At 70.8% G+C, this 115,343-nt stretch carries 93 protein-coding genes, 3 pseudogenes and 1 riboswitch (1 of these 97 running past the window's edge); of the genes and pseudogenes, 40 read left to right on the forward strand and 56 right to left on the reverse strand.

The window, feature by feature from the left end:
• Positions 1–110: 110 nt before the first annotated feature.
• Positions 111–968, reverse strand: a complete 858-nt coding sequence (locus tag ACIBAF_RS26405) for a hypothetical protein (RefSeq protein ID WP_399466223.1) — start codon at positions 966–968, stop codon at positions 111–113.
• Between the two features lie 161 nt (positions 969–1,129).
• Between ACIBAF_RS26405 and ACIBAF_RS26410 the strand changes: the two genes are divergently transcribed.
• The 13 genes and pseudogenes from ACIBAF_RS26410 to ACIBAF_RS26470 all read left to right on the forward strand — a co-directional run bounded on the left by ACIBAF_RS26410 (position 1,130) and on the right by ACIBAF_RS26470 (position 15,090).
• Positions 1,130–2,383 (forward strand): MFS transporter, encoded by a 1,254-nt coding sequence (locus ACIBAF_RS26410; RefSeq protein WP_399466224.1) that lies wholly within the window; start codon positions 1,130–1,132, stop codon positions 2,381–2,383.
• Positions 2,384–2,581: 198 nt separating this feature from the next.
• Positions 2,582–2,950 carry a cupin domain-containing protein gene (locus tag ACIBAF_RS26415; protein ID WP_361705623.1) on the forward strand — a complete coding sequence of 123 codons (369 nt, stop codon included), beginning with the start codon at positions 2,582–2,584 and terminating at the stop codon, positions 2,948–2,950.
• Positions 2,951–3,004: 54 nt separating this feature from the next.
• A complete protein-coding gene (locus ACIBAF_RS26420) occupies positions 3,005–4,540 on the forward strand; it encodes an amino acid adenylation domain-containing protein (protein ID WP_399466225.1) in 1,536 nt (511 codons plus the stop codon).
• 63 nt (positions 4,541–4,603) lie between these two features.
• Positions 4,604–5,065 carry a hypothetical protein gene (locus ACIBAF_RS26425; protein WP_399466226.1) on the forward strand — a complete coding sequence of 154 codons (462 nt, stop codon included), beginning with the start codon at positions 4,604–4,606 and terminating at the stop codon, positions 5,063–5,065.
• Complete coding sequence (locus ACIBAF_RS26430) at positions 5,053–6,210, forward strand: cytochrome P450 (protein WP_399466228.1); 1,158 nt, start codon at positions 5,053–5,055, stop codon at positions 6,208–6,210. Before ACIBAF_RS26425 ends, ACIBAF_RS26430 begins: the two co-directional genes overlap by 13 nt.
• Positions 6,211–6,225: 15 nt before the next feature.
• Positions 6,226–6,462 carry a phosphopantetheine-binding protein gene (locus ACIBAF_RS26435; RefSeq protein WP_399466230.1) on the forward strand — a complete coding sequence of 79 codons (237 nt, stop codon included), beginning with the start codon at positions 6,226–6,228 and terminating at the stop codon, positions 6,460–6,462.
• Positions 6,462–7,202, forward strand: coding sequence for an SDR family NAD(P)-dependent oxidoreductase (locus ACIBAF_RS26440; RefSeq protein ID WP_399466232.1), 741 nt, complete (start codon positions 6,462–6,464; stop codon positions 7,200–7,202). The genes ACIBAF_RS26435 and ACIBAF_RS26440 overlap by 1 nt, the downstream gene beginning before the upstream one ends.
• A gap of 24 nt (positions 7,203–7,226) precedes the next feature.
• Positions 7,227–8,048, forward strand: a complete 822-nt coding sequence (locus tag ACIBAF_RS26445; RefSeq protein ID WP_399466233.1) for a PAS domain-containing protein — start codon at positions 7,227–7,229, stop codon at positions 8,046–8,048.
• 131 nt (positions 8,049–8,179) lie between these two features.
• Positions 8,180–9,561, forward strand: a pseudogene (locus ACIBAF_RS26450) (nitrate/nitrite transporter).
• Positions 9,554–11,641, forward strand: a complete 2,088-nt coding sequence (locus tag ACIBAF_RS26455; protein WP_399466235.1) for a molybdopterin oxidoreductase family protein — start codon at positions 9,554–9,556, stop codon at positions 11,639–11,641. The pseudogene ACIBAF_RS26450 and the gene ACIBAF_RS26455 overlap by 8 nt, the downstream one beginning before the upstream one ends.
• Before the next feature lie 4 nt (positions 11,642–11,645).
• Positions 11,646–12,953, forward strand: coding sequence for an FAD-dependent oxidoreductase (locus tag ACIBAF_RS26460; RefSeq protein ID WP_399466236.1), 1,308 nt, complete (start codon positions 11,646–11,648; stop codon positions 12,951–12,953).
• The gene (locus ACIBAF_RS26465) at positions 12,950–14,152 is read left to right on the forward strand and encodes an NAD(P)/FAD-dependent oxidoreductase (protein ID WP_399466238.1); all 1,203 of its coding nucleotides are present in this window, start codon (positions 12,950–12,952) and stop codon (positions 14,150–14,152) included. The genes ACIBAF_RS26460 and ACIBAF_RS26465 overlap by 4 nt, the downstream gene beginning before the upstream one ends.
• A gap of 47 nt (positions 14,153–14,199) precedes the next feature.
• Positions 14,200–15,090 carry a 2-hydroxy-3-oxopropionate reductase gene (locus ACIBAF_RS26470; RefSeq protein WP_399466239.1) on the forward strand — a complete coding sequence of 297 codons (891 nt, stop codon included), beginning with the start codon at positions 14,200–14,202 and terminating at the stop codon, positions 15,088–15,090.
• Positions 15,091–15,162: 72 nt separating this feature from the next.
• On the opposite strand, the gene ACIBAF_RS26475 is transcribed toward ACIBAF_RS26470, so the two are convergent.
• From ACIBAF_RS26475 to ACIBAF_RS26490, 4 genes are all read right to left on the reverse strand, one after another.
• On the reverse strand, positions 15,163–15,813 hold the full coding sequence (locus tag ACIBAF_RS26475) for a thymidine kinase (RefSeq protein WP_399466240.1): 651 nt from the start codon (positions 15,811–15,813) through the stop codon (positions 15,163–15,165).
• A gap of 58 nt (positions 15,814–15,871) precedes the next feature.
• Positions 15,872–17,062 (reverse strand): alkaline phosphatase family protein, encoded by a 1,191-nt coding sequence (locus ACIBAF_RS26480; protein ID WP_399466241.1) that lies wholly within the window; start codon positions 17,060–17,062, stop codon positions 15,872–15,874.
• Positions 17,062–17,658, reverse strand: coding sequence for a DUF5998 family protein (locus ACIBAF_RS26485; protein WP_399466366.1), 597 nt, complete (start codon positions 17,656–17,658; stop codon positions 17,062–17,064). Before ACIBAF_RS26485 ends, ACIBAF_RS26480 begins: the two co-directional genes overlap by 1 nt.
• Before the next feature lie 113 nt (positions 17,659–17,771).
• Positions 17,772–20,585, reverse strand: a complete 2,814-nt coding sequence (locus ACIBAF_RS26490) for a GNAT family N-acetyltransferase (RefSeq protein ID WP_399466243.1) — start codon at positions 20,583–20,585, stop codon at positions 17,772–17,774.
• A 177-nt stretch (positions 20,586–20,762) separates the two neighbouring features.
• Between ACIBAF_RS26490 and ACIBAF_RS26495 the strand changes: the two genes are divergently transcribed.
• Positions 20,763–21,044 carry an HPr family phosphocarrier protein gene (locus tag ACIBAF_RS26495; RefSeq protein WP_399466245.1) on the forward strand — a complete coding sequence of 94 codons (282 nt, stop codon included), beginning with the start codon at positions 20,763–20,765 and terminating at the stop codon, positions 21,042–21,044.
• Positions 21,045–21,171: 127 nt separating this feature from the next.
• Here the strand turns inward: ACIBAF_RS26495 and ACIBAF_RS26500 are convergent, their stop codons facing one another.
• The 4 genes from ACIBAF_RS26500 to ACIBAF_RS26515 all read right to left on the reverse strand — a co-directional run bounded on the left by ACIBAF_RS26500 (position 21,172) and on the right by ACIBAF_RS26515 (position 25,969).
• Positions 21,172–21,867, reverse strand: coding sequence for a GntR family transcriptional regulator (locus ACIBAF_RS26500; RefSeq protein WP_399466247.1), 696 nt, complete (start codon positions 21,865–21,867; stop codon positions 21,172–21,174).
• Between the two features lie 188 nt (positions 21,868–22,055).
• On the reverse strand, positions 22,056–22,799 hold the full coding sequence (locus tag ACIBAF_RS26505) for a M23 family metallopeptidase (protein ID WP_399466249.1): 744 nt from the start codon (positions 22,797–22,799) through the stop codon (positions 22,056–22,058).
• A 14-nt stretch (positions 22,800–22,813) separates the two neighbouring features.
• A riboswitch (cyclic di-AMP (ydaO/yuaA leader) is annotated at positions 22,814–23,012 on the reverse strand.
• A 222-nt stretch (positions 23,013–23,234) separates the two neighbouring features.
• Complete coding sequence (locus tag ACIBAF_RS26510; RefSeq protein WP_399466251.1) at positions 23,235–24,623, reverse strand: M16 family metallopeptidase; 1,389 nt, start codon at positions 24,621–24,623, stop codon at positions 23,235–23,237.
• Positions 24,620–25,969 carry a M16 family metallopeptidase gene (locus ACIBAF_RS26515; RefSeq protein ID WP_399466253.1) on the reverse strand — a complete coding sequence of 450 codons (1,350 nt, stop codon included), beginning with the start codon at positions 25,967–25,969 and terminating at the stop codon, positions 24,620–24,622. Before ACIBAF_RS26515 ends, ACIBAF_RS26510 begins: the two co-directional genes overlap by 4 nt.
• A gap of 271 nt (positions 25,970–26,240) precedes the next feature.
• On the opposite strand from ACIBAF_RS26515, the gene ACIBAF_RS26520 reads away from it, so the two are divergent.
• Positions 26,241–28,706, forward strand: coding sequence for a DNA topoisomerase (ATP-hydrolyzing) subunit A (locus ACIBAF_RS26520; RefSeq protein ID WP_399466255.1), 2,466 nt, complete (start codon positions 26,241–26,243; stop codon positions 28,704–28,706).
• A gap of 3 nt (positions 28,707–28,709) precedes the next feature.
• Here ACIBAF_RS26520 and ACIBAF_RS26525 read toward each other — a convergent pair whose 3' ends face one another.
• Positions 28,710–29,825, reverse strand: coding sequence for a CobW family GTP-binding protein (locus ACIBAF_RS26525; protein ID WP_399466257.1), 1,116 nt, complete (start codon positions 29,823–29,825; stop codon positions 28,710–28,712).
• Between the two features lie 225 nt (positions 29,826–30,050).
• Between ACIBAF_RS26525 and ACIBAF_RS26530 the strand changes: the two genes are divergently transcribed.
• Genes ACIBAF_RS26530 through ACIBAF_RS26540 form a run of 3 tightly spaced genes read left to right on the forward strand, consistent with a single transcriptional unit; the run spans position 30,051 to position 33,444 of the window.
• Positions 30,051–30,992, forward strand: coding sequence for a sucrase ferredoxin (locus ACIBAF_RS26530; RefSeq protein ID WP_399466259.1), 942 nt, complete (start codon positions 30,051–30,053; stop codon positions 30,990–30,992).
• Positions 30,993–31,048: 56 nt separating this feature from the next.
• Entirely contained in the window at positions 31,049–32,767 is a 1,719-nt protein-coding gene (locus ACIBAF_RS26535; protein WP_399466261.1) for an ATP-binding protein, read from the forward strand.
• Complete coding sequence (locus ACIBAF_RS26540) at positions 32,764–33,444, forward strand: response regulator (RefSeq protein WP_399466262.1); 681 nt, start codon at positions 32,764–32,766, stop codon at positions 33,442–33,444. Before ACIBAF_RS26535 ends, ACIBAF_RS26540 begins: the two co-directional genes overlap by 4 nt.
• Positions 33,445–33,520: 76 nt before the next feature.
• Here the strand turns inward: ACIBAF_RS26540 and ACIBAF_RS26545 are convergent, their stop codons facing one another.
• The 3 genes from ACIBAF_RS26545 to ACIBAF_RS26555 form a co-directional block, all read right to left on the reverse strand.
• Positions 33,521–34,582 carry an ABC transporter substrate-binding protein gene (locus tag ACIBAF_RS26545; protein ID WP_399466367.1) on the reverse strand — a complete coding sequence of 354 codons (1,062 nt, stop codon included), beginning with the start codon at positions 34,580–34,582 and terminating at the stop codon, positions 33,521–33,523.
• Positions 34,583–34,738: 156 nt separating this feature from the next.
• On the reverse strand, positions 34,739–35,602 hold the full coding sequence (locus ACIBAF_RS26550) for an ABC transporter permease (RefSeq protein WP_399466264.1): 864 nt from the start codon (positions 35,600–35,602) through the stop codon (positions 34,739–34,741).
• Complete coding sequence (locus ACIBAF_RS26555; protein ID WP_399466265.1) at positions 35,592–36,407, reverse strand: ABC transporter ATP-binding protein; 816 nt, start codon at positions 36,405–36,407, stop codon at positions 35,592–35,594. Before ACIBAF_RS26555 ends, ACIBAF_RS26550 begins: the two co-directional genes overlap by 11 nt.
• Before the next feature lie 161 nt (positions 36,408–36,568).
• Between ACIBAF_RS26555 and ACIBAF_RS26560 the strand changes: the two genes are divergently transcribed.
• The gene (locus ACIBAF_RS26560) at positions 36,569–37,261 is read left to right on the forward strand and encodes a response regulator (protein ID WP_399466266.1); all 693 of its coding nucleotides are present in this window, start codon (positions 36,569–36,571) and stop codon (positions 37,259–37,261) included.
• A gap of 97 nt (positions 37,262–37,358) precedes the next feature.
• On the opposite strand, the gene ACIBAF_RS26565 is transcribed toward ACIBAF_RS26560, so the two are convergent.
• From ACIBAF_RS26565 to ACIBAF_RS26590, 6 genes are all read right to left on the reverse strand, one after another.
• Complete coding sequence (locus ACIBAF_RS26565) at positions 37,359–38,951, reverse strand: cation acetate symporter (protein WP_399466267.1); 1,593 nt, start codon at positions 38,949–38,951, stop codon at positions 37,359–37,361.
• Positions 38,948–39,526 carry a DUF485 domain-containing protein gene (locus ACIBAF_RS26570; RefSeq protein WP_399466268.1) on the reverse strand — a complete coding sequence of 193 codons (579 nt, stop codon included), beginning with the start codon at positions 39,524–39,526 and terminating at the stop codon, positions 38,948–38,950. The genes ACIBAF_RS26565 and ACIBAF_RS26570 overlap by 4 nt, the downstream gene beginning before the upstream one ends.
• Positions 39,527–39,606: 80 nt before the next feature.
• Positions 39,607–40,290, reverse strand: coding sequence for a response regulator (locus ACIBAF_RS26575; protein WP_399466269.1), 684 nt, complete (start codon positions 40,288–40,290; stop codon positions 39,607–39,609).
• Positions 40,287–41,438 (reverse strand): sensor histidine kinase, encoded by a 1,152-nt coding sequence (locus ACIBAF_RS26580; protein ID WP_399466270.1) that lies wholly within the window; start codon positions 41,436–41,438, stop codon positions 40,287–40,289. The genes ACIBAF_RS26575 and ACIBAF_RS26580 overlap by 4 nt, the downstream gene beginning before the upstream one ends.
• Positions 41,435–41,959, reverse strand: coding sequence for a DUF1453 domain-containing protein (locus ACIBAF_RS26585; RefSeq protein WP_399466272.1), 525 nt, complete (start codon positions 41,957–41,959; stop codon positions 41,435–41,437). The genes ACIBAF_RS26580 and ACIBAF_RS26585 overlap by 4 nt, the downstream gene beginning before the upstream one ends.
• A 215-nt stretch (positions 41,960–42,174) precedes the next feature.
• The gene (locus ACIBAF_RS26590; RefSeq protein ID WP_399466274.1) at positions 42,175–44,295 is read right to left on the reverse strand and encodes a type IIA DNA topoisomerase subunit B; all 2,121 of its coding nucleotides are present in this window, start codon (positions 44,293–44,295) and stop codon (positions 42,175–42,177) included.
• Positions 44,296–44,740: 445 nt separating this feature from the next.
• On the opposite strand from ACIBAF_RS26590, the gene ACIBAF_RS26595 reads away from it, so the two are divergent.
• A complete protein-coding gene (locus ACIBAF_RS26595; RefSeq protein ID WP_079659053.1) occupies positions 44,741–44,971 on the forward strand; it encodes a hypothetical protein in 231 nt (76 codons plus the stop codon).
• A 125-nt stretch (positions 44,972–45,096) separates the two neighbouring features.
• Here the strand turns inward: ACIBAF_RS26595 and ACIBAF_RS26600 are convergent, their stop codons facing one another.
• The 7 genes from ACIBAF_RS26600 to ACIBAF_RS26630 all read right to left on the reverse strand — a co-directional run bounded on the left by ACIBAF_RS26600 (position 45,097) and on the right by ACIBAF_RS26630 (position 56,578).
• Complete coding sequence (locus tag ACIBAF_RS26600) at positions 45,097–45,963, reverse strand: serine protease (protein WP_399466275.1); 867 nt, start codon at positions 45,961–45,963, stop codon at positions 45,097–45,099.
• Positions 45,964–46,096: 133 nt separating this feature from the next.
• Positions 46,097–47,638, reverse strand: a complete 1,542-nt coding sequence (locus tag ACIBAF_RS26605; protein ID WP_399466276.1) for an RNA polymerase sigma factor — start codon at positions 47,636–47,638, stop codon at positions 46,097–46,099.
• A 430-nt stretch (positions 47,639–48,068) separates the two neighbouring features.
• Positions 48,069–48,956 (reverse strand): FadR/GntR family transcriptional regulator, encoded by an 888-nt coding sequence (locus tag ACIBAF_RS26610; RefSeq protein WP_399466277.1) that lies wholly within the window; start codon positions 48,954–48,956, stop codon positions 48,069–48,071.
• Between the two features lie 162 nt (positions 48,957–49,118).
• Positions 49,119–51,248 carry an ATP-binding cassette domain-containing protein gene (locus ACIBAF_RS26615; RefSeq protein ID WP_399466278.1) on the reverse strand — a complete coding sequence of 710 codons (2,130 nt, stop codon included), beginning with the start codon at positions 51,246–51,248 and terminating at the stop codon, positions 49,119–49,121.
• Positions 51,249–51,365: 117 nt separating this feature from the next.
• Entirely contained in the window at positions 51,366–52,124 is a 759-nt protein-coding gene (locus tag ACIBAF_RS26620; protein ID WP_079659056.1) for an NUDIX domain-containing protein, read from the reverse strand.
• 129 nt (positions 52,125–52,253) lie between these two features.
• The gene (locus ACIBAF_RS26625; RefSeq protein WP_399466279.1) at positions 52,254–54,173 is read right to left on the reverse strand and encodes a glycogen debranching N-terminal domain-containing protein; all 1,920 of its coding nucleotides are present in this window, start codon (positions 54,171–54,173) and stop codon (positions 52,254–52,256) included.
• Between the two features lie 611 nt (positions 54,174–54,784).
• Positions 54,785–56,578: a DUF4192 domain-containing protein gene (locus ACIBAF_RS26630; protein ID WP_399466280.1), complete on the reverse strand. Its 1,794-nt coding sequence runs from the start codon at positions 56,576–56,578 to the stop codon at positions 54,785–54,787.
• Positions 56,579–56,947: 369 nt separating this feature from the next.
• On the opposite strand from ACIBAF_RS26630, the gene ACIBAF_RS26635 reads away from it, so the two are divergent.
• Positions 56,948–58,513: a M28 family peptidase gene (locus tag ACIBAF_RS26635; RefSeq protein ID WP_399466281.1), complete on the forward strand. Its 1,566-nt coding sequence runs from the start codon at positions 56,948–56,950 to the stop codon at positions 58,511–58,513.
• Between the two features lie 100 nt (positions 58,514–58,613).
• Here the strand turns inward: ACIBAF_RS26635 and ACIBAF_RS26640 are convergent, their stop codons facing one another.
• Positions 58,614–60,773, reverse strand: coding sequence for a RecQ family ATP-dependent DNA helicase (locus tag ACIBAF_RS26640; protein ID WP_399466282.1), 2,160 nt, complete (start codon positions 60,771–60,773; stop codon positions 58,614–58,616).
• Between the two features lie 337 nt (positions 60,774–61,110).
• On the opposite strand from ACIBAF_RS26640, the gene ACIBAF_RS26645 reads away from it, so the two are divergent.
• Positions 61,111–61,731 (forward strand): hypothetical protein, encoded by a 621-nt coding sequence (locus ACIBAF_RS26645; RefSeq protein ID WP_399466283.1) that lies wholly within the window; start codon positions 61,111–61,113, stop codon positions 61,729–61,731.
• A 364-nt stretch (positions 61,732–62,095) separates the two neighbouring features.
• Here ACIBAF_RS26645 and ACIBAF_RS26650 read toward each other — a convergent pair whose 3' ends face one another.
• From ACIBAF_RS26650 to ACIBAF_RS26660, 3 genes are all read right to left on the reverse strand, one after another.
• A complete protein-coding gene (locus ACIBAF_RS26650; protein ID WP_399466284.1) occupies positions 62,096–62,731 on the reverse strand; it encodes a hypothetical protein in 636 nt (211 codons plus the stop codon).
• A 68-nt stretch (positions 62,732–62,799) separates the two neighbouring features.
• On the reverse strand, positions 62,800–63,501 hold the full coding sequence (locus ACIBAF_RS26655; protein ID WP_399466285.1) for a ribonuclease HII: 702 nt from the start codon (positions 63,499–63,501) through the stop codon (positions 62,800–62,802).
• 93 nt (positions 63,502–63,594) lie between these two features.
• Positions 63,595–64,218: a TetR/AcrR family transcriptional regulator gene (locus tag ACIBAF_RS26660; RefSeq protein ID WP_399466286.1), complete on the reverse strand. Its 624-nt coding sequence runs from the start codon at positions 64,216–64,218 to the stop codon at positions 63,595–63,597.
• 187 nt (positions 64,219–64,405) lie between these two features.
• Between ACIBAF_RS26660 and ACIBAF_RS26665 the strand changes: the two genes are divergently transcribed.
• Positions 64,406–65,953: an MFS transporter gene (locus ACIBAF_RS26665; protein WP_399466287.1), complete on the forward strand. Its 1,548-nt coding sequence runs from the start codon at positions 64,406–64,408 to the stop codon at positions 65,951–65,953.
• A gap of 377 nt (positions 65,954–66,330) precedes the next feature.
• Here ACIBAF_RS26665 and ACIBAF_RS26670 read toward each other — a convergent pair whose 3' ends face one another.
• From ACIBAF_RS26670 to ACIBAF_RS26680, 3 genes are all read right to left on the reverse strand, one after another.
• Entirely contained in the window at positions 66,331–67,236 is a 906-nt protein-coding gene (locus ACIBAF_RS26670) for an ADP-ribosylglycohydrolase family protein (protein ID WP_399466288.1), read from the reverse strand.
• Positions 67,233–67,907, reverse strand: coding sequence for a histidine phosphatase family protein (locus tag ACIBAF_RS26675; protein ID WP_079659066.1), 675 nt, complete (start codon positions 67,905–67,907; stop codon positions 67,233–67,235). The genes ACIBAF_RS26670 and ACIBAF_RS26675 overlap by 4 nt, the downstream gene beginning before the upstream one ends.
• A gap of 105 nt (positions 67,908–68,012) precedes the next feature.
• Positions 68,013–68,618, reverse strand: coding sequence for a YdbC family protein (locus ACIBAF_RS26680; protein ID WP_399466289.1), 606 nt, complete (start codon positions 68,616–68,618; stop codon positions 68,013–68,015).
• A 153-nt stretch (positions 68,619–68,771) separates the two neighbouring features.
• Here ACIBAF_RS26680 and ACIBAF_RS26685 point away from each other — a divergent pair, with 153 nt between their 5' ends.
• On the forward strand, positions 68,772–69,302 hold the full coding sequence (locus ACIBAF_RS26685) for a TerD family protein (RefSeq protein WP_399466290.1): 531 nt from the start codon (positions 68,772–68,774) through the stop codon (positions 69,300–69,302).
• A gap of 104 nt (positions 69,303–69,406) precedes the next feature.
• Here ACIBAF_RS26685 and ACIBAF_RS26690 read toward each other — a convergent pair whose 3' ends face one another.
• Together ACIBAF_RS26690 and nrdR are read right to left on the reverse strand one after the other, a co-directional pair.
• The gene (locus ACIBAF_RS26690) at positions 69,407–72,307 is read right to left on the reverse strand and encodes a vitamin B12-dependent ribonucleotide reductase (RefSeq protein WP_399466291.1); all 2,901 of its coding nucleotides are present in this window, start codon (positions 72,305–72,307) and stop codon (positions 69,407–69,409) included.
• A gap of 167 nt (positions 72,308–72,474) precedes the next feature.
• Entirely contained in the window at positions 72,475–73,041 is a 567-nt protein-coding gene (nrdR, locus tag ACIBAF_RS26695) for a transcriptional regulator NrdR (protein ID WP_399466292.1), read from the reverse strand.
• A 582-nt stretch (positions 73,042–73,623) separates the two neighbouring features.
• Between nrdR and lexA the strand changes: the two genes are divergently transcribed.
• A complete protein-coding gene (gene lexA, locus ACIBAF_RS26700) occupies positions 73,624–74,403 on the forward strand; it encodes a transcriptional repressor LexA (RefSeq protein WP_079659071.1) in 780 nt (259 codons plus the stop codon).
• Positions 74,404–74,578: 175 nt separating this feature from the next.
• Here the strand turns inward: lexA and ACIBAF_RS26705 are convergent, their stop codons facing one another.
• The 4 genes and pseudogenes from ACIBAF_RS26705 to ACIBAF_RS26720 all read right to left on the reverse strand — a co-directional run bounded on the left by ACIBAF_RS26705 (position 74,579) and on the right by ACIBAF_RS26720 (position 81,085).
• Positions 74,579–76,555 (reverse strand): ATP-dependent DNA helicase, encoded by a 1,977-nt coding sequence (locus tag ACIBAF_RS26705; RefSeq protein ID WP_399466293.1) that lies wholly within the window; start codon positions 76,553–76,555, stop codon positions 74,579–74,581.
• 178 nt (positions 76,556–76,733) lie between these two features.
• A pseudogene (locus tag ACIBAF_RS26710) lies at positions 76,734–77,288 on the reverse strand (GNAT family N-acetyltransferase); the annotation flags it as partial.
• A gap of 72 nt (positions 77,289–77,360) precedes the next feature.
• Positions 77,361–79,352: an IucA/IucC family protein gene (locus ACIBAF_RS26715; protein WP_399466294.1), complete on the reverse strand. Its 1,992-nt coding sequence runs from the start codon at positions 79,350–79,352 to the stop codon at positions 77,361–77,363.
• A 35-nt stretch (positions 79,353–79,387) separates the two neighbouring features.
• Entirely contained in the window at positions 79,388–81,085 is a 1,698-nt protein-coding gene (locus ACIBAF_RS26720; protein ID WP_399466296.1) for a diaminobutyrate--2-oxoglutarate transaminase family protein, read from the reverse strand.
• Between the two features lie 207 nt (positions 81,086–81,292).
• On the opposite strand from ACIBAF_RS26720, the gene ACIBAF_RS26725 reads away from it, so the two are divergent.
• Together ACIBAF_RS26725 and ACIBAF_RS26730 are read left to right on the forward strand one after the other, a co-directional pair.
• Positions 81,293–82,516 carry a trypsin-like serine peptidase gene (locus tag ACIBAF_RS26725; RefSeq protein WP_399466297.1) on the forward strand — a complete coding sequence of 408 codons (1,224 nt, stop codon included), beginning with the start codon at positions 81,293–81,295 and terminating at the stop codon, positions 82,514–82,516.
• Positions 82,517–82,744: 228 nt separating this feature from the next.
• Complete coding sequence (locus ACIBAF_RS26730; protein ID WP_399466299.1) at positions 82,745–83,947, forward strand: trypsin-like serine peptidase; 1,203 nt, start codon at positions 82,745–82,747, stop codon at positions 83,945–83,947.
• An 86-nt stretch (positions 83,948–84,033) separates the two neighbouring features.
• Here ACIBAF_RS26730 and hflX read toward each other — a convergent pair whose 3' ends face one another.
• The 6 genes from hflX to miaA form a co-directional block, all read right to left on the reverse strand.
• Complete coding sequence (gene hflX / locus ACIBAF_RS26735; RefSeq protein WP_399466301.1) at positions 84,034–85,527, reverse strand: GTPase HflX; 1,494 nt, start codon at positions 85,525–85,527, stop codon at positions 84,034–84,036.
• A 136-nt stretch (positions 85,528–85,663) separates the two neighbouring features.
• Positions 85,664–87,193 carry a M1 family metallopeptidase gene (locus tag ACIBAF_RS26740; protein WP_399466302.1) on the reverse strand — a complete coding sequence of 510 codons (1,530 nt, stop codon included), beginning with the start codon at positions 87,191–87,193 and terminating at the stop codon, positions 85,664–85,666.
• Between the two features lie 136 nt (positions 87,194–87,329).
• A complete protein-coding gene (locus tag ACIBAF_RS26745; protein WP_399466303.1) occupies positions 87,330–89,522 on the reverse strand; it encodes a RelA/SpoT family protein in 2,193 nt (730 codons plus the stop codon).
• A gap of 300 nt (positions 89,523–89,822) precedes the next feature.
• The gene (gene dapF, locus ACIBAF_RS26750) at positions 89,823–90,692 is read right to left on the reverse strand and encodes a diaminopimelate epimerase (protein WP_399466304.1); all 870 of its coding nucleotides are present in this window, start codon (positions 90,690–90,692) and stop codon (positions 89,823–89,825) included.
• Between the two features lie 33 nt (positions 90,693–90,725).
• Complete coding sequence (locus ACIBAF_RS26755; protein WP_399466368.1) at positions 90,726–91,235, reverse strand: hypothetical protein; 510 nt, start codon at positions 91,233–91,235, stop codon at positions 90,726–90,728.
• Positions 91,236–91,343: 108 nt separating this feature from the next.
• Positions 91,344–92,282, reverse strand: a complete 939-nt coding sequence (gene miaA / locus ACIBAF_RS26760; RefSeq protein ID WP_399466305.1) for a tRNA (adenosine(37)-N6)-dimethylallyltransferase MiaA — start codon at positions 92,280–92,282, stop codon at positions 91,344–91,346.
• A gap of 181 nt (positions 92,283–92,463) precedes the next feature.
• Here miaA and ACIBAF_RS26765 point away from each other — a divergent pair, with 181 nt between their 5' ends.
• A complete protein-coding gene (locus ACIBAF_RS26765) occupies positions 92,464–92,754 on the forward strand; it encodes a hypothetical protein (protein WP_399466306.1) in 291 nt (96 codons plus the stop codon).
• Positions 92,755–92,778: 24 nt separating this feature from the next.
• On the forward strand, positions 92,779–93,051 hold the full coding sequence (locus ACIBAF_RS26770; protein ID WP_399466308.1) for an antitoxin: 273 nt from the start codon (positions 92,779–92,781) through the stop codon (positions 93,049–93,051).
• Between the two features lie 83 nt (positions 93,052–93,134).
• Here ACIBAF_RS26770 and ACIBAF_RS26775 read toward each other — a convergent pair whose 3' ends face one another.
• The 4 genes from ACIBAF_RS26775 to ACIBAF_RS26790 all read right to left on the reverse strand — a co-directional run bounded on the left by ACIBAF_RS26775 (position 93,135) and on the right by ACIBAF_RS26790 (position 97,332).
• Entirely contained in the window at positions 93,135–93,851 is a 717-nt protein-coding gene (locus ACIBAF_RS26775) for a class III extradiol dioxygenase subunit B-like domain-containing protein (protein ID WP_399466310.1), read from the reverse strand.
• 61 nt (positions 93,852–93,912) lie between these two features.
• Positions 93,913–95,442 (reverse strand): tRNA (N6-isopentenyl adenosine(37)-C2)-methylthiotransferase MiaB, encoded by a 1,530-nt coding sequence (gene miaB / locus ACIBAF_RS26780; RefSeq protein WP_399466312.1) that lies wholly within the window; start codon positions 95,440–95,442, stop codon positions 93,913–93,915.
• 103 nt (positions 95,443–95,545) lie between these two features.
• Positions 95,546–96,316, reverse strand: coding sequence for a response regulator (locus ACIBAF_RS26785; RefSeq protein WP_399466313.1), 771 nt, complete (start codon positions 96,314–96,316; stop codon positions 95,546–95,548).
• A complete protein-coding gene (locus ACIBAF_RS26790) occupies positions 96,316–97,332 on the reverse strand; it encodes a sensor histidine kinase (RefSeq protein WP_399466314.1) in 1,017 nt (338 codons plus the stop codon). Before ACIBAF_RS26790 ends, ACIBAF_RS26785 begins: the two co-directional genes overlap by 1 nt.
• A gap of 297 nt (positions 97,333–97,629) precedes the next feature.
• Between ACIBAF_RS26790 and ACIBAF_RS26795 the strand changes: the two genes are divergently transcribed.
• Positions 97,630–98,115: a cation:proton antiporter regulatory subunit gene (locus tag ACIBAF_RS26795; protein ID WP_399466316.1), complete on the forward strand. Its 486-nt coding sequence runs from the start codon at positions 97,630–97,632 to the stop codon at positions 98,113–98,115.
• 4 nt (positions 98,116–98,119) lie between these two features.
• Positions 98,120–99,343, forward strand: coding sequence for a cation:proton antiporter (locus ACIBAF_RS26800; RefSeq protein WP_399466317.1), 1,224 nt, complete (start codon positions 98,120–98,122; stop codon positions 99,341–99,343).
• Positions 99,344–99,407: 64 nt separating this feature from the next.
• On the opposite strand, the gene ACIBAF_RS26805 is transcribed toward ACIBAF_RS26800, so the two are convergent.
• Positions 99,408–99,818, reverse strand: a complete 411-nt coding sequence (locus tag ACIBAF_RS26805) for a MazG nucleotide pyrophosphohydrolase domain-containing protein (RefSeq protein ID WP_399466319.1) — start codon at positions 99,816–99,818, stop codon at positions 99,408–99,410.
• Positions 99,819–99,927: 109 nt separating this feature from the next.
• On the opposite strand from ACIBAF_RS26805, the gene ACIBAF_RS26810 reads away from it, so the two are divergent.
• Positions 99,928–100,926 (forward strand): TAXI family TRAP transporter solute-binding subunit, encoded by a 999-nt coding sequence (locus ACIBAF_RS26810; protein WP_399466321.1) that lies wholly within the window; start codon positions 99,928–99,930, stop codon positions 100,924–100,926.
• Positions 100,927–100,948: 22 nt separating this feature from the next.
• Here ACIBAF_RS26810 and ACIBAF_RS26815 read toward each other — a convergent pair whose 3' ends face one another.
• Together ACIBAF_RS26815 and ACIBAF_RS26820 are read right to left on the reverse strand one after the other, a co-directional pair.
• Complete coding sequence (locus ACIBAF_RS26815; protein WP_399466323.1) at positions 100,949–102,358, reverse strand: ATP-binding protein; 1,410 nt, start codon at positions 102,356–102,358, stop codon at positions 100,949–100,951.
• A gap of 12 nt (positions 102,359–102,370) precedes the next feature.
• Entirely contained in the window at positions 102,371–103,057 is a 687-nt protein-coding gene (locus tag ACIBAF_RS26820) for a response regulator transcription factor (protein ID WP_399466325.1), read from the reverse strand.
• 315 nt (positions 103,058–103,372) lie between these two features.
• Between ACIBAF_RS26820 and ACIBAF_RS26825 the strand changes: the two genes are divergently transcribed.
• The 8 genes from ACIBAF_RS26825 to ACIBAF_RS26860 all read left to right on the forward strand — a co-directional run bounded on the left by ACIBAF_RS26825 (position 103,373) and on the right by ACIBAF_RS26860 (position 109,755).
• Positions 103,373–104,149 carry an amino acid ABC transporter ATP-binding protein gene (locus ACIBAF_RS26825; protein WP_399466326.1) on the forward strand — a complete coding sequence of 259 codons (777 nt, stop codon included), beginning with the start codon at positions 103,373–103,375 and terminating at the stop codon, positions 104,147–104,149.
• 52 nt (positions 104,150–104,201) lie between these two features.
• Positions 104,202–105,056 (forward strand): glutamate ABC transporter substrate-binding protein, encoded by an 855-nt coding sequence (locus tag ACIBAF_RS26830; protein WP_399466327.1) that lies wholly within the window; start codon positions 104,202–104,204, stop codon positions 105,054–105,056.
• Positions 105,057–105,173: 117 nt separating this feature from the next.
• A complete protein-coding gene (locus ACIBAF_RS26835) occupies positions 105,174–105,839 on the forward strand; it encodes an amino acid ABC transporter permease (protein WP_399466329.1) in 666 nt (221 codons plus the stop codon).
• Positions 105,836–106,738, forward strand: coding sequence for an amino acid ABC transporter permease (locus tag ACIBAF_RS26840; protein WP_399466331.1), 903 nt, complete (start codon positions 105,836–105,838; stop codon positions 106,736–106,738). Before ACIBAF_RS26835 ends, ACIBAF_RS26840 begins: the two co-directional genes overlap by 4 nt.
• Positions 106,739–106,918: 180 nt before the next feature.
• Complete coding sequence (locus tag ACIBAF_RS26845) at positions 106,919–108,541, forward strand: FAD-dependent monooxygenase (protein ID WP_399466333.1); 1,623 nt, start codon at positions 106,919–106,921, stop codon at positions 108,539–108,541.
• A gap of 92 nt (positions 108,542–108,633) precedes the next feature.
• Positions 108,634–108,705 carry a putative leader peptide gene (locus ACIBAF_RS26850; RefSeq protein ID WP_309544753.1) on the forward strand — a complete coding sequence of 24 codons (72 nt, stop codon included), beginning with the start codon at positions 108,634–108,636 and terminating at the stop codon, positions 108,703–108,705.
• 97 nt (positions 108,706–108,802) lie between these two features.
• Positions 108,803–109,330 (forward strand): cysteine dioxygenase, encoded by a 528-nt coding sequence (locus tag ACIBAF_RS26855; RefSeq protein WP_399466335.1) that lies wholly within the window; start codon positions 108,803–108,805, stop codon positions 109,328–109,330.
• On the forward strand, positions 109,327–109,755 hold the full coding sequence (locus tag ACIBAF_RS26860) for a rhodanese-like domain-containing protein (RefSeq protein WP_399466337.1): 429 nt from the start codon (positions 109,327–109,329) through the stop codon (positions 109,753–109,755). The genes ACIBAF_RS26855 and ACIBAF_RS26860 overlap by 4 nt, the downstream gene beginning before the upstream one ends.
• Before the next feature lie 57 nt (positions 109,756–109,812).
• On the opposite strand, the pseudogene ACIBAF_RS26865 reads toward ACIBAF_RS26860, so the two are convergent.
• The 4 genes and pseudogenes from ACIBAF_RS26865 to ACIBAF_RS26880 all read right to left on the reverse strand — a co-directional run.
• Positions 109,813–110,013 (reverse strand): annotated as a pseudogene (locus ACIBAF_RS26865) (zinc ribbon domain-containing protein); the annotation flags it as partial.
• Between the two features lie 17 nt (positions 110,014–110,030).
• Positions 110,031–111,782 carry a group II intron reverse transcriptase/maturase gene (gene ltrA, locus ACIBAF_RS26870; RefSeq protein ID WP_399466338.1) on the reverse strand — a complete coding sequence of 584 codons (1,752 nt, stop codon included), beginning with the start codon at positions 111,780–111,782 and terminating at the stop codon, positions 110,031–110,033.
• An 851-nt stretch (positions 111,783–112,633) separates the two neighbouring features.
• A complete protein-coding gene (locus tag ACIBAF_RS26875; protein ID WP_399466340.1) occupies positions 112,634–115,171 on the reverse strand; it encodes an ABC transporter permease in 2,538 nt (845 codons plus the stop codon).
• Positions 115,168–115,343, reverse strand: partial view of an ArsR/SmtB family transcription factor gene (locus tag ACIBAF_RS26880; RefSeq protein ID WP_399466342.1) — the end only. Its footprint extends 421 nt past the window's final position; only the last 176 of its 597 coding nucleotides appear in the window; its start codon lies beyond the right edge, outside the window — the gene reads right to left on this strand; the stop codon is at positions 115,168–115,170. The genes ACIBAF_RS26875 and ACIBAF_RS26880 overlap by 4 nt, the downstream gene beginning before the upstream one ends.

Genomic DNA, 115,343 nt, shown 5'->3' on the forward strand with positions numbered 1-115,343 from the left:
GGGGCGGGGGCCCCCCCCCCCCCCCGCCCCCCCCGGGCCCCCCCCGCCCGGGGGGGGGGGGGGGGGGGGGGCCCCCCCCCCCCCCCCCCCCCCCCCCGCGACCCCGTCGCTCAGGCCAGCGACTTCCCGGCCTTCTCCACGGCGTCCTGCGCCAGGTCCCAGTCGCCGCCGAAGTGGTCCGCCAGCGCGTGCAGCCAGCGCTCGACTCCGAAGCCGACACAGCTGGTGGACGCCGGTTCGCCGGTCGGCAGCGAGATGGCGCACCGCTCTCCGAAGAAGAGGAAGTGGGTGTTGACCGAGGCGATCGCCAAGCCCTTGTAGACGTACTCGTACTTGACCGGAAGCAGCTGCTGGAACGTGGCCCGCTCGCCGGACTGGTCGAAGAAGGGGTCGGAGGCCGCCCGGCGTTCCAGCGGCAGGCCGATCTCGCCGGCCAGGGCGTCCAGGAAGCGCGCCGAGCGATCGAGGTGGTCCGTGACCTGGTCCGGGCTTCCCAGTGCCACGACCTCGCGCATCCGGAACGCCTTGAGGCGGCGGAGCCCGTCGAAGTGGTCCTCGTTGCGGAAGCACTGCGCGACCACGGTCACCAGCTCTCCGTCCGGGGACACCTGCCGGTCGCGGTGGTGGAGGTACACGCCGTAGCAGGCGCTGGAGGGGAGGGCGAGGCCCGCCCCGCGCAGCGCCCCGGGACCGAACTCCCCGGCGGAGGCCTGTTGTTCGATCTGTCCGGCGCCGGCCGCGGCAACGTCCAGGGGTGAGGAGACGAGGGCGAGCTGGGGGAAGTTCCGGTAGACGTCGAGCGTGGCGAGGTCGGCGACCGGCAGCAGCGCGGGCACGGTCAGGGCGACGGCGCCCGACGCCCTGGCCCACCGGGTGCAGAGGTCGTCCAGCGTCTCGGCGAGTCGGGTCGGCTCCTCCTCCAGTGCGACGAGTCCTTCCGACACCCGGACAGCGGTCTGTGCGCTCATCTGAAGCTCCTTCGTGTGTGAATGCCTCTTCCGGCAGGACGGACTCCGAGGCCAACGCCTTTGACCGGGGCGGGGTTTTCGCGCCTCGCGGCACTCGGTAAAGTAGCACTCCTCAGAGGACCTGAGGACCTGAGAACCTGATGATTGTAGATCTTTACCCCATGGCGAACAGGACAGACCTTTCGATGAAAAAAGGGCAACTCGGCTTTCTGACCAGCACGCACGCGGTCAACGACCTGTATCAGGGGGCGATCCCCGCGATGCTGCCGTTCCTGATGTCCGAGCGTCACTACAGCTACGCCGCGGTCTCCGGCCTGGCGTTCGCGGCGAGCGGCGTCTCCAGCCTGTTCCAGCCGCTGTTCGGCGTCCTCTCCGACCGCAGGCCGCAGAGCTGGCTGGTGCCGGCCGGGTTCGTCACGGCCGCCCTGGGCGTGGTCGCGGCCGGACTGGCCGGCAATTACGCGCTCACCTGGCTGTGTGTCGCGGTGGCCGGGATCGGCATCGCGGCCTACCACCCGCCCGCGACCAGCCAGGCCCGTGCCGCCGGCGGCTCCTCGCAGAAGGCGATGAGCGTCTTCTCCGTCGGCGGGACGGTCGGCGGCGCCGTCGCGCCGTCGCTGGTCACCCTGGTGATCGGGTCGGCGGGATTCGACGCGAGCTATCTGCTGGCCGTTCCCGCCGCGATCATGGCGATCCTGTGGGGGCTCAAGGGGCCGTGGATGCGCCGGCGGGGCTACGCGGAGACGGCTCCGCTGGTGACCGCCGCATCGGCGGCGAAGTCCGGGGCCGGCACGGCACAGGCCGACGACTGGCGCGCCTTCGGCCGCCTGGTGGTCGTCATCATCGGCTGGTCCATCCCCTTCGTCACCGTCACCTCCCTGGTGTCCCTGCACGCACAGCGCGATCTGGGGCAGTCCGCCGGGGCCGGCGCCGCCGCGCTCACCGTCTACACCGCGGCCGGCGCCGTCGGCACCCTGCTGGGCGGCCTGGTCGGCGACCGGTACGGCCGGATGACCTCACTGCGCGTCGGGTACCTGACGGCGCTTCCGGCCCTGCTCGGCATCGCGTGGGCCCCGGCGTTCTGGGTGCTGGTCGCCAGTGCCGCGCTGTTCGGCGCCGCCATGTTCCTGCCCTTCGCCGCCCAGGTGACGCTGGCACAGGACTACCTGCCCCACCGCCCCGGCACGGCCAGCGGGCTGACGCTGGGGCTGGCCATGGCGGCGGGCGGCCTGTGCTCTCCCGCCTTCGGCTGGTTGGCCGATTCCAGCGGTCTGCGCGCGACCTTCTATGCACTGCTCTTCGTCTTCGCCGTCCCAGTCGCCCTGGCGATGCGCCTGCCCGACCGCGTCCTGGACCGGCCCGACGCGCCGTCCCCGGAGTCCGTCGCGGCGGCGAAGACCGGCAGCGCGCAATAGACATCTCAGCCACTTTGCAACAGGGAATACTCTCTGTGCCCTCGGTCGGCTATCCGGAATGTGAGATGCCCATTGAAAGTAACTTCGCGGTTACGTACCGTCTGGTCTGGGTCGTAAAGCGTTCCACCAAAGCAACGGACCCCCTGGACCCAAAAGGTCCTCGGCCGTGCTCCATGTATGTCAACCAGGAGAAATCCGATGAAGATAAACTGGGACGACCACGAGGAACTGAAGGCCGAAGGGATCGCGCTGTCGCGTCGCTTCGCGTTCGGCCAGGAGATGTCCTGTCTCAAGGTGGTGGCCGATCAGTCCGGAGAACTGAACATGCCTCCGCACTGGCACGAGAACGAGCAGTGGGTCGTGGTCACGGAGGGGTCCATCCGCTTCGTCTGCGAGGGCACCGAGTATGAACTCAACGCCGGTGACGTGGCCTACATCCCCTCGCGTCAGCGCCACACGGCGACCTTCGTGGGAAAGGAAGGGGCCGTTCTCATGGAGTTCTCCGCTCCCCCCCGACTCGACCTCGCTCCGGGCTCGATCCTCCCGTCCTCGATGAAGTTCGACTGACGCCCTTCGAAAGACTCGCCGCTTGTCAGCAACCGCGCCGATGGGGGATCAATCGTGCGTAGCACCATGTACGACAGGGCAGAATTCGAGTCAACCATTCATGAGGCATTCGAGCGGGTCGCCCGGGAATTCCCGGACCGCAATGCCATCGTCACCGCCCGGGAGGCGGTGACCTATGCGGAGCTGGCGGCCAGGTCCCGTCGCATCGCTCACCGTCTGATCGGGCACGGTGTGCGGCCCGGCAGCGTCGTTCCGGTCGTGGCCCGCAGATCACCGGACCTGGCCGCAGTCCTCCTCGGCGTCCTCATGGCCGGCGGCGCCTACGGCGTCCTGGACGTGCGCTGGCCGGCCCCCCGCATCGCCGAGCTGCTGGGCTCCATGCGCTCCCCCGTCGTCCTGGCGGACGCCGCGGGCTCCACCCGGCTCGACCAGACAGGGACCGGCCACACCGCCTTCGACGACCTGCTGCGGACAGATACGGCCGCCCCGGCGCCGGACGGCCTGCCGGACGTACCGCCGGACGCCTGCGCGACCCTGTTCTGGACGTCGGGGAGCACCGGCAGCCCCAAGGGGGTGCTGTCCCCGCACCGAGCCACCACGAGACTGTTCGCCCCGAAGGGCTTCATGGACTTCGGCGAGCACCCGGTGATGATCCACGCGGCTGCCGTCGCCTGGGACGCCTTCACCTTGGAGCTGTGGGGCACCCTGCTCAGCCGCGGCACCGTGGTCGTGCACGAGGACGACCTGCTGCTGCCACCCGCGATCCGCTCCTACGTCCACGACCTGGCCGCCACCCATCTCTTCCTCACACCCTCGCTCTTCGACGTGATCGCGGGCGGCGACATCGAGTGCCTGGGCGGTCTGCGGGCCGTACTCCTGGGCGGGGACAGACCGTCTCCGGCGAACTGCCGGAAACTTCTCGACACCCACCCCGGCATCGAGCTGTACAACGGCTACGGGCCCGTCGAGTCCTGTGTGTTCGCCACGGTCCGTCGCATCACCGAGGACGACACCGCGGCGGCGACCGGCATCCCGGCCGGCCTTCCCGTGCCCGGCACGCAGATGTACATCGTCCGCGACGACACCCCGGTCCGGCCGGGTGAGACGGGCGAGGTCGCCATCGGCGGGACGGGGCTCGCCCTCGGCTATCTGAACGCCCCCGCCCAGACCGCCGCCGTGTTCCGGCACGTCACGGTCGACGGGGAGCGGATCCCGGTCTATCTCACCGGTGACCAGGGCCGGCTGGACGACTCCGGCGTCCTGCATTTCGTGGGCCGCAAGGACGCCCAGATCAAAATCGCCGGTCATCGAATCGAACCGGCGGAGATCGAGTCGGCCGCCCGAACCCTGGGCAGTACGCGATCGGTCGTCATGCCGATCCCCGATCGCACCGGAAATCCCCGCATCATCCTGTTCGCCGAGCAGCCCTACAAGGCCATGACCGAGCAGGAAATGCAGGGACGCCTGAGGGAGAGGCTCCCCGCCTACATGGTGCCCTCCAAGGTGCACTTCGTCTCCTCGATGCCGCTCCTGGAGAACACGAAAATCAACAAGCGGGAACTGTCGGCGCGCTTCGGCTACACCTCCTGAACGCCCTAACCAATTCCTGCTCCACAAGTGCCAGACCCCGTGCAACAGGCAAGGACTCGACACTTGAGTACACAGAACACCGAAGAAAAATTCTCCCTCGCCCTAGAATCCATCCAAGGCAAACGCCGAATAGAACGCGTGCTGGAAGCAGCGAACGCTCTCCTTGAGCGGTATGCGACCGAGCACGACCCGAAAGAACGTCTCAGGCTCGTCTTCGAGCTCGTCCGGAGAAACTTCACACCGGAAACAGCCATCACCTTCGGCGGCTTTTCCCTGGGCACCGACGGGCTGGTCGGCGTCGCCGGACCGGCGGCCGTACCTCCCGCCCCTGACGGAGATATTCACGGCCGCACAGTTTTCCACTGCAAATTTGATGTTCCTGGTGGAGAGACCGGATCGCTCACCGCGTTCTACACGGAGCCCGGCTCTCTGGGCCTGACCGACGCCGAATGGCTCGCGGCGATGCGACTGCTGGCCGGCATCGCCGGTCTGGGCGTCGGGGGGCATGCGACATGTCCTTCGTAGCGACCGCGGAGTCTCCGGCCGGCCTGCTCTCACGGCCCTACTGGTACCGGCATCTCAGGGCGCAGGCGGACGTGCACCGGCTGGACGAGGGACTGTTCGCCGTGACCGGCAACGCGGCGGTGCAGGAGGCTCTCGCCCATCCCGCGATCGTGGCCGACCATCCGCTCAAGGCCAGCGCGCGCGCCTTCGGCCCCAACGTGCTCGACGCCGACGGGCCCAGTCACCGGGCCTTCCGTGCCCTGTTGGCGCCGATCCTGTCCGCCGGCCGCATCGCCGAGTACAAACAGGCGCTGATGCCGGGGCTGATCCACAGCCTGGTCGACAGCATCGCGGGCATCGAGACCGACGACTTCTACAACTCCTTCGCGCACCGGGTGCCGTACGGAATCGTGTGCACGATCCTCGGTGTCGACACCTCGCTGGAGAGTCGGTTCCACCGCCTGACCCGTCCGCTGGCTCGGCTGCTGGACTATCCCACCGAGGAAACCGACGAGACCCACGCCAACGTCAGCGAGCTGCTGCGGCTGATCGAGGAACAGCGGCCCGCCGGGACCGCCGGCGCGCGGTCCCTGCTGGAGACGATCGAGCGGACCCGGGACCGCAAGGGGATCTCACTGACCGACAGCGAAGTGCGCTCGACGGCGCTGCTGTTCTTCCTGGCCGGTACGGAGACCAGCAGCGCGTTCATCACCTCGCTCGTGTACTGCATGGGACGCGGCGTCTTCGACCTGGCCGAGCTTCGCGACGAGGCGGTCCGGGACGACTACATCGAAGAGACGCTCCGGCTGTACCCGCCCGTGCAGACGATCGTCCGGTTCGCCGCCGAGGACCTGACCGTTCAGGGCGTGCGGGTGCCGCGGCACTCGGCGGTACTGGCCTCGGTCGCCGGAGCCAACCGTGACCCACGGGTCTTCGACCACCCCGACCGGTTCGAGACCGGCAGGAGCCGCAAGGGCTCGATCCCGTTCGCGGTCGGAGCGCACGCCTGCCCGGGGGCCATGCTCGCCAAGACCGAGTTCTCGCTGCTCATCGAGGAGATCGTCCGGCGCTGCTCGGACGTGGTCGTCACCCGCGACCGCCTCGGCATGGAGAGCCAGTCGTTCTCCCATCCCACCGACTTCTCCGTGGAGTTCAGGACAAAGTAAGAGGAAGAGGGCACAGTGGAAAGCAAGATAACCTCGCTGCGCAAGTGGCTCGACGGCCTCCACGAGAAGCCGCTCGACATCCAGGAAGACACCGACCTCATCCAGTCGGGCGCGGTGACAAGTCTCCAGTTCGTCCAGATGGTCATCGAGATCGAGCGCCTGCACGGCCGGAAGCTGGACCCGGGCGTCATCACCATCGAGTCGATGCGCACCCTGAAGGCCATCGACGCGACCGTCTTCCAGGCCGCCTGATGGGGCAGGACGCCTCCCGGGTGGCGGTGGTCTCCGGCACCTCGTCCGGGATCGGCGCGGCCGTGGCGACGGAGTTCCTGCGCAGGCAGTACACCGTCGTCGGACTGTCCCGGCGGGGCAACCCCGCCCTCGCCGAGCAGAGCGGCTACGTCGACCTCGTCGCCGACGTGCGGGACGGCGAGGCGGTGCGCGCCGCCCTCGCCTCCACGGGCGCCGCCCTCGCCGAGGGGGTCGGGGCGGTGGTGCTCAACGCCGGCCTCTCACCGGATCCCGCCGACCTCGTCAAGGTCGAGTGGCAGGTGGCGGCGGACGCCTACGAGACGAACGTACGCACGGCGCTGAACCTCGTACAGGCGACGGCTCCGCTGCTCAAGCAGGCCGGCGGCGGCTCCCTGACGTTCGTCGGGGCGAGTCTGGCCAACGGCTACCGGCCCGAACGCTGGGCGTACGCGGCCAGCAAGGCCGCGATGACCACGCTGATGCGAGCGTGCTCGGTCGAGTTCGCCGACGACGGTGTCGTGGCCAACGAAGTACGTCCCGGCCCCGTGGCGACCGCCATGACGATGGCCGGGCTGGACGGCGAGATGAGCGACCAGATCATCCGCGCCGTCAACGCGGGATTCGGAACGGACTGGCTCAAGTCGCCGCGCACCGTGGCGGAGTGGATCGTCGCCATCGCCGAGTTCCCGTCGAACGGACCCACCGGTCAGGTCTTCAACTACAGCCGCAAGGTTCTGTAACCCAGAGAAGGGCAGACACACACCATGTCGCAGCACCCTTCTTCCGAGCAGCTTCTCGACCTGTTCAACTGGGCCTCTCCCGGCATGCTGGTCACCGACGCCGACGGCGCGGTGGTGCTGGCCAACAAGGCCGCCACGGAGCTTCTGCGGGACAAGGCCGCGGCCGGCAGCAGGCTCGCCGACGTCCTGGGCATCGACGGCCACGACGCCTTGGCGAAGGCCGGGACGCCGGTGGAGAACCTGGAGGCGACCTTCACCAACCCCGCGTTCCCCTCCGGGTACGCCAACGTCGGTTTCGGGACGGTCGACGGCGCGACGTTCGGCTTCTGGGCCCTGCGCCCGGTCACCACCCACCCGAGCCCCTCCCCCGCGCCGGGCGAGGGCTCCTCCACCGCCCAGGCGTGGATCGACCAGGTCGACCGGTCCAGCGAGTCCTACACGCCGACCGGTGAGGACGCTGTGGCGTTCATCGAGGCCTACTACGACAACTGCCCCGTGGCCATCCACCTCATCGAGGAGGACGGCACGGTCGCCCACGCGAACTGGAAGGACATCGCGATCGTCGGGGCGAGCGAACAGCCGGACGCCTACGTCGGTCACCACATCCGGCACATCTACGCCGACCAGGACGTCGTGGACGACTTCCTGGGCCGCTGGGGCGAGGACGCGCCGATCATCGACTTCCGCGCGGACTTCCTCAACAAGGGCGAGCGGGTCCCGGTGGTGATCTTCTCCACGGCCAAGGTCGAGAACAACAAGCTGAAGAACACCCGGTGCTTCGTCTTCCCCGACAGCCACCCGGACCGTGAGCGGGACCAGGTGAAGGCGCTGGACCTCAGCTTCTGAGGTCTCCGACCCGTCGCACCGCACCACCGCACCACCGCACCACCATGCAAGCCGAAACGCCGGGCCCCGGCGAGCAACCCTCGCCGGGGCCTGTCCGTGCCCACGAAGCCCGTCACGCACTCGGAGTGAACATGGCTCACATATCTGCCCGACAGGGCAGTTGGCTCATCGGCTGGGATCCCGAGGACGAGGACGCCTGGCAGGCGGGAGGCCGGCTGATCGCCCGCCGCAACCTCGTCCTGTCCGTCCTGTCCGAGCACGTCGGATTCTCGGTGTGGACCCTGTGGTCCGTCCTCGTCCTGTTCATGTCCCCCGAGATCGGTCTCGGTTTCGGCCCCGGCGAGAAGTTCCTCCTGGTGGCCACGCCGACCGTCGTCGGCGCCCTGCTGAGGCTGCCCTACAGCCGTGCCGTGACCCGGTTCGGCGGCCGGAACTGGACGGTGTTCGCGACGAGCATCCTGCTGGCGCCGACGCTCTCGGCCCTGTACTTCGTGCAGCGGCCCGGCACCCCGCTGTGGGTGTTCCTGCTGATCGGCGCCCTGGCGGGGGTGGGAGGCGGCAACTTCGCCTCCTCGATGACCAACATCACCGCCTTCTACCCGCGGCGCCACCAGGGCTGGGCCCTCGGACTCAACGCGGGCGGCGGAAACCTCGGGGTGGCGGCGGTCCAGCTCATCGGACTCCTGGTGATCTCCGTCGCGGGCGACACCCACCCCTCCTATGTCGCCGCCGTGTACCTGCCGGTGATCGTGCTGGTCGCGCTGCTGGCAGCGTGGAAGATGGACAACGTCGACGCCGTACGCGCCGAGCCCGGCACCCGGCGCGAGGCGGCGCGAGACCGCGACACCTGGTTGATCTCGCTGCTCTACATCGGCACGTTCGGCTCGTTCATCGGCTACGGCTTCGCCTTCGGCCTGGTCCTGCAGAACGAGTTCGGCGCCTCGCCGCGGGAAGCCGTCGGCTACACCTTCCTCGGGCCGCTGCTCGGATCCTTCGCCCGTCCGCTGAAGGCGGCCTGCTGGCCGACCGGGTGGGCGGCGCGCGGGTGACGTTCTGGAACTTCCTCGGCATGGGCGCCGCCACCGCCGTGCTCATCGTGGCGGCCGAGACGAACTCCTTCGCACTGTTCGTCGTCGGTTTCACCGCCCTGTTCGTCCTCAGCGGCCTCGGCAACGGATCGACGTACAAGATGATCCCGGCGCTGTTCGCGAAGAAGGCCGAGGACGAGGTCACCTCGGGCCGCGACGCGCGGGACGCCTTCGCCCGGGCGCGGCGCCTGTCCGGCGCGGTCATCGCCATCGCCGGCGCCGTCGGCGCGCTCGGCGGGGCGGCCATCAACCTCGCGTTCAAGCTGTCCTACACCGACGGATCCGGCTCCGGCATCCCCGCCTTCGTCGCCTTCCTCGCCTACTACGCGCTGTGCCTGACCGTGCTCAGGTCCGTCTACCTCCGCCGCGTCCCGAGCGCGGGCAGGCGGGCCACGGGCGCCGTGAAGGAAGCCAGCCGTGTCTGACCTGCCCGCGCCGATACCCGAGGCGAACACCCACTGCCCGTACTGCGCGCTGCAGTGCGCTGCCCAACTGCACGGTGACCTCGACGTCGGAGTCAAGGTGCGGCCCCGGGACTTCCCGGTCAACCAGGGCCGGCTGTGCCAGAAGGGCTGGACGGCCACCGAGGTCCTGCACACCGCCGACCGGCTCACCCGGCCCCTCGTGCGCGGCGCGGACGGCCGTCTCCGGGAGGCCTCCTGGGAGTCCGCGCTGGACGCCGTGGCGCGGGGCCTGCGCGGCATCCGCGCCCAGCACGGCCCGGACGCCGTGGCGGTGTTCGGCGGCGGCGGCCTGACCAACGAGAAGGCGTACCTGCTGGGCAAGTTCGCCCGTCTCGCCCTGCGCACCGGCCAGATCGACTACAACGGCCGCTTCTGCATGTCGTCCGCGGCGGCCGCCGGCAACGCCGCGTTCGGGCTGGACCGGGGCCTGCCCTTCCCCGTCACCGACCTCAGGGGCGCGCAGACCGTACTGCTGGCGGGGGCGAACGTCGCCGAGACCATGCCGCCCCTGATGCAGCACCTCGACCAGGCCCGACTGATCGTCATGGATCCCCGGCGCACCGCCACGGCCCGGCGCGCGGCACTGCATCTTCAGCCGACGCCCGGCACCGACCTGGCGCTCGCCCTCGGTCTCCTGCACGTCGCGGTGGCGGAGGGGCTGGTCGACCAGGACTACGTCCACGCGCGCACCCACGGCTTCGACTCGACGGCGCGACAGGCCCTGGCATGGTGGCCGGAGCGGGTCGAGGAGGTCACCGGCGTTCCGGCGAGCGCACAGCGCCGAGCGGTCCGGATGCTCGCCGAGGCCGACAGCGCCTACGTCCTGACCGGTCGGGGCGTCGAGCAGCACAGCAACGGCGCCGACACCGTCGCGGGGTTCGTCAACCTGGCGCTCGCCCTCGGCCTGCCCGGGCGGCCAGGCAGCGGTTACGGGTGTCTGACCGGACAGGGCAACGGCCAGGGCGGCCGGGAACACGGTCAGAAGGCCGACCAGTTGCCCGGCTACCGCGCCCTCACCGATCCGGCTGCGCGCGCCCACGTCGCCCGGGTGTGGGGGGTGGCGCCGGACGAGCTGCCGGGCCCCGGGCGCAGCGCCTACGAACTGCTGGACGCGCTGGGCGGCGAGCACGGGCCACGGGCGCTGCTGGTCTTCGGCTCCAACCCGGCGGTCTCGGCCCCGCACGCCTCGCACGTGACGGAACGGCTCGCGGCACTGGATCTCCTGGTCGTGGCCGACTTCGTCCCCTCGGAGACGGCCCGCATGGCGGATGTGGTGCTGCCGGTCACGCAGTGGGCCGAGGAGGAGGGAACCCTGACCAACCTCGAAGGCCGGGTACTGCGCCGCCGTTCGCTGCTGCCGCCCCCGCCGCAGGTGCGCAGTGACCTTCAGGTCCTGCACGATCTCGCCGTACGGCTGGGCGAGCCGGCGGGCCGTTACCCGACCGAGCCCCGGGAGGTGTTCGAGGAGTTGCGTGCCGCGTCCCGTGGCGGCAGGGCCGACTACTCCGGCATCTCCTACGAGCGGCTGGACGCCGGAGAGAGCCTCCACTGGCCCTGCCCCGACACCGAGGGCTCTCACCCGGGGACGCCGAGGCTCTTCCTGGACCGGTTCGCGCACCCCGACGGCAGGGCCAGGTTCGCGGACGTGGACCATCGGGGGCCGGCCGAGGAGATCAGTTCCGCCTACCCCCTCTACGCCACGACCGGCAGGGTTCTGGCGCACTACCAGTCGGGTTCCCAGACCCGTCGCGTCGCGGAGCTGTGCGAGGCGGTTCCCGAGCCGTTCCTCGAAGTCCACCCCGACACCGCGGCCCACTGCGGGCTGGCCGAACACGGCCTCGCGGCGGTCGTCTCCGCGCGCGGCAGCATGACGGCCCGGGTCCGGCTGGACGCGACGATGCGCCTGGACACCGTGTTCGTGCCCTTCCACTTTCCGGGCGCGGGCCGGGCCAACCTGTTCACCCACCCGGCTCTGGACCCGCGCAGCGGCATGCCCGAGTTCAAGGTGTGCGCCGTGCGGATAGCCCCCTACCAGGAGTGACACGTTGAGCAACGTACTTGTCGTCGGCGACGGTCCGGCAGCCCAGCGGCTCGTGGACCGCATGCGGCACCACGGTTTCGAGGGCGCCGTCACCGTCCTCGGGGCCGGACCGGCCACGGTGGTGACGGCCGTCGACCGGGCACGACACAGGGTCCTCGCGCAGGTGAACGGCGCGCCGGCCACGTATTCCTACGACGCCCTCGTCCTCGCTGTCGAAGCCCGCCCACTGATCCCCGGCGTTCCCGGTCTGCTGGACTGCGAGGGACGTCTGGCGGAGGGCGTCGTCGCCCCGGGTCCGGCCCCGGGCCGACTGCCGGTCACCGGAGAGACCGCGGTCGTCCTCGGTGAGGGCCCCCTCGCGGTGGAGACCGCGGCCTCGCTCGCCGCTCGCGGCGTCGGCGCCACCCTGGTCTGCGCCACCCCTCATCCCCTGTACACACGGCTGGGCGAGACGTGCAGCGGCATGCTCTCCGAGCGACTGGAGCGGGCCGGGGTCACCGTGCTCGGCGGGAGAACGGCCGTCGGCCGCCCGCCGGGCCGACTCCGGCTGGACGACGGAACGACGCTGCGCGCCGACACGGTCGTCCTGTGCGCCGGGACCGCTCCCGACACCCGGCTCGCCCGCGCCTGCGGTCTGGACGTCCGCGTCGGCACAGTGGTCGACGACCGGCTGCGCACCAGCGACCCGCACGTGCACGCGATCGGTGACAGCACCGCCTACGACGGCCGGCTCGCCGACGGCCCCCAGGTCGCCTGGGAGCAGGCCGAGGCCCTCGCCGAGATCCTCGCCGGACATGCTGTGACCTATCGGCCGCGCCCGTCCGCGCTGCGGCTGCGCACCGATGTCGCGGACGTGGCCGCCATCGGCTCGCCCGCCGATCTGCACCGGCCCGGCACCCGGCAGATCGGCCTCACCGACCGGGCGGGCCGGCGATACGTCCGTCTCGCCCTGCGGGACGAACGAGTCGTGGCCGCCGTGCTGTTCGGCCTGCCGCAGGCCATCGCGACCATCGGATTCCTCCACAGACGCGGACAGCGGCTTCCCTCCGACCGGCTCGGGCTGCTGCTGGACCTGCCTCCCGGCCCGGCGTCGGGCAGTGCCGCGGGCGGCGGGAGCGCTCCGGTCTGCCTGTGCGGCAACGTCTCGGAGCAGACGCTGCTGAAGGCGTGGCGGGCGGGCTCCCGCACCGTCACGGCGCTCGCGAAGACGACCCGGGCCACCACGGGCTGCGGCGGCTGCACCGGGCCGGTGGAGGAACTGTGCCGCGCCTGGGCGCACGCATCACGGCAGGAAAGGGAGAAGGCATCATGACGCGGACACTCCTCGTCGTCGGACACGGCATGGTCGGCCACCGGCTCGTCGAGCAGGTCAGGGCCCTGGACACCGAGCGGACCTGGCGCGTCGTCGTCGTAGGCGAAGAGCACCATCCCGCTTACGACCGCGTCGGCCTGTCCTCGTACCTGGACGGCAAGAGCAAGTCCGACCTCACTCTGGTGGGAGCGGACTTCCTGAGCGACCCTCGGATGGACCTTGTTCTGGGCTCCCCCGTCGTCTCGGTGGACCGGACCGCCCGCAGCGTCGAGACGGCCCACGGCGAGCGGATCTGGTACGACGCGCTGGTCCTGGCCACCGGTTCACGCCCGTTCGTCCCGCCGGTTCCCGGCCACGACCTGCCGGGGTGTTTCACGTACCGCACCTTCGACGACCTCGACGCCCTGCGTGCCGCCGCCTCCCCCGGGCGGCCGGGCGTCGTGGTGGGAGGCGGGCTGCTCGGTCTGGAGGCGGCGAACGCCCTGCGCCTGCTGGGGATGCGCACCCATGTCGTCGAGACCGCCCCGCACCTGATGCCGGCGCAGCTCGACGCGGGCGCCGCGCACGTACTGCACCGGCGGGTCGCCGAGCTCGGCCTGCGGGTGCACTGCGCCACGGCCACGGCGTCGATCGAGGCCGGGACGGACGGGGCGGTGCGCGCGGTGACGCTCTCGGACGGGACGGTGCTCGATGCCGACGTGGTGGTGTTCGCCGCGGGCGTTCGGCCGCGTGACGAACTGGCCGACGCCGCCGGGCTCGAGCGGGGCGAGCGGGGCGGCGTCGTCGTCGACGATCTCTGCCGCACCGCCGACGAGCGGGTGTGGGCCATCGGCGAGTGCGCCTGCGTGCAAGGACGCTGCCACGGCCTGGTCGCTCCCGGGTACCGCATGGCCGACAGCGTCGCGCGCCAACTGACGGGGCGGACCCCGGAGCCGTTCGACGGCGCCGACACGTCGACCGCGCTCAAGCTGCTCGGCGTGCGGATCGCCACCTTCGGCGCCACGCGGTGCGACCACGGGCAGGCGCTCGAAGCGGTCTTCGCCGAGGACACCGACCGCTACGCCAAGATCCTGCTCCGCCAGGACAGCGGTGATCTGCTGGGCGGGATCCTCGCCGGCGACACCGGCTCCTGGACGGCGCTCCGTTCCCTCGTGGGCCGCAGGCCGCCCGCCGACCTGGAGCGGCTGCTCCTGCCCTGAAACCCGCTCCGCCACCACCCTCACCCGCTGTCACCAAGGAGTTCGCGTTGAAGACGATCGCTTTCCTCGGTCTTGGCACCATGGGCAGCCCGATGGCTGTCAACCTGTGCCGAGCCGGACACACCGTGTACGGATGGAACCGCAGCGACGGCAAGGCCGGGCCGCTGCGGGCGGCGGGCGGGCGGCCCACGGCGTCGATCCGCGAGGCGGTCCGCGAGGCCGAGGCGGTGATCACCATGCTGCCGGACGCTCCGCAGGTCGAGGAGGTCGCTCTCGGCCCCGACGGCATCCTGGCCAACGCCCGCCCGGGGACGCTGCTGATCGACATGTCCACCATCGCCCCGCAGCATGCGATCACGCTGGCGGGCAAGGCCGCCGAGCACCGGATCCGGGTTCTGGACGCGCCCGTCGCGGGCGGGGAGACCGGTGCGATCGACGGCATCCTGTCGATCATGGTCGGCGGGGACGCGGAGGACTTCGCGGCGGCGAAACCCGTCTTCGAGGCCCTCGGCAGGACCATCACGCACTGCGGTCCGAACGGCCGCGGCCAGACGGTGAAGGCCGCCGGCCAGCTGGTCCTCGCGATCAACCTGCAGGCGTGCGCGGAAGCGGTGGTCTTCCTCGAGAAGTCGGGGGTGGACCTCGAAGCCGCCCTCGACGTCATCGGCGGCGGCATGGCGGGCTCCACCGCCCTCGCCCGCAAGAAGGCCAACTTCCTGAAGCGCGACTACACACCCAGCTTCCGGATGGGCCTGCACCACAAGGACCTGGGCATCGTCACCGACACGGCCCGCGCGATCGGCGCCGCCATCCCCCTGGGCAGCGTCGCCGCGCAGTTCGTGGCATCGGCCGTGGCCCGCGGAGAGGCGGACCTCGACCACTCCGCCCTGCTCCGCGGCGTCGAACTGCTCAGCGGATACGCCCGCGAGGAGCAGTGACAGGTCGCTCAACCTCCGTGCAGGCGCCGCCAGTTCCGCGTTTCAGGTTGCCTGCGTGAGCCGAGTCCGCGCTCAGTCGGACGTCATCGGCAGGACGTCCGGTGAGAGCGCGCCGGCACGGGCCGAAGCGCTCGTCATGCGGCGCAGATGGTGGCGCCGGCACAACACCTCGTAGCCGACCTCCGCGGTGAGGCCGTTCACGTCACCGACGACGACCTGTTCGCCTTCCACCACCATCTCGCCGCCCACGGTGCGGGCGTTGTGCGTGGCCCGCGCCCCGCACCAGCACATCGCCTCCACCTGGAGCGTCTCAAGGCGGTCCGCCAGCTCGATCAGCCGCCGGGAGCCCGGGAAGAGCTTGGTGCGGAAGTCGGTGGTGATGCCGAAGGCGAAGACATCGAGGTTCAGGTCGTCCACGACCCGCGCCACCTGATCGATCTGCTCCGGCGCCAGGAACTGCGCCTCGTCCACGATCAAGTAGTCGACCTTGCCGCCCTGAGACACCCGGTCGACCACATAGGCATACAGATCCATCCCCGGCACCGCCTCGACCGCGTCGGTCACCAGCCCCAGCCGTGAGGAGAGCTTCCCCTCCCCCGCGCGGTCGTCCCGGGTGAAGATCAGACCCTGCAGTCCCCTCGCCGACCGGTTGTGCGCGAACTGGAGAGCCAGCGTCGACTTCCCGCAGTCCATGGTTCCGGAGAAGAACACCAGCTCGGGCATGGGGAGTCGAGCGCCTTTCGGTGACGGTGAAGGGGGCAGGAGAAACGGTTCCGGGGCTTCAGGAGCGTACTTCGAGCAGGGGGACCAACTGCTCGGCAGGGGTCATCGAGCCGTGGTTGCCGACCATCGCCGACTCCTTGGGCTCCCGCTCGGAGGCGATGATCAGGACGTCGTCCCGCGCGGCCGCGACCACATCGCCGAGGCGTGCGTGCACCCGCTCGTCGATCCGCGGCCCGAACCAGCCGGCGGCGATCGCCTCCTCCCGGGAGGCCACCCAGAACTGCTCGCCGAGCACCTCGCGCCAGCAGGTCAGGACGTCGTCCGCGGCGCCCGGTACGGCGTAGACGTGACGGGCGCGGCCCTCGCCGCCCAGCAGGGCGACTCCGGCGCGCAGCTCCCAGTCCGCGTCGAAGTCGATGCGGTGCTCCTCGTCGAAGGGCACGTCGACCATGCCGTGGTCGGCGGTGACGTAGAGCGCGCTGCGCGGCGGGAGTTGCTCGGCCAGGCGCTGGACGAGCCGGTCGACGTACATGAGCTGGCCGCGCCAGGTGTCGGAGGCGACGCCGTAGCGGTGCCCGGCGCCGTCCAGTTCGGCGTAGTACGTGTAGACGAGGGAGCGGTCGCCGGCAGCGAGTTGCTCGGCGGCGAGGTCCATGCGCTCCTCGCCGGTGAGCCGCCCGTGAAACGTTCCGCCGCTGAGCGCGACCTTGGTGAGCGGGGTGTTCTGGAACGCCGGGGACGACACCTGGGCGGCGTGCACGCCCGCCTCGTGGGCGAGCTGGAAGACCGTGGGGTACGGCTGCCAGGCGGCCGGCGCGGTCCACGGCTGCCAGCGGAGCTGGTTCATCAGCTCGCCGGTGGCCGGGTTGCGCACGGTGTAGCCGGGCAGGCCGTGGGCGCCCGGCGGGAGGCCGGTGCCGACGGAGGCGAGGGAGGTCGCGGTGGTCGCCGGGTAGCCGGCGGTGAGCGGGCGTCCGGTGCCGCCGCGCGAGCTGCTGAGGAGCCCGTGCAGATAGGGCGCCTCGTCGGCGTGGTCCTTGATCTGCTCCCAGCCGAGGCCGTCGATCAGGAAGACGCAGTTGCGGTCGGCCGGGGTCAGTTCCGGGATCGCAGCGGTCGTGCCGGGGACGCCCATGCCCGCCGCCAGCGTGGGCAGCAGGTCGGCGAGGGAGCCGGAGCCGTACTCGGGGACGGGGGCGGAGCCGACGGCGAGCGGTTCGGGGTAGTCCCAGGAGGCGAACTGAGCCATCAGCGGGTGACGTCCGCGGTGGCCTCGGAGAGAGACTGCGCGAAGGCGAGTGCCTGGCGCACCGTCTCCGGGCCGTCCCCGGCCTCGCTGACGCGCAGGCTCAGGTCGTCCGCCGTGGAGTTGCCGGTGTAGCCGTGGTCGGCGTCGCAGTTGGGGTCGCCGCAGGCGGCCGGCTCCAGGTCGATGCGGGAGACGGCGCCCCAGCCGATGGTCAGCACGACCTCGCGCGGCAACGTGCCCGGGGCGTACGACTCCGGGTTCGCGACCACGCGGCTGAGCACGACCGAGGAGATCCGACCGAGCTTCACGGACTCCGTCGACGTCGTGGCGTACGGCGTCGGGGAGGTGGTGTCGGCGGCCTGTTCGTCGGTGTGGCTGACGATGAAGCGGTTGCCGGTCAGCACCAGGACGGTCACGTGCCGGCGCACCTCGTTCTGGTCGAACGTGGTCTCCTGGTGGACCAGGAACGACCGCATCGGCTCGCCGCCCACGGCGGCCTCCACCGCCTCGGCCACGAGGGCCGGGTAGTAGCCGCTGCGCTCGATCGCCGCGCGCAGCCCCTGGGTCGTCGTACTGGTCTTGGCCATGCCCTCCATCCTACGGGGACCCACTGACTGCGAGGCACCGCTCGCGACTGCTTCCGTCGTCGGCGACGTTCGCCTGCGGCGCGCTCTCCTCAGTACGTCGGCGGCTCAGTACGTCGGCAGGCTCAGTACGTCGGCAGGGTCCTCGGTCCGAGGTCGCCGCGCGCGGGCGGGGGCGCGAGGCGTACGGAGGCGCCCAGGACGCTCAGGCCGTGCGGGGCGACGACGACCGGCTCCAGGGTGACCGCGACGACCTCGGGGTGGTCGTCGACCAGCCGGGACACGCGCAGCAGCAGCTCCTCCAGGGCAGGCGTGTCGACGGGGGTCGAGCCGCGCCAGCCGAAGAGGAGCGGGGCGGTGCGGATGGAACGGATCAGCGAGGTCGCGTCGCGGTCGGTGACCGGCACCAGCCGGTGCGCCATGTCCCCGAGCAGCTGCGAGGCGGCCCCGGCGAGTCCGAAGGACAGCACGGCGCCGGCCGCCGGGTCGATGACCGCGCGGACGACGGTGTCGACGCCGCGCGGGGCCATCGACTGGACGACCGGGCGGAGCTCCTCGGGCTTGCCGAAGAGCTCCGTCAACTCGGCGTACGCCCGCCGCAGTTGCTCCTCGTCGGCCAGGTCGAGGCGGACGCCGCCCAGGTCGGCGCGGTGGCGCAGGTGCGGTGCGGTGGCCTTGAGGGCGACGGGGTAGCCGAGGGCGCCCGCGGCCCGTGCGGCCTCGTCCGGGGTGGGCGCGGGGATCGCCCGGCGGGTGCGGATGCCGTAGCGGCCGAGCAGCTCGCACGTCTCGTCGGCGCCGAGGGTGAGGCCCTGCCCGCGCGCGAGGAGCCCGCCGATCAGTGCGGCGGCGCCCTTCTCGTCGATGTCCTCGTACTCGGGGACCTTGCCGGGGTCGGCCGCCTCGCGCCGCCACTGGGCGTACTTCACGGCCTCGGCGAGAGCGCGGACGGCGCGTTCGGCGGCGGGGAAGGCGGGGATGAGATGCGCTCCCTCGGGCGCTTCCACGGGGACGGGCCATCGGGTCCCGGTGTCTTCCGTCGCGACGCGCGCGTGGGGGGTCCCTTCGGCGCGCGGCGCCGTGCTCGCCGCCGCGGACAGGGCCGCCGCGAGCCCGCCGAGTTCCACGTGTACGACGAGCACCGGCTTGGCGGGGGCGGCGGCCGCGGCCGAGCGCAGGGCCTGTGCGAGCGCCGCGTCCCCGGGCGACGCCTCCCCGATCGCCGGGATCGCCGTCACGACCACCGCGTCGCAGGTCTCGTCGGCCAGCGCCCGCGCGAGGGCCGCGTGGAAGTCCTCGGCGGACGCCTCCGTGGTCAGGTCCAGCGGGGGCAGCGGGCGCAGGCCTTCGGAGAGGCAGGCGTCGTACGTCAGCAGGCCCAGTGACTCGGAGTTGCCGAGGATCGCCACCCGCGGTCCCGTCGGCAGCGGTTGGCGGGCGAGGAGCAGGCCCGCGTCGACCAGCTCGGTGATGGTGTCCACGCGGATCACGCCGGCCTGCCGCAGCAGCGCCGACACCGTCGCGTGGGGCAGTCGCGTCGCCCGCACGGCGTGCCCCTGGGGGGCGGAACCGGCGCCCTGGACGACGACCAGGGGCTTGGCGGCCGCCGTGCGCCGGGCGAGGCGGGTGAACTTGCGCGGGTTGCCGATGGACTCCAGGTACATCAGGGCGACGTCGGTGTCGGGGTCGTCGTACCAGTACTGCAGGACGTCGTTGCCGGAGACGTCCGCGCGGTTGCCGGAGGAGACGAAGGTGGACACGCCGGTGACGCCGGTGACGCCTCCGCCGCGCCGGTGGAGGCGGGAGAGCAGGGCGATGCCGATGGCGCCGGACTGGGCGAAGAGGCCGATCCGGCCGGGCCTCGGCATCTGGGGGGCGAGGGATGCGTTGAGCCGCACCTGCGGGGAGGTGTTGATGACGCCGAAGGCATTGGGGCCGATGATCCGCATGCCGTACGCGCGCGCGTGGCGGACGAGTTCGCGCTGGCGCTCGCGCCCGTCGGGGCCGCTCTCGGCGTACCCGGCGGAGAGGACCACGAGTCCCTGCACGCCGTGCTCGCCGCACTCGGCGACGGCCTCGGGCACGTGCTCGGCCGGCACGGCGAGGACCGCGAGGTCGACGGGCTCCCCCATGTCGCGCACCGAGCGGTGGGCGGGCACGCCGTCGAGTTCCTTCAGGTCCTCGGGGAAGGCCCTGTTCACGGCGTACAGGCGGCCGGTGAAGCCAGCCTCCCGGAGGTTGCCGAGGACGCTTCGGCCGACGCCGCCGGGCGTACGGCCGGCGCCGACGACCGCGACCGAGCCGGGCGCCAGCAGGCGCCGTACGGAGTGCGCCTCCGCGCGTTGCTCCCGCGCGCGCTGCACGGCGAGGGAGCGCTCGGTGGGTTCGAGGTCGAACTCCAGGCGGACGACGCCGTCCTCGAAGCTGCGCTTCTGGGTGTAGCCGGCGTCCGTGAACACCTTGATCATCTTGGTGTTGGCGGGGAGCACCTCGGCGGCGAAGCGGCGGATGTCGCGCTCGCGCGCGACGGCCGCGATGTGTTCGAGGAGGGCGGAGGCGACACCGCGGCCCTGGTGGGCGTCCTGCACGAGGAAGGCGACCTCGGCCTCGTCGGCAGGCGCGGAGGCGGCCATCCCGTCGGCGCCAATGCGGTCATAGCGTACGGTTGCGATGAACTCGCCGCCGACGGTGGCCGCGAGTCCCACCCGGTCCACGAAGTCGTGGTGCGTGAAGCGGTGGACGTCCTTCGCGGACAGGCGCGGGTAGGGCGCGAAGAAGCGGTAGTACTTCGACTCGTCCGAGACCTGCTCGTAGAAGCTGACCAGACGCTCGGCGTCATCGACGGTGATGGGGCGGATGCGTGCGGTGCCGCCGTCGCGCAGCACCACGTCGGCCTCCCAGTGGGCGGGGTACTCGTGCCGGTCCGACGCGCTCTGCATGGGGCCCAGAGTACGGCTCGCGTCCGACAACGGCGCGAGGCAGTCTGTTCAGGACGGATGCCGGATCGAGGCCGCGATCCGACGACCGCACGGGACGGGTCCTGAAGGACCCGTCCCGCACACGCTTCACGTGTGGAACACTGGTCTAGACAACCTGAACCTGAAGGGCAGCATCACATGGCTGAGCGCCGCGTCAACGTCGGCTGGGCCGAGGGCCTTCACGCCCGCCCCGCTTCCATCTTCGTCCGGGCCGCCACGGCCGCAGGTATCCCGGTGACGATCGCCAAGGCCGACGGCAACCCCGTCAACGCGGCCTCCATGCTGGCCGTGCTCGGCCTGGGCGCCCAGGGCGGCGAGGAGATCGTCCTCGCCTCCGAGGCCGAGGGCGCGGACATCGCCCTCGACCGTCTCGCGAAGCTGGTCGCCGAGGGTCTCGAGGAACTCCCCGAGACCGTCTGATCAACCCCTGGGAATTGAGGGCTGCGGGGCTCGTCCGAATTATCGGGCGAGCCCTTCGCATTTCCCGCCAACGGGCAGCAGAAATAATCCCCCGCGAATTATCTCCTCTTTGTATACGGCTCTCGTGTTAATGCCGCACGCTCGTCATGTTTACGGGAGGTTGCGAAGTCCTCACACGGTCGACGCGCTCCGGTCCGCCGGAAAAGCGCAGTCGGTGCGCCACTGTGGTGCGCTCGGTGTGCAGCGCCGTGATCGCCCGTGCGCGCTCCCCGTCGCCGCGCGCCACGGCGTCCACGATCGCGCCGTGCTCCGCCCAGGACTCCACGGGGTTGACCGGCGCCTCCACCGTGTACATCCAGGCGATCTTGTGGCGAAGCTGGGTGAGCATCGAGGTCAGGGCGTGGCTTCCGGAGGACTGGGCGAGCGTCTCGTGGAACCAGCCGCCCAGGGAGCGCAGATCCTCGCTGTTGCCCCTCCTGGCCCGCTCCTGGCCCAGCCGGACGAGGCCGCGCAGCACCTTCAGGTGGGCCTCCGTGCGCCGCTGGGCGGCCCGGGCGGCGCCGAGCGGCTCCAGGAGCATGCGCATCTCCAGCACGTCCGCGGCCTCCTGCTCGGTCGGCTCCGCGACGCACGCGCCCGCGTGCCGCCGCGTCACGACGAAGCCCTCGGCCTCCAGCGTGCGCAGCGCCTCCCGGACGGGGACGCGGGAAACGCCGTAGCGGCGGGCGAGGAGTTCCTCGGTGAGGCGGCTGCCGCGCTCGTAGACACCCGCGACGATGTCGTCCCGAATGGCCGTGCACACCGAGTGCGCCGGAATACGCATGACGGACCTCCGCCTTAATCCCCGTGAAACGTCGACGGTTGACGTGTGTTCCGTGACTCTATTGCAATGAGCGGGAATTTCCGATGGCGGGTCGGAATCCATGGATATTTTTTGGACAGCAGGGCATCGGAAACGGCGAAAGCCCCGGCCGGGAGGGCCGGGGCTGGACGATCTGTCGCCGTGCGTCGTCAGACGTTCACGCCGTGCTGGCGGAGGTAGGCGACCGGGTCGATGTCCGAGCCGTACTCCGCCGTGGTGCGGGCCTCGAAGTGCAGATGCGGACCGGTGACGTTGCCGGTCGCGCCGGACAGGCCGATCTGCTGGCCGGGAGTGACCTGTTGGCCCACCGAGACGCTGATGGACGACAGGTGTCCGTACTGGGTGTACGTGCCGTCGTTCATCTTGATGACCACCTGGTTGCCGTACGACCCGCCCCAGCCGGCCTCGACGACGGTGCCCAGGCCGACCGCGTGCACCGTGGTGCCGGTCGCGGCGTGGAAGTCGATGCCGGTGTGGCTGCCGGAGGACCACAGCGAACTGCTGGCGTGGTAACCGGTGGAGACGTAGGAACCCGTGATCGGCGGCACGAAGGCGTTGAGTCGCTTGCGCTCGGCCTCGCGGGCGGCACGCACGCGTGCCTCGCGCTCCTCCACGGCCTTCTTGGCGGCCGCCTGGCGCGCGGCCTGCTCGTAGGCGGCCTGCTTCTGCACGGCGACCTGGTCGTCGATCTGTTCGGCGGCGGCCTCGCCGGCGGTGACGACGGGGATCAGCCCGGTCTGCTCGGGCGTGGGCTCGGCGGCGAAGGCCGGAGCGGAGGCGACGGTGGCCATGACACCGGTGGTGGTGAGCGCCGCGACGCCCGCCGCGCGCGCGGTGGTGCGCTGCATCCGGCTGGGCCGACGGTGCTTCCCGGTGGCGCAGGTGAACGCCATGAAGTGGGGGGTGTCCTTTCCTTCCCTCTCGCCTACCGGGTTAGCTGACGGGTTCGGAGCAGGAAGGTCTCCTACGGACCCCCTCGCGGCTCGCGCGGGCGTCCGATTCACCCCAGGGACTTCTGGGCCCCTCCAGCCGCGAAGGCGGCGACAGGAGGGAGGGTCCCCGGCTCCCCTGGCTCGCGCCGTACGGGGACTCGGCGATGACTGTCCGGTGCCGCGGCTGCGGCGCACTGCCTGACGAACAGCCCGCATGAAGCTAAGCGGGACGGGTTTCAATCCTCAAACGAATCCCGGTTTTTGTAGCGCATCCCACAGGGCAGACAGGCAACCTCCGCCTCAATTCGGACACGCAGCGGCCCTGGTGACGTTTCCGTCGGCCAGGGCCCCTGCGCGCGTGTGCCGTTGGCGCGTGCACCGCGCCTGCCGGTCCGCCTACTCGGCGGACACGACCTTCACCTCGCCGATGCCGAGGGCCTCCACCGGCTCCTTGATCTGAGCCGCGTCGCCGACGAGGACGGTCACCAGCCGGTCCACCGGGAAGGCGTTCACGGCCGCCGCGGTGGCCTCCACGGTGCCGGTCGCGGCGAGCTGCTGGTACAGCGTCGCCTGGTAGTCGTCGGGCAGGTGCTGCTCGACCTGGTCGGCCAGCGTGCCCGCGACGGCAGCGGCGGTCTCGAACTTCAGCGGCGCCACCCCGACCAGGTTCTGCACGGCGACGTCGCGCTCGGCGTCGGTCAGGCCCCCCTCGGCGAGGGTGCGCAGCACCTTCCAGAGGTCCTCCAGGGCGGGACCGGTGTTCGGGGTGTCCACGGAGCCGCTGATGGCGAGCATCGCGGCGCCCGAGCCGTCCGGCGCGGACCGCAGGACCTGCCCGAAGGCGCGGACGCCGTAGGTGTAGCCCTTCTCCTCGCGCAGGACGCGGTCCAGGCGGGAGGTGAGGGTGCCGCCCAGGCAGTACGTGCCGAGCACCTGCGCGGGCCACACGCGGTCGTGCCGGTCGGCGCCGATCCGGCCGATCAGCAGCTGCGTCTGGACGGCGCCGGGGCGGTCCACGATGACGACCCTGCCGGTGTCGTCGGCGGTGACCGGCGGCACGGGCCGCGGCTGGGCCGAGGAGCCCGTCCAGGCGCCCAGGGTGTCGCCGAGGAGGGCGTCCAGGTCGGTGCCGGTGAGGTCGCCGACGACGACGGCGGTGGCCGTGGCGGGGCGCACGTGCCTCTCGTAGAACGCGCGCACGGCGGCGGAGTCGATCTTCTCGACCGTCTCCACGGTGCCCTGGCGCGGGCGCGACATGCGCGCGGTGGCCGGGAACAGCTCCTTGGAGAGCTCCTTGGCGGCGCGCCGGGAGGGGTTGGCGAGCTCGTGCGGGATCTCGTCCAGGCGGTTGCGGACGAGGCGCTCGACCTCGCTGTCGGCGAACGCGGGCGCCCTGAGGGCGTCGGCGAGCAGACCGAGGCCCTTGGGCAGGCGCGAGGCCGGCACTTCGAGGCTGAGGCGGACGCCGGGGTGGTCGGCGTGCGCGTCCAGGGTGGCGCCGCAGCGCTCCAGTTCGGCGGCGAACTCCTCGGCGGAGTGCTTGTCGGTGCCCTCGGAGAAGGCTCGCGCCATGATCGTGGCGACGCCGTCGAGGCCGGCCGGTTCGGCGTCCAGGGGCGCGTCGAGGAGGATCTCGACGGCGACGACCTGCTGGCCGGGCCGGTGGCAGTGCAGCACGGTCAGGCCGTTGGCCAGCGCGGCGCGCTCCGGCGCGGGGAACGCCCAGGGCTTGGCCTCGCCCGCCGCGGGCTGGGGGTGGAAGTCCATCGTGGCGAGCTCGGTCACTGGGCCGCCTCCTCGTTCTCGTCCTGGTCGGCGGGGGCTTCGGCAGCGGTCGGCTCGTAGACGAGCACCGCGCGGTTGTCGGGGCGCAGGCGGGCCTTGGCGACCTCCTGCACCTCCTCGGACGTCACGTCCAGCACGCGCTGGACGGCGGTCAGGGCGAGCTGCGGGTCGCCGAACAGGACGGCGTAGCGGCACAGTTCGTCGGCACGGCCGGCGACGGTGCCGAGCCGGTCGAGCCACTCGCGCTCCAACTGGGCCTGGGCGCGCTCCATTTCCTCGGCCGTGGGGCCCTCCTCGGCGAACCGGGCGAGCTCCTCGTCGATGGCGGTCTCGATGACGGGCACCTCGACGTCACCGGACGTCTTCACGTCCAGCCAGCCCAGGGAGGGCGCGCCGGCGAGCCGCAGCAGGCCGAAGCCGGCCGCCACGGCCGTACGGTCGCGGCGCACGAGCCGGTTGTAGAGGCGGGAGGACTCGCCGCCGCCGAGGACGGTGAGCGCCAGGTCGACGGCGTCGCACGCGCGCGTGCCGTCCTCGGGCAGGCGGTAGGCGGCCATCAGGGCGCGGGCCGGCACCTCCTCCTCGACGATTTCGCGCAGCTGCTCGCCGATGACGTCGGGCAGCGAGCCGTCGCGCGGCTCGGGCTTGCCGTCGTGGCCCGGGATGGAGCCGAAGTACTTCTCGACCCAGGCGAGGGTCTCCTCGGGGTCGATGTCGCCGACCACGGACAGGACCGCGTTGTTGGGCGCGTAGTACGTCCGGAAGAACGCGCGCGCGTCCTCCAGGGTCGCCGCGTCCAGGTCGGCCATCGAGCCGATCGGCGTGTGGTGGTAGGGGTGGCCGTCCGGGTAGGCGAGGGCCGTCAGCTTCTCGAAGGCCGTGCCGTAGGGGACGTTGTCGTAGCGTTGGCGGCGCTCGTTCTTGACGACGTCGCGCTGGTTCTCCATCGACTCGTCGTCGAGGGCGGCGAGCAGCGAGCCCATGCGGTCGGCCTCCAGCCAGAGGGCGAGCTCCAGCTGGTGGGCGGGCATGGTCTCGAAGTAGTTGGTGCGCTCGAAGCTGGTGGTGCCGTTGAGCGAGCCGCCCGCGCCCTGGACCAGCTCGAAGTGGCCGTTGCCCTTGACCTGTCCGGAGCCCTGGAACATCAGGTGCTCGAAAAGGTGAGCAAGGCCGGTACGACCCTTGACTTCGTGTCGTGAACCGACGTCGTACCACAGGCACACCGCCGCGACGGGGGTCAGGTGGTCCTCCGAAAGCACCACGCGCAGGCCGTTGGCCAGGCGGTGCTCGGTCGCTGTCAGGCCCCCGGAGCCTGCCTGGGCTGTGGCCGTGTGACCCATGGGCATGTACGTCCCTTCCGATCGCGGACGCGGTCGTCGAAACCGCGGTTTTCCTGCCGGTCCTGCCACTGTATGCAAGCGTGTGGACGGTCGGCGAAGTTCCCGCAGGACATACGCCGAGAGCGAGATCGCGTAGCCTGCGGGCAGCCGTGCAGGAGGTGCCTCTGCGTGCGGGGCCGGACGGCCGACGCCGGGTCCTCGCCCGCGCTGTCAGTGGCACGGTCCACAATGGTCCGCGTCAGATCCCGTCACACGCCCCAGCAAGGAGCCGGCAGCGATGGCCCGCCGCAGCACGAAGACCCCGCCGCCCGACGACTCGTACGAGGAGCGGATCCTCGACATCGACGTCGTCGACGAGATGCAGGGCTCCTTCCTCGAGTACGCGTACTCGGTCATCTACTCCCGCGCCCTGCCGGACGCCCGCGACGGCCTGAAGCCGGTGCATCGCCGCATCGTCTACCAGATGAACGAGATGGGCCTGCGCCCCGAGCGCGGTTACGTCAAGTGCGCCCGGGTCGTCGGCGAGGTCATGGGCAAGCTGCACCCGCACGGCGACGCGTCGATCTACGACGCCCTGGTGCGCATGGCCCAGCCCTTCTCCATGCGCGTGCCGCTGGTCGACGGCCACGGCAACTTCGGCTCGCTGGGCAACGACGACCCGCCGGCCGCCATGCGGTACACCGAGTGCCGCCAGGCCGAGGCGACGAGCCTGATGACCGAGTCGATCGACGAGGACACGGTCGATTTCGCGCCGAACTACGACGGCCAGGAGCAGGAGCCGGTGGCACTGCCCGCCGCGTTCCCGAACCTGCTGGTCAACGGCGCCTCCGGAATCGCCGTCGGCATGGCCACGAACATGCCGCCGCACAACCTGGGCGAGGTCATCGCGGCCGCCCGCCACCTGATCCGCTACCCGGGCGCCGACCTGGACGCCCTGATGAAGTACGTCCCGGGCCCCGACCTGCCCACCGGCGGCCGGATCGTCGGCCTCTCCGGCATCCGGGACGCCTACGAGAGCGGCCGCGGCACCTTCAAGATCCGTGCCACGGTCTCGGTGGAGACGGTGACGGCGCGCCGCAAGGGCCTGGTCATCACCGAACTGCCCTTCACCGTCGGCCCCGAGAAGGTCATCGCCAAGATCAAGGACCTGGTCGGCTCGAAGAAGATCCAGGGCATCGCCGACGTCAAGGACCTCACCGACCGCGCGCACGGCCTGCGCCTGGTCATCGAGATCAAGAACGGCTTCGTGCCGGAGGCGGTGCTGGAGCAGCTCTACAAGCTGACGCCGATGGAGGAGTCCTTCGGCATCAACAACGTGGCGCTGGTCGACGGGCAGCCGCTCACGCTGGGCCTCAAGGAACTCCTGGAGGTCTACCTCGACCACCGCTTCAACGTCGTGCGCCGGCGCAGCGAGTTCCGCCGCGGCAAGCGCCGTGACCGGCTGCACCTGGTGGAGGGCCTGCTCACCGCCCTCGTCGACATCGACGAGGTCATCCGGCTGATCCGCTCCAGCGAGAACAGCGCGGAGGCGAAGCAGCGCCTGATGGAGCGTTTCTCGCTCTCGGAGATCCAGACCCAGTACATCCTGGACACCCCGCTGCGCCGGCTCACCAAGTTCGACCGCATCGAACTGGAGGCGGAGAAGGAGAAGCTCAACGCGGAGATCGCCGAGCTGACCCGGATCCTGGACTCGGACGCGGAGCTGCGCAAGCTGGTCTCGGCCGAACTTGCCGCGGTGGCGAAGAAGTTCGGCACGGAGCGCCGTACGGTCCTGCTGGAGTCGTCGGGCGCCACGGCCACCGCCGTGCCGCTCCAGGTCGCGGACGACCCGTGCCGCGTCCTGCTGTCGTCCACGGGCCTGCTGGCCCGCACGGCGACCGGCGAGCCCTTCGGGGAGAGCGCCGAGGACGCGGACGGCCGGCGCACCAAGCACGACGTGATCGTCTCGGCGGTGCCGGCCACCGCGCGCGGGGAGATCGGCGCGGTCACCTCCTCGGGCCGACTGCTGCGGATCAACGTCGTCGACCTGCCGCAGCTGCCGGACACGGCGACGGCGCCGAACCTGTCGGGCGGCGCCCCGCTGGCGGAGTTCGTCTCCCTGGAGGGCGACGAGACGGTGGTCTGCCTGACCACGCTCGACGAGTCGTCCCCGGGCCTGGCGATCGGCACGGAACAGGGCGTGGTCAAGCGCGTCGTGCCCGACTACCCGACCAACAAGGACGAGCTCGAGGTCATCGCCCTGAAGGACGGCGACCGGATCGTCGGCGCCATCGAACTGACCACCGGCGAGGAGGACCTCGTCTTCATCACCGACGACGCCCAACTGCTGCGCTACCAGGCCTCGCAGGTGCGCCCGCAGGGCCGTCCGGCGGGCGGTATGGCGGGCATCAAGCTCACCGAGGGCGCGAAGGTGATCTCGTTCACGGCCGTGGACCCCGCGGTGGACGCGGTGGTCTTCACGATCGCGGGCTCGCGCGGCACGCTGGACGACTCCGTGCAGACGACCGCCAAGCTCACCCCCTTCGACCAGTATCCGCGCAAGGGCCGCGCCACCGGCGGTGTGCGCTGCCAGCGGTTCCTGAAGGGCGAGGACTGCCTGTCGCTGGCCTGGGCGGGCCCCGTGCCGGCCAAGGCGGCGCAGAAGAACGGCCTGCCCGCCGACCTGCCGGAGATGGACCCGCGCCGTGACGGCTCGGGCGTGTCCCTGTCGAAGACGGTGTCGGTGGTGGCGGGACCGGTCTAGACCTCAGCCGCCGGCTTCGGCTTCGGTTCCCATCTCGGCTTCGGCCTCGGTTTCGGCCCTGGTCCCGGTCTTGTGGAGGGCCTCGTCGTCGGGGTCCTGGACATAGCGGAGGACGCCCCACATGCCGTGCTCGTCGGCGTGTGGGGCGTCGTTCTGCGACGCCTCGAGTTCCTTGCCGAGGGCGGCGGCGTCGATGCCGGAACCGATGAGGACGAGCCGGGTGAGGCGGGCGTCCGCGGCGGGCCAGGGCTCCGGGTAGAACCGGAGGAAGCGGCCGACGGCGTGCACGGCGTACCGGTTGGCCGGGTCGTTCGGGCCGAAGTCGACGTACCCCTTGATCCGGTACAGCCCCTCGGGCCGGCTGTCGAGGAACTCCATCAGCCGACGCGGGTCGAGGGGGACCTCGGAGCTGAAGGAGAGGCTGTCGTACGCGGTGTGGAGGTGGTCGGCGTGATCGTTCCCGCTGTGGTCGTGCAGGTCGTCGAAGGAGAGCTGTCCGACGCGCTCCTCGCTCGGCCGGCAGTCGAAGAGGAACTCCGGGTCGATGCGGCCGTAGGTGGCGGGGACGACGGCGGCGCGGTCGGTGAGGGACCGGACGAGCCCCAGGACGCGCTCGCCGTCGGACGCACGGTCGAGCTTGTTCACCACGACGAGGTCGGCGAGGGCGAGATGCCGGTCGACCTCGGGATGCCTGGCCCGGGTCTCGTCGAACTCGGCGGCGTCGACGACCTCGACGAGCCCGCCGTAGACGATGCCGGGATGCTCGCTGGCCAGCACCATCCGCACGAGTTCCTGGGGCTCGGCAAGGCCGCTGGCCTCGATGACGATGACGTCGATGCCGGCGGCCGGCGCGGCGAGCCGTTCGAGGTAGACGTCGAGTTCACTGGCGTCCACGGCACAGCACAGGCAGCCGTTGCCGAGGGAGACGGTGGAGTCCCCGAGCGCTCCGGCCACGGCCATGGCGTCGATCTCGATGGCGCCGAAGTCGTTCACGATCGCGCCGATACGGCTGCCGCCGCTGCGATGCAGGAGGTGGTTGAGCAGGGTCGTCTTGCCGGAGCCGAGGAATCCGGCGAGTACGACGACCGGGATCTGCTGCGGACTGCGGCTCTGCGACACGTACGACCTCTCTGACACCTGTACGTGCACCGGCCCGCGGCCCGGCGCACGTACGAGGACTGACTGCGGCCCCAGAATACGAGCCGGAAGCACCCCTGCGAGGTGAAGGTCCGATCGCGAGCGGACCCTTCGGCACGCGCACGCGTGCTCGCGCGGCAGGACACATGCCCCGCTCGGGCAGGGCCCGAAAACCACTCTGCGTCAAGTCAGGTTAGGCTCACCTCTGTGAGTACGTGCGCGACCGTCTCGCGGGACCTCGACGAGCCCATTTCCGGAACCGCGGCCACGGCGACAACCTGGCTCCTCCTGGAACAGCCCGGGCCCTGGGGTGCGAATGCGCTGGTCTCGAGCCACCTCGACCCCTTCCTGGGCCGCGCCCTGGAGGCCGCCGCGCAGGACACGGGCGTACGCGTCGCGCTCATCCGGCGTCCCGGACGCCACGCGGACCTCGGCTCACCGCGCCTGCGGCAGGTGTACGCGGCGCACACCGTCCCCGGCAGGGTGTGGCTGCGCAGCGCCACCACCCACGATCCCCGGCAGCTGCTGGACCTCGACTTCGCCGCGCTCGGCCGGGGCGACCACCACACCTTCGACCGGGCGCTGCGGGGCCGGCCCCACACCGGCGGCCCGCTCGCCCTCGTCTGCACCAACGGCAAGCGCGACCGCTGCTGCGCGCTCCTCGGCCGTCCGCTGGCCGCGGAACTCGCCGCCTCCGGGGTGCGGGGCGCCTGGGAGGTCACCCATCTGGGGGGTCATCGCTTCTCCCCCACCCTGCTCGTCCTGCCGCACGGGTACGCGTACGGCCGCGCCGAGGCGCGCGCCGTCAAGGAGGTCCTGCACGGCGTCCAGGAGGGGCGGATCGTCGTGGAGGGGTGTCGTGGGAGCTCGGCCTGGGAGCGGCCCGGCCAGGCGGCGGAGCTGGCGGTGCGCGCGGCCACCGGCGAAGACGCGGCGGAGGCGCTGAGCGTCGTCCGGACCAGCGGCGGCGCGCCGCGCTGGGAGGTGACCGTCGCGCACACCGACGGGCGCCACTGGCAGGTCGAGGTGGCCCAGAGCCACTCCCAGCCGCCGCGGCCGGAAACCTGCGGCGCCTCGGTCCTCGGTTCACCTGCGCGGATGGACGTGGTCGCAGTGCGTGAACTGGCGGGGACGGCGCCGGCCGTCTGAGATCCACACCACCCACCCCTACGGCTGCAGCGGTCCGCCCACGTACCGTCTTGGGTATGAGCCCCACTCCCCCCGCCCGTCGCCTGCGCCTCGGAATGCCGCGGCGCATGTTCTCGCAGCTTCTGCTCATGCAGCTGGCGATCGCCGCGGGCGTCGTGGTGCTCGCGACCGGGCTGTTCCTCGCCCCGCTCAGCAATCAGCTGGACGACCAGGCGATGCGCCGCGCCCTCGCCATCGCGCAGACCACGGCCGCGGTGCCGCAGATCGCCGAGGATCTCCGGAGCACGCGGCCGTCGGTCGACGGACCGGTGCAGCGGGAGGCCGAGCGGATCCGCAAGGCCAGCGGCGCCGAGTACGTCGTGGTGATGGACCTCAACGGCACGCGCTGGTCGCACCCGGAGCCGGCGGAGGTCGGCGGCCATGTCTCGACGTCTCCGAGCAAGGCGCTGGCCGGCGAGACCGTCATGGAGATCGACAGCGGCACCCTGGGCCGCTCGGCCCGCGGCAAGGTGCCGCTGCGCGACAGCGACGGCAGGATCATCGGCGCGGTCTCGGTGGGCATCGAGTACGACAGTGTGCGGGCGCGTCTGATCCACGCGATCCCCGGGCTGTTCGCCTACGCCGGAGGCGCCCTCGCCGTGGGTGCGCTGGCCGCCTGGCTGATCTCCCGGCGGGTCCAGCGACAGACCCGCGACCTGGCCTTCTCGGACATCTCTGCGCTGCTCGCCGAGCGCGAGGCGATGCTGCACGGCATCCGGGAGGGCGTCGTCGCCCTGGACCGCGCCGGACGCGTCCGGCTGCTCAACGACGAGGCCCAGCGCCTCCTCGGCATCGGGCACGAGGCGGTGGGCGCATCGCCCGACGAGGCGCTCGGCGAGGGGCGTACGGCCGACGTCCTGTCCGGCCGGGTGACCGGCACGGACCTGATCTCCGTCCGTGGCCAGCGCGTCCTGGTCGTCAACCGCATGCCCACCGACGACGGCGGCGCGGTGGCCACGCTGCGCGACCGCACCGAGCTGGAGCAGCTCGGCCGCGAGCTGGACTCGACGCACGGCCTGATCGACGCGCTGCGCGCCCAGGACCACGAGCACGCCAACCGCATGCACACGCTGCTGGGACTGCTCGAACTGGAGATGTACGACGACGCCGTGGAGTTCGTCGGCGAGGTGGTCGGCGATCACCGGGCCACCGCGGAGCAGGTGACCGAGCGGATCGAGGATCCGCTGCTCGCCGCCCTGCTGGTCGGCAAGGCGACCGTCGCGGCCGAGCGCGGTGTCGCCCTGTGGGTCTCCGACCGCACCCGGTTGCCGGACCGTCTGATCGACCCGCGCGGGCTCGTCACGATCGTCGGCAACCTGGTGGACAACGCGCTGGACGCCGTCGCGGGCAAGCCGCACGCGCGCGTGGAGGTCGAATTGCGCGCGCAGGGCCGTGCCGCCGTGCTGCGGGTGCGGGACACCGGGCCCGGCATACCGGCCGAGCAACGCGAGTTGATCTTCACGGAGGGCTGGTCCACGAAGAAGCCGCCGGCGCACGGCAAGCGCGGCATCGGGCTCTCCCTGGTGCGCAGGCTCGCCGAGCGGCAGGGCGGCAGCGCGGCGGTCGGCGAGGCGGCCGGCGGGGGCGCCGAGTTCACCGTCGTCCTGCCCGACGCGCTGACCGAGCCCGAACCGGCGTCCGGCCCGGCGTCCGACCTGGAATCCGGTCCGGCGTCCGGCCTGGAGCCCGCGTGGGCCGTTTTGGCGAAGGGCGCTGTCGAGGAGGAGTCGCGATGATCGAGGTCCTGGTCGTGGACGACGACACCAGGGTCGCCCGGGTCAACGCCGCCTACGTCGGGAAGGTCCCCGGCTTCCATGTCGCCGGCGAGGCCCACAGCGCGGCCGACGCGCTGCGCCAGCTGGAGCTGCTGCCCCGTCTGGACCTCGTCCTGCTGGACCACTACCTGCCCGACGAGACGGGTCTGGAGGTGGTACAGGAGATGCGCCGGCGCGGCCACCAGACCGACGTGATCATGGTGACGGCCGCCCGGGACGTCTCGACGGTGCAGGCCGCGATGCGCCAGGGCGCCCTGCAGTACCTGGTGAAACCGTTCGCCTTCGCGGGCCTGCGCGCCAAGCTGGAGGCGTACGCCGACCTGCGTCGCACGCTCGACGGCGGAGGCGAGGCCGAACAGGCCGACGTCGACCGTATCTTCGGCGCGCTGTCCGCCTCCTCGGAGCCCGGTCTGCCCAAAGGGCACTCCCCCACGACCGCCGAACTCGTACGTCAGTCCCTGATGAACGCCGAAGGGCCGCTGTCGGCGCAGGAGATCGCCGACCGGACGGGAGTGAGCCGCCAGACCGCCCAGCGCTATCTGAAGCTCCTGGAGCGCACGGGACGGGCCCGGCTGACTCTGAAGTACGGCGACGCGGGCCGCCCCGAACACCGTTACGTGTGGGCGACCCGCGCCTGAGGGCACGATTCTTGGGGGCGGGGAAGGAACCGTGCCCTCCTGGGATACGGATCCCGACCCGCCGCCTGCTCGACCGTCAGCCCGTCGCCTTGTCGACGAACTCGGTCGTGTAGGTCTTGCTCAGGTCGACGTCGGCGTTCTGGATGTTCGTGTTGAACGCCTTGAGGACCTTCTCGACGGTCTCGGGACCGTTCTTGGGCATCACGCCGTCCTTGGTGAACATGGGCAGCGAGTTCTTGATGGCCACCGAGTACAGCAGCTTGTTCCCCTGCGAGTAGTCGGCCGGCATCTTCTCGGCGATCTCGCCGGCGCTGTGCGTGGACATCCACTTGAGCGTCTTGACGAACGCGTTGGCCAGCTTCTGGACGGTGTCCTTGTGGCTGTTGACCCAGTCCGTCTGCATGTACAGGCTTGACGACGGATACGGTCCGCCGAGCGCCTCCTGCGAGCCCTGCGGGGTGCGCATGTCGAGGAGGATCTTCCCGGCCTTCTTGTCCAGGACGTTCGCCACGGTCGGGTCGGTCGTCATGCCGCCGTCGATGGCGCCCTGCTGGAGCGCCGCGATGAAGGTCGGCCCCGCGCCCACGGCGACCGGGGTGAACTCGCTGACCTTCACGCCGTTCTTGACGGCGAGGTACTTGGTGAGGAAGTCCGTCGAGGAGCCGAGGCCCGTGACGCCGAGCTTCTTCCCCTTGAAGTCCTTGGGCGAGGCGATGTCTCCCTCCGCCTTGGTGGAGACGATCTCCACCTCGCCGGGGGCCTGCGAGAACTGCACGACGGACTCCACCTCCTTGCCCTTCACCTGGAGGTCGAGGGTGTGGTCGTAGAAGCCGACCGCCCCCTGGACCTGGCCGGAGACGAGCGCGGTCTCGGCCTGCACACCGGCCGGCTCGCTCAGCAGTTCGATGTCGAGCCCTTCCGCGTCGAAGTAGCCCAGCCGCTGGGTGAGCATCGCGGGCAGGTAGATGACCTTGTCCAGGCCACCGACCATGATCTTGACCTTCGTGCCCTTGCCGTCCCCCTTGCTGCCGGATCCGGTGGACGCGGTACTGGCCGCGTCGTTGGCGCAGGCGGTGAGCGAGGAGAGGGCGAGCAGGCCGGCTGCGGCCAGGGCCGCGTGTCTGGCGGTTGTGCGCATGCGCATGGCGGGTTCACGTCCTTGTGAGAGGGCGGTGCGGGGATGAGGGTCGTTCGACGAGGAGGCGAGGAGGCGAGGAGGCGAGGAGGCGAGGAGGCGAGGAGGCGAGGAGGCGAGGATCGTTCGACGAAGGGTCGGCTGCGACCGGCCGAAGGGTCAGCTGTCGGAACCCGACGGCTTCCATCGGAAGATGCGGCGCTCGGCGAAGGTCAGCAGCCCCTCGGCGACCAGTGCGACGGCGGCGAGGATGACCATCGCGGCGTACACGCCGGCCGCGTTGAACGTGCCCTGTGACTGCGCGACGAGCAGGCCGATGCCCTTGGTCGCGCCGATGTACTCGCCGACGATGGCGCCGATGAGGGCGAAGCCGAAGCTGACGTGGAGGCTGGTGAAGATCCACGAGGTGGCCGACGGGATGACCACCTGAAGCGTCACCCTGCGGTCGCTCGCACCCAGGATGCGGGCGTTGGCGACGAGGTTGCGGTCGACCTCGCGGGCGCCCTGGAAGGCGTTGAAGAAGACCGGGAAGAACACCAGGACGACGGCCGAGGCGACCTTGGAGGCGGGGCCGAGGCCGAACCAGATCACGAAGATCGGGGCCAGCACGATCCTGGGTATGGAGTTGAGCACCTTGATGTAGGGGCCGAGGACGTCGGCGAGGAAGGCGATCCGTCCGAGCGCGATGCCGCACACGACACCGGTGACCACGCCGATGATCCAGCCGAGCAGCGCCTCGTAGAGCGTGTACCAGATCTGCTCGCCGAGGGAGCCGAGCGCGGTCCCGTGCGTGATCCAGGTCCAGATCTGGTCCCAGATCTTGGAGGGCATCGAGAAGTTGAACGGGTCGATGGTCTTGGCCCGGGAGAGCGCCTCCCACAGGGCGAGGACGGCCACCAGGAGGAGGACGCGGGCTGCCGAGACGACGATCTTGCGTCTACGGGCGGCACGCGCGCGTGAGTGCGCGCGGTCCGGCGCCTTGGCCGTGTCGACGACCGGTGTGCTGAGCACGTCAGGCGACATGGGCGGCACCTCTTTCACGGGTGATGCGGACCTCTTCACCGAGGGACTCCCAGATCTCGCGGTAGATCTCGATGAAGCGCGGTTCCAGACGCACCGACTCGACCTTGCGCGGCCGCGGCAGGTCGATGTCGAAGACGTGCTTCACGGTGGCCGGCCCCGCGGTCATGACCACGACCTTGTCGGCCAGCGCGATGGACTCCTCCAGGTCATGAGTGACGAAGATCACAGATGCGCCGGTGCCCTCCCACAGCTCCAGGAGTTCGTCCGACATCAGGGCCCTGGTCTGCACGTCGAGCGCCGAGAACGGCTCGTCCATGAGCAGGATCTCGGGGTCGTTGACGAAGGTCGCGGCGAGGGCGACGCGTTTGCGCTGACCGCCGGAGAGCTGATGCGGGTAGCGGTCCTCGAAGGCGGCGAGCCCGACCCGGGCCAGCCACTCGCGCGCCTTCAGCTTCGCCTCCGCCTTGGGCACCCCGCGAAAGCGGGGGCCGGCCATGACGTTGGACAGGACCGTGCGCCACGGGAACGTCGCGTCCTGCTGGAAGACGAAGCCGACCTTGTCGCCGACGCCCCGCACGGGCTGCCCGGCGACCAGCACCTCGCCCTGGGTGGGCTCTTCCAATCCGCTGACCAGCGTCAACGTGGTCGACTTGCCGCAGCCGGTCGGTCCGACGACGGCCACGAACTCGCCGCGCCCGACAGTGAGGTCGAGTTCCCGCACGGCCGTGTGCGGGGCGCCCGACGGGGTCCTGAAGACCTTGCTCGCACCCCGCAGCTCGATGGCGGGGCTGGTGTGTGCGCTCATGGCCGGGGACGGTAGAGGTGACCGGCGGGGCGGCATCAGCCTTCTGGGCGCATGCGCTTCTTTTGCCTGCAGTAGCCTGTTGTGCTCGTTTTGCTCGCGCTACAACAGCGAAGCCGAAACATGGGCTTAACGCCCACCTGGCCTGCACGGAGAGAGGCCCGATGATTGACGTCCTGGTCGTGGACGACGACTTCCGTGTCGCCGAGATCAACGCCAAGTACGTGGGAAAGGTTCCCGGATTCCGGGTGGCCGCCCGCGCGCACAGTGCCGCCCAGGCACTGGCCGCCGTCGAGCGCGGCACCATCGACCTGGTGCTGCTCGACCACTATCTGCCCGACCAGACCGGCCTCCAGCTCGTCCACCGCATGCGGCAACAGGGCCACGGCACCGACGTCATCATGATCACGGCGGCCGGCGATGTCACGACGGTGCAGACCGCGATGCGCCTGGGCGCCCTGCACTACCTGGTCAAACCATTCACCTTCGCCGCGCTGCGCACCCGCCTCGACTCCTACGCCGCCCTGCGCCGCACCGTGGACCGGGTGGGCGGGCACGGCATCGCCGGCCAGGAACAGGTCGACCGGATCTTCGGCGCCCTGCGTACGGCGCCGGTGCCGTCCTCGCCCGGTCTGCCGAGCGGCCACTCGGAACCGACCACGGACCTGATCTGCGCTGTCCTGCACCGCGCGAACCATCCCTTGTCGGCCCACGAGGTCGCCGCCGAGACGGGCCTGAGCCGTTCCACCGCCCAGCGCTACCTCCGCCACCTGGAACAGGCCGGCCGCCTGCACCTCTCCCTGAAGTACGGCGACACGGGCCGCCCGGAGCACCGGTACGCATGGGTGGCACCGTAGCCGTGCTCGGTGAGCGGCCAGCGGTGATCCCGATGGGGTACCGGGCGTCCCCGACCGGCTACGGATGGGGTCTGTCGATCCCACCAGGCCGGACGCCCTAGGCGGCGCCCGCTCCCGTCAGTGACCGCACCTCGGTCTCCGCGTGTTTGGCCTCGTCCGCGATCTCGGCCGAGGTGACCGTGCCGAGCCAGCCCGCCAGGAAGCCGAGCGGAATCGAGACCAGGCCGGGGTTCTGCAGGGGGAAGTACTGGAAGTCCACGGTCGGGAAGAGCGACTCGGGGCTGCCGGACACCACCGGCGACAGCACGACGAGCGCCAGGGCAGGCACCAGCCCGCCGTACACCGCCCACACGGCGCCCCGTGTGGTGAAGCCCCGCCAGAACAGCGAGTACAGCAGGACGGGCAGGTTCGCGGACGCGGCGACGGCGAAGGCGAGACCGACCAGGAAGGCGACGTTGAGATCGCGGGCCAGCAGGCTCAGGGCGATCGCGACCACACCGACGCCCACGGCGGCGACCCGTGCCACTGCGACCTCGCTGCGGGGTTCGGCGTGCCGACGGCGAAAGGAGGCGTACAGGTCATGCGCCACCGACGCCGAGGAAGCGAGCGTGACCCCGGCGACGACGGCGAGGATCGTGGCAAAGGCGACGGCCGCCACGACCGCGAACAGGACCGTGCCGCCCGTGGAGTCGGCGCCGCCGCCCAGGTCGAGGGCGAGGAGGGGAACGGCCGTGTTCCCGGAGGCGTTTGAGCCGCGTACGGCCTCCGGGCCGACGATCGCCGCAGCGCCGAAGCCCAGGACGATCGTCATCAGGTAGAACCCGCCGATGAGCCCGATCGACCAGACGGCGGACCGCCGGGCGGCCTGCGCGGTCGGCACGGTGTAGAAGCGGGACAGGATGTGCGGCAGCCCCGCCGTGCCCAGCACCAGCGCGAGCCCCAGGCTCATGAAGTCGAAGCGCGCTGTCCAGTCCCCGCCGTACTTCAGCCCGGGTGCCAGATAGGCGGACCCGTGCCCGCTGCGCTCGGCCGCCGTACTCAGCAACTGGTCGACGTCACCGTGGAAACGCACCAGGACGAGCGCGGTGAGCACGATGGTGCCGCCCAGCAGCAGAACCGCCTTCACGATCTGAATCCACGTGGTGGCCCGCATCCCTCCCAACGACACATAGATCACCATGAGCGCACCGACCCCGATGACGGTCCAGGACCGGGCCGCCTCGCCGGTGTTCCCGAGGAGCAGCGCGACCAGGCTGCCCGCACCCACCATCTGCGCCACCAGATAGAGAACGGAGACGGTGACCGAGGAGGTTCCCGCCGCGATCCGCACCGGCCGCTCGCTCATACGGGCGGCGACCACGTCGGCGAGGGTGAACCGCCCGCAGTTGCGCACCAGTTCGGCGACGAGGAACAGCACCACCAGCCAGGCCACGAGGAAGCCCACCACGTACAGCAGGCCGTCGTACCCGTACAGCGCGATCAGTCCGGTGGCGCCCAGGAAGGAGGCGGCCGACATGTAGTCGCCCGCGATGGCAAAACCATTCTCCATCGGGGAGAACAACCGCCCGCCTGCGTAGAACTCCTCCTGAGAACCCTGCCGGTTGCGCCCCACCCAGGTCGTGATCCCCAGTGTGACCGCGATGAAGGCGCTGAACAGCAGCAACGCCGACGTCTGTTGGTTGCCGGTCACGACGCACCGCCCCTTGCTTCACGCGTCAGTTCCTGGGTGTCCCAGCGCAGTTCGAGCGCGGCCCGGTCCCTGTGCAGCCGTGCGTGCCGAGCGTAGGCCCAGGTGAGCAGGAACGTGCTGAGGAACTGTCCGAGCCCGGCGAGCAACGCCACGTTCACCGCGCCGGCCACCGGCCGCGCCATGAACGCGGGCGCGGTCGTCGCGGTCACGACGTACGCCACGTACCAGACGAAGAACCCGGCGACCGCGGGCACCACGAACCGCCGGTACCTGCTGCGCACCTCCTGGAAGGCCGCGCTGCGCTGCACCTCGAGGTAGACCTGGGCCGCCGCGACGGCTCCGGTCCCCCGCTCCCGACGCGCCCCCGGGACCTCGGTCACCTCCGTGACCGTGGTGGCCGACTCGCCCCAGCCCGAGGCGAGCGCGTCATACCACGGGTCCTCGTAGCGCAATTCTCCTGGCGCTTCGACGAATGCCCGGACTTGACGCTGATGGTGCTCGTCCCCGTAGGGCGTGGGGTCGCCGACCTCGGAGCCGTCCCCGTCGATGCGGACACGGCCGTTGCTTGACTGCATGCCCAAGGATGGACAGAACGGGAAGATCCCCGACTCTTCTTCCCCGCACACTTCACCCCTTCAGGTGACCGACGGGCCATTCACCCCGTCGGCGGCCGTACCAGCCCCATCCGGTACGCGTAACGCACCGCCTGGGCGCGGCCCTTGATGCCCGCCTTGGTGAACATGTTGTTGATGTGGGTCTTCACCGTCGCGGTGGACACGCTCAGCCTGCGCGCGATCTCCTGGTTGCTCAGCCCTTCGGCGATCAGCACCAGCACCTCCGCCTCCCGCGTCGTCAGCCCGTCGGGCACGGCAGCGGGCTCCGCCGGCTCCGGTTCGGGCGCCGACAGGCGCTCCAGCAGCCTCCGCTGGACGCTGGGCGACAACCCCGCGTCCCCGGACAGCACGCTGTGCACGGCCCGCACGATCTCGTCCCCTCCGGCGTCCTTGGTGAGGTACCCCCGGGCTCCCGCTTTCAGCGCCGGGAACAGAGACTCGTCGTCCGCGTAGGTCGTGAGCACCACGACCTGGGTCCCGGGATGCTCCGACCGGATCCGCCGGGTCGCCTCCACTCCGTCGCAGCGGGGCATCCGCAAGTCCATCAGCACCACGTCGGGAGCGAGTTCGGCGACGAGCCGCACCGCCTCGTCCCCGTCCCCGGCGGCGCCCACCACCTCGACTCCCGGCAACAGCCCGAGCAGCATCACGATGCCCTCCCGGACGACCGTCTGATCGTCCGCGACCACCACCTTGGCGGGCTTCTTCTCCGCCTCCTCCGTCATACCGGCACCTTCAGCGTCACCACGAAACCTTCCTCGTCCGGTCCGGCGGCGAGCGATCCGCCCAGCAGTTCGGCGCGCTCCCGCATGCCCAGCAGACCGTACCCGCCCCCCGCCTGGGCGAGTTCGCCCGGAGCGCCCCCCGAGTCCCTTACGTCCAGGGTGACTTCATGCGGGCCGTACTCCAGCCGCACCCGCACTTTCGCGCCTGGAGCGTGCTTGCGGACGTTCGTCAGGGCTTCCTGGGCGACCCTTCGCACTGCCTGTGAGGCCTCGGCCGGCAGTTGTCTGCGTTCACCCCCAACGGTGACCTCGGCGCCGTCCGACGTGCGGACGAGGTCGGTCAGGAAGGCCTCCAGCGGCGTCAGATCACCGCGCAGCGCGGAGAGCGCCTGTCTGGTCTCCTCAAGACCGTCGCGGGCCATCCCACGTGCCGCCACCACGCGGTCGAGGATCTGCTCGCGGTCCGCGCCCCGCTCGATCAGCAGCCGGGCCGCTTCCAGGTGCACGAGCTGCGCCGAGAGACTGTGGGCCAGGACATCGTGGATCTCCCGGGCGATGCGGGCCCGCTCCGCGAGTGCGGCCGACTCGGCCTCCGCCGCACGCGCCGCACGCTCCTGGGCGAGCATACGCTGGGCGTTGCCCCGAGCCTCGGCGTCCAGGCGCAGCGTGTACCCGGCGAGGGCCATCCCGCCGACCGTGGCGGCTGTGGTGAGCCACACGTCGTTGTTCACGGCCGCATACGAGGCGAGCGCGACCGAGGCGACGGGCAGCGCCACCGCCAGGGGCATCCGTTCCAGTGCCGCGACGCCGCAGCCGCACCACAGAACGAGGGCGGGCTCTCGGAAACCCACGACCTGGGCGCCGACGGCCAGCGTCAGCAGAAGGAGGATGAGGGCCAGCGACGGCCAGAGCCGGTGCTGGAGCGTGGCCCGCCAGTAACACCAGGCCAGCCCGCCTGTCAGGATGACTCCCGCGGCGCCCGCCGCCGCAACCCAGCCGTGGACACGGCTGTCGTGGAAGGCACTCCACAGGAGAATGCCGAGAAGCAGCAGTCGGACGACCCAGGCGATCAGGCGTCGGGAGCGCGTCGTCCCCTCGCGGCCCAGCGCCTCCCGAGAAGGCCAACGTGTCCAAGCGTTCTCCGTCACACGCGCTCCTTCCACGCGGACCGGGGCAGGTGGTCGCCGTATGCCAGGGCGGGCGCGGTGGCCTGGTTCAGGGACCGTGAGCGCCAGATCAGTATCCCGGAGCGGACCAGCAGCGTGCCCGCAAGCCCCAGCATCAGGGCCGAACTGTGCTGGTGGATGCCCATCAGCGCACCGATCGCGAAGAGGCCCGCCCGCAGACCGATGCCGACGGCCCAGACGGCCGCGCTCGCTTTGGTGCTCTTGCTCCACACCGCGCCGTCCGGCTCCACCCAGATACGCGTGGTCCATGCCCAGGCGGCTCCCATGACCAGGCCGACGATCACTTCGGCGCCGAGCACCAGGGCCGAAGCCGTGGCGTGACGGGTGTCGAGGAGGTCGGGCTCGCGCAGCGCTATGACAGCCAGGATCCCGGGCAGCAGCCACCATCGTCGGTCCGTGTCGATGCGGCTTGCGCGGAACTGCCGCACGATCACCAGGGCGGCCACGGCCACGATCACCAGTGCGTTGACGAGCCCGGACATCACAGCCTCCGTGAGCGGGAAGGGGGTGCCGGCAGCGAGTGCTGCCGACGCCTTCGACGCTACGGAATCGCGAAGCTCCGCAGATCGGAGCGGGGGTGGATCATGGGTGGATATGCGAAGGCCCGGGTTCTCCACCCGTGGGTGGAGAACCCGGGCCCGCTCGTCCCAGCCGGAGAGCCCGCCGAGCCGTGGCCGAGCAGCGCCCGGCCCAGCGGCTACGCGTCGATGCGGGACCGGTCCAGCGTCGCCGCCGAGCTGGAGATGAACTCCTTGCGCGGCGCCACGTCGTTGCCCATGAGCAGGTCGAACACCTGCTCCGCCGAATCCAGGTCGGAGAGGTTGATGCGCCGCAGGGTGCGGTGACGGGGGTCCATCGTCGTCTCGGCCAGCTGGTCCGCGTCCATCTCGCCGAGACCCTTGTAGCGCTGGATGGAGTCCTTGTACCGGACGCCCTTGCTCTGGAACTCCATGAGCTTGTCGCGCAGCTCGCGGTCCGAGTACGTGTACACGTACTTGTCCTGGCCCTTCTTGGGCTGGATGAGCTCGATGCGGTGCAGCGGCGGCACCGCGGCGAACACCCGGCCGGACTCGACCATGGGCCGCATGTAGCGGTGGAACAGGGTCAGCAGCAGGGTCCTGATGTGGGAACCGTCGACATCGGCGTCGGTCATCATGATGATCTTGCCGTAGCGGGCCGCGTCGATGTCGAAGGTGCGTCCGGAGCCCGCTCCTATGACCTGGATGATCGCGCCGCACTCCGCGTTCTTGAGCATGTCGGTCACGGACGACTTCTGGACGTTGAGGATCTTGCCCCGGATCGGCAGCAGCGCCTGGAACTCGGAGTTGCGGGCGAGCTTCGCCGTACCGAGCGCGGAGTCTCCCTCGACGATGAACAGCTCGCTGCGCTCGACGTCGTCGCTGCGGCAGTCGGCCAGCTTCGCGGGCAGGGACGAGGACTCCAGTGCCGTCTTGCGGCGCTGTGCGTCCTTGTGCTGCCGGGCCGCGATACGCGTCCGCGCCGCGGCGACCGCCTTCTCCATGACGACCCGCGCCTGAGCTGCGGCATCGCGCTTGGTGGAGGTCAGGAACGCCTTGAGCTCCCGGGAGATCACGGTGTTCACGATGCGCCGGGCCGCCGAGGTGCCGAGGACCTCCTTGGTCTGGCCCTCGAACTGGGGCTCGGCGAGGCGGACGGTGACGACCGCGGTCAGGCCCTCCAGGGCGTCGTCCTTGACGATGTCGTCCTCGGCGACGCGCAGCAGCTTCTTGGCCCGCAGCACCTCGTTCATCGTCTTGGCGACCGCCTGCTCGAAGCCGGCGACGTGGGTGCCGCCCTTGGGTGTGGCGATGATGTTGACGAACGACCGGAGCATCGTGTCGTAGCCGGTACCCCAGCGCAGCGCCACGTCGACGCCGAGCTCGCGGGTGACCTCCGTCGGGGTCATCTGCCCGTGCTCGTCCAGGACCGGGACCGTCTCCTTGAACGTGCCCTGCCCCGTGAAGCGGAGGACGTCACAGACGGGCTTGTCGGTGGCCAGGTACTCGCAGAACTCGCTGATGCCGCCGTCGAAGCGGAAGGACTCCTCGCCCTTGCTGCCGCCCTCGCCGAGGCCGTACTCGTCGCGCACGACGATGGTCAGGCCCGGCACCAGGAACGCGGTCTGGCGGGCCCGCTGGTGGAGGGTCTCCAGGGAGAGCTTGGCGTCCTTGAGGAAGATCTGGCGATCGGCCCAGTACCGCACACGCGTGCCGGTGCGGTTCTTGGCGATCCTCTTGACCTTGCGCAGGCCGCCCGTCTCGAACTTGGCGTCGGGGCCGTCCGCGGCGAAGGCGCCCGGGACTCCTCGCCGGAAGCTGATGGCGTGCGTGTGGCCGCTGCGGTCCACCTCGACGTCGAGTCGGGCGGACAGGGCGTTGACGACGGAGGCGCCGACGCCGTGCAGACCGCCGGAGGCGGCGTAGGAGCCGCCGCCGAACTTGCCGCCGGCGTGCAGCTTGGTCATGACGACCTCGACGCCCGACAGGCCGGTCTTGGGCTCGACGTCGACGGGGATGCCACGGCCGTTGTCACGGACCTCGACCGAGGCGTCGTCGTGGAGGATCACCTCGATGTGGTCGCAGTATCCGCCCAGGGCTTCGTCGACGGAGTTGTCGATGATCTCCCACAGGCAGTGCATCAGACCACGGCTGTCGGTCGAGCCGATGTACATACCCGGGCGCTTCCGCACGGCCTCGAGGCCCTCGAGGACGAGCAGGTGCCGCGCGGTGTAGTTGGAACCGTCCCGGTCTGCTCCTGCCAGCAGCGCTGTGGACGGCACGGACGTTTCGGCGGTCACGCGGTTCGCTCCTCGCTGAATTTCAGTTGGGGCCCTTCTGGGTAAGGGCGCGGCTTGGTTCACCGCCAAGAGGGTACCGAGGCCTGGTAGAGCCGTTGTCACGCCACCCTCGTCTCAAACTCAGACTAGTCCAGCGTCGCATACGTGTTCGATCCCTCGATGGAGTGAAGTACATATCACGTTCCCTTCGAGGCATGAACCATTTAGGCTCCGGGCACGTCCTCATGAACAAACCGGCAAGCCAGCCGGGAGGATCGAACCATGACCGACAGCGCGAAACCGTAAGCACCACAGACCACGCAATACGGCACATTCGCCGCCAAACCGGCAGCAGACGGCCACCTCGGAAAGATTTTTTCGAGGAGAAGCCACGAGCGGGAACGTTTTGGGGCTGGTTGGATGTTGACCCTGGTACGACAGCTCGTCGAGCTAGAGAAGAGGCGACGTGACTACTGTTCTGACCCCCGCGAGCCCGCTGACGGCCGCTGACCGCTGCGACCGCTGCGGCGCCCAGGCGTACGTGCGCGTCGTCCTGCTCAGCGGCGGAGAACTGCTCTTCTGCGCCCACCACGGCCGCAAGTTCGAGCCGGAACTCAAGAAGATCGCCGCCGAGATACAGGATGAGACGGAGCGACTGACGACCGTTCCGGCGTCCGTCTCCGAAGAAGAGCGCTGATCTGCGCGTCCACGACGAGCGAGAACCGGCATAGGCCGGTGTGCGGGCGGCCGTCCCTGCTCCCAGGGGCGGCCGCCCGTTCTCGTGCCGTAAAGAGGCCCCGGCCTCGTCGCGGGGTGACCCGGTCAGGCGCGCTCAGGAGCTCTGTGGGGGCTCCGAGCCGCCCCTCCCCAGCCCAGCGTCCGTACGGCGTCGGACACCCGCGTGTAGACGCCAGGGCTCCCCGCCCTCCCGCAGCCGCTGCCCCACGACACGAGTCCGATGAGCCGGCCACCCGCGACCAGCGGCCCGCCGCTGTCCCCCTGGCAGGCGTCGCGGCCGCCCCGCACCTCTCCGGCGCACACCATGCTCCGCGCGATGTACCTGCCGTCGTCCGAACCGGGATACGCCAGTTCGCAGAGTGTGTCGGCCAGCACATGCAGACGGGCCGCCCGCAGCCTGTGGGCGTACGCACCGAACCCCGTCAGGTCGCCCCAGCCGTAGACGACGGCGTCCGTGCCGGACGCGTATGCCGGATCGCCATCGGCCGCCATGGCGATGACCGACGCCGCCGGGAGGGGCTCGGCCAAGGTGAGCACGGCGAAGTCGCCCGCGTTGCTGGAACTGTCGTAGCCAGGGTTCACCCAGACACTGCGCACGGAGACCTCCCGGCCCGTGTCCGCGTACAGGTCCGTACGGCCCGCGACGACCTTCAGGTCGGTCGCCTTGGCCGGCGGCACGCCCAGGACGTCTTCGGCCATGCAGTGGGCCGCCGTGAGCACGGTCGACGGGCCGACCGCGACGCCTCCGCAGAACTGCCCCGAGCGCGTACCTCCGAATCGGTCACGGCTGGACAGCGCGACCGTCCACGGACTCTGGGAGACGTCGATCGGGAAGCCTCCCACCACGACGCCGTCGGACGCCGCCGGGGCGGCGGAGGCCAATGGTATGGCCATGGCCACGGCCGCCAGGATCAACGGCCGGGACAAGGCCCGGACAAGGGGACGACGCATGCGCGCTCCTCACTCTGGAGTGGTCGATGAACACCCAGAGTCATTCAGGGCGTGACGCCCCGCACCCGCGCGCCGACGCCGAAGGCCCGGCTCCCCCGAGGGGGACCGGGCCTTCGTGCCGTACGGCTTCGACCTAGTCGAGGTAGTCGCGCAGCACCTGCGAACGGGACGGGTGCCGCAGCTTCGACATGGTCTTGGACTCGATCTGGCGGATGCGCTCGCGCGTGACGCCGTACACCTTGCCGATCTCGTCGAGGGTCTTCGGCTGACCGTCGGTGAGACCGAAGCGCATGGAGACGACGCCTGCCTCACGCTCCGACAGGGTGTCGAGGACGGAGTGCAGCTGCTCCTGCAGGAGGGTGAAGCTGACCGCGTCCGCCGGGACGACGGCCTCGGAGTCCTCGATGAGGTCACCGAACTCGCTGTCGCCGTCCTCGCCCAGCGGGGTGTGCAGCGAGATGGGCTCACGGCCGTACTTCTGGACCTCGATGACCTTCTCCGGGGTCATGTCGAGTTCCTTGGCCAGCTCCTCCGGGGTGGGCTCGCGGCCCAGGTCCTGGAGCATCTGGCGCTGCACGCGCGCGAGCTTGTTGATGACCTCGACCATGTGCACCGGGATACGGATGGTGCGGGCCTGGTCGGCCATCGCGCGGGTGATCGCCTGACGGATCCACCAGGTGGCGTACGTGGAGAACTTGTAGCCCTTGGTGTAGTCGAACTTCTCGACCGCGCGGATCAGACCGAGGTTGCCCTCCTGGATGAGGTCCAGGAAGAGCATGCCGCGGCCGGTGTAGCGCTTGGCCAGGGAGACCACCAGACGGAGGTTGGCCTCCAGGAGGTGGTTCTTGGCGCGCCGGCCGTCCTCGGCGATGATCTCCAGCTCGCGCTTGAGCTTGGGGGCGAGCTTGTCGGCGTTGGCCAGCTTGTCCTCGGCGAACAGACCGGCCTCGATGCGCTTGGCGAGCTCGACCTCCTGCTCGGCGTTGAGCAGGGGGACCTTGCCGATCTGCTTGAGGTAGTCCTTGACCGGGTCGGCGGTGGCGCCGGCCGCGGCGACCTGCTGGGCGGGCGCGTCGTCCTCGTCCTCGTCGGAGAGTACGAAGCCGGCGCTCTCGGTGCCCTCGGGCTCGTCGCCGGTCTTGGGAGCGTCTTCGAGGACCTCTTCCTCGATCAGCTCGGCGTCGTCCTTCTTGGCGGTGGTCTTCTTGGCCACCGTCTTCTTGGCGACGGTCTTCTTGGCGACCGTCTTCTTGGCGGTCGTCGTCTTCTTGGCTGCCGCCTTCTTGGCAGGGGCGGCTTCGTCTGCGGGGTCGTCCACAGCGGGTGCGGCCGGGGCGGCCGGGGCGGTGGCGGTGGCCTTCCTCGTGGTCACCGTCTTCGCCGCGACCGTCTTGGTAGCGGTGCGCTTGGCCGGACTCTTCGCGGCGACGCTCTTTCGGGTGCGCTTGGGCTCCGCGGCACTGACCATCAGCGTCACACCCTCTTCCTCGAGGATCTGGTTGAGGCTGCGCAGTACGTTCTTCCACTGAGTGGCCGGAATCTGGTCAGCTTCGAAGGCCCGACGCACATCGTCGCCGGCGATCTGCCCCTCAGCCTTTCCCCGCTCAATGAGCGCCATGACAGAGACGGACTCGGCGATCTCCGGCGGGAGCGTACGGGATGTGCTGGCCGACACGAACAACCTCTCGGAACGTTGGAAAACGGCTTCCGGCCCCGTCCACGATGGACAGGAGCCGACCACCGGCCTGGGGGTGGGCCGACGGCGCGGGCGGGGGCCGGGAGGATGCACAGCGCCTTCAACGGCGTCCGTATTCCCTCCGCGGCTGCCACCTCTTAGGTCATCGCGTTGTTCCCACAAGCGTTACGCCCAATCTTCGTGGCCCGAGTCACACCCCGTAAGCATGCATAAACGGTCAGACACGGGCAGAAGAGGTCACCAGTGGTGTCTACCCGGGCCTCCGCGAGCGAATCCCACCACATCGACCGTCGGACCCCGCAGTCCCCGTGACGGGTTCTGCGGGGTCCGACGGGAATGCGGGTGAACCGGCCGGGGGCGACGCGGGGAGGGAAAGGCCTCCCCGACCCTTCCGACGCGTGGGGTGCGGTCAGTGTTCGCGCGGCGCCGGCACGACGCGCTCCACCTCGGGATGAACGGTGAGCAGCTGTCGCATGGCCGTCTCGGCCGCGGCGCCGTCGCCCGCGGCGAGGGCGTCGACGATCCTTCCGTGGTGCCCCAGCGAAGCGTCGGTCGGCCGGTCACACCCTGTGACCGGGCCGCCGGAGACCTGGAGGGCGGACGACACAATCCCGGAAAGGTGCTCCAGCATGCGGTTGCCCGCGACCTGGATGAGCAGCGAGTGGAACTCGGCGTCGGCCCGGGAGTAGGTGAGCGCGTCGCCCTGCCCCATGGCGTGCGCCATGATCTCGACCATGTCGGACAGTCGCTGCTGGATGTCGGCGCGCCCGTGCCCGGCGGCGAGGCGGGCGGCGAGCGGCTCGATCGTCCAGCGCAGCTCGCTGAGCTCGCGCCGCTGGTCGTCGCGCTGGGGGCCGAAGGCCCGCCACTCGATGATGTCCGGGTCGAGGAGATTCCAGTCGCTCACGGGACGCACGCGCGTGCCGACGTTCGGCCGGGCGCTGACCAGGCCCTTGGCCTCGAGGACGCGCAGCGACTCGCGGACGACGGTGCGAGACACCTCGAACCGCTGGCCGATCTCCTCGGGCACCAGCGGACGGTCGGCGCCCAGATCGCCGGAGACGATCATCTGGCCCAGCTGCTGGACGAGTTGGCCGTGCAGTCCGCGTCCGCGGTTGCCCGCGGTGCGGCGGCCCACGCGGCCCAGCTCGGGATCCGCGGCCTCCCAGACGGGAGCTCCGACGCGGTCGGCGGCAGGAGCCTCGGCGTAGGGATAGCGGTCGAGTTCGCCCGGGCCGGCCAGACCGGAGTCGGCGGAGCGGGCGGCGGTCATCATGGTGTGCGCAAGGGTACTCACGGATCCTTTGTCGGCGCTGCCTCCAACTCCCTTGAGGTCTTTGGTGAAAAGCACACGAAAGGGTGATCGCTCACCCCGTCGCAATTGACGCCTTATCGGAAAGAAACTGGCTTTCTCCGGGGAGTTGCGCACACGCCCGGGCGGGATGGGCCCGGACGGTCGTCATCGGACCCTGCTGCGCAGGGTCATGAACAGATACGCGCACAGCAGGGCCGTCAGGGACAACGTCAGCGCCCCGCCGACGGGTTGGGCGAGCACGCGTGCCGCGGCGAACAGATAGCGCTCTCCCCCGAAGGGCCATTGCACCAGGAGCGTCTCGCGCAACCGCATCGAGAATCCGGCCGCCGCCCGCACGGACGTGCTCTCCACGGCCTTCTGTACGACGGGTACGACGACGACGGGTACGGCGACCACTGCCGCCAGCCCGGCCGTGGTGGACCGGAAGACGCCGGCGGCCAGCACGCCGGCCCAGGCGCAGCCGACCACGAGACCGAGCCAACTCGCGCTCAGCGCAAGCCACTCCGCGGGAACTTGCGCGAGCTCCCGTCCGTAGACGAGATACAGCGCTTCGGCGTCGCAGCCCATCGTCAGGAAGGCCAGCACCAGGGCGGTGAGACCGGCGACGAGGAGCTTGGCGGTGAGCACACCCAACCTGCGGGGCACGGTGCCGCGGTCCGCCGCCAGGGCGGGGTGGCGGAACTCGTCTCCGAAAGCCAGCGCACCGAGCAGTCCCGCGCCGAGCGCGGCGGGCGGGAGCGGCAGTTGCACGGGCCACGCGGCCAGCAGCCGCGCCTGTGAGGTGTGGCCCACGCGGGCCAGGAGTACGGCGGCGAGGGCGGAGACGACCAGTACCGCCGCGCCGGTGAGGAATCCGGTGCCGATCCCGGCGGCTCGGCGGAGTTCGTAACGGAGGGGCCGCAGGGGGCTGGGGGCGGAGCGGACGGAGATGGGGGGTGGCAGGGCGGGCAGGGTGTCGAAGGCACGGGCGGCGGTGCGCCCAGGGCGCCGAGCGGCGGGCACCGCGGCCGCCTCCGCGTCGGGGGTTCGCTCGTCCACGACGGCCGCCTCGGTCGCCGTTGCGGTCGCAGTCACCGCCATGGCTTCGGCCGTGCCGTCGGCAGCCGTAGCGGCGGCATCGAGCCGGGAACCGCCGTCAGAAGCCGGAAGGGCGTCGCGAGAGGGCGCATTGGTCGGCCGGCATGGCGCGGGGGGAGCCGACGGCTCGTCGTCGGACGCGCGCGGCGCCACAGCGGGGTCGGCCTCCTGCGCGCCGTTCTCTGCACGTGCGTCCCCGGAGGCCTTCGGGCGTGCCATGGTCGACGCCGAGCTCTTGACGGTGGCCGGCTCCTCCGCCGAGGACGGCGGCGGCGGCCCTGCTTCCGGGCGCGCCCGACGCGGTGCCTGCGCTCCTGCCCCCGGTCCCATGTCGCCTGTCTCGTCGGCGAGTTGGTGGACGAGGATGCTGTGCCGGAACGCCGTCTCGCCGACATGGGCGCAGCTGCTGCCGTACACCGAGAGCCGGTTGCCGTCCTCCTGCACGACTTCGACGGAGCGGTGCGCGGCCCGGGCCTCCTTGGCGAGCAGGTCGGCCAGGCGGACGGCGTGTGGGCTGCGGACGGCCACCCGAGGGCGCAGCCGGGTGCGGGCAAAGTCGGCGGCCTCCTGATCGGCGACGAGTCTGCCCTGGTCCAGAGTGACGACCCGATCGGCGGTGCGGGCGGCCTCCTTGGGATCGGCCGTGGTCATCAGGACCGTGCCGCCCTGGTCCGCGTGCGCGCGCAGCATGCCGTGCAGCCAACGGTTCTCGCGTCCGGCCAGCCCGTCGGCCGGCTCGTCGAGAACGAGCGTGTGCGGGTCCGCGAGGAGAGCGCAGGCCAGGCCGAGTCGACGGTCCATGCCGCGGGAGAGGGTGCCGAGACGTTCGTCGCGCAGGCTGACCAGGCCGACCACCTCGAGCACTTCGTCGGCCCGCCGGACCGGAACGCCGGCGGCCGCGCACAGCATGCGCAGATGGCCGCGGACCGTGCGGGCCGGGTGCCCGGGCACATCGCCCAGGAGGACGCCGACCTCGCGGGAGGGGTGGGCGATGCGGTGCAGGGGGCGGCCTCTGAAGTAGGCGAGACCACGGCCCTGTTGGAGTTCGAGCAGGAGTCTCAGCGCCGTGGTCTTGCCCGCGCCCGGCGCTCCGAGCAGTACGGTGACGCGGCCCGCGCGCGCCTCGAAGGAGACGTCGTCAACGGCGGGCGGAAGCGCCTTGCGGGAGTTGCTGGTCAGTCCGAAGGCCTGGATCACCCGTAGCAAGATAGCGCGTTATGTCCGTTTTCCCCGAGTGCCGCACGGTCGTCCGCGCAGGCGTGGTCGACGCGTTCGGGTTCCTGTCCGCACCTTGACGGCCACGGTGGGCCGGCGTCACACCTCGGGGCGCAGCATCGGCGGGTTGAGCAGGGTCGCACCGCCTGCGCGGAAGAGCTGGGCAGGCCGGCCGCCCTGTCGGGTGGTGGTGCCGCCGGTGGGCACCAGGAAGCCGGGCGTGCCCGTCACCTTGCGGTGGAAGTTGCGCGGGTCGAGCGCCACGCCCCACACCGCCTCGTAGACCCGGCGCAGTTCGCCGACCGTGAACTCGGTGGGGCAGAACGCGGTCGCCAGGGACGAGTACTCGATCTTGGAGCGGGCCCGTTCCACCCCGTCCGCGAGGATCTGCGCGTGGTCGAAGGCCAGCGGTGCGACGGGTTCCCCGTCCCGGCCGTACCCGCCGTGCTGGAGCAGTTCCTCGACGGGCGCCCAGCGCGCGTTGCTGGCGTCGCCGCCCGCTCGCGGAGCGGGCAGGTCCGGAGCCAGCGCCAGGTGCGCGACGCTCACGACACGCATCCGGGGATCACGCTTGGGATCGCCGTACGTGGCGAGCTGCTCCAGGTGGGCGCCGTTGTCCTGGGCCGGGACCGAAGGATCGTGGGCGCGCAGTCCGGTCTCCTCGGCCAGCTCGCGGGCCGCCGCCTGGGTGAGATCCTCGTCGGCCCGCACGAAGCCGCCCGGAAGCGCCCATCGCCCCTGGAACGGCGCCTCGCCCCTGCGCACCGCCAGCGCACACAGGGCATGGCGGCGCACGGTCAGCACGACCAGGTCCACGGTGACGGCAAAGGGCGGAAACGCTGACGGGTCGTAGGGCATGCGGCGATCATAGTCGTCTTCCTGACGATAAACACGCCCTTCGTCGGCCGCCCGGATGGCTGATCCACTGCGGTCGCGCGCGACCGTCAGCGTGCGCCCCGGCGTCCGTCCAGCGTGCGTCGCACGAGGTCACACTCCCAATTGCAACCCGTCAGCCGCTTCCTCCACCATGGCGAGTCCGAGCCGACTGACCCGTACGGAGAACGGGGCGCCCGCCACCCGCAGGCCGGTCAGGGAGATCTCGCCCAGGGGCACGCTGGGCACAGGGCGCAGCGTGACGGTTCCGGCCGGGGCGTCCGGCCGAATGCCGGCCAGAGTGGTCAGCAAGAGGACGCCGGCCGCCGCCGCGGTGGCGGCCGGACGGCAGGCGGCCGGATGGGGAAGGGGAGCGCCGCCGTCCCCGCGCTGCTCCCCCGCGTACATCTCCGGGAGGCGATGGCCGAAGGCCTCGGCCGCCGCCAGTACGCCTCGCAGCAGCGCGGTGCTCTCCTTCTCGTAGCCCGCGGCGGCGAGGCCCGCGACGGCGATCGCCGTTTCGTGGACCCGTACGGCTCCGCTGCGGTGGCCGAAGGGGTTGTAGCCGGGTTCCTTCGCGCCGAGACCTCGAAGTCCCCAGCCCGAGTCCATGACGGGACTGCCGAGCAGCCGGGCGAGGTGTTCGGTCTGCACCTTGTCCAGCAGCCCGGGGGCGAGAGTGCCGCCGCCCAGCAGCCCGGTGTCGAGGAGGTGGACCGCGGTCGCGCCGAGGTGGGGCAGCGGCCGCCCGTCCGGGGTGCGGGCGGCCGCGGGTCGGCCGCCTCCCCGGTCGTCGATCCAGAAGTCCCGCCGAAACACGGCACGCACGGCCCGCGCCCACTCCCGCAGGCCGCCCGCGCCCGGTCTGGCGCACGCGTCGAGCAGATCGGCCCCGAGCAGTGCCGCTCGGTGGGCATGGGCCTGTGTCTCGCAGCGCACGGGCCCACCGGGCTGGAGGTCTCTCAGGTAGGGCCCGTCGCCGACCGTGGTGCGCAGCCAGGTCAGACAGCGCTCGGCCACCGGCAGCAGCTCCTCCGTCTCCTGGTCCGGCAGGCCCCATCGGCGGGCCTCCGCGAGGAGTACCGGGAAGAACAGCGTGGCCTCCGTCCCCGTGCACCCCGGCGGCAGGTGGGCGCCCGCGTCGCGCCGGGGGCCGGGGATCATGCCGTACCGCGGACCTGTGGCCATGACCTGGGTGCGCGCCAAGGCGCGCAGGGTGCCTGCGGCGAGGCGGGTGCCGAGGGGCAGCGTCATACGGGCCGCGGCCAGCGCCTCGGCCGGGGCCAGGCCGCACCGCCAGGGCGCCCCTGCGGCAAGGTGGATGTCGGCGGGGTGCGCGGGGTCGCGCACCAGCAGGGCCTGCAGATCCTCGAGGCTCGTCGCCAGGAGCGCCCGGACGCGTGGGTCGTCGCCCGTCGCGTGTGCCGCAGCCAAGGGGTTCGTAGCCGTCCGGCTCACGGCCCGGACCGGGCCCGCCCCGTCCAGGCGGACTCTCAGCTCCACGTAGACGCTGCCGCCTGGAGGCACGTCGAAGTCCCAGCGCAGCAGCCCCGCGGAGGCGATGGCGTCGGCGGGCGGTGGGTCGGCGGTGACGCATGAGGTTCCGGTTGCGCAGGACCAGCGCAGGCCGAAGTCATGGACGCTGGCCGGCAGTTCGGGGCCCACGGTGCCGGCCGCGATGGCCCCCAGGTCGGCCAGGTCGGCGCCGAGGGCCACCTCGACGGGGAGCCGCAGCGGCCGTGCGGCAGCGCTGTGCAGGGTGATCCGCTCCGTGCCGTCCGCGCAGCGCGTCCGCTCGACAACGACGTCCGGGTCCGGGCCGCCGTGCGGGGTGACGCGCAGGGTGCCGACGAAACGGGCCCGGTCGGCCGAGGTCATCCTCGCCTGGACCACCAGCGGTTCGCGTCCCGCCACCCGCACCTGACAGCGGGAGAGGATGCGCCGGCCCGCCCGGTAGAACCCCTCCAGGCCGCGCCCGGTCAGCTGCCCCTGTTCCGTCGAGATCGCGAGGCCCGGCAGGGCGACGCAGATCATCGCCGTGTGGGCGGGAGGCAGGCCGGTGGGAGGAGGTGGGGCCGGCGACCGGGGCGGTGGTGCGGCGCCTCTGGACGAGGGCGGTGATGACGAGGGGGGTGGCGGCGGACGACGGGGCGTACCGGCGGGCTCGGGGGTGGGCGTGCCCCGGATGCGCCGGTCTGCAGACAGGCCGGGAACTCCCTCGCGCCCGGCGACCGGCCCGGTGCGCCGGTCGTCTTCGGGGGGTCTGGCCCCTTGAGGAGCGGGCCTGCCCGAAGGCGGTCGATCTGCGCCCGCGCCATGGGGCGGTCCTGGGTTGTCGCGGGTGGAGCGTTCGTCGGCGGCGGAGGGCGGAGGCGGCTGATGCATGCGGTGGCTTCTTCTGCTCTCTGTGCGCCTCGGGCATGTGCGAGGCCGGGTGGAAGGCTCCGGCAGGGCGGGTGCGCTGCGGCGGCACGACCGTGCCGGTGTTCCGCCACTCAGGTGAACGGGGCTGGACTCCCCCAGGTCACGCCCGCACGGCTCAGGCCCCACCGAATGGCGTCCCGAACAGCGGGTCCCGAACGCGCCGGGCCGGATCCGCCGTTGCCCGCCTGCAGACGACCGTCGTGCACCGGGGCGCGAGGGCGTCACGCCTTCCCCGTGGCTTCGTCGCCGTCGGGACGCGCACCTTCCACGCGGTCGCCACGACGTCGTGTGGAGGACTTGGCGGTGGGGCGGGGGCGGGATCCTCCTCGGCTCGACGGGGTGGGGTGCGTGGTGTGCGCGAGGTGTGTCCTAGGGGTGTGCGAACGAAGACTGTTCTTTCCCGGCGCTCGGCGTTGCGGTTCGTGCCCTTCTTCTGCTCCTGCCGCAGCCTGCTCGTGGTCGACGCCCGCGCCCAGGGCACGGGTGCGGCGGCGCCTGCGGGCGGTCGTGAGAGGTGATGCCACCGCGGACCCCGATGCGCTTGCGGTCGGGCCGTGAGGGCCCGGGTCCAGGGCGTCCTTCGTCTGTGCCTCGCCAGGGCGGTCCAGGTCCGCGGCTTCGCCGGAACGGTCCCTATACGCGTCCGCGTCCACGTCACCGGCGGTATCCTCGGCGGCTTCCGGATCCTCCGTGCCCTCGGCCTCCTGAGAGCCCTCGGGCCGCTCGGCCGTCGCCGCGTCACCCGGACTCTGCGCTGCTGTCTCCCGCCCGCGTTCCTCTCGCTCGGCGCGCAGGCAGCGTCGTACCGACTCGGGGTCGAGGCCTTCGTTGCAGGCCTGGTGGAGGAGGCGGGCGAACAGATATTCCGGGTCCGCGCCCAGGGCCATGGCAAGGGCCTCCCTCGCCTCGAGCTCGTCGCCGCTGGACCAGGCGACCCAGCCGGCGAGGGTGAGCGGCGCCGCCGCGTGTTCGCCGTAGGGCCCGACGCAGCGGCGTGCCAGTGCCCGCCACAGCCGCAGGGCGGGAGCCGCCTCGTCGCCCTCCATCCACGCCGCGGCCCGGTCGCGGGTCACCCGGTCCTGAAGGCCGAGGATCAACGCGGCGGCTTCGACGCATCCGAGCAGCTCGTCGTCGCGATGGTCCGCCGTGAGCACACCCGACACGACGGGCGTCTCGGCGAAGCGTCGCATGACCCGTCCGGAGAGTGCGAGCGTCTCCTCGCCCACCGCCGCGCGATCCGACTCGTCGAGGATCCTCGGGATGAGCTCCATGCCGACGGTGTCCAGGGCGACTTCCTGCTCCACCGCGGCACCGGTCTCCAGAGGCAGCAGCCGGGCCCGCAGTTCGCGCAAGGTCCCCCGGACCTGGATCCCGGCGTAGGTCGCGGCCGCGGCCAGCACGGAGGTCCCGGGCAGGCCCATCGGGACGCCCTCGACCGGGCAGCAGCCCTTGCCTCCGCAGCAGTACGACCAGAAACGGCCGTCGGAGATGCAGAGCGCCTCGATCACGGGGATGTCGAGGCGGCCGCATTCGAGACGGAGTTGGTGGGCCAGCGACTGCAGCCGTTCCATGACCTGTCGGCCCGTCTCGCCCTTCGCCGGTTCCTGGCAGAGGTAGGCGACCATCTGCGCGGGACGGTTGCCGCGGCGTTCGCTGCCCGCCACGAGGCCCTGCGCCAACTGCCGGGCGACCGCTCCCCAGTCGTCCGGGTTCGCGGGAATGCCCAGTCGGGCCCGGCCGCCGAACCGGCCCCGTCCGCCCAGGTCGTGCAGGGCGACCAGGACGATGCTGTCCTCCGGCCGGTATCCGAGCAGGTAGGGCAACGCGTCGGCCAGTTCGCCCGGGGTGCGCAGGGTTACCTGGTGGGCGGCGGGGCTTGCGCCGTACTCGGCGTTTCCTTCGTACATCGTGTGGCTCACGTACGCCGTGTGTCCGTCCGTGTGTCCGTCACATCCCTCGCGTCCGGTGATGTCGCCGTTTTCGGAGGATCCAGTGGTTTCGCCGTGATTCGTCATGCGGAGACGATCTCGCGGATCTCAAGACTCCGCTTGGCCTGTGGATAAGTCCGATCAGGGACACATCACGCCGTCGAATCACCGGCTTCTCGGCGCATAGGATCCGCCCCGCCGCGGCGGCAGGGCCGTCGCCGCACCTCATTGAGCAGGGACGCACATCCGCCGAAGGCCGCGGCGAGCACGGACTTCGCGAAAACTTCCGCCGGGTCGGGCTCGCCTGCACGACCACTGGACAGCCGCATCGGTCCCCTACAGCGGAATGATGATCAATAGTGCGACAAGAGACGTAGTTATGGCACATAAGTTCATGGAGCGGACTGAAGATCGCTAGCTTCCTCTCGACCTTGTGCCCACGGGGAAGGACCTTCTGTGAACGCGTCCCGTCGAAGAACCGCGGCCACCCTGGCCGCAACGGCACTCTCGATCCCGCTGCTGCTCGCCTCCACCTCGCCCGCCGCCGCCCACAAGGACGACCCGGGCAAGGCAGCGGCCAAGCTCTCGAAGACGCTCGTTCGTGAAGCATCCGCCAAGGACGCCTACAAACACCTTCAGAAGTTCCAGCAGTTAGCCGACTCGGCGGGCGGCGATCGCGTCGCCGGCTCAGCGGGACACGACGCGTCGGCCGCGTACGTCTACAAGCTGCTACGGAAGGCCGGCTACCGCGTCTCGTACCAGAAGTTCGAGTTCGTCTACACGCAGACGCAGGCCGAGAAGATCTCGGTCCTCTCGCCCACACCCGGCGACGTCCAGATCAGGGCGCTGACGTACACCAAGTCGACGCCGGTGGGAGGCGTCACGGCCGACCTGGCCGCCGTCCCGGTCGACGCCGACGGCACCACCGGCTGTGAGCCCGGCGACTACGCAGCCGGCGTGTTCACCGGCAAGATCGCCCTGATCAGGCGGGGCGGCTGCTCGTTCGCGGCCAAGCAGGAACAGGCCGCCGCGGCGGGCGCGATCGGCGCCGTCATCTACAACAACATCGACGCGGGGTACGGCCCGCTGTCAGGCACCCTCGGCGACCCGGCCGTCGCCAGGATCCCCACCGGCGGGATCAGCAAGGGAGACGGCGAGAGGCTCGCCGCGGACGCCGCCAAGGGCCCTGTGACCATCTCTTTCGAGATCCGCCAGCTCCAGGAGCGGCGGACCACCGACAACGTCATCGCCGAGACGCGGGGCGGCGACGCCGCCAATACCGTGATGCTCGGCGCACAGCTGGACACGGTCCCGGCGAGTCCGGGCATCAACGACGACGGCTCCGGCTCCGCCGGGCTGCTCGACGTCGCGCTGAAGCTGGCCAAGAAGGAGAAGCACTCGCGCAACAAAGTGCGCTTCGCCTGGTGGTCGGCCACGGAAAGCGGCCTGGTCGGGTCCGACTACTACGTCGCGCACCTCACGCCGCTCGCGAAGCAGGAGATCAAGCTCTACCTCCACTTCGAGATGATCGCCTCACCGAACTACGGCCTGTTCGTGTTGGACGGCGACGGCTCGGACGGCGCCAACACGCAGGACGTACCGGCCGGTTCGGCGCCGGTCGAGCGCGACATCACCGAGTTCCTCGGCCGTCGGGGTCTGCCGCACGCCGGCACGCCGTTCGTCAGCCGCTTCGACTACCGCGCCTTCGTCGACGCAGGCATCCCCTCCGGTGGCACGTTCAGCGGCGCGGAGGCCATCAAGTCCCCTGCCGAGGCCGCGAAGTTCGGAGGGACGGCGGGTGTCGCGTTCGACGTGAACTACCAAACGGCCGACGACACCATCGATAACGTCAACATGACGGCGTTCGGCATCAACATCGACGTCATCGCCAACGCCGTGGGCACGTACGCGCACGACCTCAGCTCCCTGAGGAACCCGGCTTCCACGGTGCAGAGGGCCCGCGGTCACAGCGGCGCCGACCGCGTCGGCCGCCTGGGCAACAGCCACGACGTGACCGAGTAGTCCGGCTCAGGCCCCCGGCGCCGGCGTCCCGGTCGACGGACCCCGCACCGGGGGTCGTGCCCGCACTCCCCTCCCTCCCCTCCAGACAGAGGAGGGAAGCTCACCCTGCCGCGGCAAGCACCAACGGGAGGACCTCCTCGCAGCCTGCCTGGCGGAGCAGGCGGGCTGCGACTGCGAGGGTCCACCCGGACTCGGTGCAGTCGTCCACGAGCAGGACGGGCCCCGGCGAGCGGGCCAGAGCGCCGGCGAGCTCCTCGGAGACGGTGAAAACGCCGGACAGCGACCTGAGGCGTTGGGCGGAGTTGCTGCGGCGCGCCACATGGGCGCCGCTCGGCCCGGTGTACGTCAGCGTGCCCAGAAAGGGGAGGCGGCCGACGGCCGCGATTCCCTCGGCGAGCGAACCGACCAACCGTGGGCGGGAAACGGACGGCACCGCGACGACTCCCACCGGTCGGGCGGAGGCGTCCGGGGCCTGGGACGCCCATCCGCCCGGAGAGCGCGCCCAGTCGGCGAGGACCGCCACCGCGGCCCGCAGGACGTCGTCGGGGACCGGCTCGTCGGGCGCGTTCTCCGCCAGCATCGGGCGCAGCCGGTTGCCCCAGCCGATGTCCGAGAGGCGCCCCAGGGCACGCCCGGTGGAGCACTGCTCCTTGGCCGGGATACGGCCCTTGAGGTCGATGCCCAGTGCGGGCATCCCCGTCGGCCACATGCGGCGCGGCTCGACCTCGACCCCGGGGCGGTCCAGTTCCTTCGCCGCTCCGGTCAACGTCTCCGCCGAAACGGAGGAATCGACCCAGGCCCCGGCGCAGTTGTCGCAACGGCCGCACGGAGCCGCGCCCTCGTCGTCCAGCTGCCGGCGCAGGAACTCCATCCGGCACTGGGACGTGCTCGCGTACTCGCGCATGGCCTGCTGCTCGGCCTCTCGCTGCTTGGCGACCCAGGCGTAGCGCTCGGCCTCGTACACCCACTCCGCTCCCGTGGCCGTCCAGCCGCCCTTCACCCGCTTCACCGCGCCGTCGACGTCCAGCACCTTCAGCATCGACTCCAGCCGGCTGCGCCGAAGATCCACCGCCGCCTCCAGGGCCGGCACGGACAGCGGCCGTCCCGCACCGGCAAGGGCCGAGAGGGTCTGGCGGACCTGCGCCTCGGGCGGGAAGGCGGTGTCGGCGAAGTAGCGCCAGATGGCCTCGTCCTCCTTGCCCGGCAGCAGCAGCACATCGGCGTGGGCCACACCGCGGCCCGCCCGGCCCACCTGCTGGTAGTAGGCGATCGGCGAGGAGGGCGAGCCGAGATGGACGACGAAGCCCAGGTCCGGCTTGTCGTAGCCCATGCCCAGCGCCGACGTCGCGACCAGCGCCTTGACCCGGTTCTCCTGCAGGTCCTCCTCGGCCTGCAGCCGGTCGGCGTTCTCCGTCTTCCCGGTGTACGAGGCCACCCGGAAGCCACGCTGCCGCAGAAAGGCGGTGGCCTCCTCGGCCGCGGCAACCGTCAGCGTGTAGATGATCCCGGAGCCCGGCAGCTCGTCCAGGTGCTCGGCGAGCCAGGCCAGCCGGTGCGCGGCGTCCGGCAGCCGGACCACACCCAGGCGCAGGCTCTCCCGCTCCAGCGGGCCGCGCAGCACCAGGGCCTCGCCGGCGCCGGTCCCCAACTGCTCGGCCACATCAGCGGTGACCCGCGCGTTGGCGGTCGCGGTGGTGGCCAGCACCGGCACACCGGCCGGGAGTTCGGTGAGCATCGCCCGCAGCCGACGGTAGTCAGGGCGGAAGTCGTGGCCCCAGTCGGAAATGCAGTGTGCCTCGTCCACCACCAGCAGACCGGTCGTGGCCGCGAGCCTGGGCAGCACCTGATCGCGAAAATCCACGGCGTTGAGGCGTTCCGGACTGACGAGGAGAACGTCGGTCTCGCCGCGCTCGACCTCCTCGTAGACGGTCTCCCACTCCTCCGGGTTGGCCGAGTTGATCGTGCGCGCCCGGATGCCGGCCCGGGCCGCCGACTCGACCTGATTGCGCATCAGCGCCAGCAGCGGCGAGATGATCACTGTGGGGCCGGAGCCACGCCGACGCAGCAGAGCGGTGGCGACGAAGTACACCGCCGACTTGCCCCAGCCGGTGCGCTGCACCACCAGTGCACGTCGGCGCTCCTGCACCAGAGCCGCCACCGCCTGCCACTGGTCCTCCCGAAGCCGCGCCGACCCCCCAGGGGCGCCGACGAGCTCGGCGAGGATGGCATCGGCTTCGGCGCGGAGCTCCAGATCGTCCATGCACCCATGCAACAGGACGGCACTGACAATCGGCCAATTCGATCAACCCGACGACCGGCTCACGAACGGCCGTCGAACCGCTGGCTCAGAGTGACCGGCAGGACGTGAACTGTGGGCTCACGCGTCGTCCCGGGAATCATGGGGTAGGGATATAAGACACTCACCGTCATATAACGGTCGGTGGCCCCAATTGCTCGTTGCCGCATCCAAGTTCGACAGGAAGAATTGAGGTCCGCTCCCCGCACGGCTCGTCCGTAGTCCGGTAGGGCTCTGTTGCGGTGCGCGCTCCCCCGAATCCGACCCGCCCGCTGTGTGGGCCGTAGCCGAAGGGAGGATCGTGACCTTCGGATTCGCTCCGTCCTCGGCGGCATCGTTGTCGACGTCCACGTCCGCCACCTCCGCCAGCCGACTGCTCGAGCCTGCCGAATGGGCCGCGGCCGGCATACCGCTGCTGCGCAATCCCCGGGAAGTCGTCAGCGGGCTGCACTCGCGGCACCGGCCACGGCCGGCCACCGCGGTCGTGGCCGTGCTCGACCCTGACGAGCGGGTGCGGGCCAGCGCCTCGTTCACCCGGCGCCAGGCCTCCAGCGACGGCTGGATGTTCCGCAACGCCCTGCTCGCCCAGCTGCGTCGGGTCATCCCGCACGACCTGCGGCTGCGCACGCCGGTGCGCACCGCCGTGCTGCTCTACTGCCGTGAGGGCGACGCCCGTTGGACGGAGGAGGACGGGGCCTGGATGTGGGGCCTGCGTGACGCGTGCACGCTGCACGGGTTGCGCTGCGGGGCCTACATCACCCTGACCCGGGACGGCTGGCAGGTCCTCGGTGAGGGGCGCGGAGGCCGTCGGCCGCACGCGGATTCGACTCCGGAGCCGTTCGCCCTGTCCGAGGCCCCGCCCCTGCTCCCCCGGACCGGTGGCGCCGCCTCGGACGTACTGCGGCGCGCGGCCGCCCGCTGAGGGCGACCGGGCCCCGACACCGGAGAGCCGCGCAGGAGCACGGGCCCCCTGCCCTGCCGAGGCGGGCAGCCGCCGAGGAGTGCCGTACCAGGCGCGCCGGGCATCGGCCCGACGGACCTCGACCTTTCGCGCATCGGCCCGACGCACATCGTCACGCGGTGTAGCGAACGCCCTCGCCGAGACGTACGTCATGGCTGCCGCGAGGGGCCGTGACGCGGTCCTTGGAGCCGCCGCCGAAGACGCGGTCCACCGGGACGAGCCTTGACGGACGGAGCCCCTGGAGCCGCTCCAGGGCACACGGCAGAGGCGTCGCAGCAGCGACGCCTCCGTGGGCCCCGGAGCCTCGCGGCCTACCGGAACCTGCTCAGACGCCCGCGCCCAGCACCGCGTTGATCTGCTGCGGGTCGCCGCAGACGATCAGCAGCGCGGCGGCCCGAGTGAGGGCCAGCGGCAGAGCGGTGGCGGCGACGGTCTCAGGACCGCCGTTGACGGCGACCACGACGACGGGACGCACACCCGCTCGGGCCGCCACGGCGGCATCGGCGTAGAAGACGTCGTCTCCCGCGTCGTGCTGCGCCCAGTAGGGCGCCTCGCCGAAGGACAGTTCATGGGCGGCCCAGGGGTGCTGTTCGCCGGTGGTGATCACCAGCACGTCCCCCGGCGCACGGCCCGATTCCAGGAGAAGGTCCACGGCCTCCTCGGCGGCGTCCAGCGCGCCCTCGGCCGAGGCCGGGATCAACTGGACCTGAGCGGTCGCCGGAGCGGGCGCGGCGGCGGGAGCGGCCGGGGCCGAGGGCCCGGGCTGGGCGGCCACGTCACGCGGTGCGCGTTGCACCGGCGGCGTGGGCCGGAGGGGTCCGGGACGACCGGGACGCGACGGAGCCGCGGGACGGGGTCCGGGTACAGGTCGAGGGGTCGGCGCGGTGCGGCCGCTGGCCGGAGTGGCGCGGGGACCCTGGGCACTCTCGTGAATCTGAGGCTCCTCGGGAATGAGAGGCATGGGCTGTTATTTATCAAACGTTGGTGCGGCACGCGCCAGCGGGTGGCACATCAGTGCGGCCGGAATCGTCAGAAGTCGAAGCCGAGCTGACCTTCGATCTCCGGAGCGCTTCCGATCGCCCAGCTGCGGGCCTTCTTGAGGTGCCGCCACTGGGGCAGCGCATCAAGATACGCCCACGACAACCGGTGGTACGGGGTGGGGCCCCGCTCCTCCAGTGCGGCCTTGTGCACGGGCGACGGATACCCGGCATTGTCCGCAAAACCGAAGTCTGCATGGTCGATACCCAGTTCGGCCATCATTTTGTCGCGCCGAACCTTGGCGATCACCGAGGCCGCCGCGACCGCCACGCATGACCGGTCGCCCTTGATCACCGTGCGGACCTGCCACGGCGCTCCGAGGTAGTCGTGCTTCCCGTCGAGGATCACCGCGTCCGGGCGGATGGGGAGGGCCTCCAGCGCCCGCCCGGCGGCGAGCCGCAGTGCGGCGGTCATCCCCAGGTCGTCGATCTCCTCCGGGGAGGCGTGCCCGAGGGCGTACGACGTCACCCACTTCAGCAGTTCCTCGGCAAGCGCAGTGCGCCGCTTGACGGTGAGCAGCTTGGAGTCGGTGAGGCCCATGGGGGGTCGGCGCAGTCCGGTGACCGCCGCGCAGACGGTGACGGGTCCGGCCCACGCACCGCGCCCCACCTCGTCGACACCGGCAATGACCTTCGCTCCGGTGGTGGCGCGCAGGGAGCGCTCGACAGTGTGAGTGGGTGGTTCGTACGGCATGGCGCCCTTAGATTACGCCGCCGGGATCCCCTCGCGACACCCCGGTCGGCGCCGGCCCCTCACGGGCCGATGACCAGGGCATCGCCAAGCCGCTCAAGCCGCGTCCGGCCGGAGCAGCGGGAGCATGAACCCGTCGATCATCTCCTCGAGATCGCGATCATTCCATTCGCATGCGCACATCTTCGATCGATACATCATCATGGCCGGAATAGCGTCGAAGACGTAGCCGTTCGCCGCATCGGGCCGCACCTCACCCCTCTCGATTCCTCGGCTGATGACCTCATGAAGGAGCTTGACGGTCGGTGCCACCACCCCCTCGAAGATGACGGTATGAAAGCGCTCCGTCTGGGTTGGATCGCATTCGTGAATCACCGAGCGCAGTGCGGAACCGGGCCGGGAGAACATCGCGTCACGCGCCTCGCGGCACAGCGCCACCAGGTCCTCACGCACGCTCCCCAGATCGGGCGCGGCATCCAGCCGGGGCAGCCCGGCCCGCAGGGCGTCCGCGACCAGGTCCTCCTTGGACGGCCAGCGGCGATAGACGGCGGCCTTGCCGGTCTGGGCGCCGGCTGCGACGCCTTCCATCGTGAGCGCGTTCCAGCCGACGGTGCCCAACTGCTCCAGTGCGGCATCGAGAATCGCACGTTCGAGCACGGCGCCGCGCCGACGGGGGGAGGTCGCCTGAGCAGGGGCGGCCGTCCAGCGCGAAGTAACCATCTGAATGTCTCCAGCGAGCAGAGGGAGCGGGGATTACGGGGTGGAGCGAGGCAATGCGCGATCGCGACGGGGGACACGCCGAAAGGCGACGCCGCAAGTGAACGCTTGCGTTCACTATGAGGGACTCACTACGGTTGACGGGCCAGTGAACGCCAGCGTTCACTAACGCTCTTGTGGGGGACCCATCGTGACAACCTCTCAGTTGATCCAAGACCAGAAACCGGGTGCGGCCCGCCGGGAGGGGCATCCCGGCATCGCGCTCACCGTCATCGCGGCCTGCCAACTCATGGTGGTACTCGACGCGACGATTGTGAACATCGCGCTCCCGCACATTCAAGACGCGCTCAAGTTCAGCACCACCGACCTCACCTGGGTGGTCAGCGCCTACACGCTCACCTTCGGTGGTCTGCTGCTGCTCGGCGCCCGAGCCGGCGACATCCTCGGCCGACGCCGTGCGTTCATGGCCGGCATCCTGCTCTTCACCTTCGCCTCGCTCCTGGGCGGACTGGCGCAGGAGCCCTGGCAGTTGCTGGCCGCCCGCGCCCTGCAGGGAGTGGGAGGCGCCATCGCGTCGCCCACCTCGCTGGCACTCATCACCACCACGTTTCCCGAGGGTCCGGAGCGGAACCGGGCCTTCGGCGTCTTCGCCGCCGTCTCCGCGGGCGGCGGCGCCATCGGCCTGCTCGCGGGCGGCATGCTCACCGAGTGGCTGGACTGGCGCTGGGTGCTGTTCGTCAACGTGCCCATCGGAGTACTCATCGCCGCCCTCGCGCCGCTGTACATCAGCGAGTCCGAACGGCACCCCGGGCGCTTCGACATCGCCGGCGCCCTGACCTCGACGACCGGCATGGCCTCCCTGGTCTACGCCTTCATCCGGGCCGCGGAGGAAGGCTGGCGGGACAGCCTCACCCTCGGCGCCTTCGGCGCCGCGCTGGTCCTGCTGGTCGCCTTCGTGTTCACGGAGATGCGGGCCAAGGAACCGATCACCCCGCTGAAGATGTTCGCCGACCGCAACCGCTCCGGTACGTACGTGATCATGCTGTGCCTCGCTGCGGCCATGTTCGGCATGTTCTTCTACATCGTCCTGTTCGTACAGAACGTACTGGGCTACAGCCCGATCAAGGCGGGCCTCGCCTTCCTCCCCGTCACGGTCGCCATTGTGACGGGCGCGGGTCTGTCGCAGCGGTTCCTGCCGGTCCTGGGCCCCAAGCCCTTCATGGTCACCGGGGCCTCGCTGGTGGTCGTCGGCCTCACCTGGCAGGCCTTCATCAGCCCGGACAGCACATACGCCGGCGGGGTGCTCGGACCGATGGTGGTCTTCGCCTTCGGCATGGGCCTGAACTTCGTGACGGTGACGGTCACCGCGGTCGCGGGTGTCGCCCAGCACGAAGCGGGCGCGGCATCCGGTCTGCTCAACGCCACGCAGCAGGTGGGCGGTTCGCTCGGACTGTCCATCCTGACGACCGTCTTCGGCACGGCCAGCAAGAACGAGGCGGAGAAGCAACTGCCGAAGTTCCTCGCCGACGGATCCGCGGAGCAGAAGGCCGAGTTCGCCAAGACGCACCAACTGCCCGCCCCCTGGGGACACGAGGTACTCGCCCAGGGCATCTCCACAGCTTTCGTCCCGGCCGCCGCGATGGCCGCGCTCGCCCTTGTGACGGCCTGGTTCGTGATCCGTGTCCGCAAGAGCGACCTGGAAGCGCTGTCCGGTACGGCAGGTCCCGCGGTCGGCTGACCGGCGGGCCCCACGGGCCGACCTCGGAGTGACTCCGCGTGGCACGACACAGGCGCGTCCATCTCTCCCCGGTCGGCCCGTCCGGGCTGCCCGGCCTGCCCGGCCCATCAGGCCTTCCTGGCCTGCCGGGCCCCTCGAAACCAACAGCACGATCACGAACAAGACGCACCACACGACCACGCTCCACGCCCCCTACGAATCGCTCCCGCCATCGCCCACCCCCTGCACGCACAGCTCGCACAGCGGTTGTCGGGAGAACGCCCGAGCGGTCACGCAGAGTTCCCATCGAACACCGAGAGTTGCGCCCGCGAAAAGCCGCGGCTCACACCCTGCAACTCACGCACCTAGCCTCACGCCCGCACCCCGCGCCCCACGCGTCACACGGACGCCGGCACCCACCCCGGCAACGCTTCCACCTGCTGCGCCCAGGCCGCAGGAGGCGTCCCGGCCTTGCCGGAGGCCAGCACGCCGCCCACGATGGCGCAGGTCGTGTCCACGTCCCCGCCGACCTGCGCGGTCGTCCAGAACGCAGCCTCGTAATCACCGAGGGCACGGGCGGCCGACCAGATGGCGAAGGGGACGGTGTCATGGGCCGACGTACGCCTTCCGCAGCCCAGCACCGCCGCGACCGTGGCCGCGTCGGCGTAGTCGAGCATGTCCCTGGCGCGTCTGAGACCCGCGCCCACGGCGCTCTTCGGAACGAGGGCGATCACACCGTCCAGCAGCGCCTCGGCGCTGGGCGGACCTCCGGGGGCACCGGCCAGCGAGGCGGCCGCGGCGACGGCCATCGCCCCGACCACGGCCTCCCGGTGCTGATGCGTGGGGTAGGCGGAGATCTCCGCCTGATGGGTCGCCTGCTCGGGGTCGTCCGCGTACCAGGCGCCCAAGGGGGCGATCCGCATCGCGGCGCCGTTGCCCCAGGACCCCTGCCCGTTGAACAGGGCGGCGGACAGCTCCCGCCAGTCGGCGCCCTCCCTGACCAGCCTCAGCAGCCGGTTGACCGCCGGACCGTACCCGCGGTCGAAGTCGTGGTGCTCCGCGAAGGCGTGGGCCAGGGCGTCCTGGTCGATGCGGTGGTGGGCGGCCAGGACCGCCACGACGGAGCAGGCCATCTCGGTGTCGTCGGTCCACTGCCACGGGCCGGGCGGCAGCTCACGCCGCTGCAGCAGGGGGTAGTTCACCGGCACGAAGAACTGTGAGCCCAGCGCGTCGCCCACGGCGAGGCCGCGCAGGCTGGCCAGGGCGCGCTCCAGGCGCCCGTCGGAAGCGGAGTCAGCGGTCATCGCTCTGCCACTCTATCCGTGATCCCGTACGGTTCCGGGTCTCGCCAGCGGTTGAAGGGCCGGTCGAGCGTGTACCTGCCGTCGTCCCCGAGAACGAGCATCCGCATTTCGGCGTTCCCCGGATTCGCGAGGGACTCGAACTCGGCGACCGTCCAGTGGAACCAGCGCATGCAGAACAGCCGCATCGCCAGGCCATGGGTCACCAGGAGCACGTTCGGCGGGTGGTCGGGGGCCTCGAAGCTGCGGAACAGGCTCTCCAGGAAGCCGCCTACCCGGTCGTAGACGTCGGCTCCGCTCTCGCCCTGGGCGAAGCGGTAGAAGAAGTGCCCGTAGGCGTCCCGGTAGGTCTTCTGCAGCCGTACGTCATCGCGGTCCTGCCAGTTTCCCCAGTCCTGCTCGCGCAGACGCGGCTCCTCGCGCACCCGTATCAGCTCGGGATCGAGGTGGAAGGCGCGGAGCGTCTCGTGCGTGCGCCGGTACGGGGAGACGTACACGCTGACCCGCTCGCGGCCGAACACCTCCCGCAGGTTCTTCCCCGTCTCCTCCGCCTGCCGTCGGCCTCGCTCGGTCAGAGCCAGTGCATGGTCGGGTTCACGCTCGTAGACGGTGTCATCAACATTGCCCGTTGACTCCCCGTGCCGGACAAGGACGATGCGCCGTGGTCGTGCCATGCCAAAACCCTAGATCGGATCACGGCCGATGGAGCACTCGTACGGCCTCCATACGGCGCAGGTCACACAGATCCCGCGCCAGAAGGCACAAAACACCGCACGATTTCAAACCGTCCAGGTCGACTCGAGCTCGACGATGTCACCGGTGAGGGAGGAGATGTCCGCCTCCGTCTGGGCGCGCAGCGCCAGCCGCTCCACGCGCTCGGTGCGGTACTTTCCGTGTTCGGCCTCCGAGCGCCACATCGACAGCACCATGAACTCGTGTCCGGGCGCCTCGGCGAACAGCCCTCGGATCATGCCGGGCGAGCCGGCCATGGCGGGGTTCCACACCTTCTCCTGCATCAGGGTGAAGTGCTCGGCGCGTTCCTCGTGGACCCTGCACAGGGCCACCCGCAGCAGGTCGGAGTCGGTGAAACGGGGCTCGAAGCCCGTCTTCACGTCGAAGCGGTAGTCGAACAGCCGCACCTGGGCGTCCTTGAAGGTGCCCGACTGCGCCACCGCCAGCCGGTCGTGGGAGCGTGCCATGAAGGAGTCGTAGAAGGCACGGCTCTCCCAGAACGCGAAGACATGCGCGACGGAGGGCCGCCCCCTGCTCCAGCCCCCGCCCTGTCCCCGAAACCCCGGCTCCCCCAGAAGCCCCGCCCACTTTCGCTGTCCCCGTTCGAAACCGCGGCGGTCCACCACGGTGCAGCGAATCCACTTGACCAGCACCGCGCCATGGTAAGGCCAGCAGGCGTGGCGTCGGTCACTCTTGGGAGGGTGCAGCGCTGCGACGGCGCACGCGCGCGTGGCAGGATGGACAACCGGCCCTGGCGGTCCGGCAGTTCGGGGCGACGGCAGACGGGGAAACGGGGAGGGGAGTCCGTGAGCGGCCTCAACAAGGGAATCCGCAAGATCGAGATGGCGCTGAAGTGGGACCCGAGTCCGGCAGGGCAGCCGCCCACGGATCTGGACATCGTGGCCGCGACGTATCTGGCGAGCGATGCCGGCGGCCCCCCTGCCTACGTGGTGCACTTCGACAGCCGCTCGCCCGACGGCACGATCTACCTCAACCGGGACAGCAAGGACGGCAAGGGCTTCGGCTGGGACGAGGTCATGACGCTGGAACTCGACCGGCTGGACGCACGGTACGCGCGCGTGGTCGTCGGCGTGGTCATCCAGCAGAACCCCGACCACCGGACCTTCGTCGGCGTGCTCAACCCCGCCTTCCGGATACGAGAGGGCTACAACGTCCTGGACGAGGACGACTTCGGCGGTGTCCTCGGGGCGACCGCGGCGACGGTCGGGGAGTTCGTGCGCGAGACCGACGGATGGTCGTTCCACGCCGGCGTCCAGGGCTTCGAGGACGACCCGGCGACGTTCACGAGGATCATGGGCCAGGTGCGCCAGTCCTGACGGCAGCGCCCACGGGAGCGCGCCGAGAGACGCCGAGGGCGGTGGAGCCGGCAACCGGTTCCACCGCCCTCGCGCACTGGTTCATCCCCAGCAGGATTCCGACATCAGCTGCAGCCGCTGGTCGACCCGCAGCCCTCGCAGATGTAGCAGGAACCGGCCCGCTGCATCTTCGTGCCGCAGGAGAAGCACAGCGGGGCGTCAGCCTGGATGCCCAGCTGCATCTCCACCAGCTCGGCGCTGGTGTGGGCCTGCTTCGGGGCGGGCTTGGCCGCCTCGACCTCGGCCTTCGGCGTGGCGACGGCCTTCAGGTCCGTCGGGCGCGGGGCGGACTGGGCGAGGCCCTCCACGTCCACGTCCTCCTCCTCGAGGGTCGGCTCGTACGAACCGGTCTCCAGGTGACGCTGACGCTCCTCGGCGGAGTGGATGCCGAGCGCGGAACGCGTCTCGAAAGGCAGGAAGTCGAGCGCCAGGCGGCGGAAGATGTAGTCGACGATCGACTGCGCCATCCGCACGTCCGGGTCGTCGGTCATGCCGGCCGGCTCGAAGCGCATGTTGGTGAACTTCGAGACGTACGTCTCCAGCGGCACGCCGTACTGGAGGCCGACGGAGACCGCGATGGAGAAGGCGTCCATCATGCCGGCGAGCGTCGAGCCCTGCTTGGACATCTTCAGGAAGACCTCGCCGAGACCGTCGTCCGGGTAGGAGTTCGCGGTCATGTAGCCCTCGGCGCCGCCGACCGTGAACGAGGTCGTGATGCCGGGACGGCCCTTGGGCAGGCGCTTGCGGACCGGGCGGTACTCGATGACCTTCTCGACCGCGGTGCGGATCGTGTCCTCGGCCTTCTCGGTGATCTCGGCCTTCTCCTTCTCCTTGGTCTTCGCGGAGAGGGGCTGGCCGACCTTGCAGTTGTCGCGGTAGATCGCGAGCGCCTTGACGCCGAGCTTCCAGGCCTCGAAGTAGATCTCCTCGACCTCCTCGACGGTCGCCGTCTCCGGCATGTTGACCGTCTTGGAGATGGCGCCGGAGATCCAGGGCTGGATCGCGGCCATCATGCGGACGTGGCCCATCGGGGAGATGGCGCGCTCACCCATGGCGCAGTCGAACACCTCGTAGTGCTCGGGCTTGAGGCCGGGGGCGTCGATCACGTTGCCGTTGTCGGCGATGTGGGCGACGACCGCCTCGATCTGCTCCTCCTGGTAGCCCAGGCGGCGCAGGGCCTGCGGGACGGTGCCGTTGACGATCTGCATCGAGCCGCCGCCGACCAGCTTCTTGAACTTGACCAGGGCGAGGTCGGGCTCGACGCCGGTGGTGTCACAGGACATCGCCAGACCGATGGTGCCGGTCGGGGCGAGCACGGACGCCTGGGAGTTACGGAAACCGTTCTTCTCGCCGAGGCGCAGCACGTCCTGCCAGGCCTCCGTGGCGGCGGCCCAGACCGGGGTGTCCAGGTCGTCCATGCGCACGGCCGTGCCGTTGGCGTCGGAGTGCTGCTTCATGACGCGGTTGTGGGCGTCGGCGTTGCGGGCGTAGCCGTCGTACGGGCCGACGACCGCGGCGAGCTCGGCGGAGCGGCGGTAGGCCGTGCCGGTCATCAGGGAGGTGATGGCGCCGGCCAGGGCGCGGCCGCCTTCGGAGTCGTAGGCGTGGCCGGTGGCCATCAGCAGGGCGCCGAGGTTGGCGTAGCCGATGCCGAGCTGGCGGAACGCGCGCGTGTTCTCGCCGATCTTCTGGGTCGGGAAGTCCGCGAAGCAGATGGAGATGTCCATCGCGGTGATGACGAGCTCGACGACCTTCTGGAAGCGGTCGGCCTCGAAGGACTGGTTGCCCTTGCTGTCGTCCTTGAGGAACTTCATCAGGTTCAGCGAGGCGAGGTTGCAGGACGTGTTGTCCAGGTGCATGTACTCGCTGCACGGGTTCGACGCGGTGATCCGGCCGGACTCGGGGCAGGTGTGCCAGTTGTTGATCACACCGTCGTACTGGATGCCCGGGTCGGCGCAGGCCCACGCGGCCTCGGCGAGCTTGCGGAACAGCGCCTTGGCGTCGACCGTCTCGATGATCTCGCCGGTCATGCGGGCGCGGAGGCCGAACTCGGTGCCGTTCTCGACGGCCGTCATGAACTCGTCGTTCACCCGGACGCTGTTGTTGGCGTTCTGGTACTGGACGGACGTGATGTCGTCACCGCCCAGGTCCATGTCGAAGCCCGCGTCGCGCAGAGCGCGGATCTTCTCCTCTTCCTTCACCTTGGTGGCGATGAAGTCCTCGACGTCCGGGTGGTCCACGTCGAGGACGACCATCTTGGCCGCACGACGGGTGGCGCCACCGGACTTGATGGTGCCGGCGGAGGCATCGGCGCCACGCATGAACGAGACCGGGCCGGAGGCGTTGCCGCCCGAGGAGAGAAGCTCCTTGGAGGAACGGATACGGGAGAGGTTGAGGCCGGCGCCGGAGCCGCCCTTGAAGATCATGCCCTCTTCCTTGTACCAGTCGAGGATCGACTCCATGGAGTCGTCGACGGCCAGGATGAAGCAGGCGGAGACCTGCTGGGGCTGCGGAGTGCCGACGTTGAACCAGACAGGGCTGTTGAAGCTGAAGATCTGGTGCAGGAGGGCGTACGCCAGCTCGTGCTCGAAGATCTCGGCGTCGGCGGGCGAGGCGAAGTACTTGTGGTCTTCGCCGGCCTGCCGATACGTCTTCACGATGCGGTCGATCAGCTGCTTGAGGCCGGTCTCGCGCTGCGGGGTGCCGACGGCACCGCGGAAGTACTTGCTGGTGACGATGTTGACCGCGTTCACCGACCAGAAGTCGGGGAACTCGACGCCACGCTGCTCGAAATTGACCGAGCCGTCGCGCCAGTTGGTCATGACGACGTCACGGCGCTCCCAGGCCACCTCGTCGTACGGGTGCACGCCGGGGGTGGTGTGGATGCGCTCGATACGCAGGCCCTTGGTGGTCTTGGCGCCCTTGGCGCGGGAACCTCGTGCCGGACCGCTCGCCGTCTCTGTCATGCCGCCTCCCTGGTACGGGCATAAACGCCCTGAAATGCCACGTTGTTCCCGTGACACGGTGTTCTGTCTTGTGCTGTGGGCACCCACGCGCTACCGCCCACAACAGGGTCTTGGTCCGCCGCCGCCCGGCCGTTCCCGGAGTCTGAGCTCCGGGTTCGGCCCGTCGGTCAGTCGGCGGCGTGGGCGGGCTCGGGGACCTGCACGGTCCCGCGCCCGCCGTCGTCTTCCCGGCTCCCCGCGGCAGCCTCCGTGTCGCCCTCGCGGTCGTCGTCGTCCGCGGTGGGGCGCGCCGTCTGGTCCCTGAGCTCCGCGATCGCGGCCTCGAAGTCCTCGAGCGAGTCGAACGCCCGGTAGACGGAGGCGAATCGCAGATAGGCGACGAGGTCGAGCTCCTGCAACGGGCCGAGTATGGCCAGCCCCACGTCGTGGGTGGTCAACTCGGCGCTTCCGGTGGCCCGCACCGCCTCCTCGACCCGCTGGCCGAGTTGAGCGAGCGCGTCCTCGGTGACCGGCCGTCCCTGGCATGCCTTGCGCACGCCGTTGATGACCTTGGTGCGACTGAACGGCTCCGTCACTCCGGACCGCTTCACCACCATGAGCGAGCATGTCTCCACGGTCGTGAACCGACGGGAGCAGTCGGGGCACTGGCGGCGCCTGCGGATCGATGTGCCGTCGTCCGTCGTGCGGCTGTCGACGACACGACTGTCGGGGTGCCTGCAGAAGGGGCAGTGCATGAACTCCAACCCTCCTCACAGCAGACTCAATAGCCTCGCCGGGCCTCATGGGCCCCTCGAAGCAGCCCCAAGCATAGGCGATCCACGAGCATCCGAAGACACCGGGGACCACAACTTCTGGGCCGCTGATGCAATCCAACCACTAGATGTGGGGCTTGGCTCATACATCCAGGCGGTATCGCGTGTCGCGCCCACCGCCCTCACCCCCCGCGTTCCCGCCGTCACGGCGAGCACGCGAAATCCACCCCTGCACGCGCGCGTACGGCCGTATCGCCCCCGGCACTTACGGCGATACCGTGGGCGCCGCAAGGAGGAGAGGTGCGACTCTCGCGCAGAGCGGGGCCGGTTCCCGGTCATCGGGATGCCGGATGGCAGACTGGGCCACGCCTCACAAGGTCATCGACCTCGGCGGTGAAGAGTACAACGACGAGACTTTTCATCCACCGGGGACCGCGTTAGCCATACACCCAGACACATGATCAAGTCAGGCTATCCACGCTTTTTCACTCGAACGTGTGTTTGGCGCAACCTTTCGAAAGCAACTACCGTTGTGCAGCAGGGAGACAACCGAGAGGGGCCGACGTGACCACCACCGCAGACAGTGCCACCATCACTGCCCAGGACCGCTCCCAGGGCCGACTCGAGCCGGTGCATGCGATGAACGAAGCCATGAATCCCGAGGCGCACAAGCGCTCGCTGCCGGGGCGACCTCCAGGCATCCGAGCGGACAGCTCGGGGCTCACCGACCGGCAGCGCCGAGTGATCGAGGTCATCAGGGACTCCGTGCAGCGGCGCGGCTACCCGCCGTCGATGCGGGAGATCGGTCAGGCGGTCGGCCTGTCCAGCACCTCCTCGGTCGCGCACCAGTTGATGGCACTGGAGCGGAAGGGCTTCCTGCGCCGCGACCCGCACCGCCCGCGCGCATATGAGGTGCGCGGCTCCGACCAAGCCGCCTCCGTGCAGCCCACGGACACCGCCGGCAAGCCCGCCGCTTCGTACGTCCCGCTGGTCGGCCGGATCGCCGCCGGTGGCCCGATCCTCGCCGAGGAGTCGGTCGAGGACGTGTTCCCGCTCCCCAGGCAACTGGTCGGTGACGGCGAGCTGTTCGTCCTGAAGGTCGTCGGCGACTCCATGATCGAGGCCGCGATCTGCGACGGCGACTGGGTCACCGTCCGCCGCCAGCCCGTCGCCGAGAACGGCGACATCGTGGCAGCGATGCTCGACGGCGAGGCCACCGTCAAGCGCTTCAAGCGCGAGGACGGCCATGTGTGGCTGCTCCCGCACAACGCGGCGTACGAGCCGATTCCCGGCGACGACGCGACCATCCTCGGCAAGGTGGTGGCCGTACTCCGCCGCGTCTGACCACGGCGGTGGACGGGCCTGCCCCGTCCACCCCCCTGTGACTGGGCCCCGGGATCCCTGCGCCGGTTCCGGGGCCCTGCGTTGTGCTTGCGAGTCTGTGCAGAGGCGGGTGCCGTTCCCTGACCGGGACAGCACCCGCCTTCACTGCGCCTACGCCCTCAGTGCGGCCCGGCCCTCACTGCGCCTCCGTCTGCCTGGCCGTTGCGTCGATCGCCGCGAGCGACCTGCGGACCTGGTTGCGGTCCGTGGTGTACCAGAAGTCCGGCAGGGACGCCTTGAGGTAGCTCCCGTAACGGGCCGTCGCCAGTCGCTGGTCCAGTACGGCGACCACGCCGCGGTCCCCCGACGCCCGTACGAGGCGGCCCGCGCCCTGCGCCATGAGGAGTGCCGCGTGCGTGGCGGCGACGGCCATGAAGCCGTTGCCGCCGGCGTCCTCCACCGCTTTCTGGCGGGCGCTCATCAGGGGGTCGTCGGGGCGGGGGAACGGGATCTTGTCCATGACGACCAGTTGACAGCTGGGGCCGGGGACGTCGACGCCCTGCCACAGCGACAGCGTGCCGAACAGGCAGGTCTGCGGGTCCGCCGAGAAGTTCTTGATCAGCTCACCGAGGGTCTCCTCGCCCTGGAGGAGGATCGGGAACTCGGGGATGCGGGTGCGCAGTTCCTCGGCGGCGAGCTGTGCGGCCCGCATGGAGGAGAAGAGGCCGAGGGTGCGCCCGCCGGCCGACTGGATCAGTTCGGTCAGCTCGTCCAGCATGTCGGCGCGGTCGCCGTCCCGCGCAGGACGCGAGAGGTGTTTGGCCACGTACAGGATGCCCTGCTTGCGGTAGTCGAAGGGCGAGCCGACGTCGATGCCCTTCCACTGCGGGACATCCTCACCCTGCGTGCCCTCCGGGGCCAGCCCCATCGAAGCGCCCACCCCGTTGAAGTCCCCGCCCAGCTTCAGCGTCGCCGAGGCCAGAGTCACGGAGCGGTCCGCGAAGAGCTTCTCCCGCAGCAGGCCCGACACCGACATGGGGGCGACGCGCAGGGAGGCGCCGAAGCGGTCGTGCCGCTCGTACCAGACGACGTCCCACTCGGAGCCGTTGGTGATCCGCTCCGCCACGTCGTGCACCGTCTCCACCGAGGCCAGTGCCTGCTTGCGGACCGCGTCCTCGTCCTGGACGGACTTGTCGCGGGTCGCGCCGATGGCCGAGATGACCGTCCGCGCGGCGTCGCGCAGCGCCATCAGGGCGTAGGCGAGGTCCTCGGGGACCTCCTCCAGGCGGCCGGGCAGCGCCAGCTCCATGAGGCGCTCGAAGCCCTCGGCGGCGGTCTGCAGCTGGTCCGCCGCCTTCTCGTTGACCAGCTTCGCCGCCCTGCGCACGGCGCGGTTGACCTGGCCGGGAGTGAGCTCGCCGGTGGCGACGCCGGTGACCCGAGAGACCAGTTCGTGCGCCTCGTCGACGATCAGCACCTCATGCTGCGGGAGAACGGGGGCGCCCTCGATGGCGTCGATGGCGAGCAAGGCGTGGTTGGTGACGACGACCTCGGCCAGTTTGGCGCGCTCACGGGCCATCTCGGCGAAGCATTCGGCCCCGTAGGCGCACCTGGTGGCGCCCAGACACTCCCGGGAGGACACCGACACCTGTGCCCAGGCCCGGTCGGACACGCCGGGCGTGAGGTCGTCGCGGTCACCGGACTCGGTCTCGTCCGTCCAGTCGCGCAGTCGCAGCAGGTCCTGGCCGAGCTTGCTGGTAGGGGCGGCCGCCTCGAACTGGTCGAAGAGGCCCTCTTCCTCGTCCTGCGGGACGCCTTCGTGCAGTCGGTGCAGACACAGGTAGTTCGACCTGCCCTTGAGCATCGCGAACTCCGGGCGGCGGCGCAGCAGGGGATGCAGCGCGTCGACCGTACGCGGCAGATCCCGCTCCACGAGCTGGCGCTGCAGGGCCAGCGTGGCGGTCGCCACCACGACGCGCTCCCCGTGCGCGAGCGCCGGCACGAGGTAGCCGAGCGACTTACCGGTGCCGGTGCCGGCCTGGACCAGCAGGTGGGAGCCTTCGTCGATCGCCTCGGCGACGGCTTCGGCCATGGTCACCTGGCCGGGGCGCTCCGTGCCGCCGACGGCAGTGACGGCGGCGTGCAGGAGTTCAGGGAGAGAGGGCTTCGTCATAGCGCGACCACCCTACGGCGCGGCACTGACAAACGTGTCGTCGAGGCGGACGGGGGAGCAGGGATCAAGTCGGTGGATTCCTCGGTGGAGGTGAAAGCGGAGGTGAAAGAGCTGGGCGTGAGGGGGAACCGGACGGGCGCGAGCGACGTTCCAGCAGTGACGGCGCGATCACAGAGCGTCACGAAAGGTCTCGCAGTTTCCGGTCCCTGACCATGAGGGCGGCCCGTTTGGTGGGCAGGTCGACCTCGGCGAAGAACCGGAAACCTGCACTCAGGAAGGTGGCGACGGACGGAATGTTGCGAAGGTCGGGTTCGGCGACGACGCGGGCACACACGGGTCTCCTGTCGAGGACGAGGTCGGCGACGGCTCTGAGCAGAAGGCTGCCGAGCCCTCGCCCGCGGTCGGCGCCGCCGCCGATGAGGAGGTGGATCCCGGTGTCGTGCGGCCGGGCCGGGTAGTGCCGCGCCAGCGGGTCGAGGTCGGCCCGGTAGATCTCCCAGTAGCTCATGGGCCGGCCCTCCAGCACGCCGAGGCACGGGACACTGCGTCCGGCGTCGGCGAGCTGTCGGCACAGGTGTCGCCGGGTCACGGGCTCGGGTCCGGCCAGTTCCCAGAACGCCGCGACAGCGGGGTCGTTCATCCACCGGCCGACGAGGGAGAGATCCCGCTCGATCCGTACGGGGACGAGGCGGAACGCCCCCACGGGGGTGGCGGCGGGCCCCCAGTCGCCGATGCCGAGGGCAGGGGCCGGGTGGGGGTCGGCGTCGGTCTCGACGGGAGGCACGGCGGGCTCCTCTCGGACGGCTCAGGTACGCAGGGGGTTGGCGATGGTGACGTAGACGGACTGGGTGTCCACCGGGCCGACGAGTTCGTCGAGGCCGTGCAGGCGGGTCAGCAGGTTGGCCTTGCAGCGCAGGGAGGGCGAGTCGAGGAGTCGGGCGGGCAGCGAACTGCGCAGCGGTTCGTGGCCGGAGGCCGCGTCGGCGAGGAAGCGCCGGAAGGCGGCGAGCAGCAGTTGCTCGTCGGCGAGCCGCTGGGAGCCGAACGCGCCGATGAGTCCGAGCACGTTGTTGATCCCCAGGTAATAGGCGAACCGCTCGTCGGTGACCTCGTCGGAGACGAAGGTGTCGCTGCGCTCGCCGATACCGGGCACCTGGGCGTCGAGGTCCGCGCGGCTGGACTCGCGGAAGTAGTAGCCCTGGTTGTCGCGGTACCGGCCGCCCATGGGCCAGCCGTCGGGGTCCAGGAGGAGCAGTGTGTTCTGCTGGTGCGCCTCCAGCGCGATCCCCGCCTCGCCGTCGAGCCACAGGACGGGACGGACTACCTGCTCCAGGTAGCGCAGGAACCACTCGGCGGCCACCGCCCCCAGCGGTCGACCGGTCCGTGCGGCGAGGTGGGTGACGATCGAGGCCAGCCGGGAGCGATGGGCGTGAGCCCGGTTGGGGAAGGCCGGACGAGCCTCGGGCGTCGAGGCGTCCGATTCCGCGGTGCCGCGGGCATACGGCCGGGGTGCGACGAGTCCGGCGACGCAGGAGACGTCGTCCGCCGGGGAGAATGGGTTGTGGCGGATCATCACGTCGAGGCCCGTCACCGGAAGGCCGTCCGTTCCGTCGACCGCGAGCCAGGCCGGGTCCCGGACGATGTCGAAGCCGGGGTGGGCGGCCAGCCACCGCTTGGACAGGCCGCTGCGCAGGAGGCGGTGCACCTCGACCCCGCGGTGGAGTTCTTTACGGAGGTTCTCGCGACGGGAGTTGGTGATGCGCAGGCCCAGCGACAGTTTGAGCATCGCGGGGGCGCCGGTTCGGTGGACGGTGCGTACGGAGGAGGTCGGATGCCACGGAAGGCCGTGCGTGCCGAGATCCTGAAGCAGTCCGGCGTCGAACAGGGCCTCGACCTCGGGACGGTGTCGCACCTCGCGCAGTTGCCAGGGATGCACCGGCAGCGCGGCGAAGCCCTCGGGCAGCGGTGGCAGTCCGGCGCCCGCGAGTCGGGCCGTCAGCCGGGGGGCGGGGACGGGACGGCCGGCTTCGGTCCAGGCGGAGTCGGCGGCGAGCGCGATCGGAGCGACGGCGAGCCAGTGAAGGGGGAAGGAGCCGCGCGACTCGGGCGAGTACCGGCGCGTTTCGCCGTCCGAGAGGCCTTCGCGGCTCTTCGGAGTCGGGTGCAGCGGATGACCGAGCACCAGCGCCTGTTCGGCGGTCAGGAACAGGTCGGGGCCGTCGGCGGGGCGTTCCCGGCGCTCGCCGATGAAGACCGCGGTGCGGCGCACGGAGTCGGCGACACGTGCGACGAGATCCTCGCCTTCACCGCTGGCGGGGGTGGGAGCGGGTGCCGCCGGAGCGCCCTCGTGGGCCGTCGCGGCTTCGGTGGTTGTGGCGGAGGGACCGCCGCCCGTGGGCGTCTCGCGGGCCAGGAGGGCCGCGACCGTCACGGCGTCCGCGGGCGGGGACTGCTCGGGTGCACCGGCCAGGCGCGGGAGGCCGAAGCGGTGCCAGCCCGTCGGGGACCAGTAGTGGACGGCGGCGAGCAGGGTGACGCCGCTGGCGGGCAGCGGCACACGGAGGGTGCCGTCGTCGGGGGCGGGCAGGCCCGCCTCGCGTACCCAGCAGCGCAGCAGGTTCTCCACGGCCGCGGCCTGGGCCGCCGTACGGGGATCGGGATGCTCCAGGAGATCCTCCGGGAGATCGACGGCGGAGCGGCGCGGCGGTTCGCCGCGGGAGGTCTCCTGCCGGTGTCGGGAGGCAGGGACCGAAGGCGTGGAGGAGTCGGAGTCGACGGGCTGTGGGGAGGTGGTCAAGGTCGTTCCTCGTGAAGGGGTGGGGCCGACCGCGGTCAGGCACTGGGCGCGGATTCGGCAGGGTCGCCCTGGCGCGGGACCTGCTCGGGGTGCCGCCGGGGCCGGTTCGGCCGGTTCGCCTGAGCGCGGTCGCCGTGCCCCGGATCGCGGATCTGACCGCGGGCCTGATCGCGGGAGACCGCCGTCATCGCGTCCGCCAGCCGGTCGAGTACCGCGGCGGCCTGCTCGTCGGTGATGGTCAAGGGGGGAAGCAGGCGTACCACGCTGGCGTGCCGCCCGCCGAGTTCGACGATCAGGCCGCGCCGCAGGCACTCTCGCCGGACGGCGAGGGCCAGCGCGGGAGCGGCCGGGCAAGGGGCTTGCGCAGAGGTCGAGCGCGACGCCGTGCGAAGCGTGGCATCACCGGCACTGGCACCAGCACCAGCACCAGCACCAGCACCAGCACCAGCACCGTCGGCTTCGGTGAACGCGTCGAGTCCGTCATCGGCACGAGTGGCGACCAGCGGGGCGTCGATCCCTCTGGGCCCGCTTTCGCCCTCGGGGTCCACCAGTTCGACCCCGATCATCAGCCCGCGCCCGCGCACGTCGCCCAGGCAGGGGAACTCCCTGGCCAGGCTCCGGAGCCGGTCCAGCATGCGGGCGCCCAGCGTGGCCGCGCGTTCGGCGAGGCGGTTCTCTCGGACGTAGGCGAGGGTGGCCGTGCCGGCGGCCATGGCGAGTTGGTTGCCGCGAAACGTGCCCGCGTGGGCTCCTGGTTCCCAGACGTCGAGGTCGTCGCGGTAGACGACGACGGCGAGCGGCAGGCTGCCGCCGATGGCTTTGGACAGGACCATCACGTCAGGGGTGACGCCACTGTGCTCCACCGCCCAGAAGGCGCCGGTCCGCCCGACGCCCGTCTGGACCTCGTCGGCGATCAACGGGATCGAGCGGTCGGCGGTGATCTGCCGCATACGGCGCATCCAGGCATCCGGCGCGGGAATCACACCGCCCTCGCCCTGGACGGGTTCGAGGATCATCCCGGCGGGCCGCCGTACGCCCGACTTGGGATCGTCGAGGACGGACTCGGTCCAGCGGGCGGCGAGTTCGGCGCCGCGTTCGCCGCCGACGCCGAACGGACAGCGGTAGTCCTGCGGGTAGGGCAGCCGGGCCACCCGGACGTCGAAGGCGCCCCCGGACGCTTCGAGGGAGCCGGCGGTCATCCCGTGGTAGGCGCCGGTGAAGGCGAGGACGCCGGTGCGGCCGGTGGCGGCCCGGACCAGTTTGAGGGCGGCCTCCACGGCGTCCGTGCCGGCCGGTCCGCAGAACTGCACGCGCGCGTGGTCGGCGAGACCGGCCGGCAGGGTGCGGAACAGTTCGGTGATGAAGGCGTCCTTGACGGGAGTGGCGAGGTCGAGGACGTGCAGAGGGGCGCCCGAGTCGAGGACCTTGCGGATGGCCTCCAGCACGACGGGGTGGTTGTGGCCGAGCGCGAGGGTGCCGGCGCCCGAGAGGCAGTCGAGGTAGCGGCGGCCGTCCGCGCCCTCGATGGTCAGCCCGCGTGCCCGCACCGGCACGATCGGCAGGGCCCGCGCGTACGTGCGCGCCGCCGACTCGCGTGCCGACTGGCGCCGCAGGATGCCCTCGTGCGCCGGTCGCGCGCCCGGCGGCGCGGCGACGGCGCCCGTTCCGGCGGGGGACGTTCCGGTGGAACGCCCCGAGGGGGCCTCCTCGGGCACTGGCTCGGTCACGGCCACGGCTCCCTGTCCTCCCGCAGTTCAGGGGGCCGGGCGCGGACAGCGGACCCCCCACCGCTACCAACCCCGGACGGCCCTCCTGGTTACGGGTTGCCTCAAGATCGTCGCTGTGACCGAACAGTTGCCGTTCCGTCGGAAGTCCCCCACAGCGACCGGCATATCGTGTGGTGGCATTTCAAGTTCGTTGACAGCAGGGGGAGTCAGACCATGCGATCCATACGGCCGTCGTTCACCGCTCGTCGGAGGAGGAACGCGCGCCGCAGAACCTCCCCCGTACTGGGCGCCGTGGCCCTCGCCTCGGTGCTCGCGCTCACCGCGACCGCCTGCGACTCGGGCGACACCGACGCGGACAGCCAGGCCGGCGCGACCGCGTCGGCCGCCGGCGACGGAAAGATCACGATCCCGGACGACATCAAGGACAAGCTCAAGGAGCACGGGCTCGACCTCGACAAGTGGAAGAACGGCGCCTGGAAGAACTGGGACAAGGACGACTGGCTGCGGGAGGCGCAGGACTACATCAACCCCATCATCAAGGGGCTGTGGGACCCGGACCGGATGCGGGAGGCCGAGGACCCGGACCGGGCCGTCGACGACGGCGACCTCTCCGGTGACCAGGGCGTGACCGACCCGACGCCCGCGGCGGTGGACGCGAAGGCCGTGCCGACGACGTACCACGCCAACGCCCCTGAGGCGGGCAAGGTGTTCTTCGACTCCCCCGAGGGCACGATGGTCTGCTCGGCGACGGTCGTCAAGGACCCGGCACACCCCGGCAAGTCCAACCTGGTGTGGACGGCGGGCCACTGTGTGCACGCCGGCAAGGGCGGCGGCTGGTACCGCAACCTCGTGTTCGTGCCGTCGTACAACGACAAGGGCCTGTCGGCCGAGCAGCTGCAGACGGCCACCAAGGAGCAGGCCGCTCCGTACGGGGTCTGGTGGGGCGACTGGACGAAGACCTCGGACCAGTGGATCGCGCAGGGCGGACAGACCGGCGGCGACGGCGCCTCGTACGACTACGCCGTCATCCATGTGACGCCGGAGGAGGGCGGTTCCGGCAAGTCCCTGGAGGAGACGGTCGGTTCGGCGCTGCCGGTGGACTTCAAGGCCCCTGCGGTGCCGAAGGTCAACAGCATCACCGCGACCGGCTATCCGGCGGCGGCGCCGTACGACGGGCAGAAGCTGTACCAGTGCCAGGACAAGCCGGGGCGGTTCTCGATCAGCGCCTCGGATCCGACGATGTACCGCATCGGCTGCACGATGACGGGCGGTTCGTCGGGCGGCGGCTGGGTCGCGACCGGGCCGGACGGCAAGCCCGCGCTGGTGTCCAACACCTCGATCGGCCCGGCGAAGGCGGGCTGGCTCGCGGGACCGCGGCTGGGTGACGTGGCCAAGGGCGTGTACGACTCGGTGAGCGACAAGTTCGCCGGTCAGTAGCCGGATCGGCGGTGGGGTGCCTGTCAGGAACCTTCACCATCCCACCGCCGTTCGTCCCGAATTCCCCGGGCATAGTGGGGTGTCGCCTGCTCGCGGTCGTCGTACGGACTGGACCGACCGCATGACAGGCGCATGACATGGCAGGGCCGGTGGCCTTGTCGATTCCCATGCTCCGACGATCCGCAACGCTTCAACGGATCCACATGCTTCAACGGGGGACATCGCACCATGCGTTCCACACGTACGCCCATCGCACGCCGGCACGGCCTGCGGCGCGCTCTGCTCGCCGCCGGGCTCGTCACCGCCCTGACTCTGACGGCGACCGCCTGCAACGGCTCCGACGACGACAAGGCCGACGCCGGCGCCTCCCAGACGTCCGCCGCGGGCTCCGGCGACAGCAAGGTCAAGGTTCCCGCCGACATCGCCGGCAAGCTCAAGCAGCACGGCATCGACGTCGACAAGTGGGCCGACGGCGGCTGGCAGGACTGGGACAAGGACAAGTGGCTGAGCGCCGCCAAGGACTTCGTCAACCCCGTGATCGAGGACCTGTGGAAGCCGGAGCGGATGAAGTCCGCGAAGGAGGCGAACAAGACGGTCACGACCAAGGACGCCTCCGCCGACCAGGGCGTCAGCGACCCGGAGCCGGCGGCCGTCCAGGCGGCGGCCGAGAAGACGCCGTATCACGAGAACGCGGCACCGGTCGGCAAGGTCTTCTTCGACTCGCCCGAGGGGGCGATGGTCTGCTCGGGCACGGTCATCAAGGACGTGAACCACCCGGGCAAGTCCAACCTGGTCTGGACGGCCGGTCACTGCGTGCACGCCGGCGGCGACGGCGGCTGGTACCGCAACCTCGTGTTCGTTCCGGCCTACAACGACCTCGGCAAGAGCGAGGCACAGCTCGGCAAGGCCACGGCCGCGGAGATCTCGCCCTACGGCAACTGGTGGGCGGACTGGGCGTCGACCTCGAACGAGTGGATCGCCGGCGGCTCGGAGACGGGCGGTGCGGGTGCCGCCTACGACTACGCCGTGCTGCATGTGACGCCCGAGCAGGGCTCCAAGTCACTGCAGGAGACGGTCGGCGGGGCACTGGACGTTGACTTCTCCGCGCCGTCCGCGACCGAGGTGAACACGATGGGCGCCTGGGGCTACCCGGCTGCGCCGCCCTACAACGGACTGAAGATGTTCAAGTGCCTCGACCGGCCGGGGCGGTTCTCGATGAGCACCTCGCTGCCGGCGATGTACCGCATCGGCTGCACGATGACCGGCGGTTCCTCCGGCGGCGGTTGGTTCCGGGTGGTGGACGGCAAGACCGAACTGGTCTCCAACACCTCGATCGGCCCGGCCGACAACACCTGGCTGGCGGGCCCGCAGCTCGGCCGAGAAGCTGAGGCGCTCTACCAGAACATGAGCAAGACCTACGGCGGCGAGTGAGCCGTGCACGCCGAAGGCCCGCCCCCTGCGATCAGCAGGGGGCGGGCCTTCGGGCATCCGGTCTTCGAGCGGCCGGCCGCGACGGCTCAGGCGGCCGGCGCCGGGACGTACGGCGCGAGGTCCGCCGCCAGTTCCTCGTGCACCCGCACCTTCAGCAGGGTGCCCTCCGCCGTGTGCTCCGCGGAGATCACCTCGCCCTCGGTGTGGGCGCGGGCGACCAGCTTGCCATGGGTGTACGGCACGAGCGCCTCGATCTCGACCGAGGGCCTCGGCAGCTCGCTGTCGATCAGCGCGAGCAGTTCGTCGATGCCCTGGCCGGTGCGGGCCGAGACGGCGATGGAGCGCTTCTCGATCCGCATCAGCCGCTGGAGCGTCAGCGGGTCGGCCGCGTCCGCCTTGTTGATCACGACGATCTCGGGCACGCCGGTGGCGCCGACGTCCCGGACCACCTCGCGCACGGCGGCCAGCTGCTCCTCCGGGTTGGGGTGCGAGCCGTCCACCACGTGCAGGATCAGGTCGGACTCGCCGACCTCCTCCATGGTGGAGCGGAACGCCTCGACCAGGTGGTGCGGCAGGTGCCGGACGAAGCCCACCGTGTCCGCCAGCGTGTACAGGCGGCCGCTGGGCGTCTCCGCCCGGCGCACCGTCGGGTCCAGGGTCGCGAACAGGGCGTTCTCAACCAGGACGCCCGCGCCCGTGAGGCGATTGAGCAGGGACGACTTGCCGGCGTTGGTGTAGCCCGCGATGGCGACGGACGGCACCTTGTGGCGCTTGCGTTCCTGGCGCTTGATCTCGCGGCCGGTCTTCATGTCCGCGATCTCCCGGCGCATCTTCGCCATCTTCTCGCGGATCCGCCGCCGGTCCGTCTCGATCTTGGTCTCACCGGGACCACGGGTGGCGAGGCCGCCGCCCTTGCCGCCGCCCATCTGACGGGACAGCGACTGACCCCAGCCGCGCAGCCTCGGCAGCATGTACTGCATCTGCGCGAGCGCGACCTGCGCCTTGCCCTCTCGGGACTTGGCGTGCTGGGCGAAGATGTCGAGGATCAGGGCCGTACGGTCGATGACCTTGACCTTGACGACGTCCTCGAGGTGGATCAGCTGGCCCGGGCTGAGCTCACCGTCGCAGATGACGGTGTCCGCGCCCGTTTCGAGGACGATGTCGCGCAGCTCGTCGGCCTTGCCGGAACCGATGTAGGTGGCCGCGTCGGGCTTGTCACGGCGCTGGATGACGCCGTCGAGGACGAGCGCACCCGCGGTCTCCGCGAGGGCGGCCAGCTCCGCGAGGGAGTTGTCCGCGTCCTGTGCGGTCCCCGTGGTCCAGACGCCCACGAGTACGACCCGCTCCAGGCGGAGCTGGCGGTACTCGACCTCGGTGACGTCCTCGAGCTCGGTGGAGAGGCCGGCCACGCGGCGCAACGCCGCGCGCTCGGAACGGTCGAACTGGTCGCCGTCCCGGTCTCCGTCGATCTCGTGGCTCCAGGCGACGTCCTCTTCCATCAGGGCATCGGCCCGAAGACCTTCGGGGTAGGCGTGCGCCATGCGCTGTGTGTCCTGGGAAGGGGAAGAAGAGGAGGTCATTGGGTCCTTACGTCGTTGGGGATGCCGGTTCGGCGGCCTTCATGGATCTCAACGCACGAGCACCCCGGGAGATTCCCGGGCCCGAGCCGCGCCGACCTCACGATGGTCGCACGGTACGGCCCGTCTCGTCACGGCCTTATTCCGCGGTGCGCGGGGCCTTCGGGGAGGCCTTCGCGACCGGTGCCGCCGACTTCCAGTCCGGGTGGCCGGGCATGGGCGGGGTCTTCTCGCCGTACAGCCAGTTCTTGAAGAAGCCGGCGAGATCGCGTCCGGAGATCCTTTCTGCGAGGCGCTCGAAGTCGGCCGTGGTCGCCGTGGAGTCCCGGTGGTCGTGCACCCAGGCCCGCTCCAGGCGCTCGAACGCGGGCCGGCCGATCTCCTGGCGCAGGGCGTAGAGGACGAGGGCCGCACCGTCGTAGACGTTGGGGCGGAAGATGCTGATCTTCTGGCCGGGCTTGGGCGCCTTGGGCAGCGCCGGCGGGCCGCCCGCGGCGCGCCAGCGGTCGGAGGCGCCGTACGCCGCCTTCATGCGCGCCTGGAGGGTGCGGCCCGCCTTCTCCTCGGCGTACAGCGCCTCGTACCAGGTGGCGTGTCCCTCGTTGAGCCACAGGTCGGACCAGGTGCGGGGGCTGACGCTGTCGCCGAACCACTGGTGGGACAGCTCATGCACCATGATCGACTCGATGTACCACTGGGGGTAGCCGGGCTCGGTGAAGAGGTCTCTCTCGAAGAGGGAGAGGGTCTGCGTCTCGAGTTCGAACCCGGTGGAGGCCTCGGCCATGAGCACGCCGTACGCCTCGAAGGGGTAGGGGCCGACCTTGCCCTCCATCCAGGCGATCTGGTCGGGGGTCTTCTTCAGCCACGGCTCGAGGAGCGTGCGGTCCTTGGTGGGCACGACGTCCCGGACGGGCAGGGCGTGCGGCCCCTCGCGGCGCACGACGGTGGACCGGCCGATGGACACCTGGGCGAGCTCGGTGGCCATGGGGTGCTGCGTGCGGTACGTCCAGGTGGTCGCCCTGCCGACCCGGTCCATGCCGGTCGGCAGCCCGTTGGCGACGGCCGTGTAGCCGTTGGGCGCGGTGACCCTGACGGTGAACATCGCCTTGTCGGAGGGGTGGTCGTTGCACGGGAAGACCAGGTGGGCGGCGTCCGCCTGGTTGGCCATGGCGAGGCCGTCCGTGGTCCTGATCCAGCCGCCGTCCCGGTCGGCGGGGCTCACGGGGTCGCTGGTGTGCCGCACGGTGATCCGCATCCAGCTGCCCGGGAGCAGTGCGTCCTCGGGAGTGACCACCAGGTCGTCGCCGGCGGCGGCGAAGGCGGCGGGTTCGCCGTCCACCTCGACCGAGTCGACCTTGCCGTGGGCGAAGTCGAGGTTGATCCGGTCCAGGGCGGCCGTGGTCCAGGCGTCGATGGTGGTGACCGCCTGGATGGGCTTGTCGTTGGCGCCGGAATAGGTGAAGGACAGGTCGTAGGACGCGACGTCGTACCCGGGGTTGCCCAGGTTCGGGAAGAGGCGGTCGCCGACGCCGAGGGGGGTCGCCGGAGCGCTCGCGGCGACGAGGCAGACGGAGACGGCCGAGGCGAGCAGCGCGGACTTCAGCCGACGGGGGGCTCCGGGGCGGGCGGACGGGGCTCGTGGGGTCCGGGCGCGGGGGGTGAGCAGCATGCACCACCGCTACCAGCGCGCACGGGCGCCGCGTCGGCGACGCGCGCCCGGCCCACCCGAACGGGTTGCTCACGCGCGTGTGCGTGACGCCGGGGAGCGGATCCGGCGCACCGCACGCACGCGCGCGTGGGGATGCCTAGACCGTCCCCGAGGAGGACGACGCGTGGTGCTGCGCGCGGTCCACGTCGTACACCCCCGGCACGTTCCGCATGGCGCGGATGAGGTTGGGCAGGTGCGCCGCGTCCGGGAGTTGGACGGTGTAGGTGTGGCGTACCCGCTGCTGGCTCGGGGGCTCGACGGTCGCGGAGACGATCTCGGCGCCTTCCAGGGCCATGGCCTCGGTGAGGTCCGCGAGCAGATGGGGGCGGCCGAACGATTCGGCCACCAGGGTGACCCGGCATCCGGTGGTGTCGCCCCAGCGCACGTCGACCTCTTCACGCCCCGCGCTCGCCATGCGCGCCACGGCGGCGCACTCGGCGCGGTGCACGGTCACCACTCCCCCGCGCACGGCGAAGCCGGTGATCTCGTCGAGCGGCACAGGCGTACAGCATCCGGCGAGCCGGACGCTCGCGTCGGGCCGGTCCACGACGGTGATCGCGGCGCCGGGCCGCGCGGGGGGCCCTTCGGTCGTGGGCGCGTCCGCGGTCCGTGGGGTCGGTTCGACGGCTTTGGGGGCGCTCACGGCCCTGGAGCCCTCGCCGGATTCGTGGTTCTCGTGCTCGGCCGGGGCGGGGTGCGTCGCCAGCCACCGTTGGATGGCGATCCGGGCGGCGGGGGTGTGGGCGTGCTCCAGCCACTCCCTGGAGGGCTCCGAGGCGGGGTCCTGGCCCATGAGGAGCTGGACGGTGTCGCCGTCCCGCAGGACGGTGCTGAGCGTCGCCAGGCGGCCGTTCACGCGGGCGCCGATGCAGGCGTGGGCGTCCTCGCCGTACTGCGCGTACGCGGCGTCGACGCAGGTCGCCCCCTCGGGCAAGCCGAGCGTGCCGCCGTCGGGGCGGAAGACGGTGATCTCGCGGTCCTGGGCGAGGTCCTCGCGCAGGGTGGACCAGAAAGTGTCGGGATCGGGTGCGGCCTCCTGCCAGTCGAGGAGGCGGGAGAGCCAGCCGGGCCGGGTGGGATCGACGCGTTCCCCGTCGGCCGGAGCGCCCTCTCGGGTCTGCTCCTCGGCGGGAGCCGTGTAGGGGTTGCCGAGCGCGACGACGCCGGCCTCGGCGACCTTGTGCATCTGGTGCGTGCGGATGAGGACTTCGGCGACCTGGCCGTCCTCCCGGGCGACGGCGGTGTGCAGCGACTGGTACAGGTTGAACTTCGGGACGGCGATGAAGTCCTTGAACTCCGAGACGACCGGCGTCATACAGGTGTGCAGTTCGCCGAGGACGGCGTAACAGTCGGCGTCCTCGTTCACGAGCACCAGCAGGCGGCCGAAGTCGGCGCCCCGCATCCGGCCGCGTTTGCGGGCCGCGCGGTGCACGGAGACGAAGTGCCGCGGCCGGATGAGGACTTCGGCCTGGATGTCGGCGTCGCGCAGGACCGTGCGCATCGCGTCGGCGAACTCGGCCAGGGGGTCGTCCGCGCGGGAGGCGTTGTCGACGATCAGCTCGCGGGTGTGCTCGTACTCCTCGGGGTGGAGGATCGCGAAGACCAGGTCTTCCAGTTCGGTCTTGAGCGCCTGGACGCCGAGGCGTTCGGCGAGCGGGATGAGGACGTCGCGGGTCACCTTGGCGATGCGCGCCTGCTTCTCGGGTCGCATCACCCCCAGGGTGCGCATGTTGTGCAGCCGGTCAGCGAGTTTGATCGACATCACGCGGACGTCGTTGCCGGTGGCGACGAGCATCTTGCGGAAGGTCTCGGGCTCGGCGGCCGCCCCGTAGTCGACCTTCTCCAACTTCGTGACGCCGTCGACGAGATAGCGCACCTCGGCGCCGAACTGCTCGCCGACCTGATCGAGTGTCACATCGGTGTCCTCGACGGTGTCGTGGAGCAGAGAGGCCGTCAGGGTCGTGGTCTCCGCGCCGAGTTCGGCGAGGATCAGGGTCACGGCGAGCGGGTGGGTGATGTAAGGCTCGCCGCTCTTGCGCATCTGGCCGCGGTGCGAGGACTCGGCGAGCACGTACGCGCGGTGCAGCGGTTCCAGGTCGGCGTGGGGGTGGTGGGCGCGGTGGGCCTCGACCACGTGGCCGATCGCGTCGGGCAGCCGGCCGCGGGAGGCGGGGCCGAGCAGCGCGGCCCCGACCAGGCGACGCAGGTCGATCCGGGGACGGCTGCGCCTGCGGGGCGTGGCCGGTACTACCGGGCCTGGGGTCGCAGGGTTCGTGGCCTCCGCACTCATGGGCACCTCCGGCTGCGTGGACCGGCGGACGGGGTGTCCCAGGGCGGACACGGCTCAGGGGACTGGCGTACGGTCCCCCGTCCGGGCCGGTGCTTGATGCTACCGAGCCCATCACGCGCGACTGACCGCCTCTCGCCGAGCGTGAAACGGATCACCCATTCGAGCGATGGATAGGAGGTTTACGGTTTTGAGCCACTCGACCGAGGGGCGGTCGCGCATTCGAACCCACGACCGGCCCTCGAGGCGTACTCCCGCCTGCCGGCGGACCCTCACGGCCTCCGATGCCAAGCCGCGCCGGGATCAACGGGCAGCTGTTTCCAGCCACTCGGGATCGATCTCTCCTGTGGCGACGATCACTGCGGGCCCGGTCATCTCGATCTCGCCGTCGGGCCGCTCGGTGATCAGCAGACGGCCGCCGGGGAGGTCGACGGTGTACGTGACCGGCGTCCCGGTGGCCGACGGGTCGATGCCGTCCCTGCGCGCGGCCGCCACGGCGACGGCGCACGCGCCCGTGCCGCACGAGCGGGTCTCGCCGGATCCGCGCTCGTGCACGCGCAGGGCGACGTGCCGGGGGCCGCGGTCCACGACGAACTCGACGTTGACGCCGTCCGGGTAGGCGGAGGCGGGGCCGAAGGGCGGCGGGGAGAGCAGGTCGCCCGCGTGGGCGAGGTCGTCCACGAAGGCGACGGCGTGCGGGTTGCCCATGTTGACGTTGCGCGCCGTCCAACTGCGTGCGCCGACGCTCACCGTGACGTCCCCTTCGGGGAGACGGGCCTTGCCCATCCCGACCGTGACGTCCCCGTCCTTGGCGATGTGCACGCTCTTGACGCCCCCGCGCGTGGCGACCGCGAGGTCGCCCTCGGAGACCAGCCCGGCCTGCTGGAGATAGCGGGCGAAGACGCGGACTCCGTTGCCGCACATCTCGGCGACCGAGCCGTCGCCGTTGCGGTAGTCCATGAACCACTCCGCCTCGCCCGCCATGTCCGTCGCCTCGGGGTGCGCGGCGGAGCGCACGACGTGCAGCACTCCGTCGCCGCCGATCCCCGCGCGACGGTCGCACAGGGCGGCGACGGCGGCCGGGGTGAGGTCGATGGCGTTCTCGGCGTCCGGGACGATCACGAAGTCGTTCTCGGTGCCGTGACCCTTGAGGAAGGCGATCCGCGTGCTCATTCCTCGATCGTACGGGGTGGGCGCGCGTGACGGTCAGCGCAGCCGGGCGACCCGCCAGACGGCCAGGGCCACCACCGCCGCGACCATCACGACGTAGGCGAGGACGACCCGCCAGTCGGGCCGGCGCCCGGAGCCGCGCTGGGGCAGGCCGGGCCACGTGTAACCGACGCGCCGAGCAGCCGTCGTTCCCCAGCCGGCCGCGCAGGAGCAGATCAGCAGCCCGAGCATGGCGATCATGGCCCCGCTGTCGCCGAAGTCGAAGGCGAGCGGGAAAGCGAACATCAGGGAGCCGATCGCGGCCAGGGCCACGATGGGCGCGAGCTGCCAGATCCGCAGCCGTCGCTGCGGGCGCAGCTCGACCTCGACCTCGGGGCCGCTCGCGAACATCTCCTCGGGCTCGGGACCGTCGTCGGTCACGCCGCCCTGGGTGTCGTCCTCGTCCGGCCCGTCGGGGCTCAGACGGCCCTCCTCGGGCTCCGGTTCACCGCCCTGGACGATGCGGTGCTCAGTGCCTTCTGCGGTGTCGCGAGGGCCGGCCTCCATCGCCACGCGCCCTCCCAACTCGGACTCCACTTGGTCGATCGAAGCTCGATGATGGCACGGCACCGGAGGCCCGGATGACGGCCTGGGCGTCCCGATGCCATGACGTGATCAGGCTGTAACCGGTCGTTCCACCAACGCGAGCGCGAGCTCCGGAAGTTCTGTGAGATCAGCCGCAGCCCCACTCAACCAGTGCACCCGCGGATCGCGCCTGAACCACGAATCCTGACGGCGCGCGAAGCGCTTGGTGGCACGGACGGTCTCCGCGCGCGCCTCGGCCTCGGTGCACTCGCCGGCCAGGGCCGTGAGGACCTGCTGGTAGCCGAGCGCTCGCGAGGCCGTACGCCCCTCGCGCAGGCCTTGCGCCTCCAGCGCGCGGACCTCGTCCACGAGCCCCGCGTCCCACATCCGGTCGACGCGGCGGGCGATGCGCTCGTCGAGTTCGGGGCGTGCCACGTCGACCCCGATCTGGACGGTGTCGTAGACGGAGTCGTGGCCCGGCAGATTGGCGGTGAAGGGCTTGCCGGTGATCTCGATCACCTCGAGGGCACGGACGATCCGGCGGCCGTTTCCCGGCAGGATCGCGTGTGCGGCCTCGGGATCGGCGGCGGCCAGCCGGGCGTGCAGCGCACCCGAGCCGCGCAGCGTGAGTTCCTCTTCGAGGCGGGCGCGGACCTCGGGGTCGGTGCCGGGGAACTCCAGGTTGTCGACGGCGCCTCGGACGTACAGCCCGGAGCCGCCGACGAGAATCGGCCACCGGCCCTCGGCGAGCAGGGCGTCGATCCGCGCGCGGGCCAGCCTCTGGTACTCGGCGACGGAGGCGGTGACCGTGACGTCCCAGACGTCCAGGAGGTGGTGCGGGACTCCGCCGCGCTCCTCCGGCGTCAGCTTGGCGGTGCCGATGTCCATCCCTCGGTAGAGCTGCATGGAGTCGGCGTTGACGACCTCGCCGCCGAGCCGCTGGGCCAGGAAGACGCCCAGATCGGACTTTCCGGCCGCGGTCGGTCCGACGACGGCGATGACGCGGGGGGCGGGGGGTGCGCTGCTCACGGCACCAGTCTCGCAAACCTCGACGCCCGCCCTCGAACGAGTTACGTGACGGCACCGGCCCGGAGTCGTTGCCCGTTGCGAGATTCCCGTCACCCTTCACAGGGGCGGCGGCTCCGGTGGCGCAATCGGACGCACCGGCCAACGCGGGATTTCGCCCGCACGAGTACCGTATGGAGTGGATATGGGCGTTTTGGCGCGACTTTTCCGGAGGTCGAAGGTCACGGAGGATACGGCTGCCGAGGAGGCGACGACCGCCGCCGAGGCGCCGGCCGATACGCCGGAAGACGGCGCCGACGTGGAACCGGCCGCGGAGGTCACGCAAGAGGCGACCGAAGCCGAGGACGACGACACGGCGGCGGAGGCGGACCCGGCGACGGAGCCGGTCGCCGCCGACGACGGCGTCGAGATTCCGCGGCAGCAGTCCGCCGAGGAAGCGGCCGACAGCGAGGCCGGCGAGGGCGCCCGCACGTAAGGAACCCGCGAGGGAAGGTGACCCATGGGTCTTTTGGACAATTTGAAGGCCAGGCTCGCCCCGGCCAAGGGCAAGGTCTCGGACCTCGCGCAACAGCACGGGGGCAAGGTCCAGCACGGTCTCGACAAGGCCGCGCACGCCGTCGACGAGAAGACCAAGGGCAAGTACAGCGACAAGATCCATACGGGCACCGACAAGGCCAAGGGGGCCATGGACCGGCTCGCGCACAAAGACGAGCCCCCAGCGGGCGGCGGAGACAGGTTCACTCCGCCGAACGCGCCCCCACCGGCATCCTGACCGCGCGTGAAACGGCGGACGGCCGCAGAGCGGAGACGCTCGCGGCCGTCCGCCGTTTCACGCGCCCCGGCCGGCCCAGGACGCTACGACCAGGTCGCGACCACGTATCCCACGCCGTACGGCGCGTCCTCGTACAGCAGAGCCCCCGTCAGTCCGGCGTCCTCGGCGGCGCCCGCGAGCACCTGCCAGGGCGCGCGACCCGAGGCCTTGAGCTCGTACGCCAGCTCCGCGTCCAGCGCCTGGAGAGCTGTCACGTCCGCCGCACCGAGGGCCCGTGCGACCTCCGCGTCGAAGGGGGCCGCGCGCTCGTCGAGGTAGCCCGGCGCCTTCAGCGTCCGGCACGCGCTGGAGTCGCCCATCACCAGCAGCGCGACCCGCCCCGGCGTCGCGCCGATCTCCCGTCCGGCCTCGGCGCACCGCTCGGCCACGAGCGGTTCCTCCACGCCCAGTCCCTCCACGGGGGCGGCCGACCATCCGGCGCGCTCCAACAGCCAGGCGCCGACGGCGAGGGACGGCGGCAGCTCGCGCCCGGACTGCTCCTGCCCGCCGCCACGGCCCAGCCGTACGGCGAGGTCCACCCCGAAGCCGCGGAACGATCCCCGCGCGCCCTCCGGGTACGGGCCGCGCCCGGCCTGCTCGGCGCGTCCGACGACGACGAGGCGGTCCGGCCGCGCGGCCGCCAGCACGGACAGCGCGTCGGAGCAGGCGGTACGCGCCGCGTCCAGCTCGGGAGCGGCGCCCGCGGCGACCTCGGGCACCAGGAGGGGCGGACAGGGGCAGACCGCGGCGGCGACAAGCATGACCGGCAGGGTAACCCCGCACCTGATCCGCGAGGCACCCCTACGGGTGTCGCGCCGGCCGTCAGTCGCAGCCGCAGCCGCTGCCCGTGGCCACCGGGAGCGGGGCGGGCACCCCGATCTTGGGCAGCCCGAGCAGAACGCCGGCCGGCTTCGCCGCCTTCTCCGCGGTGCGCTTCTCCCACGCGTCCCCCGCGCGCGTGCGGCGCACGTCGAGGACGGCGCCCTCGGCGAGGAGGTGGTGCGGGGCGGCGTAGGTGATCTCGACCGTCACCACGTCACCCGGGCGCACCGCCTGCTCCGGCTTGGTGAAGTGGACCAGGCGGTTGTCGGGCGCGCGGCCGGAGAGGCGGTGGGTGGCGCCGTCCTTGCGGCCCTCGCCCTCGGCCACCATCAGCTCCAGCGTGCGGCCGACCTGCTTCTTGTTCTCCTCCCAGGAGATCTCCTCCTGGAGGGCGACGAGACGCTCGTAGCGCGCCTGCACGACCTCCTTGGGGATCTGGTTCTCCATGGTCGCGGCCGGGGTGCCGGGGCGCTTGGAGTACTGGAACGTGAACGCCTGTGCGAAGCGGGCCTCGCGGACCGTGTGGAGGGTCTGCTCGAAGTCCTCCTCGGTCTCGCCGGGGAAGCCCACGATGATGTCGGTGGTGATCGCCGCGTGCGGGATGGCGGCGCGGACCTTCTCGATGATCCCGAGATAGCGCTCCTGCCGGTACGACCGGCGCATCGCCTTCAGGACCGTGTCCGAACCCGACTGCAGGGGCATGTGCAGCTGCGGCATCACGTTGGGCGTCTCGGCCATGGCGGCGATGACGTCGTCGGTGAAGTCGCGCGGGTGCGGGGAGGTGAAGCGGACGCGCTCCAGGCCCTCGATCGCGCCGCACGCGCGCAGCAGCTTGCTGAAGGCCTCGCGGTCGCCGATGTCGGAGCCGTAGGCGTTGACGTTCTGGCCGAGCAGCGTGATCTCGGAGACGCCCTCGCCGACCAGCGCCTCGATCTCGGCGAGGATGTCGCCGGTCCGACGGTCCTTCTCCTTGCCGCGCAGGGCCGGGACGATGCAGAACGTGCAGGTGTTGTTGCAGCCGACGGAGATCGACACCCAGGCCGCGTAGGCGCTCTCGCGCCGCGTCGGCAGGGTGGACGGGAACGCCTCCAGCGACTCGGCGATCTCGACCTGCGCCTCTTCCTGGACGCGCGCGCGTTCCAGCAGGACCGGGAGCTTGCCGATGTTGTGCGTACCGAAGACGACGTCCACCCAGGGCGCCTTCTTCACGATGGTGTCGCGGTCCTTCTGCGCGAGGCAGCCGCCGACCGCGATCTGCATCCCGGGCCGCTTCGACTTCATCGGCGCGAGCCGGCCGAGGTTGCCGTAGAGCCGGTTGTCGGCGTTCTCACGGACCGCGCAGGTGTTGAACACGACGACGTCCGCGTCGCCGTCCGACCCCTCGGGGGCGCGCACATAGCCGGCCTCTTCGAGCAGCCCGGACAATCGCTCGGAGTCATGGACGTTCATCTGGCACCCGTAAGTGCGGATTTCGTAGCTCTTGGGTGCGTGCACGTCCACTGCGAGGCTCCGGTCGCTGCTGCTGGTCATGGCTCAAGGGTAGGCGCTCCCCGGAGACCGCCCGCCTCCCCTTCGTTCCGCCCGGAGGGCGACGGCTGGAACTCTGCGCACGATCGCCTTCCCGGGCTCGTCCTCAGGGGTCGACGAGGCCGGCGCGAATCGCGTAGCGGGTGAGCTCCAGGCGGTCGCGCATGCCGAGCTTGTGCAGGAGGTTGGCGCGATGCCGTTCGACGGTCTTGGCGCTGATGAACAGCAGCGCGCCGATCTCCCTGGAGGTGTGGCCTTCCGCCACGAGCTTGAGGATCTCCTCCTCGCGCTCGGTGACGGGCCGCCTGGGCAGGCCCTCCACGCCGTCGCCTCGGTGCAGTCGGTCCAGGTAGGAGCGGACGAGGGCCCGCTCGGCGCCCGGATAGATGAACGGCTCCTCGCGCACCACGGCCCGGCAGGCCTCGACCAGGTCCCGGTCGGCGACCGACTTCAGGACGTACCCGCCGGCTCCGGCCTTGAGGGACTCGAAGAAGTACTGCTCGTTGTCGTACATCGTGAGGATGAGGATGGGCAGGTCCGGCAGTCGGCGGGAGAGTTCACGGGCCGCCTGCAGACCGGTCATCCTGGGCATCGCCACGTCGAGCACGGCCAGGTCGACGTCCCCCGCGCGGGCGCGCTCGACCGCCTCGGCCCCGTCCCCGGCCTCGGCGACCACCGTCAGATCGGGCTCGCCGTCCAGGATGAGCCGCACTCCCCGACGGACGAGTGTGTGATCGTCGGCGAGGAGGACGCGCGTCGGTGCGGAGGGTGACTCGGGCGTGGCCCGTGCGGTGGGCGAGGCCCCTGTGGTGGGCGAGGCCCCTGTAGGTCGCATCCGTGCGGTGGAGGACGTCGTCGGTGTGGTGCCGTCCGTCATCAACGGCCTCCGGGAGAGGCTGGGAGCGCGGCGCCCGCCCCGTCGGCGCCCGCCGCCGCCAGCAGCCGTATGTCCGTCCCACCGACCGCCCCGCCGGGCGTCTCTCCGCCGCTGCCGTCCGCCCCCGACGAGACAGTGAGGGTCGCCCCGATCAACAGCGCCCGTTCGCGCATCCCCCGGATGCCGGCGCCCTTCCCCGCCGCCGCACCCAGGCCCCTGCCGTTGTCCCGTACGAGGAGTTCGACGCCCTCGGCGACCGGGCTCAGCCGGAGTTCGGCGCGGTCGGCGCCGGAGTGCCGGGCGGTGTTGGTGAGGGCTTCCTGGGCCACGCGGTAGAGCACGAGTTCCGTCTCCTCGGTCAGCGGGGGCAGGCCGGTGCGCAGGTCGTGGCGCACCGTCAGTCCCTGGGTGGTGAACTCGGCCGCGAGTGAGCGCAGGGCGCTGAGCAGGCCGAGCTCGTCGAGGACGCCGGGGCGCAGTCGGCGCGCGATGCGGCGGATCTCGTCGAGGCCGGCCCGGGTGGCCTCCTGCGCTTGGCTCAGGTCCGCGCGCAGGTCCTCCGGGGCCTGGTCGGCGACCCGTTTGAGCTGGAGCAACACGGCGGTGAGGGTCTGGCCGACCTCGTCGTGGAGTTCGCGGGCGATGCGGTGACGCTCGCGTTCCTGGGCGGACAGCGCCCCGGCCGCGCTGGCGGCCCGTTCGGCCTCCAGCCGGTCCAGCATGGCGTTGTACGTGGTGATCAGCTCGGCGGTCTCGACCGGTCCCGAGACCACGGCACGGCCGCCGGGACGCAACAGGTCGGCGTCGGTCATGGCCCGGCCCAGTCGGCCCAGCGGGGCCAGGCCGACGCGCAGCACGATCGCGTTGACGGTCAGCAGCGCGACCAGTCCGGCCACGACGACGAGCACCTCGCCCGGCAGTATCGGCGTGGAGACGGTGACCGGGCCCAGCAGGAGGGCGGCCGCCACGACCAGAGCGACGGCGTTGAGGACGAAGATCCGCCAGAACAACGACACGTGCGCCGCTCCTCCCCTTCCTCCTGCTCTCCCTGCTCTCCCTGCTCCGGCTGCTCTCCCTGCTCCGGCTGCTCTCCCTGCTCCGGCTGCTCCGGCTGCTCCGGCTGCTCCGGCTGCTCCGGCTGCTCCGGCTGCTCCGGCTGCTCCGGCTGCTCCGGCTGCTCCGGCGCCTACCGCCGTGACCAGCCTCTCCGGCCCCCGTCGGCCTTGTCCATCCGTCACGACACCCATGTCGTCACCGTACGGGTGAATGGCAGCATGGCCACTCCGGGCACCCGACCAGCAAGGGGAAGAAACGTGTCTGCGCCACGCCTGCGGACGACACCGCTGCCAGGAATCGGAGTCCAGTACGACCTCGTGACGCGGGAGCAGCGCCACCTGTCGGTGGTGGCGCATCGCGACGGCGCCCGAACGGTCAGCGTGTACCGGGCCGACGATCCCGACTCCTGCGCCCAGTCGCTGCGGCTGACCGGCGCCGAGGCGGGCTCACTGATCGACGCGCTGATGCCGTCCCATCACAGCGCGAGCCTGCTCTACACCACGGACCTGGGGCTGGTCGCCGAGCGCGTCGAGGTGGCGGCGACCTCGCGCTGGAACGGGCGGCTGCTGGGCGACACCCGGATGCGCACGGAGACCGGCGCATCGGTCGTGGCGGTGCTGCGGCGGGCCGAGGCGATTCCGTCCCCGGCGCCGGACTTCCGTCTCGCGGGCGGGGACACCCTCATCGTCATCGGCACCCGCGAAGGCGTGGACGCGGCCGCGGCGATACTCGGGCGGGAGTGATCGAGTGCACTCCGCCGTCCTGCTGATCGAGTTCGGTTCCATCATCCTGGGCCTCGGCCTGCTCGGCCGGTTCGCCGCCCGGTTCAGCTTCTCGCCGATCCCGCTGTACCTGCTGGCCGGTCTTGCCTTCGGCGAGGGCGGGCTGCTGCCGCTCGGCGCCAGCGAGGAGTTCGTCGCCACCGGCGCCGAGATCGGCGTCATCCTGTTGTTGCTGATGCTCGGCCTGGAGTACACGGCGAGCGATCTGGTCTCCAACCTCAAGACCCACTATCCGGCCGGGCTCGTGGACTGCGCCCTCAACGCCCTGCCGGGTGCGGCCGCCGCGCTGCTGCTGGGCTGGGGGCCGGTGGCGGCCGTGGTGCTCGCGGGCGTCACCTGGATCTCGTCCTCCGGGGTGATCGCCAAGGTGCTGGGCGACCTGGGCCGGGTCGGCAACCGGGAGACGCCGGTGATTCTCAGCGTGCTGGTCCTGGAGGACCTGGCCATGGCGGTCTACCTGCCCATCGTCACCGCTTTGGTGGCCGGGGTCGGGCTGGCGGCCGGCAGTGTGACCCTGGCGATCGCACTCGGCGTCGCGGGGCTCGTGCTGTTCGCGGCGGTGCGGTACGGCCGGGTCATCTCCCGTTTCGTGTCGAGCGACGACCCGGAGAAGCTGCTCCTCGTCGTGCTGGGGCTGACGATCCTGGTCGCCGGTGTGGCGCAACAGTTGCAGGTGTCGGCCGCCGTGGGGGCGTTCCTGGTGGGCATCGCGCTGTCCGGGGAAGCCGCGGAGGGCGCGCACACCCTGCTGAGCCCGCTGCGGGATCTGTTCGCGGCCATCTTCTTCGTCTTCTTCGGACTGCACACCGACCCGGCGAGCATCCCTCCGGTCCTCCTGCCCGCCCTCGCGCTGGCGTCCGTCACCGCCGCGACGAAGATCGCCACTGGTTACTGGGCGGCGCGACGGGCCGGGATCTCGGTCAAGGGACGCTGGCGGGCGGGCGGTGCGCTGGTGGCGCGCGGGGAGTTCTCGATCGTCATCGCCGGACTCGCTGTCACCGCCGGAATCGAGCCGTCCCTGGGTCCGCTCGCGACGGCGTACGTCCTGATCCTGGTGGTCCTCGGTCCGCTCACCGCCCGCTACACGGAGCCGCTGGCGGCTCGGTGGGCGCGCCGCCGCAGGTCCCGCGACGGCGGCGCGGCGGAGCCGCTGCCCGAGGCCCGGCACCAGACCCCGGTGGGCGACTGACGACCTGCCGAAGGCAAGGGGCGGACCATGGCGCGCGTCACCGGACGGCACTGCCGCCCCCGCTTCAGGCTGCGCCGCCGGGTATCCAGCCCTGGCGGCGCAGCACCGCGGACACGTCCGGCACCTCGTAGTGCTCTCCCTTGAGGACCTTGCCGTCGGCGCGGCGGGCGACCTGTCCGTCGGGTCCCAGCTTGGTCATGTTGGAGCGGTGGATCTCGGCGAGCACCGCGTCGAGGTCGATCCCGTGCACCAGGGCCGTGCCGTACGCGACGTAGACGACGTCGGCCAGTTCGTGCGCGAGCCGGTCCAGGGGGCCGCTCACCGACACCTCGGCGACCTCCGCCGCCTCCTCGGCGAGCAGCTCCCCTCGGTGCGCGGCGAGGCCGGGCGGCACCTCCGTGGGCGTGCTGCGGGCGTCGAGGCCGAAGGCGCGGTGGAACTCACGGACCAGGTCGGCGGGCGAGGAAGAGCTCATGCACAGACTGTAACGACGACCACTGACAATCCCGTCCGGCCCGTCCGCAGGCCGGCCCCGCGGGCCATGCGCTGGTCAGCACCGTGTGCCTGCTGGCAGGATCGCGCCCATGTCCAAGGTGTTCGCCCGTTTCGGCAGGCGCCGTGCCCTGCAGGGCGCGGCCGTCGGTGCCGTCGTCCTCGGGCTGTTGCTGTGGTGGCTGCAGCCGCTGGGCGAGGAGCCGCCGCACGGGTCGATCACCTTCAGCACGGGCACGACGAGCGGCGTCTACTACGAGTACGGCACCCGGCTGCGCGCCGAGCTCGCCAGAGACATGCCCGACCTGAGCGTGAAGCTGACGACCAGCAACGGGTCGCAGGAGAACGTCGCGCGCGTGGCGGCCGGCCAGGCCGACTTCACCATCGCCGCGGCCGACGCGGTGGAGACGTACGAGCGGCAGCACCCCGGCTCGGCCGCCCGGCTGCGTGGGGTGGCCCGCCTGTACGACGACTACGTCCAGCTCGTGGTGCCGCGCGACTCGGCCATCCGGTCCATCGCGGATCTGCGAGGCAGGACCGTGGCGACGGGGCTGCCCCGCTCAGGTGTGCGGCTGATCGCCGAGCGGGTGCTTCAGGCGGCCGGCCTGGACCCGTCGAAGGACATCAAGGCCGAGTCGGAGGGCATCGACACCGGCCCGGAAAAGCTGAAGCAGGGCAAGATCGACGCGTTCTTCTGGTCCGGCGGGGTGCCGACGGCCGGCCTGGAGACGCTGGCCGACACCTTCACCTTCCGGTTCGTGCCGATCAGCCCCGAGCTCGTCGCCCGGATGCACGACCAGGACGACGCCACCGGCTTCTACCGGGCCACGAACATGCCGGAGTCGGCCTACCCCACCATCCAGAACGGCTCCACCGTGGCGACGATCGCGGTGTCCAACCTGCTGATGACGCGTACGGACATGGCTCCCCGGCTCACCGAGTGGCTGACGCGGACCGTGATCAAGAGCCGGGACGGCATCGGCGCGCATGTGCACTCCGCCCAGCTGGTCGACCTGCGCACGGCCATCTACACCGACCCGCTCAAGCTGCACGAGGGCGCCCGCCGCTACTACCGCTCGGTCAAACCGTAGAGCCAAGCCCTAGGGGCCTTCGCTACGACGTCGGCGACCTCGGCACCGACACCGTCGCCGTCAGACCACTGGGCTCGTGGTGTGCGTAGGACAGGCCGCCGCCGCCCGCCGCGAGCAGGGCCTTGGAGATGGACAGGCCCAGGCCCGAGCCCTTGATGTTCTGGTGGCGGCCGCTGCGCCAGAAGCGGTCGCCCACGCGCGCGAGCTCCTCGCCGCTCAGCCCCGGCCCGTTGTCGGTGACGACGACGGTCGAGGTCTCGCCGTCGGCCGCGACCGTGACCTCGACGGTCTTCCCCTCGGGGGTGAACTTCACCGCGTTGTCGATCACGGCGTCCAGGGCGCTGGACAGCGTCACCGGGTCGGCCCATGCCGTGGTGGGCGGGCAGTCGCCCACCAGGCGGACGCCCTTGGCCTCGGCGGTGGGCGCCCAGGCGGCGACGCGCTCGGCGGCCAGCGCGCCGATGTCGGTGACCCGCAGGTCGGCCTCGGCGTGCTCGGCCAGCGCCAGGTCGAGCAGGTCGTCCAGGACCTGGGCCAGGCGCTTGCCCTCGCTCTGGACGGAGGCGATCTCCTCGTTGCCCTCAGGGAGTTCGTAGGCCAGCAGTTCGATGCGCAGCAGCAGGGCGGCGAGCGGGTTGCGCAGTTGGTGCGAGGCGTCGGCGACGAAGGCGCGCTGTTGCTCCAGCACGTCCTCGACGTTGTCCGCCATCTCGTTGAACGATCCGGCCAGCCGCCGGAGTTCCGGCGGTCCGCCGGCCACCGCCACCCGGGACTTCAGGCGGCCGCTCGCGATCGAGTGGGTGGTGGCGTCCAGCACGCGCACGGGCTTGAGCACCCAGCCGGTCAGCCGCAGGGCGGCGCCGATGGCCAGCAGCATCGCGGCGACCTCGCCCGCGCCGATCACCAGCCAGCCGTGCAGGATCCGCGACCGCATGGCCCCGGTGGGCGAGTCGGTGACGACGACCGCGACGACGTCGCCGTCCCGGATGACCGGCGACGCCACGACGAGCCGATTGCGCTGCCATGGCCACACCTGCTGAGGGTCATGGCTGCGACGGCTGAGCAGCGCCTCCTCGAAGGCTTCCCGCACCTCACCCGTTTCGGGGAGGTACCAGTCCCTCGGAGCATGAGCCATGGGGGTGTCAGTGCCGTAGAAGACGCCGGCGCGAATGCCGTAGACGTCGTAGTAGCTGTCGAGCTCACGGCCGAGCGTCTCGCGTCGCTCGTTCGTGGGCGTCACCGCGGAGTCGCTCGTACCCGACGAGGCGGTGACGAACTGGGCGAGCGCCGCGAAGCGCGCGGTGTCGTCGATGCGGTCGACGACCACCTTCTGCTGCTGGGCGCCCGCCACGCTGACGGCCAAGGGCACGCCCAGGGCCAGCAGCACGGCCGCCATCAGGACGATGAGCAGCGGCAGGAGACGTGTACGCAACCGCGGTCCCCGCTACGCGGCCGGGGCGACGAGCCGGTAACCGACGCCGCGCACGGTCTCGATCAGCGCGGGCATGCGCAGCTTGGCGCGCAGGGAGGCCACATGCACCTCCAGGGTGCGCCCGGTTCCCTCCCAGCTGGTGCGCCACACCTCGCTGATGATCTGCTCCCGGCGGAAGACCACACCGGGGCGCTGGGCGAGCAGCGCCAGGAGGTCGAACTCCTTGCGGGTCAGTTGGATCACCGAACCGTCCACCGTGACGCGTCGTGTGGGCAGCTCGATCTGCACGGGGCCCAGGCGCAGCGCGTCCTCGCCGCCCGCGGCCGGGTCCTCGTGGATCGTGCGGCGGCTGACGGCGTGGATCCGGGCCAGCAGTTCCCCGGTGTCGTAGGGCTTCACCACGTAGTCGTCGGCGCCCAGGTTGAGGCCGTGGATACGGGAGCGCACGTCGGAGCGGGCGGTCACCATGATCACCGGGGTGGAGGTGCGCTTGCGGATCTTACCGCAGACCTCGTACCCGTCCTGGTCGGGCAGTCCCAGGTCGAGCAGCACGACCCCGAAGCCGGGCCCCTCCGGCACGAGCGCCTGCAGAGCCTCCTCGCCGCTGCGCGCGTGGGTGACGTCGAAACCGTGCCGCTTCAGGACCGCGGACAGGGCGGCGGCGACATGGTTGTCGTCCTCGACGAGCAGCAGTCTCATCCCGTCCTCCTCCGGTTCATCGGGCATACGGTCTGACTCACTACAACGGGCGTACGGTTCTCATGAGTGAAAAAACGCGGGCACACGCGTGCGTGCATCATGGCAGTCACGCTGATGGACGAGGACGCCGTCAAGTGGGTTCCGGTTGCATGCGGCTTCCGTTATCCGGCCGATACGGGCGCAGGTCACAAGTGCTACGACACGTGTCCGATTGCTATCGGATCGTGATGCTCAGATTCCCCTCAGATGTAATGACGCTGATCGCAGCAGGTCACTACTGTCCTCCGAAACCGAGGAGGACGGAGCCCCAGAGCGATGACCGAAGTATCGGTGACCAAGGAAGACGTGGTCGCGAGCGGTGAACTGGTCGTCCTGAAGAGCGTCAACAAGCACTTCGGCGCGTTGCACGTTCTCCAGGACATCGATCTGACGATCGCGCGCGGCGAGGTCGTCGTGGTCATCGGACCCTCCGGGTCCGGAAAGTCGACCCTGTGCCGCACCATCAACCGCCTGGAGACGATCGACGAGGGCACGATCACGGTCGACGGCAAGCCGCTGCCCCAGGAGGGCAAGGAGCTGGCCCGGCTGCGCGCCGACGTCGGCATGGTCTTCCAGTCGTTCAACCTGTTCGCGCACAAGACGGTGCTCGAGAACGTGATGCTCGGCCAGATCAAGGTCCGCAAGGCCGACAAGAAGAAGGCCGAGGACAAGGCGCGCGCCCTCCTGGACCGGGTCGGCGTGGTCACCCAGGCCGACAAGTACCCCGCGCAGCTGTCGGGCGGCCAGCAGCAGCGCGTCGCCATCGCGCGGGCCCTGGCGATGGACCCGAAGGTCATGCTCTTCGACGAGCCGACGTCGGCCCTGGACCCCGAGATGATCAACGAGGTCCTCGAGGTCATGCAGCAGCTGGCCCGGGACGGCATGACCATGATCGTTGTCACCCACGAGATGGGTTTCGCACGATCGGCTGCAAACCGCGTGGTCTTCATGGCGGACGGGCGCATCGTCGAAGAGGCTGCGCCCGACCAGTTCTTCAGCAATCCGCGCAGTGACCGCGCCAAGGACTTCCTGTCGAAGATCCTTCACCACTGACGGAACTCAGCACCGCTCGCAGTACATCACCACTCCTCTCAAGGAAGTCACCATGAAGCTTCGCAAGGTCACCGCCGCCTCGACCGTCGCGCTCGTCCTCGCCCTGACCGCCACCGCGTGCGGCGGTGACAACAAGGACGACGACTCCAGCAGCAGCTCCAGCGGCGGCGGCGGAGGCGGAAAGATCAAGATCGGCATCAAGTACGACCAGCCGGGTCTCGGTCTGAAGAAGCCCGACGGGTCCTTCGCCGGCTTCGACGTGGACGTCGCGACGTACGTGGCCAAGCAGCTCGGCTACGACAAGGACAAGATCGAGTTCGTCGAGACCAAGAGCGCCGACCGCGAGAACGCCCTCGAGCGCGGTGACGTGAAGTTCATCGCGGCCACCTACTCGATCAACGACAAGCGCAAGGCGAAGGTCGACTTCGCCGGCCCGTACCTGCTGGCCCACCAGGACCTGCTGGTCAAGACCGACTCGACGATCAGCAAGGCCGCGGACCTCAACGGCAAGAAGCTGTGTTCCGTGACCGGCTCGACGTCGGCGCAGAACATCCATGACACGATCGCCCCGAAGGCGAACCTGAAGGAGCTGAGCTCCTACTCGGAGTGCATCGCCGGCCTGCAGAGCGGCGCCGTGGACGCGGTCACCACCGACGACTCGATCCTCGCCGGCTTCGCCTCGCAGGACCAGTACAAGGGCAAGTTCAAGCTCACGGGCCTGAAGCTCAGCAACGAGAACTACGGCATCGGCGTCAAGAAGGGCGACACCGCCGACGTGGACAAGATCAACAAGGCGCTGGAGAAGATGGTCAGCGACGGCTCCTGGCAGAAGGCCGTCGAGGCCAACTTCGGCCCGGCGAACTACAAGAACGAGCCCGCCCCGAAGATCGGCGTCATCGTCAAGTAACCGGGTCCCGCGGCCCAGCCATGCGGGGTTCCTGCGGTGCGCCGCCGTCCGTCGCGATCACGGCGGCGGCGCGCCCCGCCCTCCTCATACGCCACCCACCCGGAAGCGCGGGAGATCGTGTTCGACTTTCTTGAAGGTTACGACGTCCTAGGGGCGTTCTGGATGACGGTGAAGCTCACCGCCCTCTCCGCCGTGGGCTCCTTGATCTGGGGCACCCTGCTGGCCGCGATGCGGGTCAGCCCGGTCCCGTTGATGCGCGGGTTCGGCACCGCCTACGTCAACATCGTCCGGAACATCCCCCTGACGGTCATCATCCTGTTCAGCTCGCTCGGCCTCGCCGACGTCTTCGGCATGACCCTGGGCGCCGAGGACTTCAAGGTCCAGGGCTTCCGGCTCGCCGTGCTCGGACTGGTCGCCTACACCGCGGCCTTCGTGTGCGAGGCGATCCGCTCCGGCATCAACACGGTGCCCTTGGGGCAGGCTGAGGCGGCCCGGGCCATCGGGCTGAGCTTCAGCCAGACCCTCACGCTCATCGTGCTGCCGCAGGCCTTCCGTTCGGTCATCGGACCGCTGGCCAACGTCCTGATCGCCCTGACCAAGAACACCACGGTGGCGGCCGCCATCGGCGTCGCCGAGGCCGCCTACCTGATGAAGACGATGATCGAGAACGAGGCGCAGACACTGCTCATCGGCGCGGTCTTCGCGTTCGGATTCGTGGTACTGACCCTGCCGACCGGCCTCATCCTGGGCTGGCTCAGCAAGCGACTGGCGGTGAAGCGATGAGCTCGGTCCTCTACGACACCCCCGGCCCCCGCGCCAAGCGGCGCAACGTCATCTTCTCGGTGGTCTTCTTCGTCCTCCTCGCCCTGTTCGTGTGGTGGGTGTGGCAGGAGATGGACGAGAAGGACCAGCTCACCTCCGCCCTGTGGAAGCCGTTCACCGAGTCCGAGGCCTGGACGACGTACCTGCTGCCCGGTCTCGCCAACACGTTGAAGGCCGCGGCCCTCGCCATGGTGATCGCCCTTCCCCTGGGCGCCGTCTTCGGTATCGCACGCCTGTCCGACCACCGATGGGTGCGCGTCGTGGCCGGCACCGTGGTCGAGTTCTTCCGCTCGATCCCGGTGCTTCTGCTGATGCTGTTCGCCAACGAGTTCTACTCCCGCTCCACGAACGTCACCAGCGAGGACCGGCCGCTCTACGCGGTCGTCACGGGCCTGGTGCTCTACAACGCCTCGGTCCTCGCCGAGGTCGTCCGGGCCGGCATCCTCTCCCTGCCCAAGGGACAGACGGAGGCCGCGTACGCGATCGGCCTGCGCAAGGGCCAGACGATGAGCAGCATCCTGCTCCCGCAGGCGGTCACGGCGATGCTCCCCGCGATCGTCAGCCAGCTCGTGGTCATCGTGAAGGACACCGCGCTGGGCGGTGTGATGATCGGCTTCACCGAGCTGCTCAACTCGCGCGGCACCCTCGCCGCCAACTACGCCAACGTCATCCCGAGCTTCATCGTGGTCGCGGCGATGTTCATCGTGCTGAACTTCATCCTGACCAGCTTCGCGAGCTGGCTGGAGAAGAGGCTGCGGCGCAGCAAGCGCAGCACGGGCGCGGTTCTCGGCGTCGAGAAGGTGGACGACCTCAACGCGGCCGAGGTCGGCGGCGGCTTCGGCAGTGGGGCGTCGGCATGATCTGACGCACGCTCAAGTGAGGTGACCTGTACGGAGGCAGTGGCGTGCGCGCCGCTGCCTCCGTCACTTGACGCAAACAACGACAATGGGTTGCATACGTTCTGTGATCGTGCACCCTGCTCCAACCTTTTGTTCACTCACATCCCTGAGGACACCGTCGCGGGCAGGGGGCGGCACGCCGTGGACCCGGTGATCATCGTCGGAGCGGGGCCGGTGGGGCTCACGCTCGCCCTGGCGCTGGCGCGCCAGCAGGTGCCTTCCGTGGTCCTCGACGAGGGCCCCGGCAAGGACGAACCGCGGCTCGCGCGCACCGTCGTGCTGCGCGAGGACACCGCCGCGCTGATGGAGCGGCTCACCGGGGCGTCCCTCGGCGAGGCCGGGGTCCACTGGGCCGGATGGCGGTCGATGCGGCGCAAGCAGGTGACCCGGCGGATCACCTTCGACGAGACGACCGACCCCGCCCCCCTGCACATCGCCCAGCACGTGCTCACGAGCGCCCTGCGCGCCGCCCTCGCGGACGAGCGACTGGTGAAGATCGCCGTGGACAGCCGCCTGGACACCATCGAGCAGGAACCCTCCGGTGTCACCGCGCACACCCGCGGCCCCAAGGGCACCTGGTGGCGCGGCAGCCACCTCGTCGGCTGCGACGGCCCGCGCTCCACGGTCCGCAAACTCCTCGACATCCGCTTCCCCGGCCGTACGGCGGTGGAGCGACACGCCGTGGCCGCGCTGCGCACGGAACTTCCGTGGGCCGACGAGGCGTTGCTCCATCGGACGCCCCCGTGGCGGACGTCCGGTCCCTCCGCAGGGGAGATCACCGGACGACCGCTGCCGGACGGCGTCTGGCGGCTGGACTGGCTGCTGCCGCCCGGCAAGGACCTCGTCACACCCGAGCTGCTCGTGGCCCGCGTCCGCGAGACCCTGGCGGGCTGGAGCGAGGGCCCCACACCCGCGTACGAACTGCTCGACACCGGCGTCCACACCGTGCACCACCGGCTCGCCCGCCGCTGGCGCGTGGGGCGCGTCTTCCTCGCCGGGGACGCCGCCCACCTGCTCGGCGCGCTCGGCACCCAGGGCCTCGACGAGGGCCTGCGCGACGCCGACAACCTCGCCTGGAAACTGGCCCTGGCCTGGCACCACGGCCCACACGAGGCACTGCTCGACGGCTACCAGGCGGAGCGGCGCGCGGCCGTCGCCGCCCGGCTGCGCGCCGCCGACCAGGCGCTGCCGCTGCTGCGCGGCGGCGGGGGCATCAGGGCGTACGTCCCCGGCGCGGCCCGCGGCCACGACGTGCTGCTCACCGACGGCCACCTGGGACGCGGCCCGCTGGGCGCGCCGGGCAGGTACGACGGCTCGCCGCTCGCCCCCCGCCACCTGGAGGCCGAGGTGCCGGTGACGACGCCGCCCGGCGCACCGGTTGAGGACGTGCGGGTCACGGCGGAGGACGGCTCCTTCGTACGCTTGCGGGAGCGGCTCGGCCGGGGCGCGCTGCTCGTCCTGCTGATCGCGCCGGGGACGGGAGTGTGGGAGCGCAGGCACTGGGTCGGCGCCGGCATCATGCCCCGGCTCGCGGCCGCGGTGACGGCCCTGCCATGCCCGGCCGAGCTGCTGGTGTCCGAGACCTACCCGGGCGCGGCGGCCCACACCGTCCTGCTGATCCGGCCCGACGGCCATCTGGTCACCGCGCTCAACGGAGTACGCGCGGCCGACCTGTACGCGGCGGCGGAGGCGGCGGTGGGCGGTCCGCCGGGGGCGCAGGAGGCGTCCGCGGCGGGGGCCACGGCGGGCTCCGCAGCCAAGTGACGTACTTGCTGTCACTGTGTGGTCCACATGGTGACAGTGAGTTGACCGGGTTCCACCGGCGTGGTGTACTCCCGATCGTGACCGACACCGATGTGCGCCTGTGGCGGAGGGTCCATATGGACCTCGTCCGCTATGCAGGCTGCGTGTGTCGTCCGTCCTGCTGACTTCGCATCCCCCTTCCCCACCGGCGCGCGCCGCCGCTGCGCACCCGCGCTCTCTCATGGCCGCGCGCTCCCCGCGAACCTTCTCAGGACGGTGTCCGTGTCTGTCTCCCCCTCCCTGCCCACCGCCGTCGCCGCGCCCACGCAGGCCGACCTCCTCGACTTCGTCCGGCGCACGGCCGCCGACACCGAGCTGATCTCCTCGCTGCCCCTCGACCCGGAGGGCCGCACCTGGGTGCGCCTTGAGGGGCCTGGAGGCAGCGAGGCCTGGCTGATCGGCTGGCCGCCTGGCACCGGCACCGGCTGGCACGACCACGCCGACTCGGTGGGCGCCTTCCTCGCCGCGCGGGGCGAGCTGAAGGAGTACTCGCTCACCGCGCGGCTGCCCACCGACGGCTGGACGACCCTGGAGCTGGCGGACGGCATCGACCGGGAGCGCACCCTGTCGGCGGGCCGGGGCCGCTCCTTCGGACGCCACCACGTCCACGAGGTCCTCAACGAGTCCACCGAGGAACACGCCGTCTCCGTCCACGCCTACTACCCGCCGCTGCCGCGCATCCGTCGTTATAGCCGTACCGGGCAGGTGCTGCGGCTTGAGCAGGTCGAGCGGCCGGAGGACTGGCAGTGAGCGGCGCGAACACGCCTCAGCAGGAGCGGCCGAACGGCGAGCCGCCGCTCGGTATAGACGAGTTGCTCGAGCGGGTGCGCGCGGGGTACGCGCGCGTGGAGGCACGGGAGGCGTACGAGGCCGCCCGCGCGGGCGACGCGCTGCTCGTCGACATCCGGTACGCGGCCCTGCGCGAGCGGGACGGGCTGATACCCGGGGCCCTGATCGTGGAGCGCAACGAACTGGAGTGGCGGCTCGACCCCCAGGGCAGCCATCGCCTCCCCGAGGCCACGAGCCACGACGTGCGCGCCGTCGTGATCTGCAACGAGGGTTACGCGTCGAGCCTGGCCGTCGCGTCCCTGCACCAGCTGGGGCTGCACCGGACGACCGACCTCGTCGGCGGTTTCCAGGCGTGGAAGGCGGCGGGGCTCCCGGTGACCTCTTGACTTGCTCCTCGGGCTGAAGCCCGAGGATTCTGGCCGTCCTCACCTGTTGCTGTGCCGCTACGCGGCACAGGTTCGGGTGGGGGTTCCATGGCTTCCTGTTTCTTCGCGCTGTGCCGGGACAAGTCCCGGTCTTACCGGCGCTCCGCAGGCCGATGCCGCCAGTCCGGCAGCCCGTTTGACGTTGATCGCAGCGTTGTGGTCCCGGTCGTGGACGGTGCCGCAGGCGGGGCAGGTCCACTCCCGCACGTGCAGGGGCTTGATGGACCGGCGCAGTTTCACTTGGCCTGTACGCCATCTTGAGCGTGTAGCTGTCGATGGCATGCGGAGTGCACGAGACGAAGGTTGGTTCGATCGTCGGAGCCGCCATCTCTCCGGTAAACGAAGTGATGCTTGTGGAGCATCTTTTTCGAGGCCGCGAACCAGTTGATCCACTCACGTGGACTGTCCGGTTCGTAATCGGCTCCGGCAATGAGCGCCTGATTGCAGAGCGGGCAGAGCCCCCTCTGCTTGTACGCCAAGGACAGACTTACTTTGTCCATCGGCGGGGGCGTCTTCTTGCGGCGGCGTCCTTGCCAGTACTCGGCCAGGGTAGGGTCGTCTGGAGACGCCGCACCCTTCACCTGCACGTGGCGGACAATCTTGGTCCAGCCGAACTTGGGGAGATAGGCACCGCTGATACGGTCCCCGAACACCCACTTGTCGTTTCTGGACTCGTTGAACCTGCCGAAGTATCTGTCGGCTACCCAGACCCTCGGCTTCTTCGGATGGCTCCTTCTCGCCCACTCCCAGAGCAGCCCCCACAGATAGTTGTCGAGACTTGAGAATGTTCGAGACGAAACCGCCTTCCGGTAGTACGCCGACCATCCGCGGATGATGGGCGTCAGCGCCCTTAGCATTCCCGCCGCGTTGGAGCCTTGCAGCCCCTTTACTTCGGTGCGCAGGGTTGCCCGGAGTCTCTTGACAGCATCAGCACTTGGCTTGATGAGTAGCTTTCCGTCGTAGCGTCGGATGTTGAAGCCGAGGAAGTCGAACCCGTCCTCCATGTGGACGATTCGGGTCTTTCCTTCATCGAACCGTAGTCCTCTCGGCTCCAGCCACTCTGCCAACCGTTCCTTGATCTCTTCGGCTTCGGACTTGCTGTGGCACATGACCACAAAGTCATCCGCATAACGGATCAGGATCGGGGTCCTGGGAGCAGCCTTCGGCGCGTACGTCTTCGCCTCGGCTCCCCAGTACCGACACCCTGCTGCCTCTTCCATCCCATGAAGTGCCACGTTCATCAGCAGCGGACTGATCACACCGCCCTGTGGAGTTCCCTCCTCGGTCGGCGTGAAGCGGCCCTCTTCGACCACACCGGCCCTCAGCCACGCACGGATGAGACTCCGGCCGGGGAATCCCCCGACGGCGTCCATGAGGCGAGGATGGTCGATGCGGTCGAATGCCGCCGACAGATCAGCATCGAGAACCCAGAGGCGCTTGGCGCTCTTGCGTGCCGTTGCCCCAAAAATGGCCTCGATCGCGTCGTGGCACCCTCTCCCCGGGCGGAAACCATACGACCGGGGTTCGAAACGGGCTTCCCACTCGGGTTCCAGCGCATTCTTGACACGGGCCTGCATGGCCCGGTCCCGAATCGTCGGAATACCGAGCGGGCGTTGCTTCCCGTTACTCTTCGGGATGTACACCCGCCTGACCGGCATGGCTCGCCAGGGCTTCTCGACCCGATGGACCTCTGACGCGAGATCCCAACGGGCCTTGGGCGTTACCGCCTTCTTCCTGTCGACGCCGGCCGTCTTGCGGCCAGTACTCAGCTGGGACACTCGTCTCACGCTCACCAGCGTGTTGGAGTAGCTCCGCAGCATAAGCTTTTGCAGATTCCTGACCTTGGGCCAGTCCTCTTCCTGCGCGGCCTTGAAGATCCGCTGTCTCAGTCGCCGTACTTCTCCCTCGCATTGACCCCAGTCGATCTGGTGCCACAGCGTGGAGGCGTCCTCGGGTCCGTTCGCCGGGCTGAGCGGCAGAGCAGACATGTCCACCGCCCTCCCGGTGTCTAACTTGTCCCTCGGTTCGGGCTTCTTCTCAGGTCACTTCAAAGGCTCACCTGGTTCACGTCTGCTCCCTTTCGGGCCGGGGAGATCCCCGTATCCGGCAGGTTATACGGGCACGTTCGCCCGACTTCCCTTTCCCTTTCGGGGACCGGCATTCGCTTCTTGAACCATCCTGTCCGGCTGAGGGATTCCGCTCTCCTTGCGGTCGGCCTACCAGATCCCTCTGGACCTCAACCGGGTTTCCACGTTCCGCACCGTCAAGATGCGTCCGGGAGGGTGCCCCCTTTTGCCCCGTGGCCAGCGGCGTTCGCGAGCCTTGGGTCAGAACCCTCGGCTCCGCTTGACGCTTCTCAGCGTCCAGGCCATGCCCGCCACTGTTGCTCGACATCGGGCGGGTAACGCTGACGAGGCTTTGACAGGAGTTCACTTTCGTTCACCCTTCCGGACTGTCCCTCGGCCTGTGACGTCAGATGCCTTGACGTTCTTGGGCCTTGAGCGCTCAGCTTCACACCCCGCCGTTGCCAGCGACGCATGTGAGCGTGGGACCAGACCTCAGAACACTGGTCTGGGACAACCCAGTTGAACCCGAGTTATCCGCTTGAGCGGTGCGACCTCGTGTCGCACCCTGAAGGCGTACCGAAGCTGCATTCGGTGATCGTACGAACACACACCACTCGATGTCGCCGGGAACACCCGTTCCCCGCCTCACCCCTATGACCGCAGCGTCCGGCTCCGCCGGAACGACACCGCGACGCTCCGCGCCGCAATCACGAGATTCGCTTCACCACCAGGCTGAAGCCCAATGCACCACGAATGAAACTCGGTAGCCGGGGTCATTCCTTGGCCGTCGCCACCGTCACCGCGCGGACCCTGAGCGCCACCCGTCCCGGCAGGGCGGTGGCGACGAGCGCGAGGAGCCCGGCTCCCGCGACCACCGTGGCGTACACGAGCGGTACCACCGCCGGGGCCGCCCGGCCGGTCATGCCGATGCTGAACGCGGTCAGGACGGCCAGGGCGACCGCAGTGCCGAGGGCCGCGGCGAGGAGGAGAACCGACAGGGCCTCGGTGCGCAGCATGCGCAGCACCTGACGACGGGTCGCCCCCGCGAGGCGCAGCAGTGCGAACTCCCGGACGCGTTCGGAGACCGACATGGCGAGCGTGTTGACCACGGCGATGGCGGTGAACGCCAGGACGAGCCCCATGGCCAGGAAGTTGACCTCGGCGCTCGCCTGCTGCCGCTCGGCCTGCAGCGAGTCGGCCGTGGCGGGGGAAATCACCGCGAGTCCCGGGAACTCACGCAGCGTAGTCGAGAGTTGTGTCTGTGTACGGGCCGTGGTCACGAGGAGGGAGGAGGAGAGCGGGTTGTCGACGTGGCGGGCGACCAGGTCGTGCGCGAAGGTGAGGTCTCCGAAGCCGAGGCCCCTGGCGTAGACGGCGGCGACGGTGAACACGGCGGGCGTGCCGTCGCCGAGCGTGAGCTTCAGGATGCTGCCGGGCGTCAAGTGGAGCTGGTCCGCGGCCAGTTCGCTGACGGCGACGGTGTCCTCGGCGAGTTCGCCGAGGGAGCCGGCGGTGACGTCCGGGTCCCAGGTGCGGGCGAGCCCGGCCGGAGTGACGCCCTGGGCCGCGTACTTGTCGAGACCGACCCGGACGGTCGTACGGACCACTTCGGTGACGACGTCGTCCTGCGCCCGGAGCCGTCGTGCCACGTCGCCCGGGACGCCGGGCCCGTGGGAGGCGACGACCCAGTCGGCGCGGACGCCGTCGCGGGCCTGGGCGCGGGCCGCGTCGCCGAGGGTGGGCTGCACGAACAGCACCGTGCAGGTCATGCCGATGAGCAGAGTGAGAGGAGTGACGACGGAGGCCATGCGGACGGCATTGCCACGAAGGTTGGCAGTGGCGAGCCGACCACCGGGACCGATCAGCCGCAGCGGACCGGCCAGGAGAACAGCGGCCGCCTTGACCAGCAGCGGTCCGAGGAGAGCGACGGAGGTGGACAGCACGACGACGGCGAGGAACGTCACGGGCGTCGAAGCGGGCTCGGTCCGCAGGACACTGAGCAGGGCCACGAGGACGGCGCCACCGGCGAGCAGCAGCACGCCTGCGAAAAGACGCCCCCAGGCGGGCCGGGTCCGTTCGGTGCGGGCCTCGGCGAGCGCCTCGGCCGGACGGATCCGGGCCACCCGGCGAGAGGCGATGCGTGCGGAGGCCCAGGCGCCGAACAGCGTCGCGGCGACGGCGACGAGCGGCGGGAAGACGCTCACGGTGTGCTGGAGCGTGGCGGGCACGGCGCCCAGGGCGACGAACCTGCCATGGAGCCAGGCCCCCAGCGGAAGCCCCAGCAGAGCGCCGGCCGTGCCCGCGGCCAGCGCGACGATCAGAGCCTCCCGCCCGAGGAGCCGGCGGATCTGCCCGGAAGTCGCGGCGACGGCACGCAACAGGGCCAGTTCGCGTTCGCGCTGCTGGACCGAGAGAGCGAAGGTCCCGACGACCACGAGGACCGCCACGAGCAGCGAGGTGCCGCCCATCGCTCCGCCCATGCTGATCAGCTTGGTGCGGGCCGCGGCGGCGTCCAGGAACTCGACGGGTCCTCGGTCGTCGCCTGCGCTGACCTGGGCGGCGGTGCCGTGCAGCGCCGTGGCCACGGACTGCCGGAGCGGGCCCGGCCCGATGCCCGTCTTCGGGAGCACGCCGAACGCGGTGACCTGACCTGGGTGTGCGGCCAGCCGACGGGCCTCAGCGGCCGAGAAGAAGAGGGCGCTCTGGTGGCGTACGGCGGTGGCGGGGGCGGCGATACCGGAGACGCGGTAGGTGCGCGGGGCCTGCGTCGACTGGACGGTGAGCCGGTCGCCGGGTGCGAGGCGGGCGCGTGCGGCGAGGTCTCCGTCGACGACGACATCGGTGGCGGCTGCGGGAGCGGCGCCCGCCGTGAGCCGGTACGGCGTCAACACCGCGGACTCCCAGGCATGCCCGTAGGCGGGCCTGCCGTCGGCGGCCGGGCTGCCGTCGGGTGTCAACGGCTCGGCGAGGAAGGTGAGTTCGGGGATCACGCGAGCGACACCGGGTGCGGAGACGAGCCTGCGCTCCAGGTCGGCCGGGAGCCAGGCACGTTCGGCGATGGGTTTGGCCTTGTGCTTGACCTTCGTCTTGCCCTTCTTGTGCTTGACGGTCGTCTGGTGGACGTTCTGGTCGGCGGAGACCACGACCGGGGCGGCGGCATAGCGCTCGGTACGGATGGAGCCTCGCAGCCCCGTCTCCAGGAGCGTGCCGCACGCGGTGATGAGGGCGGCCGCGCACAACAGCGCGAGGAAGGCGCCCAGAAAGCCTGCTTTGCGGGCGCGGACGGTCTTCAGGGCGTAGCGCAGCATCATGACGGATCCGTCTCTCTCGCGGGGGCGGGGAAAGCCAGGAAGCGGGTGAGCAGGGTGCGTGCGCCCGGCAGGGTCTCGGAGTCGGATCGCTTGTAGCGGTTGAGGAGGGCGATGTACTCCTCGAAGAACTCCCGGAGTTCGGGCAGGGTGAGCCGGATGGTGCCCCGCGAGT

It is taken from the genome of Streptomyces sp. NPDC051677 (genome assembly GCF_044453465.1).
Lineage (GTDB): Bacteria > Actinomycetota > Actinomycetes > Streptomycetales > Streptomycetaceae > Streptomyces.

Bases quoted from the DNA above. Each gene is read 5' to 3' on its own strand.
- ACIBAF_RS26575 (WP_399466269.1), bottom strand. From the start codon at position 40,290: ATGACGGAGGAGGCGGAGAAGAAGCCCGCCAAGGTGGTGGTCGCGGAC.
- ACIBAF_RS26465 (WP_399466238.1), top strand. From the start codon at position 12,950: ATGACGCGGACACTCCTCGTCGTCGGACACGGCATGGTCGGCCACCGG.
- ACIBAF_RS26480 (WP_399466241.1), bottom strand. From the start codon at position 17,062: ATGGCTCAGTTCGCCTCCTGGGACTACCCCGAACCGCTCGCCGTCGGC.
- ACIBAF_RS26600 (WP_399466275.1), bottom strand. From the start codon at position 45,963: ATGCGTCGTCCCCTTGTCCGGGCCTTGTCCCGGCCGTTGATCCTGGCG.
- ACIBAF_RS26745 (WP_399466303.1), bottom strand. From the start codon at position 89,522: ATGAGTGCGGAGGCCACGAACCCTGCGACCCCAGGCCCGGTAGTACCG.
- ACIBAF_RS26755 (WP_399466368.1), bottom strand. From the start codon at position 91,235: ATGGAGGCCGGCCCTCGCGACACCGCAGAAGGCACTGAGCACCGCATC.
- ltrA (WP_399466338.1), bottom strand. From the start codon at position 111,782: ATGTCTGCTCTGCCGCTCAGCCCGGCGAACGGACCCGAGGACGCCTCC.
- hflX (WP_399466301.1), bottom strand. From the start codon at position 85,527: ATGACCTCCTCTTCTTCCCCTTCCCAGGACACACAGCGCATGGCGCAC.
- ACIBAF_RS26485 (WP_399466366.1), bottom strand. From the start codon at position 17,658: ATGGAGGGCATGGCCAAGACCAGTACGACGACCCAGGGGCTGCGCGCG.
- ACIBAF_RS26705 (WP_399466293.1), bottom strand. From the start codon at position 76,555: ATGACGAAGCCCTCTCTCCCTGAACTCCTGCACGCCGCCGTCACTGCC.
- ACIBAF_RS26570 (WP_399466268.1), bottom strand. From the start codon at position 39,526: ATGCAGTCAAGCAACGGCCGTGTCCGCATCGACGGGGACGGCTCCGAG.
- ACIBAF_RS26540 (WP_399466262.1), top strand. From the start codon at position 32,764: ATGATCGAGGTCCTGGTCGTGGACGACGACACCAGGGTCGCCCGGGTC.
- ACIBAF_RS26630 (WP_399466280.1), bottom strand. From the start codon at position 56,578: ATGACGAATCACGGCGAAACCACTGGATCCTCCGAAAACGGCGACATC.
- ACIBAF_RS26660 (WP_399466286.1), bottom strand. From the start codon at position 64,218: ATGGTTACTTCGCGCTGGACGGCCGCCCCTGCTCAGGCGACCTCCCCC.
- ACIBAF_RS26415 (WP_361705623.1), top strand. From the start codon at position 2,582: ATGAAGATAAACTGGGACGACCACGAGGAACTGAAGGCCGAAGGGATC.
- ACIBAF_RS26440 (WP_399466232.1), top strand. From the start codon at position 6,462: ATGGGGCAGGACGCCTCCCGGGTGGCGGTGGTCTCCGGCACCTCGTCC.
- ACIBAF_RS26830 (WP_399466327.1), top strand. From the start codon at position 104,202: ATGAAGCTTCGCAAGGTCACCGCCGCCTCGACCGTCGCGCTCGTCCTC.
- ACIBAF_RS26555 (WP_399466265.1), bottom strand. From the start codon at position 36,407: ATGAGCGCACACACCAGCCCCGCCATCGAGCTGCGGGGTGCGAGCAAG.
- ACIBAF_RS26740 (WP_399466302.1), bottom strand. From the start codon at position 87,193: ATGCTGCTCACCCCCCGCGCCCGGACCCCACGAGCCCCGTCCGCCCGC.
- ACIBAF_RS26650 (WP_399466284.1), bottom strand. From the start codon at position 62,731: ATGCCTCTCATTCCCGAGGAGCCTCAGATTCACGAGAGTGCCCAGGGT.
- ACIBAF_RS26620 (WP_079659056.1), bottom strand. From the start codon at position 52,124: ATGCCCTACGACCCGTCAGCGTTTCCGCCCTTTGCCGTCACCGTGGAC.
- ACIBAF_RS26730 (WP_399466299.1), top strand. From the start codon at position 82,745: ATGCGTTCCACACGTACGCCCATCGCACGCCGGCACGGCCTGCGGCGC.
- ACIBAF_RS26490 (WP_399466243.1), bottom strand. From the start codon at position 20,585: ATGCAGAGCGCGTCGGACCGGCACGAGTACCCCGCCCACTGGGAGGCC.
- ACIBAF_RS26445 (WP_399466233.1), top strand. From the start codon at position 7,227: ATGTCGCAGCACCCTTCTTCCGAGCAGCTTCTCGACCTGTTCAACTGG.
- ACIBAF_RS26430 (WP_399466228.1), top strand. From the start codon at position 5,053: ATGTCCTTCGTAGCGACCGCGGAGTCTCCGGCCGGCCTGCTCTCACGG.
- ACIBAF_RS26545 (WP_399466367.1), bottom strand. From the start codon at position 34,582: ATGCGCACAACCGCCAGACACGCGGCCCTGGCCGCAGCCGGCCTGCTC.
- ACIBAF_RS26765 (WP_399466306.1), top strand. From the start codon at position 92,464: ATGGGCGTTTTGGCGCGACTTTTCCGGAGGTCGAAGGTCACGGAGGAT.
- ACIBAF_RS26550 (WP_399466264.1), bottom strand. From the start codon at position 35,602: ATGTCGCCTGACGTGCTCAGCACACCGGTCGTCGACACGGCCAAGGCG.
- ACIBAF_RS26475 (WP_399466240.1), bottom strand. From the start codon at position 15,813: ATGCCCGAGCTGGTGTTCTTCTCCGGAACCATGGACTGCGGGAAGTCG.
- ACIBAF_RS26675 (WP_079659066.1), bottom strand. From the start codon at position 67,907: ATGGCACGACCACGGCGCATCGTCCTTGTCCGGCACGGGGAGTCAACG.
- ACIBAF_RS26840 (WP_399466331.1), top strand. From the start codon at position 105,836: ATGAGCTCGGTCCTCTACGACACCCCCGGCCCCCGCGCCAAGCGGCGC.
- ACIBAF_RS26500 (WP_399466247.1), bottom strand. From the start codon at position 21,867: ATGCGTATTCCGGCGCACTCGGTGTGCACGGCCATTCGGGACGACATC.
- ACIBAF_RS26770 (WP_399466308.1), top strand. From the start codon at position 92,779: ATGGGTCTTTTGGACAATTTGAAGGCCAGGCTCGCCCCGGCCAAGGGC.
- ACIBAF_RS26560 (WP_399466266.1), top strand. From the start codon at position 36,569: ATGATTGACGTCCTGGTCGTGGACGACGACTTCCGTGTCGCCGAGATC.
- ACIBAF_RS26495 (WP_399466245.1), top strand. From the start codon at position 20,763: ATGGCTGAGCGCCGCGTCAACGTCGGCTGGGCCGAGGGCCTTCACGCC.
- ACIBAF_RS26405 (WP_399466223.1), bottom strand. From the start codon at position 968: ATGAGCGCACAGACCGCTGTCCGGGTGTCGGAAGGACTCGTCGCACTG.
- dapF (WP_399466304.1), bottom strand. From the start codon at position 90,692: ATGAGCACGCGGATCGCCTTCCTCAAGGGTCACGGCACCGAGAACGAC.
- ACIBAF_RS26585 (WP_399466272.1), bottom strand. From the start codon at position 41,959: ATGTCCGGGCTCGTCAACGCACTGGTGATCGTGGCCGTGGCCGCCCTG.
- ACIBAF_RS26690 (WP_399466291.1), bottom strand. From the start codon at position 72,307: ATGACAGAGACGGCGAGCGGTCCGGCACGAGGTTCCCGCGCCAAGGGC.
- ACIBAF_RS26520 (WP_399466255.1), top strand. From the start codon at position 26,241: ATGGCCCGCCGCAGCACGAAGACCCCGCCGCCCGACGACTCGTACGAG.
- ACIBAF_RS26640 (WP_399466282.1), bottom strand. From the start codon at position 60,773: ATGGACGATCTGGAGCTCCGCGCCGAAGCCGATGCCATCCTCGCCGAG.
- ACIBAF_RS26410 (WP_399466224.1), top strand. From the start codon at position 1,130: ATGGCGAACAGGACAGACCTTTCGATGAAAAAAGGGCAACTCGGCTTT.
- ACIBAF_RS26810 (WP_399466321.1), top strand. From the start codon at position 99,928: ATGTCCAAGGTGTTCGCCCGTTTCGGCAGGCGCCGTGCCCTGCAGGGC.
- ACIBAF_RS26670 (WP_399466288.1), bottom strand. From the start codon at position 67,236: ATGACCGCTGACTCCGCTTCCGACGGGCGCCTGGAGCGCGCCCTGGCC.
- nrdR (WP_399466292.1), bottom strand. From the start codon at position 73,041: ATGCACTGCCCCTTCTGCAGGCACCCCGACAGTCGTGTCGTCGACAGC.
- miaB (WP_399466312.1), bottom strand. From the start codon at position 95,442: ATGACCAGCAGCAGCGACCGGAGCCTCGCAGTGGACGTGCACGCACCC.
- ACIBAF_RS26825 (WP_399466326.1), top strand. From the start codon at position 103,373: ATGACCGAAGTATCGGTGACCAAGGAAGACGTGGTCGCGAGCGGTGAA.
- ACIBAF_RS26655 (WP_399466285.1), bottom strand. From the start codon at position 63,501: ATGCCGTACGAACCACCCACTCACACTGTCGAGCGCTCCCTGCGCGCC.
- ACIBAF_RS26820 (WP_399466325.1), bottom strand. From the start codon at position 103,057: ATGAGACTGCTGCTCGTCGAGGACGACAACCATGTCGCCGCCGCCCTG.
- ACIBAF_RS26515 (WP_399466253.1), bottom strand. From the start codon at position 25,969: ATGCCCATGGGTCACACGGCCACAGCCCAGGCAGGCTCCGGGGGCCTG.
- ACIBAF_RS26725 (WP_399466297.1), top strand. From the start codon at position 81,293: ATGCGATCCATACGGCCGTCGTTCACCGCTCGTCGGAGGAGGAACGCG.
- ACIBAF_RS26805 (WP_399466319.1), bottom strand. From the start codon at position 99,818: ATGAGCTCTTCCTCGCCCGCCGACCTGGTCCGTGAGTTCCACCGCGCC.
- ACIBAF_RS26875 (WP_399466340.1), bottom strand. From the start codon at position 115,171: ATGATGCTGCGCTACGCCCTGAAGACCGTCCGCGCCCGCAAAGCAGGC.
- ACIBAF_RS26775 (WP_399466310.1), bottom strand. From the start codon at position 93,851: ATGCTTGTCGCCGCCGCGGTCTGCCCCTGTCCGCCCCTCCTGGTGCCC.
- ACIBAF_RS26505 (WP_399466249.1), bottom strand. From the start codon at position 22,799: ATGGCGTTCACCTGCGCCACCGGGAAGCACCGTCGGCCCAGCCGGATG.
- ACIBAF_RS26625 (WP_399466279.1), bottom strand. From the start codon at position 54,173: ATGATCTGCGTCGCCCTGCCGGGCCTCGCGATCTCGACGGAACAGGGG.
- ACIBAF_RS26785 (WP_399466313.1), bottom strand. From the start codon at position 96,316: ATGACGGACGGCACCACACCGACGACGTCCTCCACCGCACGGATGCGA.
- ACIBAF_RS26535 (WP_399466261.1), top strand. From the start codon at position 31,049: ATGAGCCCCACTCCCCCCGCCCGTCGCCTGCGCCTCGGAATGCCGCGG.